Raw genomic sequence first — 81,243 nt, 5'->3', positions numbered from 1 at the left:
GCGCCCCGCAGTGGGGCGCGCCCCCGACGCGCGGGCGCCCGCTCAGTGCGGGATGCCGTCGATCACCGCGCGGGCGCCCGCGCGGAGCAGCCGCGCGGCGACGTCGGCGCCCAGCTCGCGGGCGTGCTCCGGCCGGGCCCACGCGTGCGCGTCCACCCACGCCGCGCCGTCCCGCGTGAACACCGCGCCGAACAGGCCGATCCGCCCATCAGGGGCGGTGGTCGCGTGCCCGGCGATCGGTGAGTTGCAGTGGCCGCCCAGCACGCCGAGCATGGCCCGCTCGGCGGTGACGTGGACGCGCGTCTCGGCGTCGTCCAGTCGGCGCAGCAGTTCCACCGTTCCGTCGTCGGAGTACCGGCATTCGAGGCCGAGCACGCCCGCGCCGACCGCCGGGCACATCACGTCGGTGGGCAGGATCTCGACCGCGCGGTGCGCGAGGCCGACGCGCCGCAGGCCGGCGTAGGCGAGGACCACGGCATCGTAGGCGCCGGCGTCGAGCCGGGCGATCCGGCCGGTGATGTTCCCGCGCAGGTCCTCGGTACGCAGGTGCGGGTGGTGCCGCCCGAGCTGGGCGCGGCGCCGCACGGCCGAGGTGCCCACCCGCGCGCCCGGGGGAAGGCCGGCCAGGCTCCGGGCGTTCGAGGTGGCCGGCACGAGCAGGCAGTCGCGCGGGTCCGCGCGCGGCGGGTACGCCGCCCAGGTGAAGCCGTCGGGGCGCGGGACGTCGCCGGGCACGTCCTTCACGCAGTGGACGCAGACGTCCACCTCGCCACGGGCGAGGGCGCGGTCGAGTTCCGCCACGAAGGCGCCCTTGCCGCCGAGGGCCGCGAGGCCGCCGCGCCACCTGTCGCCGGACGTGGTGATGGGCACGATCGCGGTGGGGACCTCCGGGTCGACGGCGGCGAGGAGCCGCCGGACCTGGCGCGCCTGGGCCATCGCGAGCGGGGATGAGCGGGTGCCGATGCGCAGCGGGGGCGGTCGGAGGGCATGCGCCCAAGGTACGCGCCCGCCCCGGCCGTGGGAGGGCGTTCGCGCAGGTCGTGCCGTGCCGCCGCCCTCCCGGTGGACGCGGCGCGGCGCCCTCTCCCGAGACCCCTCCCCGTTGACCTTGTCGCCATCGGGCCATGGGGAGCGATCCCGAGCCCCGATGACGTCGAGATCAACGGGGAATGGGCGGGCGGGGGCGGGGGGTCGGCCCCCGCGCGGGGGGCCGACCGTCAGTTCGTGTTCGTGCCCAGGGTGATGTCGACGCGGTGCGACTCGCCGTCGCGCTCGTAGCCGACCGCGACCCGGTCGCGGGGCTGGTGCTCGGCGAGCAGCGCCGTCAGCGCCTCCGCGTCGTCGACCGGTTCGCCGTCGAACTCGACCACCACGTCTCCCGCGCGCAGACCGGCCCGGTCGGCCGGGCCGCCGGGCTCGACCGCCTCGACGCGGGCCCCGTTGGCGTGGCCGGGGTCGAGGTCGGCGCCCAGGTCGGCGCGGGCCGCCGGGTCGCCGCCCAGGATGTCGTGCACCACGTCTTCGGCGTCGGCCGAGGGGATCGCGAAGCCCAGCCCGATGCTGCCGCTCTGCCCGCTCTCGGGGCCGCCCATGGTGGCGATCGCCGAGTTGACGCCGATCACGCGCCCCTGGAGGTCGACCAGCGGCCCGCCCGAGTTGCCGGGGTTGATCGCCGCGTCCGTCTGGAGCGCCTCGATCGCGGCCTCCGACCCCTCGCCCAGCCGGACCGGCCGGTCGACGGCGCTGATGATGCCCGTGGTGACCGTGCCCGCGAGGCCCAGCGGGGCGCCGATGGCGATGACCTCGTCGCCGACGGTGGCCTGGTCGGAGTCGCCGAACTCCAGCGGCTCCACGTCGATGGGGTCGCGCAGTTCCAGCACGGCGAGGTCGGACTCGGGCCGGGTGCCGACGATCTCGGCGGCGCTGGTGCGGCCGTCGCTGTAGACGACCTCCAGGCCGTCCTCCAGCGCGGCGGCGACGTGGTTGTTGGTGACGACGTGGTCGCCGGCGATGACGAAGCCCGACCCGTTGCCGCTGAGGCCGGCCCCGCTGTCCTGGATGGAGACGACGCTGGGGCTGACCCGCTGGGAGATGCCGGCGATCGTGTCGGGGGCGCGGCTGGGGGCGCCGCTGGGGGGCTCGTTGTCGAGCTGCGGCGCCACCTGCTCGGGCGCCGCGGTCTGGGCGGCGAACCGGCCGCCCACGACGCCGCCGATCCCGGCGGCGCCCAGGGCGGTGACGAGCACGGTCAGGAGCACCGCCCACACCGGCACGCCGCGCCTCCGGCGGCGGCCGTCGGGGTGCGCGGGCTCGCCCGGACCCGCCGGATACCCCGGGGGCGGCCCGCCGGGACCACCGGGGCCGCCGGGGTGACCGGGGTTTCCCGGGTGACCGGCGCCGTGGGCGAAGACGCCGGTCGAACGCGGGTCGGCGGAAGTGGCGCTCGGGTAGGCGGAACCCGCCTGGTGGGCCGGGCCTGCCGGGTGCTGGGGCTGCTGGGGTTGCGGGGCACCGGGACCGTAGGCCGGACCACCGGGGTACGGGCCGCCGGAATGCCGGCCGCCGGGATGCGGGGCGCCGGGGGCAGCAGGGAAGCCGGTGCCGGGTCGGCCGCCCGGGGCTGGTGGGAACCCGGTGGGATAGGCGCCGCCCGAGGGGTGGGCGCCGGGAGCGACGTGCGGGACGTGCGCGGAACCCCCGTGCGCGTACGGACCGCCCTCCTGCGCGTTCGGAACGCCCCCCTGCCCGTACGGGTGGCCGGCCTCGTGCGCGCTCACCGCGCCCCCCTGCGCATACGGGGCGCCCTCCTGCGCGCTCGCGGCGCTCTCCTGCGGGTACGGGTCCGCCGCGCCCGGGGCGCCGCCCGGTGGAGGGCCGTACGCGCCGTCGGCCGGGGCATGCCCGGCGGCCGCCTCGCCGGAGGCGGCCGGGGGTCGCGCCGACTCCGCGTCGGGCGGGGAGTCGGGGCCGGGCGTGGGGTCGGAAGCACCGTCCGCGGCCGGCGCGTCGGGGCCGGGCCCCTGGTCCGCGGCGGGACCGCCGACCGCTCCGCCCCCGGAGTCGGCGGGCGGGCGCGACCACGTCGGCTCGCCGGAGTCCTCGGCGGGGCGGGGTCCGGTCTCGTCGGTCATGCACATCTCCGTCTGTCGCTGCCGACACCAGTATGGCCTGAAAGACATAAACCACCGGTTAACCGGCCAACCCGCCCACGGCCCGACGCACCACCCGATGGCATCAGATGTCCCCGCAAGCACCGTGATACCGCCACTTCCGCCCTCCAACGGCCGCCGATCGCCCCACCACCGCCCCCCGCGCCGTGACCGGGATCATGACCGCGGTGTCAGATGGCCCACCCACCCTCACGTCGCCCGGCCCGCGCCACCCACAGCCCGGCGCACGTCACCGCACGGAGGACGGCGGCCGGGACCGGGCACCGGCGAGCCCGCTCGGATGGCGCCAAGCCGGGCGGCACCGGTGCGCAAGGCGCGAAAGGGAACCAGAGGCCGAGGCCGGAACACGGCCGCGATGTGCGACCCCGCCAGCGCCGCCGCCGCGACCGCGCCGACCACGGCCCGACGCGCGTCACCGCATGCGGGGCGACGGCCGGGACCGGGCAGTGGGCGAGTCCGCTCGGGTCGCGCCGGGACCAGCCAGCGGCCCCGGTGGGGTCGGGTGGGGTTGGTGACGCTGGTGGGTGGGGTGGGGGTCAGAGGCCGAGGAGAGTCGCCAGACGGGCGAAGCCTCGGGCGAGGCGCGGGGCGACGCCGTCGCCGCCGGGCGGCGGGAAGCCGTCGACGGCGGCGGTCACGAGTTCGGGCGGGGCGTCGGCCATGACCGTGTAGACGAAGCCGCCCGACTCCCACATGCGCGAGCGGCCCAGGGTGTCGCCGGTGTAGACGGTGCCGTGGTCGGTCGGCACGGTGGTCCAGCCCTCCGGGGGCTCGTCGGCCAGCCGGCCCCGCTGCACGAAGACCGACACGACCGACAGCCCGTCGGAGTAGCCGAGGTGCAGTACCCGGCCGCCCTCGGCGTCCTTGGCGCGGACCTCGGCCAGCCGGAGGTCCCACGCCAGGTGGCCGGGCAGGTGCCAGCCCTCGTCGCGCAGGCGTTCGACGTCGCCGTCGGCCACCGGTTCGCCCCAGGGGGCCGCCGCCTCGGCGCCGTCCGGCAGTGGCGGGGTGCCGCCGACCCGCAGGCGCAGGAACTCGGCGCCGTAGGCCACCCGGCCCGCGTCGTCCACCACCTCGTGGCGCAGCGGCAGGCCGGTCTCCGTGTCGATCCAGAACCGCCCCGCCACCGATCCGTCGGCGCGCAGGGCCTCGACGCGGCGCACCTCGCGCCCGCACACCCGGCCGGTGCCGGAGTCGGTCACGCGGTAGTTGGCGGCCAGGTCGCCCAGCAGCTCCTCGTCCAGGCGCAGCCGCCACGCGCTCTGGTCGACCACCAGGGCCGGATCGGGTTCGGCGGCGGCGCCGGAGAACCCGGTACCCTCGCCCGGCACATGGACGACCTCCACGAGCCGGGTGCGCGGGCCGTCCTCACCGGCGGCGGTGACGGCCTGCACCCCTTCGAAGGCGACCCCGCCACCCGACGCGGCGGCGCGGCGCAGCACCGCGAGTCCGTCGTCGGCGCCGGGCGCGGGCACCTGGGCGACCGCCGGGCTGACCGACGCCGACAGCGCCACCAGGACGAGCAGCGCCCCGGCCAGCAGGAGCGCCACCGACTCGGCGGCGCCGGGACCGGGGCGCGTGGTGCGGGCGCCCGAGGGCGCTCCGCCGCTCACCGCGGGTCGGCCGCGGCCTCGGACGGGCCCTCGGCGGGGACGTGCAGGGTGGTGTCGGCGTCCTGGGAGTCGTCGCGCTCCGGCAGGGCGGCGTGCCGTGCGGTGAGCGCGTGCTCGACGGCGTAGTCCTCCAGCGCCGGGCTGACCAGGGGGACGTCGCGGGGTTCGCCGCCCGCGACGAAGGCGGAGCCCAGCGCGAGCGCGGCCACCGAGACCCCGGCGACGGCGTAGCGGGCGCGCCCCCAGCGGGGGCGGAGCACCGACAGCGGCTCCGGGGTGCGGTCGCGGCGCCGCCGCGCGGGGGCGGGCGGGGGGGCCGCGGGTTCGCGGGCGTCGACCGCGACAACGGGGCCGCCGGGCGCCGCGCCGCGGGCGGGCCCGCCGCCCAGGGGGCGGCTCGACCCCAGCGGGGGCATGCTGCCGAACGGGCGGCCGCCGGGCGGCGGCGGGCCGAAGGGCGGGTCGGCGGAGGGCGGGGCGGCGCTCAGCGCGGCCAGCCGGCCCATGAAGTCGGTGGAGGGCTGCGGTGCGTCGAGCCCGTGCAGCCGCCGCTTGAGCCGGCGCAGCATCTCGGCCTCGAACCGGCAGCTCTCGCAGGACGCGAGGTGCCGCAGCGCGCGGTCGCGGTCGGCGTGGCCGAGTTCGCCGTCGACCAGAGCGGACAGGCGCTCCCCCATGTGGTCCATGTTCACTCCACCTCCCGGGTCCAGGCGTGTGCCACCGTGCCGTCCGTGCCGCCCGCGTCGAGTCCGGCGTCGGCGGCCAGCCGGCGGCGGTGCTCCAGTGCCTTGCGGAGCTGGGCGCGGCCGCGGTGGATGCGGCTGCGGACGGTGCCGAGCTTGACGCCCAGCGTGGCGGCGATCTCCTCGTAGGACAGGCCTTCGATGTCGCAGAGCACGACGGGGGCGCGGAACTCGGCGGGCAGCGCGTCGAGGGCGCCCTGGATGTCGGCGTCGAAGTGCCGGTCGTCGTAGGACTGCGCGGGCGAGGGCTCGCGCCCCTGGAGGCGCTCGTCGGCGTTGTCGGCGAGCCCCTCGAACCGGATGCGCGCCCGGCGGCGGGCCATGTCGAGGAAGAGGTTGGTGGTGATGCGGTGCAGCCAGCCCTCGAAGGTGCCGGGGGTGTAGTTGGAGAGCGACCGGAAGACCCGGATGAAGACCTCCTGGGTGAGGTCCTCGGCGTCGTGCTTGTTCCCGGTCAGGCGGTAGGCGAGCCGGTAGACGCGGGCCGAGTGGGTGCGGACGACCTCGTCCCAGCTCGGCGGCTCCCACTGCTCGAAGTCAACGGCAGAGTCGGAGTCTGCCACCCGTGCTCCCTTCGGTCGGGCGCCGTGCGCCGCGCGGCGCCGGGGGGTGGCGCGCCGGAGCGGACGTCCGTCGTGATGCTGCGGTTCCGGCCGGTGCTCCGGCCGGTCGGTCGAGACCTTTCCCTCGTTGCAACGCCACCGGGTCCGGATTAAGTTCCCGCCCGCCGTGAACACGCCGTGATCCGGCTCCGGCAGGCTAGGGTGTGCCCTGGGACATGGCCACCCGGTAATCACCCGGCGACTCCGAGTGACGAGCGCCGTGTTCCGCGCACAGTCACGTCACTCCGACGCGCGGGAGGCCGTCATCGCCGGTCGAGACCACACCCTGGCCCACATGGAGCAGTACGCCGCCGAGGACGACTCCCTGGCCTCGGCGCGCGAGGCGGGGCAGCGGGCCGACGCCCGCCCCGTGAGCCCCGCGGCGGGCGCCGCGCTGCGCTTCCTGGCCGCCGCCATCGGCGCCCGAGCGGTCGTCGAGGTCGGCACGGGCTGCGGCAGCTCGGGCCTGTGGCTGCTGCGGGGCATGCGGCCCGACGCCATCCTGACCACGGTCGACGTCGTCCCCGAGTACCAGGAGGCCGCCCGGTCGGCGTTCCGCCGGGCCGGGTTCCCCGCCAACCGCACCCGGCTCATCCACGGCCGGGCGCTGGAGGTGCTGCCGCGGCTCACCGACGGCGCCTACGACCTGGTGTTCGCCGACGCCGTGAAGACCGAGTACCCCGACTACCTGACCGAGGCGCTGCGGCTGCTGCGGCCGGGCGGGGTGGCGGTGTTCAACCACGCCCTGGAGGCGAGCCCGTTCGACGACGGCCCGCTGAGCGCCCCCGGCCCCGAGACCGCGGCCATCCGCGAGACCGGCCGGCTGGTGCGCGAGGACGAGCGGCTGGTGCCGCTGCTGCTGCCGGTGGGCGAGGGCCTGCTGGCCGCCATCCGCGACCCCGACGCGGCCTAGCCACGGCGTGTCGCCAGGGCCGACCGGGCGCCCGCCCGGTCGGGCCGCGGTCAGGCGAGGCCGGCCAGCCAGCGCAGCAGCAGGCGGGTGGCGAACCCGGTGCCGCCCTTGGTGAGCAGGCCGTCCTCGGCCATGGACCGGCCGGGGCCGGCGACATCGAGGTGCGCCCACGGCAGGCCGCCGGTGAACTCGCGCAGGAACAGCGCTGCCTCGGTGGCCCCGGGGCGGCCGTAGTCGCGGCTGGTGCCGATGTTGGCGAGGTCGGCCACCGGGGAGTCGAGGGTGTCGCGGTACTCCTCGGTCATGGGCAGGCGCCACAGGCTCTCGCCGGACCGGTCGCCCGCCGCCGTCAGCTCCGCCGCCAGGGCGTCGTCGGAGGCGAACAGCGCCCCGAGCCCCGTGCCCAGGGCGAGCTTGGCCGCGCCGGTGAGGGTGGCGACGTCCACCATGGTGTCGGGGGCGAGTTCGGCGACGGCGTAGGCCAGGGCGTCGGCCATGACCAGCCGCCCCTCGGCGTCGGTGTTGAGGACCTCGATGGTGCGCCCGTTGTACGCCGTGATGACGTCGCCGGGCCGCTGGGCGGCGCCGCCGAACGCGTTCTCGGCGACGGGGAGCAGGCCGGTGACGGCCACCCGCACGTCGAGCGCCGCCAGCGCCGAGCACACGCCCAGCACAACGGCGGCGCCGCTCATGTCGGTCTTCATGAGCTTCATGTTGTCGTTCGGCTTCAGCGACAGGCCGCCGGTGTCGAACGTGATGCCCTTGCCGACCAGCACCACGTGGGCGGTGGCGCCCTCGGGCCGGTGGTCCAGGCGGACCAGGCGCGGCGGGCGGGCCGACCCGCGCCCGACGGCGAGGATGGCGCCGAACCCGTCCTGGCGCAGGGCGTCCTCGTCCCACACCGTGGCGGTCAGCCCGGTGTCGGCGGCGACCCGCTCGGCGCGGGCGGCCAGCCAGGCGGGGTCCTTCTCGGCGGAGGGGGTGTTGATGAGGTCGCGGGCGAGCGCGGCGGCGCGCGCCAGCTCGGTGCCGCGCCGCAGCGGGGCGGCCGCCGCCTCCGGGTCGACCCCGACCAGGTCGACCGCTCCGGCGGGCGCCGGCCCCTTGGGGGCGGACGCCAGCGTGAACGTGTAGGAGGCGAGCAGCGCGCCTTCGGCGAACGCGGCGAGCCCGGCGCCGCCGTCGCGCCCGGCCTCGGGCAGCGCGCCGAGCGTGGTGGCCGCGCGGCGCCGCCCGCGGGCCGCCCGGGCGAGTGCGGCCCCGGCCCGCCGCAGGTCGGCGGGTGCCGCGGCACCCACCCCCACGAGGGCGACCCGGACCAGGCCGCGGCCCAGGTCGGCGGGGAACTGCGCGATCTCGCCGGGGCGGCCGGTGAGGTCGTAGTGTGCCAGCAGCTCGGTGATCGGGGCCGGCAGCCGGGCGTCGATCCCGGCGGGGTCGGCGCACGCTCCCGCGGTCACCGCCACCGGTCCGTCGTCACCGCCCCGGACCGGCAGCGCCACCAGGTCGGCGGCGGAGTCGGCGAGGGTACCCGGGGCCGGGTGGATCTCCGTAGCGAAAGGCACGGACGCTCACAATCTTCGCGTGGGTGCTCGGACGCCGCCGCGGGCCGCCCGCCGCGCTCCGCCGGTGGCGGGGCGCCGGCGCCGGAGCGGTCCCCGTCGGCGCTGGTGGTGCCGGTGGTGCGGTGCGGCCGGGTCAGCCGACGGCGCCGTCCAGCGCCTCCTTCAGGTCCGTGGCCTCGTCAGGGGTCAGCTCGACGACGAGGCGGCCGCCGCCTTCGAGCGGGACCCGCATGATGATGCCGCGACCCTCCTTGGTGACCTCCATCGGACCGTCACCGGTCCTCGGCTTCATCGCCGCCATGCCGTATCCCCTTTCCTAGGAAAACTCTCGCGGTGAATGGGCCGGCCCTCCAGGGGAGCGGCGCGTGCCGGTCCGGGTCCGGGCCTCATCCGCGTGACTCAGGGAATGAATCACTGTTCTGTCATTATCTCGGTTTTGGGAACCGAATGGGAACGATCGGACAGCGCCCGGGCCGAGGGCCCCGAAGAATCCGAACAGTAAGGTTATAGCCGCAGCAGCGGATCGCGGTCGACGGGACCGCACACGCCGACACGATCAGGGAGCCCCGCGTGCCCGAGTCAGCCAGCGTCCTCTACGACCTCGCCGACGGCGTCGCCACGATCACGCTCAACCGGCCCGACGCGATGAACTCGCTGACGACCGCGGCCAAGGAGGAGCTGCTCGCGGCGATCGACCGGGCCAAGGCCGACAAGGACGCGCGGGCCGTCCTGCTCACCGGGACCGGCCGCGCGTTCTGCGCCGGGCAGGACCTGCGCGAGCACGGCGACGCGCTGGGCGCGGGCCGCGGGCTGAACGGCACCGTGCGCGACCACTACAACCCGATCGTGCTGGGCCTGGTGCGCATGCCCAAGCCGGTGGTGGCCGCGGTCAACGGGGTGGCGGCGGGCGCCGGGGCGTCGCTGGCGTTCGCCTGCGACCTGCGGATCGCCGCCGAGGAGGCGTCGTTCGTGATGGCGTTCGCCAACGTCGGTCTGGGCGCCGACTCCGGCGCCTCGTGGACCCTGCCCCGCCTGGTCGGGCACTCCCGCGCGATGGAGATGCTGATGCTGGCCGAGCCGGTCCGGGCGGCGCGCGCCCTGGAGACCGGGCTGGTGTCGCGGGTGGTGCCGGGCGCGGAGCTGGCCGACGCGGCACGCGAGCTGGCGGTGCGGCTGGCCAACGGGCCGACGGTGGCCTACGCGGCGATCAAGGCGGAGCTGGCGTTCGGGTCGGGTCTGGACCTCGCGAACGCGCTGGAGATGGAGGCGAGCCTGCAGGACCAGTGCGCCGAGACCATCGACCACGTCAACGCCACCCTGGCGTTCCTGAAGAAGGAGAAGCCCGACTTCCGCGGGCACTAGCCCGGGGTGCCCGGTCCGCCCGCGCGCCGCGCGGGCGGACCGGACCGGACTGTGCGGTGCGGTGTCAGGCCAGGAACGCCCAGGCCAGCAGGCCGATGCCGCCGAGCAGCAGCACGACCACCGCGACGATCAGCCCGACGACGAGCCCGGTTCCGGCGCCGCGCTGCTGCGGCTGGCCGCCCTGCTGGTTCTGCCAGCCGGCGGGCCACTGCTGGCCGCCCTGCGGGCCGAACCCCTGGTCGGGGCCGTAGCCCTGGGGGGCGCCGGGCGCGTACCCCTGCTCCTGACCCGGGTAGGCGGGGCCGGGGCCGGACGGGTACTGCTGCTGCTCCTGCCCCGGGTAGGCCGGGCCGGGACCCGTGGGGTACTGCTGCTGCTCCTGGCCGCCGTAGGACGGGCCGGGGCCGGTCGGGTACTGCTGCTGCTCCTGGCCGGGGTAGGCGGGACCGGGGCCCGTCGGGTACTGCTGCTGCTCCTGGCCCGGGTAGCCCGGGCCGGGCTGGCCGTAGCCCTGCCCCGGGTCGTACCCGGGGTTCTGCTGCGGGTGGCCCTGGCCGTAGCCCTGGCCGGGGCCGGTCCCCGGGTGGGGCTGGGGGCCGGACTCCCACGCGTTCGGCTGCATCTGCGGTCCTCCTTGTCCCGGCATGCCCGCAGGCATGGGTCCGGGGGCGTTCGGGGCCCATCCGCCGGGCGCCGGCGCACCGGACTGCCCGGGATAGGGGCCACTGTGGAATTCGGGCGGCGGCCCGCCGGGCGACCCGGGCGGCGGTCCGCCCGGCCGCGCGTACCGCGGTCCCCCCTGCGCCGGGAACTGCGGACCCGTGGGCCGGGCCGGCGCGGGCCCGCCCTGCGGACCGAACTGCGGTCCGGTGGGCGGGGCCTGGGGGCGCGGCACGGGCGACGGCCCCGGCGGGAGTTCGGGGTGGCTGCGGTAGACCTCGGCGGCGGCGCGCTCCTGCGCCTCGGGTGCCGCCGCGGCGACGACCCCCGCCACGAGCGTCTGCACCGGCAGGGCCGGTGCGGGGTCCTCCGGGGCGCGCGCCCCGGACACCGCGGCGGCGGTACCGGGGTCGACCCCGAGGACCCGCATGAGGCTCTCGGCCGCGGTGGGCCGGCGGGCCGGGTCCTTGTCGAGGCAGCTTACCGCGATGTCGCGCAGGGCGCCGTCGAGGGCGCCCAGGTCGGGCTCGTCCTCGATGACGCGCTGGAGGACCGCCTGCATGGAGTCGGCGTTGAACGGCCCGTGCCCGTTGGCGGCGTAGACCATGGTGGCGCCCCAGGCGAACAGGTCGACGGGCGGGCCCATGGCGCCGCCGCCGATCTGCTCGGGCGCCATGTAGGCGGGGGTGCCCGCGATCCGGCTGGTGAGGATCGCGGTGCCCTCCAGCGCGCGGGCGATGCCGAAGTCGATCACCCGGGGGCCGTCGGGGCCCATGAGCACGTTGCCCGGCTTGAAGTCGCGGTGCACGATGCCCGCCTGGTGGATGGCGGCGATGGCGGTCAGGGTGCCGATGGCCAGCCGCTCCAGGGCGGCGCCGCGCAGCGGGCCGTCGCGCAGCACCGACTCGCGCAGGGTGGGGCCCTCGATGTACTCGCTGACCACGTAGGGCGGGTCGGCGTCGACGTCGGCGGCGAGCACCTGCGCGGTGCAGAACCGCGCGACCCGGCGGGCGGTGTCGATCTCCTCGGCGAGCTGGCGGCGCAGCCCTGCGGCGTCGAGCCCGTCGGCGTGCAGGGTCTTGACCGCGACGACCTCGCCGTCGGCGCCCGCACCGAGGTAGACCACCCCCTGGCCGCCCTGCCCCAGGCGGCCGGTGAGGGTGTAGGTGCCGATGCGGCGCGGATCGTCCTCGGTCAGGGGACCGGCGGCGGCCATGTAACCTCCCGGAGCCGTTCCGGGGCGCGGCCGCCCCGGCGCACGCCACCCTAGCGGAGCGTCCCGGTGGAGGTCATCGGGACGCCGTCGTGGGAGACCGCCTCCCAGCGCGCGCTGAGGGTACCGGTGGCGCTGCCGGGCTCCAGGACCAGCACCGACTCGTCGATGCACCGGTCGTCGAGATCGTAGGTCTCGACGTAGTCGAAGGACAGCCGGTCGCCGTCGCGGTCGTTCAGGGTCAGGCTGCCGCGGCAGTCCAGGGAGTACTCGGCGGAGCCGCGCTCCACGCCCGACTCCAGCTTGACCTCCACCTGCCAGTCGGTGACGTGGTGGCCCTCGTCGTCCTGCTGCGACATGTCGCCGCTCCAGGTGCCCGCGTAGGAGTGGGGCACGCTGGCGCCGGCGACCTGCTCGGGTCCGGGCCGCAGCAGCCACGCGGCGGTGCCGCCGGCGGCGCCGACCAGCACGAGTCCGGCGACTCCGGCGACGAGCACGTGGCGGCGGCGGCGCGCGGCGTGCCGGGTGGACCGGGGCGGCGGCCACAGCGACATCGCCCGGATGGGCGAGGCCGACGCGGGGGCGCCGTCGACCGGCGCATCGGCCCCGCGGCTCGGGGCCTCGCTGCTCACCGGGTCTCCGCGGAGCGGGGACGGCCGGGACCGGTGGATGGGATCATCGCTTCTCCTCAGGGGCGGACGGCGCGCGGGGCCGTTCGCGGTTCAGCGACAGAGGATAGGCCACGGTGCGGTCGGCCGTCGGGCGCACCGGGGTGACGAGACCCACAGGGCGGCCCGGCGGCGGGCGGCGTTCAGGAGTCGTCGCCGCCGGTGGAGCGCGGGGGGTCGGCGCGGCCGTGCAGCGCCCATTCCCCGTCGGGGTCGGGGTCGTCGGCGGGGGCGGTGCCGGGGTCGCGCTCCGGGTCGGTTGGGCCCGGGGCGGTGGGCCCGTCCTGCGCGGGGTCGCCGTCGGCCGCCGCGGAGACGCCGGCCACGGTGTCGTCGCCGTCGGCATCCGTGCCGTCGGCCTCGGTGCCGTCGACGGCGGGGAGGTCGGGGGTGGTCGCGGCGGCGCCGTCGGCGGGTTCGCCCCATTCGGGGCCGTCGCCGCTGGAGGGCCGCTCGGCGGGTGCGCCCGCGCCCAGGACGTAGGCGCCGCCGGCGATCGGGGCGGCGTGCGCGCCGCGCGGGAAGAGCACGCGCGGCCCCGCGCCGGCCGCCGCGAGGCGCTGTTCGAGGTCGTGGATGCGGGCGTCCCGCTCGGCCAGGGCGGCGACGACGCGGCGCAGCACCTCGTCGACCGCGCGCACGTGGTAGCCCCACAGCGCCAGCGGCAGGACGACCCGGCTGACGTCCGGGCCGGTGACCGGCCGGTCGTCGGGCAGGTCCAGCGGGGGGTGGTCGGCCTCGAAGCGCGCCAACTGCCCGCCCCGGCCCAGGACCGTGAGGGCGACCCCGGCGAGCACCGCCAGGGCGGCGACGGCGGTCAGGACGAGGATGGTTGGACTCACGTCGCCATGGTGCCACACCCGCGCGCCGCCGACCGCCCCCTGCGGTGTCCACGAAGCGCCCCCCGGACCGACCGGGGGGTGCCAGACTCGGGGCATGCGGACAGAGGACGCGGACGGGCCGCCGCGCGTGGTGGCGCCGGACACCGTGGTGGAGGGGGTCCTGGACGCGGGGGTGCGCCCGCCGGCCGACCGGGTGCGCGCGCTCGCCGCCACCGGCCGGCCGGTCCTGGTGCGCTGCGCCGTGCCCGGGGGCGGCGGGCCGGACGGGGCCGCGGAGATCGCGCTGGTGGCGGCCTACGCCTGGCTGGGCGCGCGGGTGTTCGCCACCGCCCACCCGGACGCCGCCCGCCAGGCCCTGGACATGGTGGCGTCCGTGCGGGGGACCCGCCCGCCGGCGGCCGCCCGCCGCGGGCTGGCCTGAGGGCGCCCGCCCGGCGGCTTCCGGCGGCCGCTACTCCGGCGCGGACCGCTCGGCGGCGTCGACCTCGACGGCCTCCTCGACCACCCGGTCCTGCTCGAACTCCTGGCGGGCCAGGCTGACGTGCGCCTTGCGGATGATCTCGACGACCTCGTCGGGGTCGTCGGTCAGGTACATCAGGTCGGGGTCGCCGGGGGAGACGACGCCCTCGGCCACCAGGGTGCCGCGGATCCAGTCGACCAGGCCGCCCCAGAACTCGGTGCCGACGAGCACCACGGGGAACCGGGTGACCTTCCCGGTCTGCACGAGGGTCACCGCCTCGAACAGCTCGTCCAGGGTGCCGAACCCGCCGGGCAGGACCACGAACGCCTGCGAGTACTTCACGAACATCGTCTTGCGCACGAAGAAGTACCGGAAGGTGACGCCCATGTCGATGTGCTCGTTGAGGGACTGCTCGAACGGCAGCTCGATGCCGAGGCCGATGGAGGTGCCCCCGGCGTCGGAGGCGCCCTTGTTGGCGGCCTCCATCATCCCGGGGCCGCCCCCGGTGATGACCGTGTACCCGGCGTCGGCGAGCCGGGCGCCGATGCGCTCGCCCAGCGCGTAGTAGGGGTTGTCGGGGCGGGTGCGGGCCGACCCGAACACGCTTACGGCCTGCCCGACCTCGGAGAGCAGGCCGAAGCCCTCGACGAACTCCGACTGGATGCGCATGACCCGCCACGGGTCGGTGTGCACCCAGTCGGCCGGCCCCCGCCGGTCGAGCAGCCGCTGGTCGGTGGTGGTATCGGGGATGGCGTTGCCGTGGTAGGTCAGGGGCCCGGCACGGCGGACCTTTCGCGATTCCGTCATGACGTCAAAGCTATCCGGATCACGCGCGCTCGAACCGGTGCGCGCGCGCAGCGGGGCGGCGGGTCAGCCCGCGGCGCCGCGCAGCCAGCCGGCCATGCGCGCCTCGGCCTCGCCGATGGCGTCGAGGTCGACGTACTCGTCGCGGGTGTGCGCCAGCGTGGGATCGCCCGGCCCGTAGTTGACGGCGGGCACGCCCAGTTCGGCCATGCGGGCGACGTCGGTCCAGCCGAGCTTGGCGCGGGCCCGCCCGGCGCCGACGGCGCGGACGAACTCGGCGGCCGCCGGGTCGTCCAGGCCGGGCCGGGCGGGCGGCGCGGAGTCGGTGACGCGGACCTCGAACCCGTCGAACACCTCGCGCACGTGCGCCTCGGCCTCGGCGGGGGTGCGGTCGGGGGCGTAGCGGAAGTTGACGGTGACCACGCACTCGTCGGGGATGACGTTGCCGGCCACTCCCCCGTTGACGAACACGGCGTTCAGGCCCTCGTGGTAGCGCAACCCCTCGACCTCGGGCTCGCGCGGGGTGTAGGCGCGCAGCACGTCGATGACGCGCCCGGCGTCGTGGATGGCGTTGCGGCCCATCCAGGAGCGGGCGCTGTGGGCGCGTTCGCCGCGCACCACCACGTCGGCCCGCAGGGTGCCCTGGCAGCCGCCCTCGATGGTGCCGCCGGTGGGCTCCAGCAGCACGGCGAAGTCGCCGGCCAGCCACTCGGGGTGCGTGCGGGCGAGCCGGCGCAGCCCGTTGCGCTCGGCGTCGATCTCCTCGCAGTCGTAGAAGACGTAGGTGACGTCGTGCACGGGCCCGGGGACGGTCGCGGCGAGCCGCAGCTGCACCGCCACCCCGCTCTTCATGTCGGAGGTGCCGCACCCGTAGAGCCGCCCGCCTTCGCGGCGCGACGGCACGTTGCCGACGATGGGCACGGTGTCGATGTGCCCGGCGAGCACCACCCGGCGGCCCCGGCCCAGCGAGGTGCGGGCCACGACGGCGTCGCCGTCGCGGTCGACGGCCAGGTGCGGCAGGCCGCGCAGCGCCTGCTCGATGGCGTCGGCGAGGGGGCGCTCGCCGCCGCTCACGGACTCGATGTCCACGAGGTCGGCGGTGAGGGTGCGGACGTCCGCGGTGAGGTCGAGCATGGGGTGCTCTCCGGGCTCGGGCCGTGCGGCGGGCGCGGCACGGCGGGCGGTGGCGGGGGGCGGTCGGCCCCGGCCGCGCGGCGGCGGGGCCGGGGCCGAGGGCGGGTCAGGCGTTGACGCCGTGCTCGCGCAGCATGTCGTTGAGGGCCAGCTTGTCGTGCTCCTGGCCCTCCTCCAGGCGCTTGAGCACGAGCAGGCACGGCATGCCGAAGTCGCCGCCGGGGAAGCTCTTGATCCGGTTGGCGGTGACGCACACCGACCACGCCGGGGCCTCGCCGCGCTTGAGTTCGTCGCCGGTCTCGGCGTCGAACACGCGGGTGGAGGAGGTGAGGATGGTGCCGGCGCCGAGCTTGGCGCCGCGGCGCACCCGGGCGCCCTCGACCACCATGCTGCGGGAGCCGAGGAACGCGTCGTCCTCGATGACGACCGGGCTGGCCTGCGGCGGCTCCAGCACGCCGCCGACGCCGACGCCGCCGGACAGGTGGACGTTCTCGCCGACCTGGGCGCAGGAGCCCACGGTCGCCCAGGTGTCGACCATGGTGCCCGACCCGACCCAGGCGCCGAAGTTGGTGAAGGACGGCATCAGCACCACGCCGGGCGCCAGGTAGGCGCCCCAGCGGGCGATGGCGCCGGGGACGACGCGGACGCCGTCGAGGCGGGTCTTGAGCGGGATGCGGTCGTGGTGGTGGAAGTCGCCGACCTGCGACTCCGCCATGCCCAGGACGCGGAAGCTGAGCAGGATGGCGCGCTTGGCGCGCTCGTCCACGACGACCTCGTCCGTGTCCGGGTCGACGAAGGCGACCCGGGCCTTTCCGGCGTCGAGGTCGTCGACCGCGCCGACGATGGTGTCGCGGGCGGCGGAGTCGTCGGGGGTCAGCTCGGAGCGGCGCTCCCACAGGACGTCGATCTCACGGGGCAGCGGGCTGGTGAACGCGGTGGTCATGGGCATCGAGCCTACCGGGCCGCGCCCGGGGCGGGGACGCGGGGCGCGGGGCGCGGCGACCCTGGGTGACCGGCGGGCACGCGGCCGGCGGGGCCGGCGCCGGGCCCGCCGCCCCCGCGGTGGCGGAGCGTGTTCACCGGCACGCTCTACTATGCGGGGAGGACCACCGGTCCCCCCGGCGCGCGAACCGCGCGTCCCGCTGTCCGCGCCACCGGTGTCCTTCACTGTCGGTCGAGGCCGCGCCTCCGGCTCCGGCCGGGGCCGTCCCCCTACCCCTACGGTCTGCCTGTGCCCAGAAAGCCCCGAAGAGTCTCCGCCTTCTTCAAGATCCTCGCCGTGCTCCTGCTGGTGTGCGGCGCCCTGGTCGGCGGCGGCTTCTACGTCATGCGCTCCATCAAGCCGCTGGAGGTGGCCCCGCCCGAGCCGACCGAGTCCTGCACGGTCACCGCCGGGGGCGACACGGACAAGCTGGAGCCGGAGCAGGCGGCGAACGCGGCCACCATCAGCGGGGTGGCGTTCGGCCGCGACCTGCCCGAGGAGGCCGTGGTCATCGCCTACGCCACGGTGTGGCAGGAGTCCAAGTTCTTCAACATCGACTACGGCGACCGCGACTCCGTGGGCCTGTTCCAGCAGCGCCCGTCGCAGGAGTGGGGCGCGCCCGAGGAGCTGATGGACCCGGTGTACGCGACGGGGGCGTTCTACGACAAGCTCGTCGAGGTCCCCGACTACACCGGTATCCCCGTGTACGAGGCGGCGCAGGCGGTGCAGCGCAGCGCCGACGGCTTCGCCTACGACCAGCACGAGCAGCTGTCGCGGGTCATGTCGGCCGCGTTCACCGGCGGCGAGGGCCCGGCGGTGTCGTGCGAACTCATCCTGGACGAGATGGGCGAGCCCGATGTGGAGGGCGCCGCCGCCGAGATCACCCGGGTGTTCGGGGTGGAGCCCGACTCCGTCACGATGGCGGGCACCCGCGCCACCGGCGACGTGGGGTGGGCCATGGCGCAGTGGGCGGTGGCCAACGCCAAGGTGTACGGGCTGGCGTCGGTGACCTACGGCGACCAGCGCTGGACCGCGGCCGACGGCGCCGACGGCTGGGTCACCGTGCCCGACGCGGCCCCGGCGGGCGAGGTCGTGCTGGAGTAGCGGCGGGCCGGGCGCGCCCGGCGCGGCGGCCGTCAGGCCGCCGCGTTCTCCAGGCGCTGGGCGGCGGCGGCCACCCGCTCGTCGGTGGCGGTGAGCGCCACCCGCACGTGGCCGGCGCCGGCCGGGCCGTAGAAGTCGCCGGGCGCCACGAGGATGCCGAGTTCGGCCAGCGCGGCCACCGCGGCCCAGCCGTCGCCCGCGCCCGGCTGCGGCGCCGCCGCCCACAGGTACAGCCCGGCCTCGGAGTGGGTGATGGTCCACCCGGCGCGCTCGAACGCGGTGCGCAGCCGGTCGCGCCGGGCGGCGTAGCGGTCCTTCTGCTCGCGCGCCGACAGGTCGTCGTCGTAGGCGGCGGCCATGGCGGCCTGCACGGGCGCGGGGACGATCATCCCGGCGTGCTTGCGCACCGCCAGCAGCTCCGCGACCAGGGCGGGGTCGCCGGTGACGAACCCGGCGCGGTACCCGGCCAGGTTGGACCGCTTGGACAGCGAGTGGACGGCGAGCAGCCCCTCGTGGGAGCCGCCGCACACGTCGGGGTGCAGCACCGACACCGGGCGCGGGCCCTCCCACCCCAGGTCGATGTAGCACTCGTCGGATGCCACGACGGCCCCCCGCTCGCGCGCCCACGCCACGACCTTGCGCAGGTGGTCGACCCCGAGGACCCGCCCGGTGGGGTTGGCCGGCGAGTTGATCCACACCAGGCCGACCGGCGCCGGGCCGAGCGCGGTCAGACCGTCCGCCGCCACCGGGGTGGCGCCGGCCAGCCGGGCGCCGATGTCGTAGGTGGGGTAGGCCAGTTCGGGGTGGACGACGGTGTCGCCCGGGCCCAGGCCGAGCAGGGTCGGCAACCAGGCCACCAGCTCCTTGGTGCCGACGACCGGCAGCACGTCGACCGGGTCGACGGCGACCTCGTGCCGGCGGCCCAGCCAGCCGGCGGCGGACGCGCGCAGCGCCGCGGTGCCGTGGGTGGTCGGGTAGCCCGGCGCGTCGGCGGCGGCGGCCAGCGCCTCCCGCAGCCGTTCGGGCACCGGGTCGACCGGGGTCCCCACGGACAGGTCGACGATGCCGTCGGGGTGGGCCGCGGCGGTGGCCTTGTGCGGCGCCAGCCGGTCCCACGGGAAGGTCGGGAGCCGGTCCACCACGCGTCGCCGATCGGCCATGTCTCGCGTTCCCCCATGTCGTGAAGTGCGGCGCGCGCCGGGCCGCGGGCGGCGTGGTCGCGGCCCGCGGCCCGGCCGCGGCGTGCGGAATCCGCCCCGGCGCATGCGGCCGGGGCTGCGGCGCCCGTGCGGCGGCACCGCCCGGCGGGGCGGTGCGCCGGTCCCCCGGGGCGCCGGGGCGGACGGGCCCGGGTGCGGGCCGGTCCGGGGGCGGCGCGGGCGTGCCGCGCCGCCGGAGGCCTAGCCCTCGCTCTGCGGGGGCAGGGCCACGATCAGCGGGTGGTCGGCGTCGATCTGGCCGACCTTGGACGCGCCGCCCGGGGAGCCGAGTTCGTCGAAGAACTCGACGTTGGCCTTGTAGTAGCCCGACCACTGGTCGGGGAGGTCGTCCTCGTAGTAGATGGCCTCCACGGGGCAGACCGGCTCGCAGGCGCCGCAGTCGACGCACTCGTCCGGGTGGATGTACAGCATGCGCTTGCCCTCGTAGATGCAGTCGACGGGGCACTCCTCGATGCACGCCTTGTCGAGCACGTCGACGCAGGGCTGCGCGATGACGTAGGTCACGTCCACTCCTCTTCGGTCTTCGCCACGTTGACCGCGTGTGTGTCTCTGCGCTGTGACATAGCCTGGGCGGTGCCGGGAGGCCGGCACGCGGATTCCGCCGGGCCGCTCATACGCGATTCGCAGTTTCCAGTATTGCGCTCGTCGCGCTTTACCGCGCAATTGGGGGTCGATCAAGTGGGGTTCGTCTCGCGTTTCACCGCCGAGGTGACGTCCGCCGACGTCGGGCGGCGCGCCACCCTGCGCGTCAGGCTGCCCGAGGGCGGGTTCCGGGATATCGTCGGAGTCCTGGAATCATGGCGGGAGGGCGTGATCCTGGTGCGGCGCCGCGACGGACGCGTGACGGAGGTCACGGCGGACGATATCGTCGCGAGCAAGATCGTGCCCCGGGAGCCGCCGCGCCGCCGGTCGGCCGGCGGACGGCCGACGGCCGACGGCTGACGGCTGACACCGGCGCGTCCGCGCTCGGGGAGACCCGGCCGCCGCCGCGGTGGCGGCCGCCCTGACTGGGGAGGTGGTGGGTTCACGCCATGCAGGAGACCGTCGCGTCCGCCCTCGCGCAGTTGTCCCGGCTCGACGCCCGGGCGGCCCGGGTCGCCGAGCACGCCCTGTCCTCCCTGACCGCCGGGCAGAGCCTGGAGTCCCTGACCCAGCACGACGTCCAGGAGTTCTGCTGGTACGTGCTGCCGGTCCGGTTCGCCAGCGACTCCGGTGAGCGGCTGTTCGCCGCGCGGTCGCTGGGCCGCCTGTTCACGCTGCTCGACCTCGACCGCTACGCCGCCATCTGCGCGTCCGACACCACGCGCGAGGTCCTGGCCGCCTACACCGTCAGCCACGACTCCGGCCTCCAGGCGTACCGGCGGGCGGTGCGCGCCTCGGGGGTCGAACCCCCCGATCTGCCCGAGCTGACCTGGGGCACCGCGCTGGGCAGCGCCGAGATCGAGGCGTACCGCGCCGCGTCGGCGTCGCTGGAGATCGCGGTGGCCCTGCAGGACGTCCGCCCGGGGTCGCGGGGCTGGCGCACCGCGCAGGAGCAGCACGCCCGCGCCTTCCTCACCCAACCCGACGCCCAGGGGCGCAGCCGGCTCGACCGCATCCGCGAGGAGCGCGTGCGCGGGTGGCTGGGGTCGCCGTCGCACCCGCACCGGCAGCGGCTGTGGCCGCTGCTGGGCCGGCTCATCAGCGGGGCCGAGCCCCCGCACAACGCGGCGGCGGCGCTGGCGCCGGTGCGCCGCCTGCTCGACTACGCGGACGAGGGCATCGGGCTGACCCAGATCGGCTACATCTCCCCCACGGTCGTGCGGGAGCTGTGCGCGGAGTTCGAGTGGGCCACGTCGCCGTCGCCGCCGCGCAGCGAGACCGACGTCATGCAGCTCATCGCGCTGCACAAGCTGCTGCGGACGATGCGGGCGGTGCGCCGGTCGGGGCGGCGGCTGGTGCTGACCCGGCGGGGCCGCCAGCTGCACAGCGACACCGCGGCGCTGTGGCGGGCCGTCGCCGAGGGGGCGCTCGACACCGACGGCTTCGCCCAGGCCGCCACCGAGACCCTGCTGGGGCTGCTGCTGTCGCGTTCGCCCCGGGCCACCGGCAGCCACGCGCGCGACGAGGACACCACCATCGCCGAGGAGGCCCGGATCATCCTGACCGAGGCCGGCTGGGGCGGCGACGGCGGGGGTTCGGCGCCCGACACCCAGCAGGTGCAGTCGGTGCTCATCACCATCACCTGGCTGCTGGAGACCCTGGGGTTCGTGGTCGGCGGCGACCTGCTGGGCGGCGGCTCCCACCACCTCACCAAGGCGGGCCGGTCGTTCGCGCTGACGGCCATGCACCTGTCGGCCACCACGCCGCCCGCCTCCATCTGACCCGGTGCGGCGGCACCGGCGCGGGCGCCTAGCCTGGGAGGCGACGCCGGGGCGCGCGCCCCGGCCGCGGCCGGGCCCGCCGCGCGCCCGCGCCGCCCACCACCCACGCGACCCGCTGGAGCCGTATGTCCACGCCTGAGCCGACCGAGCCGGAGCCCGCCCGCTCCGACGAGCGGCCGTCCCGCACGGCGCTCGCCGCCGAGGACGGCGCGACCGCCGCGGCGCCCGACCCCGCCGCCGAGGCCACCGAGGCCGCCGGGAGCACCGGGGACGCCTCCGAGGCCACCGCCGGGGACGCCGAGGCGGCCGCCCCCGAGCGGACCGCCGCAGGCGCCGCCGACCTGCTGCCCAGCCCGGTGTTCGTGCTGCTGCTCGGCGTGACGGGGCTGGCCGGCTGGTTCTCCTGGACCCGCGCCGAGGTCGACTGGACCGGCGACGCCACCACCGTCTACCTGCCGTTCGTGTTCATGCTCGGCGGGTGGATCGCGTCGCTGGCGCTGCACGAGTTCGGGCACGCCCTGGCGGCCCACCTGTCCGGCGACCGCACCCAGCGCGGCGGGGCGTACCTGCGGCTCAATCCGTTCGGCTACAGCGGGCTGTTCGCCGGACTGCTGATGCCGGTGGCGTTCCTGGTGCTCGGCGGGATCGGGATCACCGGCCCGGCGGCGGCCCACGTCGACCCGCGCCGGGTGCCGGGGCGGGGCCGGCGCACCCTGGTCGCCCTGGCCGGACCGGCGGTGAGCCTGGTGCTGGCGGCGGCGTTCGCGGCGGTGGTGGCGGTCCTGGTCCCGGCCGGGTCGGTCACCGACAACTGGCTGATCGTCGGCCTGATGTACCTGTGCTACCTCAACCTGACCGCGGCGCTGCTCAACCTGCTGCCGATTCCCGGGTTCGACGGGTTCGCGGCGCTGGCCCCCTACCTGCCGGAGCGGGTGGCCGGGGTCGACCGCACGTGGGGGCTGTTCGGGGTGATCGCGGTGTTCGGCGTGCTGTGGCTGGCGCCGGTCAACCTGGCGTTCCTCAACGCGGTGCTCGGCCTGTTCGCGGCGGTCGGGCTGCCGCAGATCGACATCGGCTTCGGCGAGATCCTGTTCCGGTTCTGGGTGACCTGAGCGGTGGTCAGCGGGGGGTGAGCACGGTGGCGAGGGCCACCGCGAACACGCCGCCGAACAGCACGGCGCTGTCGAGCCCCCCGTTGGTCAGCAGGATGTCGCCGCCCGACGTGAACCCCACCAGGGCCAGCGCCGCGGCGGTCCAGCCGACCGCGAACAGCCCGGCGCCGAGCCGCGAGCCCATGCCCCAGCCGGCCGCGCGGCACCCGGCGAACAGCAGCACGAGGCCGACCGCGAGGCCGGTCCCCGCGAGCAGCCGCCCGGGGGTGCCGGTGAGCCAGAGCCAGGACAGCCAGTGGGCGGCGGGGCCGCCGACCACGCCGACGGCCAGGCCCAGCAGCGGGAGCACGGTGTAGCCGGCGGCGGCGACCGCCCGCGCGGGGCCGCGCGGGGCGGCGGGGGCCGCGGGCGACCCGGCGCCCGGAGAGGTGGAGACCGACACGGGGGCAGCCTACGCGACGGGCGCGGCGGCCCCGGCCGACCAGGTCGCCCGGCCTCGGACGGCCGGGCGGGGCGCGGTCAGGCGAACAGGTCGGTCTCGTGGCCGTCGGGGCCCCGGCGCGGGGCCGGGCCGCGCAGCAGGGTGAAGTACTCCACGCCGCTGATCTCCTGGGCGATACCGTTGGACAGCGCGAACAGCTCCCCGTCGACGGTCACCTGGGTGGCGTGCCGGCGCATGGCCAGGGCCTTGGCCGCCCAGTGCGCCGACCCGTCGACGCGGGTGGTGACCAGGGAGTCCGGGGTGCCGGGGGCGATGTCCTCGATGCCCTCGGGCGCGGTGAAGGGGCCGGGGTCGCGGCGCAGCCGCTCGACCGACGCCTCCAGCACCGACCGGGGGTGGGCCACCGCGTACAGCTTGCGGACCCCCCACGGGCTGCCCGGCCGGGTGCGGTCGGCGGCCAGGTCGAAGGCGCGCAGCGCCACCCGGTGCGCCTGGATGTGGTCGGGGTGGCCGTAGCCCCCGTTGGCGTCGTAGGTGACCATGACGTCGGGCCGCACCTCCTGGACGATGTCGACCAGCAGCTGCGCGGCCTCGTCCACGTCGGCGCGCCAGAAGCAGCCGGGGTGGTCGTTGGTGGGCGAACCCATCATCCCGGAGTCGCGGTAGCGGCCGGCCCCGCCCAGGAACCGGTGGTCGCGCACGCCCAGCGCCACGCACGCCTTGGCGAGTTCGCCGACGCGGTGCTCGCCGAGGGCGTCGTCGCGGTCGCTGGTGAGGTGGGCGTACTCGTCGCCGATGACCTCGCCCTCGTCGCCCAGCGTGCAGGTGACGAGGGTGACCTCGGCGCCGGCGGCGGCGTAGGCGGCCATGGTGGCGCCGGTGACGATGCTCTCGTCGTCGGGGTGGGCGTGCACCAGCAGGAGTCTGCGGTCGGTCATGGTCGTGACCCTACCGGGCGGGGCGGCGCCGACCCAGGGACACGGCGTGCGGCGCGTCTCCGCGCCGACCTGGTGCGCCGCTCCGCACGCCGGAAGGCGGGCATGCGCCACAATCGGCACATGAGTTTTCCTCGGCAGCAGGCCCGGACCCGGCGGTTCACGCTCGGGGTGCCGCGGGCGTTCCAGATCTCCCCGGACGGCCGGCGGGTGGCGTTCCTGCGCGGCCGCGACGGCACCGACACCGCCACGTGCCTGTGGGTGCTGGACACCGGCACCGGACGGGAGCGGGTGGTGGCCGACCCGCGCGCGATCGGCGCCGACGACGAGGACCTGCCGCCGGAGGAGCGGGCGCGCCGCGAACGGCTGCGCGAGACCGGCGGCGGCGTGGTCGCCTACACGGTCGACGAGGCCTTCACCCGCGCGGCGTTCACCCTGTCGGGCCGGCTGTACTGCGTGGACCTGGCCGACGCGGACGCGGCGCCGCGCGAGCTGCCCGCAGCGGCCCCGGTGGTCGATCCGGCCATCAGCCCGCGCGGGGACGCGGTGGCCTACGTCAGCGGGGGCGCGGTGCGGGTCGTCGGCACCGACGGCGCGGGCGACCGGGCGCTGGCCGAGCCCGACGGCGAGAACGTGGTGTGGGGGCTGGCGGAGTTCGTCGCGGCCGAGGAGATGAGCCGGTACCGGGGCCTGTGGTGGGCGCCCGACGGCGGCTCGCTGCTGGCGGCCCGGGTGGACGACTCCCCGGTGCGGCGGTGGACGATCGCCGACCCCGCCCACCCCGAGGCGGAGCCGCAGACCGTGGCCTACCCCGCCGCGGGCACCCCCAACGCCGAGGTCCGGCTGGCCGTGCTGGAGGCCGGCGGCGGCGCGGACGCCGGGCCGCCCGCCCCGGTGTGGATCGACTGGGACCGCGCGGAGCTGCCCTACCTGGTGCGCGCCGGGTGGACCACGGGCCCCGACGGCACGCCCACGGTGGTGTTCAGCGCGCAGAGCCGCGACCAGCGCACGCTGTCGGTGTTCAGCGCCGACCCGGGCACCGGGCTGGTGTTCGCCACCCGGCGCGAGACCGACGACGTGTGGGTGGAGATCGTCCCGGGCGTGCCCGACTTCACCGCGTCGGGGTCGCCGGTGTGGCTGGGCCGCCCCGGGGGCGGGCCGCGCCGGCTCTACGTGGGCGACCGGGCGGTCGGCCCCGAGGACCTCTACCTGCGCGGGATCGTGGACGTCGACGGCGAGCTGGCGCTGTGCTCGGCGTCGCCGGCGGGCCGGCCGGGCGAGGTGGTGCTCTGGCTGTTCGACCTGCGCGCGGGGACCGGTGCGCAGGTAGAGTTCCCGGACGCGCCCGAGGGCGGCGGGGTGCACTCGGGCCGGCTGCGCGCCGGCACGCTGGTGGTGCAGCGGCGGGACCTGTCGACCGACGGGGTGCGCACCGCCGTGGTGGCGGGCGCGGGGACGGACAACCGGCGCGTGGTGGCGGAGATCGCCAGCGCCGCCGAGGTGCCGGACCTGCCCGCTCCGCGCGTGCGGTTCTGGGCGGCGGGCGAGCGGGGCGTGCCGTCGGCGCTGGTGCTGCCGTCCTGGTACGAGGAGGGGTCGGGGCCGCTGCCGGTGCTGCTCGACCCGTACGGGGGTCCGCACGCGCAGCGGGTGCTGGCGGCCCGGTCGGCGTTCCTCACCTCGCAGTGGTTCGCCGAGCAGGGGTTCGCGGTGGTCGTCGCCGACGGGCGCGGCACGCCGGGCGTGGGCCCGGAGTGGGAGCAGGAGATCCACCTGGACCTGGCGGGCCCGGTGCTGGAGGACCAGGTGGCGGCGCTGCACGACGCCGCCGAGCGGTTCGGCTGCCTGGACCTGGGGCGGGTGGCCATCCGCGGCTGGTCGTTCGGCGGGTACCTGGCGGCGCTGGCGGTGCTGCGCCGGCCCGACGTGTTCCACGCGGCGGTGGCGGGGGCGCCGGTGACCGACTGGACGCTGTACGACACCCACTACACCGAGCGCTACCTGGGCCTGCCCGAGGAGCAGGAGGCGGCGTACCGGCGGTCGTCGCTGCTGGAGGGGTGGGCGGAGCCGAACCGGCCGCTGCTGCTGATCCACGGCCTGGCCGACGACAACGTGGTGTTCGCGCACACGCAGCGGCTGTCGACGGCGCTGCTGGCGGCGGGGCGGGCGCACTCGGTGCTGCCGCTGTCGGGGATCACGCACATGGCGTCGGAGGAGACGACGGCCGAGAACCTGCTGCTGCTGCAGGTGGAGTTCCTGAAGGGGGCGCTGCGGGGCGGCCCCGAGGCGTAGCGGGGGCGGTTCCGGTGCCCCGGGGCCCGGGTCGGTTGTCCTGCCGACCCGGGCTTTTCCGTCCGCATCCGGCCACGCTCACCCTCTTGCTTTTCCGTCGGTCCTCCGTTCCGTTGCCGCGCGTACGCGCCGGTAACTCCGGACTCACGTCGGAGTTCGCGCGCCCGGGGTCGCCGAGCGCGGTCCGGCCGTCACGGAGGATCACCGGGAATTCGACAGATGTCGACTTCACCCCCCGTGACGGGGCCTGTCGCGATCGGCACATCTGACTTATGGTTGCGAATCGTTTACCGAACGTCGGTGAACCCGCCGCGCCCCACGGGCGCCGGCGGACCGGGATCCACGTTGAGTCCCCGCTCGTTAACGCGGGTCCCGCCCTTGCCACACCGAAGAAAGGGCAGGCACTGTGCGAAAGTCCCCCCTTGCCCGAGCGCTGGGCGGCTCCGCCCTCGCGCTCGGCCTGGTCGGCGGCGCCGTCGCCGTGACGACCGGCGCGGCCACCGCCGCCGCCGACACCACGCCGGAGGTGGCGGCCGAGCAGCTGACCGCGCTCCAGCGCGACCTCGGCCTGACCGAGGCCGAGGCCACCGACCTGGTGGCCCAGGAGGCCGAGGCCCGCGCGATCGACGCCGACCTGCGCTCCGCCCTGGGCGACGCCTTCGGCGGCAGCCGGTTCGACATCGCCACCGGCGAGCTGACGGTCGCCGTCACCGACGCGGCCGCCGCCGACGACGTCCGCGCGGCCGGCGCCGAGGCCCGGGTCGTCACCCGCGGCGAGGACGCCCTCGACGCCATGGTCGCGGACCTGAACGCCGAGGGCGCCACCCTGGACGAGGGCATCGCCGGGTGGTACCCCGACACCGCCTCCGACACCGTGGTGATCACCGCCCTGGAGGGCGCGACCGCGGCCGCCGAGGAGTTCGCCGCCGCAGCGGGCGTGCCCGCCGACGCGGTGACGGTCGAGGAGACCGACGAGGAGCCGCGGCTCTACGCCGACATCGTCGGCGGTGACCCCTACATCATCGACGGCAGCGGCCGGTGCTCGGTCGGCTTCGCGACCACCACCGGCTTCGTGACCGCCGGCCACTGCGGCGAGACCGGCACCCCGGTCGGCACCCAGGACGGCAGCGGCACCGGGACCGTGACCGGGTCGGTCTTCCCGGGCAGCGACATGGGCGTGGTCGAGGCCGACGGCAACTGGACCCCGGTCGCGGCGGTCAACGACTACGCGGGCGGCACGGTGGCCGTCGCCGGTTCGGCGGAGTCGCCCGAGGGCGCGTCCGTCTGCCGCTCCGGCTCCACCACCGGCTGGCACTGCGGCGTGATCGAGGCGCACAACCAGTCGGTGTCCTACCCCGAGGGCACGGTCTCGGGTCTGACCCAGACCGACGTCTGCGCCGAGCCCGGCGACTCCGGCGGCTCGTGGCTCAGCGGCGACCAGGCGCAGGGCGTCACCTCCGGCGGGTCGGGCGACTGCACCTCCGGCGGGACGACGTACTTCCAGCCGGTCAACCCGATCCTGGAGGAGTTCGGCGCCACGCTGCTGACCGGCTGACCCGGTCCGGCCCTCCCTGACCACCCCGGCGCCTCCGCGTGAGGCGCCGGGGACTCGCGCATCGGAGCCGGTGCGGAGCGCGAGGCCGGCCGGCGTGTCCCTGCCCCATCCATCCCCTTGCGCGCCGGCCGGCGGCGGGGCGGGTCCGGACGGCCGCACGGGAACGGCGGAACACCTCCCACGTTCGTCCCACATGGTGGACACTACGTCTCGCATGCCAGTCGACCGGGCGTACTATGAACCGGTTGAACTTCGCAAAGCGGGAGGTAGCGGACGTGTCAGTGCAGGAATCCGCCGGGGAACGGGACCCCGAGGCGCCACCGGTGAACCGCCCGGCGCGCGTCATCACCGCCAGCCTCGTCGGGACCTCGATCGAGTTCTACGACTTCTACGTCTACGCGACGGCCGCGGTCCTCGTCTTCCCGCACCTGTTCTTCCCGTCCGGCGACGACACCGCCGCCACCCTCCAGTCGCTGGCGACGTTCGCGATCGCGTTCGTGGCCCGGCCGGTCGGTTCCGCGCTCTTCGGCCACTTCGGCGACCGCATCGGGCGCAAGGCCACCCTCGTCGCCTCGCTGCTCACCATGGGCGTGTCGACGGTGCTCATCGGCCTGCTGCCGACCTACACCGCGATCGGCGTCATCGCCCCGCTGCTGCTCGCGCTGTGCCGGTTCGGGCAGGGGCTGGGCCTCGGCGGGGAGTGGGGCGGCGCCGCCCTGCTCGCCACCGAGAACGCGCCGCGCGCCAAGCGCGCCCTGTACGGGACGTTCCCCCAGCTCGGCGCCCCCATCGGGTTCTTCCTGGCCAACGGGGTGTTCCTCACGCTGTCGGGCACGCTCTCCGAGGAGGCGTTCCTCGCGTGGGGCTGGCGGGTGCCGTTCCTGCTGTCGGCCGTGCTGATCATCGTCGGCCTGTGGGTGCGGCTGAGCCTGCACGAGACCCCCGCGTTCGCCAAGGTCCTCGCCTCGGGCGGGCGGGCGCGCACCCCCGTTCTGGAGGTGTTCCGCACCAGCACCCGCTCCATCGTGCTCGGCACCCTCATCATGGTGGCGACCTACGTGCTGTTCTACCTGATGACCGTGTTCACGATGTCCTACGGCACCAGCCCCGACGGCCTGGGCTACGCCTACACCGAGTTCCTGGTGCTGCTGCTCATCGGCGTGGTGTTCTTCGGCCTGCTGACGCCCGTCGCCGGGCTGATCGCCGACCGCTACGGCCGCCGCTCCACGCTCATCGTGATCACCGTCGCGATCATCGTGTTCGGCGCCGCCCTCGGGCCGATGCTGGGGTCCGGGTCGACCGTGCTGGTGCTGGCGACGCTGGTCATCGGGCTGTCCCTGATGGGGCTCACCTTCGGCCCGATGGGGGCGCTGCTGCCCGAGCTGTTCCCGACCAACGTGCGCTACAGCGGGGCGTCCATCGCCTACAACCTGGGCGGCCTGCTGGGCGCCTCCCTCGCGCCCTACGCCGCCACCTGGCTGGCCGCCGAGTTCGGGCTGTGGGCGGTGGGCGGGTACCTCATCGTCGCGGCGGTGATCACCCTGGTGGCCCTCCTGCTGGCCCGCGAGACGCGCGGCACCTCCCTGGACGACGTCACCGCCGGCGCGGCCTGACCCGCCGGGGGCCCGGGGCGTGCGGCGCCCCGGGCCCCCGCACGGCCGCTCCCGAGGGCGGGACCCGTAGGACGCCGACCGCGACCGGCCTCAGAGGCGGGAGGGTCGAACAACGGTCGATCCCGCCCCCGACGCAGACCGTCGGCGCGGGAGGACACGCCGCACCCCGGCCGCGCGGCGGACTCACGAGCCCGTTCGCCCGCCACCGGCTCGCCGCCCCGTTCGTGGGAGCGGGCGCGGGACCACCGGGGCGGCGGGCACGAGAACCGGCGACCGGCCCGCGCCGACACCGATGGACGCCTCTGTCAGGCCGCCGACGCGGGGAAGCCGGTGCGCCAACTCGGCCACCGCGGCCGCCACCCCCGCGAGCGCGCGAGCGCGTTCGACGCGCCCCGCTGCCAGCCCGCCGCGCCGCTCGCGGGGGCGGGCGCGGGGACGCCGAGGGCGCCGGCGAGGACGGGCAGCCATTCACGCGCCGCCGCCGGTTCGTCGTCGACCACGTTGACCGGACCGGCGGGCCAGTCGAGAGCGGCGACCGCCGCCGCGGCGGCGTCCTCGACGTGCACGAAGGAGCCGACCGCGTCGTCGGCGGCCAGGCTGCCCAGGAAGGGCGGGCCCGGCTCGCCCGCCAGCGCGGCGGCGACCGCGCCGCCCGGCGCGTACCAGGTGCCCGGCCCGTAGAGCATGCCGTAGCGGAGGACCACCCCGATGTCGGCCCCGTTGCCGATCCCGGTGCCAGATCCGGTGCCGGCCCCGTTGCCGAATCCGAGGACCGCCTCCTCCAGCTCCGCGACGGCGGCCACCATGCCGGAGCGGGGCGGCTCCGCCCCGATGTCCAGCGGCTCCCCCTCCTCGGCCGGGCCGGTGCCGGGCGCGTAGGCCCAGGAGATGGACTGGGCGATCACCCGTCCGGTGCCCGCCGCGCGGGCCGCGTCGACCAGGTTGCGGGTGCCCTCGCGGCGCAGCCGGGCGTTGGCGGCGCCGTCGGCGCCCGCGAGGTCGGTGAGCTGGTGGACCACCGCGTCGGGGGCGGCCTCGGCCACCACCCGGTGCAGGCCCGCGCGGTCGAGGGCGTCGGCCCGCACCCCGCGCGCCCCGAGGGCGCGCACCCGCTCGGCCCCGGCGTCGGAGCGCGAGGTGCCCGTCACCTCGTGCCCGGCGGAGACGAGCATCGGCACCAGCAGGCGGCCGACCGCACCGGTCGCACCCGCCACGAGGACGCGCATGGCGACCCCTTTCGATCATGGATTCCGCGGCCCCGTGCCGCGCGACCGCCCCAGGCTAGACCCGCCGCCCCGGCACGCGTGAGCCGACGCCGACCCCCGGCACAGCGCCTCGGACACCCCGCCGGAGAGCGCCCGTCCACCCGGGTCCACCCCACCGGCGCCACCCGTCCCGCACCCCGACCCGTCGCCGGCCCCGCCACCCCGACCCGTCGCCGGCCCCGCCACTCCAACCTGTCGCCGGGCTCGCCGCCGTCTCCACCCCCATGGCCCCGGCCGGCGAACCGCCCCACGGAACCACGCCCGGCCGAAGAACCACCCCCACCACACGGCCGAGCAGCGCCCCGCACCGGGACCACCACTCCCGAAGCCCCTCCGCCCCACCGGCGCCACCGGCCCCGCGCCCCGACCCGGAACCGGGCCCGCCACCGTCTCCACCCCCATGCCTCCCCGGCCAGCGGACCGCGCCCACAGAGGCACGCCAGGGCCGAAGAACCACCCCCACCACGCCACCGGGCAGTGCCCCGCTCCGAGACCATCGCTCCCGGAGCGCCGCCGAACCGGTTCCCCGGCCCACCGGTCCGGGCGGCGTCCGCAGCGGGGCGGCCCGACCCTGGTCGCAGCGCCCCGGAGAGCCCCCTTAACCTGGGCGGTATGCGTTCCGTTCCGGTCCCCGTCGCCGCCGCCATCGACGTCGTGTGCGTCCTCGCGTTCGTGGTCATCGGCCGCGCCAACCACGCCGAGGGGCTGACCCCGGCCGGGATCGTCGACACCGGGTGGCCGTTCGTCGCCGGGCTGGCCATCGGCTGGGTGGTCGCCACGGCGTGGCGGGCCCCCGCCCGGGTGGTGCCCTACGGGGTCGGGATCTGGGCGATCACCGTCGCGGCGGCCCTGGTGCTGCGCGACGTCGCGGGCGAGGACACCCCGCTGTCGTTCGCCATCGTCACCACGCTCTTCCTGGCCGCCACCCTGCTGGGCTGGCGCGGCGTCGCCGCCCTGGTGCTCCGCCGCCGCACGCCCGCCGCCTGAGCCGCCGGGGCGCGTCGACCACCGGGCGCTCCCGGGCCGTCCCGCGTCACGCCCACGCGGGACGGGGCGCCCGCCCACCGCCCGGGTCGCCGGGCCGCCGGGCCGGCACGGGCGGCCGGGCCGCCGGCTCCCCTGCCCCGCACCCCGCCCGATCACGGGCTCACCCGCCGAGCAGCGCGCGGACGGCCGCGCGGGCGCGGTCAGGGTCGTCCAGGGCGCCCATGGCGCGGAGCAGCGGGGCCTCCGGGTCCTCCAAATCGGTAGCGGCCAGCGCCTCGGCCAGCGTGTCGACCGTCCACGGCCGGTCCGCCGCGACCTCGCCGCGCACGCTCCACCCCTGGGCGACGCGCACCGTGCGGTCGTGCACCTGGAAGACCTGGCCGGTCAGCGGGCAGTCGGCGGACGCCAGGTAGGCCACGAGGGCGGAGCTGGCGCGCGGGTCGAAGGGGTCGTGCCCGTCCGCGCGCGGCCCGGCCGCCATGCCCGGCACGTCGCGGGTGAGCCGGGTGCGGTGCGCCGAGGGCGCGTAGCAGTTGACCCGGACCCCGTACCGGCGCAGCTCCAGGGCGGCCACCGTGGTCAGCGCGGCGACGCCGGCCTTGGCCGACGCGTAGTTCGCCTGCGTCGGCAGCGGGGTGAACAGCCCCGACCCGGACGCCGTGGTCACGATGCTGCGGTCCGCCGCGTCCCCGGCGGCGTGCCGGCCGCGCCAGTACCGCCCGGCGGCCTGGGCCACGGCGAACGTGCCGGTGAGGTGCACGCCGAGGACGGCGTCGAGGTCGGCCGGCGTCATGTCCAGGAACGGGGCGTTACGCAGGATGCCGGCGTTGGCCACGACGGCGTGCAGGTCGCCGAACGCCTCGACGGCGGTGGCGACCACCCGCCGGGCGCCCTCGTGGTCGGCGACGCTGTCGGTGCTGGCGACGGCGGTGCCGCCCGCTGCGGTGATCTCCGCGACCACGCGGGCCGCGACGCCGGGGTCGCCGCCCGACCCGTCGGGGGCCACCCCGGGGTCGTTGACGACCACGGACGCGCCCTCCGCCGCGAAGTAGCGGGCGTGCTCGCGCCCGATGCCGTTGCCCGCTCCGGTGACGACGGCGATCCGCCCGTCCAGGTGCCCCATGGTGTCCTCCCGTTGTGGTGCGCCGCGGCGCGGCGCAGGACCCCGAGAAAAACACAGTCACTGCAAAAATGCAATGGATGCATTTACGCAGTGAATGCCGTAGGCTGCCGACATGGCGGAGGTGGAACAGGGCTGGCGGGAGCGGAAGAAGGCGCGCACCCGGCGGGCGCTCATCGAGGAGGGCCTGCGGCTCTTCCTGGAGCAGGGGTACCAGGAGACCCGGGTCGACCAGGTCGCCGCGGCGGCGGGCATCGCCCCGCGCACCTTCTTCGGCTACTTCGCGGGCAAGGAGGACATCGTCTTCGCCGACACCCCGGCCCGCCGCGAGCTGGCGCTGCGGGTCATCCGCGAACGCGCGCCCGGCGACACCGTCGACACCGTGCTGCGCCGGGTGGTCCGCGAGACGTTCGCCACCGACCCCGGCGACCTCGACCTCCTCGGCCTCACCCCCGAGCGGATGCGCCTGGTCGCGGCAACGCCCGACCTCCAGTCGGCGGCGCTGCGCCTGCTCCGCGCCACCGAGGCGGCGCTGGCCGCCGAACTCGCGGCCGCGTTCCCCGAGGAGCTGGACGAGGTCGCCGCCGCCATGGTCGTCGGCTCCCTCGTCGGCGCGGTCATGGGCGCCACCGCCGCCGCCCTCGGCCGCGGCGACCCCCCGGAGGCCGTCCGCACCGCCGCCACCCGCGCCGTCACCCACGCCCTGCGCCCCTGAGCCACCCCGCCCCGGTATCCCCGGGGACGCGTGACCGGTCGTGGCCGGGTCGTGGGGGTGGGGAAGGCGGTGCGGAGCCGGTCCGCGCCCGCGCGACCGGAGCACCCCCTACCCCGGGAGCCCTCCATGGTCGATGAGTTCACCCTCACCGTCGCCGCCGCCGTCGCCGGGAAGGTCGCAGGAGTCGCTGACCGAGGGGGCGCGGGTCGCCGTGAAGCGGTTGCGGGGCGTACTGCGCACCCGCTTCGCCGACGCCCCTGACGCCCGTGCCGAGCTGGAGGCCGCCCGCGACGACGACGGGGAGGACCCGGTCCTGGTCAGCGAGCTGGCCGGGCACCTGGCCGCCGCCGAGGAGGCCGACCCCCCCAGGTGCGCCGCCTGCTGGCCGACCTCCGCCCGCACTTCACCGACGCCTCCGGGCACGTGGTGAACACGGTGTACGGCGACGTGTCGGGCACGCTGATCCAGGCCCGCGACATCCACGGCGGCATCGAACTGCGCTGACCCGCCCGTCCCGCCTCTCCCCCGCGCCTCCCGATCGAGGTGGCGGGGAGGTCACCGGCGCAGCGGGCGGGCGGGCGCGTTTAAGCTGGGGCCGGTGAGCAAGAAGTCCGTTTCTCCCGCAGCCGCCGATGACGGCGACCTCGCGCGCCCCGAGGTCGGGGTGGGCCCGTGGGAGGGCCCGTGGCCCGAGGACGGGCGCTACGACCCCGAGCTGCTGGCCGGGGGCGACCGGCGCAACGTCGTGGACCGGTACCGGTACTGGCGGCACGACGCGATCGTGGCCGACCTCGACACCCGCCGCCACCCGTTCCACGTGGCCGTCGAGAACTGGGAGCACGATTTCAACATCGGCTCGGTGGTGCGGACGGCGAACGCGTTCGGCGCCGAGGCCGTGCACATCGTGGGCCGGCGGCGGTGGAACCGGCGCGGGGCGATGGTGACCGACCGGTACCAGCACGTCCACCACCACCCCGACACCGCGTCGCTGGTGGCGTGGGCGGAGGAGCGGGACCTCCCGGTCATCGGCGTGGACAACCTGCCCGGGGCCGTGCCGCTGGAGATGTACCCCCTGCCGCGCGCGTGCGTGCTGGTGTTCGGCCAGGAGGGGCCGGGGCTTTCGGAGGAGGCCCGGAAGGTGTGCCGGGCGGTGCTGTCGATCGCCCAGTTCGGTTCGACCCGGTCGATCAACGCGGGCGCGGCGGCGGCGATCGCCATGCACGCCTGGGTCCGCGCCCACGTCTTCGACCAGAGTGTGTGACCTCTACAGGACGCCGGACTTCACCTCACGCAGGAACGACGCCCACTCGGTGGCGGGGAAGCCGAGATGCCCGAGGTCCCGGTTCTGCGTGTCCCGGACGAGGACCGACCGATCCTCTTCGGCGACCTCGATGCAGTTCCCACCGCTGGCACCGCTGTGACTGGACTTGCGCCAAGAGGAGTCACACACGCAGAGGGCATCCGCCACCTCGACGCAGGCGCCGGTGTCACCCCCGCTGTAGGTGGATTTACGCCACCCGACTTCCACGCAGTTGCCCCCCTGGTTGCCGCTGAAACTGGACTGACGCCAGGTCAGAAGGCCGTGGCCCATTGCGATGCTCCTCCTTACAGGCCCCCGTTCTTCACCTCACGCAGGAATGATGCCCACTCGGTGGCGGGGAAGCCCAAGTGGCCGAGGCCCCGGTTCTGCGTATCCCGGACGAGGACCGACCGGCGCCCCTCGGCAACCTCGACGCAGTCCCCGCCCTGGTTGCCGCTGTGGCTGGATTTGTGCCAGGTGGCGTCGCACGCGCAGAGGACATCCGCCACCTCGATGCAGGAATTGGCGTCGCCCCCGCTGTAGCTCGATTTCCTCCAACCGACCTCAACGCAGTTGCCACCGTTGCCACTGCTGTAACTGGACTTGTGCCAGGCGAAGCCGCCGGCGTTCATAGGGCTTCCTTCCGTACGCGGATGAACTCGGCAGAGTACCCGGGGACATCGCTTCGGATTGAAGGGCGGAGAAGATCGCCGTGCAGTGGCGTACCGCTTCGTCCTGGTCCGACAGCACGCCACCCAGCGCGTGCTCCGTGTACACGATCGTAGGACGGTCATCGAAGCTCATGATCCGGATGGCTCCCGCCAGGCCGGGATGCAGAGCCGTGGCGTTCGGCACGATCTGGAAGCGGATGGCGTACTCATCGACCAGCTTCAGCAGGAAGTCCAACTGATCTCTCATCACTGCTGTGTCGCCTGTGACCCGATCGATGACGACCTGGTCTATAACGAACCAACTGAGCGGCCGATCAGGGGCGGCAAGGAGGTCCTGCCGACTCATGCGCGCGCGAACCAATTCCTCGACCTGGCAGACGACGCCCACGGCTGCGCCGGTCGAATCAGAGCGCGCGCGTAGTCCTCCGTTTGCAGCAGGCCCGGCATCACGACCATCTGATACTCGCGTATCTCGATCGCCCGTCGCTCAAGAGCCAGTGCTCCCTGGAACCAGTCGGGATGAGCAGGGCTCGTATTCAGCGAATCCCAGATTCGGAGCAGCTTTCCCTTGGCGTTGAGAGTGACGTCGATCGCCTCCGCGTGGTCCCTTTTTGCGCCTTTTCTGCCAAGCTCGATACCACTCAGCATGCTCTGACTCAGGGGGATCGATTTAGCGAGGTGTTCCTGCGACATACCCGTCTGCAGGCGAGCACGTCGCACTTCTCCGCCGAACCGAATCCAGGCGGGAGGATGCTTGACCACGGTTCCATCACTCCCTAGAACCAGGTGATTACTGATCACCATACTGAACCACAGAAGTTCGCAGCAAGGAGATATCCCTGGAGAACTGCAGCCTGGTAGTGGAGTGTTGCATCACTGCCGACCGAACGGCAGCGGCCCCGCCCGGCGTTCGCCGCGCCGGACAGGGCCTTGATCCGACACCTGATTGGCCAGGCGAGGAATCCATGCATCACGCTACTGCACAAATGCGGCATCCCCGGACGGCTTCGCGGCGTGCGGCGCGAATTCGGCGTTATGTCCTGTGGACGGGGGCGACCCGATGAGCGCCTACACCGCTCCCTTCCCCGGCACGCTCGACAGCGTCGGCCGGGCCCGCCGGTGGACCGTCGCCATGCTGCGGGCTACACCGAACACCGACGTCCCCGCCGAGGTGATCGAGACCGCCGAACTGCTCGTCAGCGAGGTCGCCACCAACGCCGTCCGGCACACGCTCAGCGGCGCCCCCGGCGGCGTCTACGGCATCTCGCTGCACGTCGGTCGCGGCCTGCTCCGGGCCGACGTCACCAACCGCGCGGCGCTGCCCGGCACCCGGATCGCCGCCCGCCCCGCCACGTTCCACCGCGAGGGCGGCCGGGGCCTGATCCTGGTCGACGCCCTCGCCCACGCCTGGGGCGTCCTGCCCACCGGGAACGGCGTCCACTTCACCCTGCGGTGGGACGCCCCGCCGGGCCCGATGCCCCCGCTCGCCCCGATGGTCGAACCCGCCCCCGACAGCCTGGCCGCGCGGTGGCTGCGGCTGCTGTCCTGACCATCCCCAACCCCCGTTCCGGGTGTACGCGCGGACCCCGGGAACGGGAAAGGCCGGGCCCTCCCCCAAGGTGAGGGGGGTGGAGGGCCCGGCCGTCCAATCCGCAACCGGCGGAACGGGGGGGCGGGTTACGCCTTGCCGCTCGCCAGGGCGCCCAGGAGGTCGCGGTTCAGCTGCGAGATGGTGTCCAGCGGGATGCCCTTCGGGCAGACCGCCGCGCACTCACCGATGTTGGTGCAACCGCCGAAGTCCTCCTCGTCGTGCTGGTTGATCATGTTCACCACGCGGGCCTGCCGCTCCGGCTGCCCCTGCGGGAGCATGCCGAGGTGGGTGACCTTGGCGGCGGTGAACAGCATGCCCGAGGCGTTCGGGCACGCCGCCACGCACGCGCCGCAGCCGATGCAGGTCGCGGCGTCGAACGCGCGGTCGGCGTCGGCCTTGGGCACCGGCATGGCGTGGGCGTCGGGCGCGGTACCGGTCGGGGCGCTGATGAACCCGCCGGACTGGATGATCCGGTCCAGCGCGCCCCGGTCGACCACCAGGTCCTTGATGACCGGGAACGCCTTGGCCCGCCACGGCTCGACGGTGATCACGTCGCCGTCGGAGAAGCTGCGCATGTGCAGCTGACACGTGGTGGTGCGCTCCGGCCCGTGCGCGACGCCGTCGATGACGACACCGCACGCGCCGCAGATGCCCTCGCGGCAGTCGTGGTCGAACGCCACCGGGTCCTCGCCGGCCAGCGTGAGCTTCTCGTTGAGGACGTCCAGCATCTCCAGGAACGACATGTCCGGCGACACGTCCTCGACCTGGTAGGTGACCATCCGGCCCTCGTCGCCGGGGGCCTTCTGGCGCCAAACGCGCAGGGTGATGTTCACTTGTAGCTCCGCTGCTTCATCTCGACGTACTCGTATTCCAGGGCTTCCTTGTGGAGCACCGGCTGCTCGCCCGTCCCGGTGAACTCCCACGCGGCGACGTAGGCGAACTCGTCGTCGTGGCGCAGCGCCTCGCCGTCCTCGGTCTGGGACTCGGCGCGGAAGTGCCCGCCGCAGGACTCGCGGCGGTGCAGGGCGTCGATGCACATGAGCTCGGCCAGCTCGAAGAAGTCGGCCACCCGGCCGGCCTTCTCCAGGGCCTGGTTCAGCTCGTCGTTGGTGCCGAGGACCTTGACGTTCTGCCAGTACTCGTCGCGCAGCTCGCGGATGCGCTCGATGGCCTTGCGCAGGCCCTCCTCGGTGCGCTCCATGCCGCAGTAGTCCCACATGATGTGGCCCAGCTCCTTGTGGAAGGAGTCGACCGTGCGGGTGCCCTGGATGGACAGGAGCTTGTCGATGCGGGACCGCACCGCCGCGACCGCCTCCTGCGCCTCGGGGGTGCTGTCGTCGACCTTGGCGAACGGGCCGGCGGCGAGGTAGTCGTTGATGGTGTTCGGCAGCACGAAGTAGCCGTCGGCCAGGCCCTGCATGAGGGCGCTCGCGCCCAGGCGGTTCGCGCCGTGGTCGGAGAAGTTCGCCTCACCGGTGACGAACAGGCCGGGGATGGTGCTCTGCAGGTCGTAGTCGACCCACAGGCCGCCCATGGTGTAGTGGACGGCCGGGTAGATGCGCATCGGAACCTCGTACGGGTTCTCGCCGGTGATGCGCTGGTACATGTCGAACAGGTTGCCGTACTTGGCCTCGACGGCCGGGCGGCCCATGCGCTTGATCGCGTCGGCGAAGTCCAGGTAGACGCCGAGCCCGTTCGGGCCGACGCCGCGCCCCTCGTCGCAGACGTTCTTGGCGGCGCGCGAGGCGATGTCGCGCGGCACCAGGTTGCCGAACGCCGGGTAGATGCGCTCCAGGTAGTAGTCGCGCTCGTCCTCGGGGATCTCGCGCGGGTCGCGCTCGTCGCCGTGCTCCTTGGGCACCCAGATGCGGCCGTCGTTGCGCAGCGACTCACTCATCAGGGTCAGCTTGGACTGGTAGTCGCCGCTGACCGGGATGCAGGTCGGGTGGATCTGGGTGTAGCACGGGTTCGCGAACAGGGCGCCCTTGCGGTGCGCCCGCCACGTGGCCGTGACGTTGCTGCCCATGGCGTTGGTCGACAGGAAGAACACGTTGCCGTACCCGCCGGACGCCAGCACCACGGCGTCGGCGTAGTGGGTCTCGATCTCGCCGGTGACCATGTCGCGGGCGACGATGCCGCGGGCGCGGCCGTCGACCACGATCAGCTCCAGCATCTCGTGCCGGGTGTTCATCTCGACCGAGCCGGCCGCCACCTGGCGCTCCAGCGCCTGGTATGCGCCGATGAGGAGCTGCTGGCCCGTCTGGCCGCGGGCGTAGAAGGTGCGGGACACCTGCACGCCGCCGAACGAGCGGTTGTCGAGCAGGCCGCCGTACTCGCGGGCGAACGGCACGCCCTGCGCGACGCACTGGTCGATGATCTCGACGCTGACCTGCGCGAGCCGGTACACGTTGGACTCGCGGGAGCGGAAGTCGCCGCCCTTGACGGTGTCGTAGAACAGCCGGTAGATGCTGTCGCCGTCGTTGCGGTAGTTCTTCGCGGCGTTGATGCCGCCCTGCGCCGCGATGCTGTGCGCGCGGCGGGGGCTGTCCTGGTAGCAGAACGACTTGACCTGGTACCCGGCCTCGCCGAGGGTGGCGGCGGCCGACGCCCCGGCCAGGCCGGTGCCGACGATGATGACCGACAGCTTGCGGCGGTTCGCGGGGTTGACCAGCTTCGCGGAGAAGCGGCGCTTGTCCCAGACCTCCGCGATGGGCCCGTCCGGGGCCTTGGTGTCGCGGATCGGGTCGCCCTCGATGAAGAGTTCGGTCATTTAGCTCACCAGCCCGAAGAGAACGGAGAACGGCGGGAGCAGGAAGCCCACCGTGATCAGCGCCGCGATGGCGGTCGAGGCGTTGCGGAGCGCCCGCTGCCGGCTCGCCCGGTTGGCGCCGAGGGTGGACAGCGCGCTGAACACGCCGTGGCGCAGGTGCAGGCCGACGGCCAGCATCGCGACGAGGTAGCTCAGCGTCACCCACCAGATCTGGAAACCGTTGACGACCCGCTGGTAGGCGCTGTCGGAGGCGCCGCCCGGGGCGATGTCGTTGGTCGTGAGGTGGAGGATGTGGTAGATCACGAAGAGGATGATGATCACGCCGCCCCAGCGCATGGTCTGGGTCGCGTAGCGGCGCGACGGGGTCTGCGCGCTCTTCTTCACCTGGTAGCGCTGCCCGGCGGGACGGGCCTTCTTCGCGCGGTTCCAGAGGACGAAGGCCGCGTAGGCGTGCACGAGGACCGCCGCCAGGAGGACCACGCGCACGATCCACAGGAAGCCCTCGTGCGGGAGCATCGGCTCGCCGATCTCGCGCAGATGGTGTGCGTAGGTGTCGAAGGTCGTCTGACCTCCGAAGATCATCAGGTTGCCGTACATGTGCACGATCAGGTACAGAACGAGGATCGCTCCGGAGGCCGCCATCGCGTACTTGAGGGCCACCGAGGACCTGAACGCCTCTGATCGCTGCTTGGTCAGGGTACTGTTCGCCACAACCTGTCACTTTAGGACTTGATAAACGCGGCCGTCTAAGTCATAGGAACGCTGGTGACCATAGCCGTAGGCTATGGGCATGCAGTTCCAGCAGCTGGCCTACTTCCTCGCGGTGGCCGAGACGCGGCATTTCACCCGCGCAGCCGAGCTTTCCCGCGTCGCACAGCCGTCGCTGAGCAAGCAGATCCGGGCCCTGGAGGAGGACCTCGGGGCGCCCCTGTTCCGCCGCGCCCGGGGAAATATCACACTCACCCCGGCCGGCGAGGCCCTGCTCCCGCTGGCCCAGCGCATCCTCACCGACCTGGAGACCGCCCGCCGCGAGGTGCAGGAGCTGGCGGGGATGCGGCGGGGCCGGGTCCGGCTGGGCGCCACCCCCTCGCTGTGCGCGGGGCTGCTGGCCGACGCGCTCGCCGGGTTCCACGGCCGGTTCCCCGGCATCGAGTTGCAGGTGGAGGAGAGCGGGTCGCGCGACCTCATCCGCGCGCTCGGCAAGGGCGAACTCGACCTCGCCCTGATCATCCTCCCGCTGCAGAGCAGCGACCCCGCGTTCGTCACCACGCCCATCCTGCGGGAGAACCTGGTGGTGGTCAGCGCGGCCGGCGCCCCCTCCCCCGCCGTCGACGGGGCGTCCATGCGGATCACCGAACTCCGCGACCGGCCGCTGGTGATGTTCCGCCGCGGCTACGACGTGCGCGAGGCGACGCTGCACGCCTGTCGGGCGGCGGGGTTCGAGCCGCACCTGGCGGTGGAGGGCGGCGAGATGGACGCGGTGCTGCGGTTCGTGGAGGCGGGGCTGGGCATCGCGGTGGTGCCGAGCATGGTGCTGAAGAACCGGCCGGGGCTGCAGGGGGTGCCGCTGGCGCGGCCGCGGCTGCTGCGCACGATCGCGCTCGCGCACCGCAAGGACGTCGACCCCTCGCACACCGCCAAGGCGTTCCGCCGCCACCTGATGACCTACCTGACCCACCTGACGCGCGACGAGCTGGGCGAGGACCTGGAGGTCATCGCGCCGCTGACGGCGTGAGGGCCGGTGGGGCCGGGCCGGCACATGGGCCAGGGGGCCGGTGGACCCGGATGGGACGCGGATCACCCGGCGCGCGGAACGCGGTCGGACCGAATTCGCCGCCGTTTCCGATAGATTCCGCAAATGAAGGCTGGGCTTACTTTCCCGCTCGGAAAAAGCGACGCATCAGCCCCAACCGCCTCAATGTCACCATCATTCACATTAGGCACATAAAACACTTTTCCCCCACAAGGGAATAAACCGCTCGGTGCGCATTCCCGAGAGTGGCATTTTTCACATCCATTTCGCGTAAATTTCTTGCTGTTATCGTGATCGCCCCGGCCTAACGTGGCTTCCCTGAGCCGTCCGCGCCATTTCCGCGCGGTGCGGATCGGCCCGTCCGCGCCGGCGGCACGGGGCCAAACACGCGACGATCCAGCCGGTCCGCCTCGCGGGCCGGGTGCACTGCGGAACGCGGCCGGCCCGCGCGGGCGAATCGGCGGAACGCGGGGCGGAGCGCGACCCCGCGCACCGAGGCGATCCACCGGACCGGTCTCCGCCCGAGATGGAGACGCCGGGAAATGACATCGACGCTGCCCCCGCCGGAACGCTCCGGCCTGAAGCGCGCCCGAATAGCACAACGCACGTTCCGCACCGACCGCTGGTGGGTCGGCCCCCTGCTGACCACCCTGGGGCTGGCCACCTTCGTCATATACGCCACCGCGCGGGTGTTCCAGCAGGACCACTACTGGGTGGCCGAATACCACTACCTGACGCCGTTCTACTCGCCGTGCCTGTCGGCGTCGTGCGCGCCCGGGTCGGCGGTGTTCGGGACCCTCCCGTTCGAGTTCCCCTGGTTCCTGCCCTACGCGCTGGTGAGCCTGCCGTTCCTGCTGCTGTTCCGGTTCACCTGCTACTACTACCGGAAGGCGTACTACCGCTCGATCTGGCAGTCCCCCACCGCCTGCGCCGTCCGCGAACCGCACGCCCGCTACACCGGCGAGTCCCGGTTCCCGATGATCGGCCAGAACCTGCACCGCTACTTCTTCTACATCGCGGTGCTGATCTCCCTGGTGAACACCTACGACGCCGTGGTCGCGCTGCTGCACGGCGCCGACGGCGGCTTCGGGCTGGGCGTGGGCAACCTGGTGCTCATCGTCAACGTGGTGCTGCTGTGGGCGTACACGCTGAGCTGCCACTCCTGCCGGCACGCGTTCGGCGGGCGGCTGAGCAGCTTCGGCCGCCACCCGGTGCGCTACCGCCTGTGGACGTGGATCTCCGCGCTCAACACCCGGCACATGACGTTCGCCTGGATCACCCTCGGCACCCTCATGCTGACCGACCTCTACGTCGCCCTGGTGGCCAGCGGGACGGTCACCGACCTGCGCATCTACAACTGACCCCCTCCCGACGCGGACGCCACGGCGGCCGCGCGCCCGCCGCGACGGGGCGCCCGGCACCGCGAGTACCGCGCGAGCGAAAGACAGGCGAATGTCCGAGATTCAACGGCACACCTACGACGTGGTGGTGATCGGCGCCGGCGGCGCCGGGCTGCGCGCCGCCGTCGAGGCGCGCCAGCAGGGCAAGCGGACCGCGATCATCTCCAAGTCGCTGTTCGGCAAGGCCCACACGGTGATGGCCGAGGGCGGCGCGGCCGCCGCCCTGGGCAACGTCAACTCCCGCGACGACTGGCGGGTGCACTTCCGCGACACCATCCGCGGCGGCAAGTTCCTCAACAACCCCCGCATGGCCGAGCTGCACGCCAAGGAGTCCCCCGAGCGCATCCTGGAGCTGGAGTACTGGGGGGCGCTGTTCGACCGGACCAAGGACGGCCGGATCAGCCAGCGCAACTTCGGCGGGCACGAGTACCCGCGCCTGGCGCACGTCGGCGACCGCACCGGACTGGAGCTGATCCGCACCCTCCAGCAGCGGGTGGTGCAGCTCCAGCAGGCCGACGCCGCGGAGTTCGGCGACCCCGAGGCCATGCTGAAGGTGTTCGCCGAGACCACGGTGACCGAGCTGCTCAAGGACGGCGAGCGGATCGCCGGGGCGTTCGGCTACGTGCGCGAGACCGGCGACACGGTGCTGTTCGAGGCGCCCGCGGTCATCCTCGCCACCGGCGGCATCGGCAAGTCGTTCAAGGTCACCTCCAACTCCTGGGAGTACACCGGCGACGGCCACGCGCTGGCGCTGCGCGCCGGGGCGACCCTGCTCAACATGGAGTTCGTCCAGTTCCACCCCACGGGGATGGTCTGGCCGCCGTCGGTGAAGGGCATCCTCGTCACCGAGTCGGTGCGCGGCGACGGCGGGGTGCTGCGCAACAGCGAGGGCGAGCGGTTCATGTTCCGCTACGTGCCCGACGTGTTCCGGTCGCAGTACGCCGAGACCGAGGACGAGGCCGACGGCTGGTACACCGACCCCGGCGGACACCGGCGGCCCCCCGAGCTGCTGCCCCGCGACGAGGTCGCGCGGGCCATCAACAACGAGGTGAAGGAGGGGCGCGGGTCGCCGCACGGCGGCGTGTTCCTCGACGTGTCCACCCGGCTGCCCGCCGAGGAGATCATGCGGCGGCTGCCGTCGATGCACCACCAGTTCAAGGAGCTGGCGGACGTCGACATCACGGCGGAGCCCATGGAGGTCGGGCCGACCTGCCACTACGTCATGGGCGGGGTCGAGGTCGACGCCGACACCGGGGCGGCGCTGGTGCCGGGGCTGTTCGCGGCGGGCGAGGTCGCCGGAGGCATGCACGGGTCCAACCGGCTGGGCGGCAACTCGCTGTCGGACCTGCTGGTGTTCGGGCGCCGGTGCGGCCTGGGCGCGGCCGCCTACCTCGACGGGCTCGGCGGTGAGCGGCCCCGGGTGAGTGAGGCCGACGTCGCGGCGGCGGCCGAGGAGGCCGCGGCCCCGCTGCGCCGCGACACCGGGGAGTCCCCCTACGCGCTGCACCAGGAGCTGCAGCAGACGATGAACGACCTGGTCGGGATCATCCGGCGCGGGCCGGAGATCGCGCAGGCGCTGGAGTCGCTGGAGAAGCTGCGCGAGCGGGTGGCGGGCGTGCGCGCCGAGGGCGGCCGGGTCTACAACCCGGGCTGGCACCTGGCACTGGACCTGCGCAACATGCTGATGGTGTCGGAGGCGATCGCGCGGGCCGCGCTGGAGCGCGAGGAGTCGCGCGGCGGGCACACCCGCGACGACTTCCCGTCGATGTCGCCGGAGTGGCGGCGGATCAACCTGGTGGCGTCGCTGCGCGGCGACGGGGTGGCGCTGCGCCGGCAGCCGCTCGACCCGCTCCGGCCCGACCTGCTGGAGCTGTTCGAGCGCGGCGAGCTGGCGAAGTACCTGACCGAGGAGGAGCTGCCCGCTGCCGCGGCGGCCCCTGCGGAGACCGCGAAGGAGGCGGACGAATGACCACCAAGCGCATGTTCCGCGTGTGGCGCGGCGACGGCGAGGGCGCGCTCGCCGAGTACGAGGTCGAGGTCAACGAGGGCGAGGTCGTCCTCGACATCCTGCACCGGTTGCAGGCCACGCAGGCGCCCGACCTGGCCGTGCGGTGGAACTGCAAGGCGGGCAAGTGCGGGTCGTGCTCCATGGAGATCAACGGGCGGCCGCGGCTGTCCTGCATGACGCGGATGAGCACGTTCGAACCCGAGGAGCCCATCACCGTCACGCCGATGCGCACCTTCCCGGTCATCCGCGACCTGGTGTGCGACGTGTCGTACAACTACCAGAAGGCCCGCGAGATCCCCTCGTTCACGCCCGACCCGGCCACGGCGCCGGGCGACTTCCGCATGGCGCAGGTCGACGTGGAGCGCTCGCAGGAGTTCCGCAAGTGCATCGAGTGCTTCCTGTGCAACAACGTGTGCCACGTGATCCGCGACCACGAGGAGAACAAGGAGCACTTCTCCGGCCCCCGGTTCCTGATGCGCGCCGCCGAGCTGGAGATGCACCCGGAGGACACCGCCGACCGGCGGATGATCGCCCAGGACGAGTTCGGGCTGGGCTACTGCAACATCACCAAGTGCTGCACGGAGGTGTGCCCCGAGCACATCAAGATCACCGACAACGCGCTGATCCCCCTGAAGGAGCGGGTGGCCGACCGCAAGTACGACCCGCTGGTGTGGCTGGGCAGCCGCATCGGGCTGCGCAAGGGCGCCGATACCCCGATCGTGCCGAACACCCGCCGCCCCTCCACCGGGCTCGACGAGTAGCCCCGCCGGGGGCCGGGCGACACGCCCGGCCCCCGGCCGCCCGGGCGGCGGGCGGGGGTCACCCGTCGGACGCCGCCCGCGCGGCGGGGAACCCGTTGCGGCGCGCGGCCACCACCACGGCCGCCGACGGCAGCACCAGCGCGAGCACCGTCCACGGCAGGGCCGCAGCGCCGAACCGGTCGAGCAGCAGCCCGCCGACCACCCCGCCGCCCGCCATGGCCGCGTTCCACAGGCTGACGAGCATCGCCTGGGCGGTGTCGGCCGCGCGGCCGCCCGCGTCGCCGACCGCCGTCTGCAGCAGCGTGGGGGCGCCGCCCCAGCCGAGGCCCCACAGCGCCGCCGCCGCGTAGACCCCGGCGGGGCCGAGCGCCGGCGCCGCGAGCGCGGCGGCGCCCGCCGCCACGAGCAGGGTGGCGGCGATGGTGAGCGCGCGCGGCCGCCGGTCGACCCGGGCGCCCACGACCGCCACGCTGACCAGCGACGCCACGCCGAACACGAGCAGCACCCGGTCGACCTGCCCGGCCATGCCGACGCGGCCGAGGAACACGGCGACGTAGGTGTAGAGGACCGTGTGCGCGAGCACGAACACGAGGGTCACGGCGAGCACCGGGGCCACCCCCGGCACCGCCAGGGTCGCCCGGACGGCGGGGCGGGCGGCGCGTCCCGTGCCCGGCCGGTCCGGGACCGCGAGGGCGATCCAGCCGACGAGGACCACGGTGAGCACGGTCATCAGGCCGAACGCCCAGCGCCAGCCGAGCACCCCGCCGAGCAGGGTCCCGGCGGGCACCCCCAGGGACAGGGCCACCGGTACCCCGGCCATGGCGATGGCGACCGCCCGCCCGCGCAGATGCGCGGGGGCAAGTCCCCGGGCGTACCCGGCGAGCAGCGCCCACGCCAGGCCGGCGGCCATCCCGGCGGCGAACCGGGCCACCAGGGTGAGGGTGATGTCGGCGGACACGGCCGTGACGGTGTTGGCGACGGCGAACGCGACCACCGCCGCCAGCAGGAGGCGGCGGCGGCGCCAGGCCGCGGTGGCGGCGGCGAGCGGGATCGCGGTCAGGGCGGTGCCGAGGGCGTAGACGGTGACGGACTGGCCCATGGTGGAGGTGCCGACGCCGAGGTCGCCGGCCATGGCGGGCAGCACCCCGGCGGGCAGGGTCTCGGTGAGGCTGGTGGCGAAGACGGTGGTGGACAGCGCCAGCAGGGCGGCGAGGGGGAGGCGGCCGGTGCCGCCGCCCTCGGCGAGACGGGCGAGACGGGCGGGGTGGACGGGGTGGACGGTGCGGGGAGGGGCGTCGCTCATGCCCGTATGCTCAGACCCTGCCATTGATGTGAAGGTCAATGCGGTGGAGTGGGAGGCCGGTCACATGCGCATCGGGGAGCTGTCGGAGCGGACGGGGACGCCGCGGCGGCTGCTGCGGTACTACGAGGAGCAGGGGCTGATCGCCCCCGACCGCCTGCCCAACGGGTACCGCGACTACGACGAGCGGCTGGTCGACCGGGTGCGGCAGATCCGCGGGCTGCTCGACTCGGGCCTGCCCACCCGGCTCATCCGGCTGGTCCTGCCCTGCCTGGACCGGCCGTGCACGATCCACTTCCCCGACCCCACGCCGGAGATGCTGGCCACGCTCGAACACGAACTCGCCCGCATGGACGACCGGATCTCCTGCCTCACCCGCAACCGCGACGCGGTCGCGGACTACCTCGCCACCGTCCGCGCCGGGGCGCCCGCCCCGGTCCCGGCGGTTCCCCCACCCGGCGACGGGACGGACCCGGAGGCGCCGGTATCCACTGTCAGCGGGGCCCGGGAGCGGTAGGGCCGGAGACGGCTGGGCCGGAGCGGTGGCGACGGGCACGGCCGGGGCGGCTCACGGGCCGTCGACGCGCACCCACTCCTCGGACACGCCGTCGATCACGATCTCCATGGTGTCACCGCCCTCGACCAGGCGCTCCCGGCCCGGCGGGAGCGGGACGACGCACCGGCCGAACTCGATGCGGTACTCGCCGCCCAGCGGCTCGGTGCGGCCCTGGCAGGTGTGCCCGCTCGACAGCAGCTCGGCGGTGCCGACGGGCGCCACGGTGATCTCGGGCACGGAACCGTCGCTGTTGACGGGCCCCTCCCAGGAGCCCGCGAGCGGATGGTCGGCGAGGGCATCGGGGGACCGCTCGGACCCCGGCGGTGCCGGGTCGGCGTCGGCGGGCGGGGCGGACGGGTCCGGGGACGGGCTCGGCGAGGGCGCCGACGCCGTGGACTCGGTCTGCGGCGCGGTCCCCGGGGCGTCGCCGCCGCACGCGGTGGCGGCGGCCAGGGCCGCGACGGCGGTGCACAGCGGCACGAGGCGGCGTCGGTACATCGCGGTCCTTCACAGGGGGAACGGGGAGCGGAGGCATTCTCCCGCGCGGCGGACGGCCGGGTCGGCGCCCAGCCTGGTCCTGCCGTGACCACCCTCGGCGCCGCCGCACGCCACGTGCCCTTCTCCCGCCGTGGGAGGCCGGCCCCCGTAGAATTCCGCCGTCCGACCTACCCGCCGCGCGCCGACGGCAGCGCGGCGCCCGACGAGGAGAACCCATGACCGACACGGACGGCGTCCTGGCCCGCGCCGAGGAGTACGCGCGCACCTTCGAACCCCGAGAGTCCGGCCGCCCCGCCCAGCGGCTCGCCGTCGTCGCGTGCATGGACGCCCGCCTCAACCCCTACGCGCTGCTGGGGCTGAAGGAGGGGGACGCGCACATCATGCGCAACGCGGGCGGCACGGTCACCGCCGACACCCGGCGCAGCCTCGCGGTCAGCCAGCGCGAACTCGGGACGAACCGGATCATCCTCATCCACCACACCGAGTGCGGGATGACCACGTTCGACGAGACCGAGTTCAAGCGGCGCATCCAGGAGGAGACCGGCGTGCGCCCCGACTGGGCCGCCGAGACCTTCCCCGACCCCTACGCGGAGGTGCGGCAGTGTGTGCGCCGCATCCGCCTCGACCCGGCGATTCCGCACGACGACGACATCCGGGCGTTCGTGTTCGACGTCCGCACCGGCCGCCTCCACGAGGTCAAGGACGAGGACGACTGACCCCCGCCCGGCCCCCGGCCCCGTCGGCCGGGGCCGGTCCGGCCCCGCTGCCGGGCGTCGGTCAGGCGTCGACGGGAGAAGGGCGCGCCGCCTCGCCGGCGGGGGCGCCGGTGAGGATGCCGTCGAGGGTGTCGCGGGCCGCCAGCAGGTCGGCCACGGCCCGGTCGAGCCGGGCGCGTTCGCGCCGCAGGTCGTCGGCCACCCCCGCGCACCCGGGGGCGAGCGCGCCGTCCGTGTCGGTCACACACGGCAGCACCCCGGCGATGGTGGCCGTGTTCAGGCCGGCGGCGAGCAGCATCCGGATGCGCCGGACCGTGTCGACGTCGTCCTCCGTGTAGGCGCGGTACCCGCTCGCGAGCCGCTCCGGCGCGAGCAGGCCCTGCTCCTCGTAGTAGCGCAGCAGCCGCGGGCTGACCCCGGAGCGGCGCGACAGTTCACCGATACCCATGCGGACCATGGTCACAGGATACGGCTTGACCCTCACATCGATGTGAGACCGTAGCGTCGCGGCATGACCGCCCCGTTCGCCGGCGCCTCCGCCGCGCCCTCCCCCGCCCCCGCCCCCGCCCCCGCCGCCGATCGTGAACCCGTCACCGTCCTGGGCCTCGGCCCCATCGGCACCGCCCTCACCGACGCGCTGCTGCGCGCGGGCCATCCCGTGACCGTGTGGAACCGGACCGCGGCGAAGGCCGCGGACGTCGCCGCCCGAGGTGCCCGGACGGCGCCGACGGCGGCCGCCGCCCTGGCCGCGAGCCCGGTCGCCGTCGTCGCCCTCGCCGACTACGCGGCCCTCGCGTCGGTGCTCTCCGGCGTCGACCTCGGCGGCCGGACCCTGGTCAACCTGGCCTCCGGGACCCCGGCCGAGGCGGCGGCCGCGTCCGCCGACGCGACCGCGCGGGGGGCGGCGTACCTGGACGGGGCGATCATGGTGCCGCCGCACGTCATCGGCGGCCCGGACTCCGTCGTCCTCTACAGCGGGCCCGGCGCCGTCTTCGACGCCCACCGTGAGGTGCTCGACGCCCTCGGCGGCCCCCGCCACCTGGGGGCCGACCCGGGGCTGGCCGTCCTGCAGAACACGGCGCTGCTGGGCCTGATGTACGCCACGGTGACCGGCTTCCTGCACGCCGCCGCGCTGACCGGGACGGCGGGGGTCCGCGTCGAGGAGTTCGCGGACCTCGCCGTCGGCTGGTTCCTGCCGTCCGTCGTACACCCGATCATCACCGCCGCCGCCCCCGATGTGGACCGCGGGCGCTTCCCCGGAGCGCAGGGCACGCTGGAGATGAACCGGACGGCGCTGGAGCACGTGATCGGCGCCGGCGACGAGCGCGGCATCGACTCCTCCCTGCCGCGCGCCCTCGCCGACCTGGCGGCCCGCGCCGCCGCCCGGGGCCACGGCGGCGACAACTTCATGTCGGTGCTGGACCCCCTCCGCTCACCCGAGGCCTGACCGGGTCCGATCGCCGGAGCCGTTCGGCGGGGCGCCTGCGCGCGGGCGGCCCGGTGGGCGGTACAGTCCGGGCGGATGAGAGGGGGCGGCGACGGTGCGGGGCCGGCGCCGAGGGAGATGACGGAGCTGCGGGGACGGACGGCCGAGTGTGCGGCCGTCCGCGAGCTGGTCGACGGGGTGCGCGGCGGGGCCGGGCGGGTACTGGTGCTGCGCGGCGACCCCGGTGCCGGGAAGTCGGCGCTGCTCGACCACGCCGCCGAACTGGCGGCCGGACCCGGTGAACCGGGTGGGGGTCCGGGCGCCGCCGATACGGGCGCGGCCGGTGCCGCCGGTCCCGGCCGCACGGACGGCCGTGCGGCCGACGACGGCGCCGAGCGCTCCACGCGCGCCGCCGCCACCGGCGGCCAGGGCCGGCGCACGGCGCCCGGCCCGGTGAGCGCCCCCGACGCTCGACCGGGCGGCGCCCTCGGCGCAGGGCCGGCCGACGGTCCCGGCGGCCGTGGGCGTGGAGGCGGTGGGGCGGTGCGGGTGTTGCGGGCCTCCGGGGTCGAGGCCGAATCCGGGCTGGCGTTCTCGGCGCTCCACCAGTTGCTGCGGCCGGTCGCCCACCTGGCCGACGCGCTGCCCGCTGGACAGCGCGACGCCGTGCGCGGGGCGCTCGGCCTGGCCGAGGCCCGCACGGACGACCGCTTCCTCGTCTCCGCCGGGGTGCTCTCGCTGCTGACCGAGGCCGCCGCCGACAGCGGGGTCCTCTGCCTCGTCGACGACGTCCAGTGGTGCGACCGCGCCTCCACCGACGCGCTCCTGTTCACCGCGCGCCGCCTCTCCGGCGAGGGCGTCGGCCTGCTGGTGGCCGTCCGCGACACCCCCGACGCCCGGCACCTGCTGCGCGGCCTGCCCGACCTCGCCGTCCCCCGCCTCGACACCGCGGCGGCGGCCGCCGTCCTCGCCGACCGCGCCGCCGTCCCGCCGGACCCCCGGGTGGCCGCCCGCGTCGCCGAACTGACCGGCGGCAACCCCCTCGCCGTGGGCGAGGCCGCGGACCTGCTCACCGCCGACCAGCTCACCGGCGCCGCCCCGCTGCCCGACCCGCTGCCCGGGGGAACGGCCGCCGACGACCTGTTCGGCGCGGCGGTGGCGCGGCTGCCCGACCCCACCCGGCGCGCGCTCCTCGCCGCCGCCCTGGGCGGCGGCGCCCCCGGGCCGGTCCGCGACGCCGCCCGGCGGCTGGGCGCCGGCCCCGACGCCCTCGACGCGGCCGAGGCGGCCGGGCTGGTCGCCACCGACGGCGCCGCGCTCCGCTTCCGCCACCCGCTCGTGCGCTCGGCCGTGTCCACGGCCGCCGGCCCCGTGCTGCGGCGGCGGGCCCACACCGCGCTCGCCGACGCCTTCGACGCGGCGGGCGACCCCGACCGCGCCGCCCGGCACCGCGCCGCCGCCGCGACCGCCCCCGACGCCGGCACCGCGACGGCGCTCGCCGCGGCCGCCGCCCGCGACCGGGACCGGGGCGGCTTCGCCGACGCCGCCGACGCCTTCGCCCGCGCCGCCGACCTGACCCCCGACCCCGAGGAGCGCGCCCGCAGGTCGGCCGAGGCCGCCCGCACCGCCTGGCTCGGCGGCCGCCCCGGCCTGGCGCGCGGCCGGCTCGCGGCGGCCCGCGCCGACGCCCGCGACCCCAGGCTGCGCGCCGACCTGGACCGGCTGCACGGCCGGTTCGAGGTGCACTCCGGCGACGCCGCCGAGGCGCTGCGCGTCTTCGGCGCCGCCGCCGAACGGGCCGCCGAGGGCGGCGACCCCGAACGTGCGCTGGCGCTGCTCGCCGACGCGGCGGAGGCCGCCTCGCACGTCGGCGACCTCGCCGCGACGGTCGACCTCGGCCGCCGCGCGGCCGGCCTGCCCGCCCCGGCCGACCCGTCGACCGCCTACCTGCGGGAGGTGCTCGCCGGCATCGGTGAGCTGCGCGGCGGCGCTCCGGAGCGGGGCGCCGACCGGGTCCGCCGGGCGCTGGCGGCGCTGCCGGACGGCGCCGGGGCGGCGGAGCTGCTGTGGGCGGGGACGGCGGCCAGCCACCTCGGGGAGGCCGACGCGGCGGCGGTGTACGTCGAACGGGCGGGACAGATCGCCCGCATGTCGGGCATGTCGGGCACCCTGCCCGCGGTCCTGGAGCTGGTCGCCACCGGCGAGCGCATGAACGGGCGGCTGTCGCTGAGCGCCGCCGTCGCCGAGGAGGGCCTGGAGCTGGCCCGCGAGGCCGGATACGTCAACTCCGCCGCCGCCCACCTGGCCAACCTGGCGATGGTGGACGCCCTGCGCGGCCGCGAGGACGCGTGCCGGGAGCGGGCCCACGCGGCGCTGGCGACCGCGATCCCGCACCGGGTGGGGTTGCGCGCGTCCATCGCCTCCTACGCCCTGGCACTGCTCGACCTGGGCCTGGGCCGGTTCGCCCCCGCCCACGAGCGGCTGACGGCGATCGCGGCGGCCGGCCCCGGCGCCGGGCACCCCATCACGGTGTGGGGGTCGACCGCCGACCGGGTGGAGGCCGCGGTGGCGGCGGGCGACCACGGGGCCGCCCGCGCCGCCGCCGCGTTCCTGGACGGCTGGTCGGCGGGCGCCGCCACCCCGCGCGCCCGCGCGATGCGCGCCCGCTGCCACGGCCTGGTCGCCGAGGACGACGCGGCCGCCGCCGACCGCTACGCGGAGGCGCTGGACCTCCTCGCCGGCGACGGCGGCGCCGAGGTCGACCGGGCCCGCACCGGACTGCTGCTCGGGGAGCGGCTGCGCCGCGCCCGCCGGGCCGCCGAGGCGCGGCCGCACCTGCGGGCCGCCGCCGAGGCGTTCGGCCGGCTCGGCATGGCCCCGTGGGAGCGGCGGGCGGCGGCGGAGCTGCGCGCGGCCGGGGAGGCGCCGGAGCGGGCCGCGCCCGCCGCGCTCGACGCGCTCACCCCGCAGGAGCTGCGCATCGCCCGCCTGGTCGCGGAGGGGGCGTCCAACCGGGAGGTGGCCGCCCGGCTGTTCCTCAGCCCGCGCACCGTCGAATACCACCTGTACAAGGCGTATCCCAAGCTCGGGGTGGCCACGCGGACCGAACTCGCCCGCATGGTGTCCGCCGCCGGTACCGGGGCGGAGCCCGCACCACGGGCCCCGTAGACCCCCGTGGTCCTACGGATGCCGCCCCGTGCCCGGCGCGGGAGAGTAGGGGCATCGCAGGACGGAACGGGAAACGGGAGGCCACACGCATGACGGCAACGGGGAGAACGGTCGAAATCGGCGACGTGGAGCTGTGGGTCGAGGAGTTCGGCGACCCGGACGGCCCGCCGGTCCTGCTCATCATGGGGTCGATGTCGCAGGGCCACGTGTGGCCCGACGCGTTCGTCGGCCGACTGGCGGCGGGCGGGCGGCGGGTCATCCGCTACGACCACCGCGACACCGGGCGGTCCACCGCCGTGGACTTCGACGCCCACCCCTACACGTGGACCGACATCCGCGACGACGCGATCGGCCTGCTCGACGCCCTCGGGATCGGCGCGGCGCACATCGTGGGTCACTCGGCGGGCGGCCTGCTCGGCCAGTGGATCGCCGTCACCCGCCCCGAGCGGGTGGCGACGCTGACGGTCATCGGCGCGTCGCCGCTGGGCCGCCGCGAGGGCGAGGTGGTGCTGCGGGCGCTGATGGGCGAACCGCAGGACGCGGGCGCGCTGCCGCCGCCGAAGGCCGCGTTCACCGAGCTGTTCCAGCGGGCGGCCACCGCACCGCCGCCCGCCACCCGCGCGGAGTACGTCGACTTCCAGGTGGAGGTGGCGCGGGTGCTGCACGGCCCGGCGCTGCCGTTCGACGCCGACGCGCAGCGGGCGGTGGAGGAGCGGCTCTACGACCGGGCCCGGGTGCCGGGGTCGGAGGCCAACCACCGGCGGGCTGCGGCCGGCCACCCCCACTTCGAACCGGAGGACGCGCTGGGCGGGATCACCGCGCCGACCCTGGTCGTGGAGGGGTCCGAGGAACCGGTGAAGCCGGGGCACGGGCGGCTGATCGCGGCCGAGATCCCCGGCGCGGAGTACCTGGAGGTGCCGGGCATGGGGCACACGCTGCCGGCCGAGGCGCACGCCCCGCTGGCGGAGGCGGTCCTGGCCCACACCGGGCGCGCGGCGGTGGCGGCGGGCTGACGCGGGGCCGGCCGGAGCCGGCGGCCGGGGCGCGGTGCCCCGGCCGCCGCCGGACCGGACGGGTCAGCCCCGCTTCTTGTGCGCGGTGATGCGGCCGCGCTCCTTCTGGTCGAGCACGACCTTGCGGATGCGCACGGCCTCGGGGGTGACCTCGACGCACTCGTCCTCGCGGCAGAACTCCAGCGCCTGCTCCAGGGAGAGCTTGCGCGGCGGCACCAGGCGCACCAGTTCGTCACCGGTGGAGGAGCGCATGTTGGTGAGCTTCTTCTCCTTGGTGATGTTGACGTCCATGTCGTCGGCGCGCGAGTTCTCGCCGACGATCATGCCCTCGTACACCTCGGTCCCGGGCTCCACGAACATGATGCCGCGCTCCTGGAGGTTGAACATGGCGAACGCGACGGCCTGCCCGCTGCGGTCGGCCACCATCGACCCGTTGGGGCGGGTGCGCAGCTCGCCGAACCACGGCTCGAACTTCTCGAACACGTGGTGGGCGATGCCGCTGCCGCGGGTCTCGGTGAGGAACTCGGTGCGGAAGCCGATGAGACCGCGCGACGGCACCAGCCAGTCCATGCGGATCCAGCCCGTGCCGTGGTTCGTCATGTTCTCCATGCGGCCCTTGCGGACGCTGAGGAGCTGGGTGATGGCGCCCATGTACTCCTCGGGCGCGTCGACCGTCAGGCGCTCGACCGGCTCGTGCACCTTGCCGTCGATCTCCTTGGTGACCACCTGCGGCTTGCCGACGGTCAGCTCGTAGCCCTCGCGGCGCATCTGCTCGACCAGGATGGCCAGCGCCAGCTCGCCGCGGCCCTGCACCTCCCAGGTGTCGGGGCGCTCGGTGTTGAGGACGCGCAGCGACACGTTGCCGACGAGTTCGCGGTCGAGCCGGTCCTTGACCAGGCGGGCGGTGACCTTGGCGCCCTTGACCTTGCCGACGAGCGGCGAGGTGTTGGTGCCGATCGTCATGGAGATGGCGGGCTCGTCGACGGTGATGAGCGGCAGCGGGCGCGGGTCCTCGGGGTCGGCGAGGGTCTCGCCGATCATGATGTCCGGGATGCCGGCGATCGCGATGATGTCGCCGGGGCCGCCCACCTCGGCGGGCTTGCGCTCCAGGCCGTCGGTCATCAGCAGCTCGGTGATCTTGACCTGGCGGGTGGTGCCGTCGGCGCGTATCCACGCCACCTGCTGGCCCTTGCGGAGCTCGCCCTGCTGTACCCGGCACAGCGCCAGCCGGCCCAGGAACGGGGAGGCGTCGAGGTTGGTGACGTGCGCCTGGAGCGGGGCGCCCGGCTGGTACTCGGGGGCCGGGATGGTGTCGAGGATGGTGCTGAACAGCGGCACCAGGTTGTCGTTGTCGGGCACCGTGCCGTTGGCGGGGCGCTGCAGGGACGCCTTGCCGTCGCGGGCGCAGGCGTAGACGATCGGGAAGTCGATCTGGGCCTCGTCGGCGTCGAGGTCGAGGAACAGCTCGTAGGTGTCGTCGACGACCTCGGCGATCCGGCTGTCGGGGCGGTCGACCTTGTTGATGACCAGGATCACCGGGAGCTTCGCGGCGAGCGCCTTGCGCAGCACGAACCGGGTCTGCGGCAGCGGGCCCTCACTGGCGTCGACCAGCAGCACCACCCCGTCGACCATGGACAGGCCGCGCTCGACCTCGCCGCCGAAGTCGGCGTGGCCCGGGGTGTCGATGATGTTGATGACGACGTCGTCGCCCTCAGGGGTGGTGTAGTGGACCGCGGTGTTCTTCGCGAGAATGGTGATGCCCTTCTCGCGCTCCAGGTCGTTGGAGTCCATGACGCGTTCGTCGACGTCCTGGTTGGCGCGGAAGACCCCCGACTGCCACAGCATGGCGTCGACGAGCGTGGTCTTGCCGTGGTCGACGTGCGCGACGATGGCGACGTTGCGGAGGTCGGTCCGGCGTGCGGAGCCCTCGACGGGCGTTGCGGTGGACATGCGAAAGTCTCGATCTCATCTGCTGGGAAGTACCGCGGCACCCGCGGACGATTCTCAGTTTATGTGCTGGCACCGGGCCCCCGGGGTGTCGCGGGGGCGGGCGGCCGACGGCGGGGCGGCGGCACGGCGGAGAACCGGGGGCGCGGGCGGCGGGCGCGCGAACGGGCCGGACGGCGGAGGCACGTGCTCCCACCAGGGGCGGAGCGGGCGTACGGCGGGACGGCCGGCGGCGCGGCCGGGCCGGAGCGCGGGTGCGGGCCGGTCACGGAAGACGGAGCGACGCCCGGGGGCGGGATCGAGCCGAGGCGCCCCGGAGAACGGGGCCGGCCGGCCAAGGCGCCGAATGGTGGCGCCACCGGCGGTCGGCGGAGTCAGCCGCCGAGGTGCGGGCGGATCGCGTCGAGGAAGGGGACGTCGGCGGGGAGCCAGTCGACGTCGGTCAGCGCCTCGGCGCGCAGCCAGCGCAGCGCGAGGTGCTCCAGCGCCGCGGGTTCGCCGTCGACCAGGTCGGCGGTCCACACCCGCAGCACCGCCGACGGGCCCTGCGGGCGGCGCGGGAACGCGACGTCGCCGCCGATGCGCCGCAGCGGCCGGATGCACACGCCGAGTTCCTCGCGGCACTCGCGGACGAGGGCCTCGATGTCGGTCTCGCCGGGATCGACCTTGCCGCCGGGCAGCTCCCAGCGGCCGCGCAGCGACGGCGGCTGGGCGCGCTGTGCGGCGAGCAGGGCGCCGCCGCGGATGATAGCGGCGCCGACGACGATCTGGGGGTCGCTCACGGGGCAACCGTAGCGGGGCGGTCGACGCCCGGCGCGGTCAGGCGGCGGTGCGCTCGCGGCCCGTGTGGTGGGCGCCGGTGAGGCGGCGCGCGGCGCCCTCGGGGTCGGCGGCGGGGTGGGTGCGGGCCTCGCCCTGCTCGTCGCGCCAGTGGAACGCGCCCCGCATGCACCACACGGTGAGCCCGGCGCGGACCGACAGCAGCGCCACCGACGACCGCTCACCCGCGTACATCCGCTGCGCGCCGGTGGCCGCGAGGTGGCCGTGCAGGCGCCGGACGGCGTCGGCGGGGGAGGTCGGGGCGGAGCCGTTGAGCCACGAGAGGGTACCCACGAGTGCTGGCCTTTCCGTGCGGTCCCGCGGTGGTGGGGCCGCGGGGCGGGGAGAGCGGCGGGAGTCCCGCCGCCAGCGTGGCTCATACCCCCGACGCCGACCACCGCAAACGGGTTTCCCGGAAAAGGTCACCATTCGATCACAACGTCACGGCGCGGTCACGCGGGGGCACGGCCGCGCGGGTGGGGCCGGCCGGGTCGGCCGGGACGAGCAGAGCGGGCGGGGTGCCGGGACGGGCTGGCCCCTCGGGCGCCGACCGGTGGGCCGGCGCCCGAGGGGTGCCGACGCTCTCCGGGGGGAGTGGAAAGAGCGTCAGCGTCCGGGGTGGCTACTGGCCCGGCGCGACCGCAGCGCCGGGGGAAGGAAGTCCCGGAGCGCCGACCACGAGGGGCGGCGCGGGGTGGAACCGGAGGCGGGCGGAGGCCCCGGCGCGCGGCGCGCACCGGGGGCCGAGGCCGCGGAGCGCCGTCGGCGAATACCGACACCGACGCCGGTTCCGCAGAATCCGCCCGGGTTTCCGACTCACAAGGGGAGCCTATTCACACGTCAGGGCCCGCGGGGCGGAAACTCGAAAAAGTCGAGATGAGCCCTGGGGGACACGCGTGCGACCAGGACCGCCGTCCCGCCCTTTCCGCGACACAGGAGGGGGCGGGGCCGAACCGACCCCGGCGGGACGGCGGCCCTGACCGGGCCGCGGACCGCGTCCGGGAGAGGACGGACGCAGCGCGGCCGGGCGACACCGGGTGCCGGGAGAGGGGGTCGGCCCCGCGGTGTCGCCTGAACAACGTTAGGGGACACGGGCGGTGTTTTCATTTGTCCGGACGCACGAATCCGCGCGAATTATCGGCGCACAGCAGACGCCCGCCCGATAAGTCGGGTATGACGGCATAAAGACGAAGCGCAGAATAACGACAAATACGACTCATCGCGGTTGGCGGCATTGATGGCGTATGGGCGCTATCGGGGGATCGCCCGTCGACCGGGGCGCCGCCGCGCCTCGATACCGGCCCGCTTCCAGCGGGGGAAAGCTGCGGACCGACACCCGGGCGGGGGCACCGTGCCGGACCGAGCTGCGCCCTGAGGGGCGGCCCGCAGCGAAGACCCTCGGCGGCGCCGACGCGAGAACCCGATGCCGAAGCCCTGCGGGCGGCTTCGCGGAAAACCCGCGCAGAGGCCCGGCCGCCGGCCCGATACGGAGGCCCGATTACCGCCCGACGACCGAGCCGGTACCGGAACCCACTCCAACCCCGGATCGACACAACACCCCCACGACCCCCCGAAACACCCACAACGCCCCCCGGCACGACGCCCCGACCCCGCCCAGGCGGCGGACGGCCCGTCGATCAGAGGGTGGTCAGAGGTCGGTCATCACAGGTCGGCCAGCCGGTGCGCCAGGGCGGTGTGGCGCCGTCCGGCGGTCGCGTTCCGCACCGCCTGGGCGATCGCCCGGCGCGAGCCCACCAGGACGACCAGCCGCTTCGCGCGCGTGATGGCGGTGTAGAGCAGGTTCCGCTGGAGCATCATCCAGGCGCTCGTCGTGACCGGGATCACCACGGCGGGGTACTCACTGCCCTGCGAACGGTGGACGGTGACCGCGTAGGCGTGCGCCAGCTCGTCCAGTTCGGCGAACTCGTACGGCACCTCCTCGTCCTCGTCGGTGCGTACGGTGAGCCGCTGCTCGTCGGAGTCGATACCTGTGATGACACCGAGTGTGCCGTTGAAGACGCCGTTCGCTCCCTTGTCGTAGTTGTTCCTGACCTGGGTGACCTTGTCGCCGACGCGGAACACCCGGCCCCCGAACCGGCGCTCGGGCACGCCCTCGCGCGCCGGGGTCAGCGCCTCCTGGAGGAGCGTGTTGAGGTTGCCCGCGCCGGCCGGGCCCCGGTGCACCGGGGTCAGCACCTGCACGTCGCGCCGCGGGTCGAGTCCGAACCTGCGCGGGATGCGACGCGCCACCACGTCGACCGTCAGCTCCGCGGCGGCGTCGGTCTCCTCGCAGGCGAACAGGAAGAAGTCGGACATCCCCTCGGTCTCGGGCGGGCGGCCCGTGTTGACCCGGTGCGCGTTGACCACCACCCCGGACTGCTGCGCCTGGCGGAACACGTGCGTCAGCCGCACGTGCGGGATCCCGGCTGCCGCTCGACCACCCGACCGGCCGGACGCGCGCGCCGGACGAGCGGGCTGCGTCGTGTGCGCTGGGCGTTGAGGGTGCTGCCCGTGCTGCCGGTGCCCGTCGTGCGCATCGGCCGAGCCGGGCGCACCCACCGCGGCGGCCCCCTCGTCGGCGCGATCGCCCTCGAAGCCGGAACGGGAGCCGGAGCCGGCGAGCGGCACGGGTCCGGCATCGGACAGGAAATCGGGGCCGGGACCGACCCGGGCCACGACCTGGCCACCAGGTCCGCGTCCACCGTCGGCCGGAACACCGGCGTCCTCGCCGCCCGGCACGGCCCCACCCACCACACCGGCGCCCGACTCGGCGCCGCCTCCGGCTCGGCCGCCGACAGGCCGGCGGCCGCCGGCCGGAACACCGGCGTCCTCGCCGCCCGACACGGCTCCGCCCACCACACCGGTGCCCGACTCGATACCGTCCTCGGGCAGGCCCTCCAGGACCTCCTCGGCCGGGGCCCCGGCCGCGAGCAGGTCGCGCAGCACCTGGCCGGCGCCCACCGACGGGAGCTGGTCGACGTCGCCGACCAGCAGCAGGTGCGCCCCGGGAGGTACCGCCTTCGCGAGCTTGTTCGCCAGCAGCAGGTCGAGCATGGACGCCTCGTCGACCACGAGCAGGTCGCAGTCGAGCGGGCGGTCGCGGTCGTAGGTGGCGTCGCCGCCGGGCTTCAGCTCCAGCAGGCGGTGGACGGTCGACGCCTCGTGCCCGGTCAGCTCGGTCATCCGCTTGGCCGCCCGGCCGGTGGGGGCGGCGAGGATGATCTTCGCCCGCTTCGCGGCCGCCAGCCGGATCACCGACGCCACCGTGAACGACTTGCCGCACCCGGGGCCGCCGGTGAGCACCGCGACCTTCTCGGTCAGCGCCAGCCGCACGGCGGCCTCCTGCGCGGGCGCCAGGTCGGCGCCGGTGCGCTCCCGCAGCCACCCCAGCGCCCGCTCCCAGTCGACGCCGGTGAACGCCCCCAGCCGGTCCTCGGGGGCCCGCAGCAGCGCCCGCAGCTGCGCCGCCAGCGCCACCTCGGCCCGCTGGAACGGCACCAGGTACACGGCGGTCACCGGCTCCCCGTCGGGGCCGGGGACCCGCTCGGACACGACCCCCTCCTGCGCCACCAGCTCCGCCAGGCACTCGATGACCAGGCCGGAGTCGACCTGGAGGATCTTCACCGCGTCGGCGATCAACCGCTCCTGGGGCAGGTAGCAGTGGCCGTCCGACGTCGACTCCGAGAGCGTGAACTGGATGCCGGCCATCACCCGCTGCGGGCTGTCGTGCGGGATGCCGACGGCGCGGGCGATCGTGTCGGCGGTCTTGAAGCCGATGCCCCACACGTCGGAGGCGAGCCGGTAGGGCTCCTCGCGCACCACGGTGATGGACGCGTCGCCGTACTTCTTGTAGATGCGCACTGCCAGCGACGTCGACACCTCGATGCCCTGGAGGAAGACCATGACCTCCTTGATGGCCTTCTGCTCCTCCCACGCCTCGGTGATGAGCCGGGTGCGCTTCGGGCCGAGCTTGGGGACCTCGATCAGCCGCTCGGGGGTGTGCTCGATGACGTCGAGCGCGTCGACCCCGAAGTAGTCCACGATCCGCTCGGCCAACCGCGGGCCGATGCCCTTGACCAGCCCGGACCCCAGGTACCGGCGGACGCCCTGCACCGTGGCGGGCAGCACGGTGGTGTAGTCGTCGACGTGGAACTGGCGCCCGTACTGCGGGTGCGAACCCCACCGCCCCCGCATCCGCAGCGACTCCCCCGGCTGCGCCCCCAGCAGCGCCCCCACCACGGTCACCAGATCCCCGCCACGCCCCCCATCGACCTTCGCCACGGTGTACCCGGTCTCCTCATTGGCGAAGGTGATCCTCTCCAACACCCCCTCCAACACCCCCGGAGCCCCACCGGCCCCGCGCGCCTGTGCCACCGTCCGCCCCCTCCGCGCTGCCGCTGCCCGCCCTGCCCGCCCCGGCGGCCGCGTGCGCCGCGGGCGGGGCCCGGCATCGTTCCTACCGCGCCCCGCCGACGTCCCGCCAGTCGGAGCGGGACCGCTGCCGCCACCGGCGGCCGCGCGCGGCCGCGTAGAATCCCCGCACGATCCCCGACGACGCCTTGGACGGCCCCATGCGCGCGGTACCCCTCTGTCCGCACGGCCGATCGGCACGGCCGGTTCCCTCCACCCACGCCCCGGATGCGGAGGCCTCGCTGTGAAGGCGCGCGGGGTGCGGCGGTTGGGGCGGTTGGGGGAGGGGGATCCGCGGCGGGTCGGGGGGTTCGAGCTGGTCGGGCGGATCGGGGCCGGCGGGATGGGCACCGTGTACGCCGGGGTGGCGGACGGCGTCGACGGGTACCTCGCCGTGAAGGTCGTGCACGCCGAGCACGCGGCCGACCCCGCGTTCCGGCGCCGGTTCGCGCACGAGGCCCGGTTGCTGGCGCGGGTCAACAGCGGGTGTGTGGCGCGGTTCGTCCGGGCCGACGTCGAGGCCGAGGTGCCGTGGCTCGTCACCGAGTACGTGCCCGGCCCCACGGTGCGGCACCACGTCGAGCGGCACGGGCCCCTGCGGGGCGGCATGCTGAACGGGTTGGCGGTCGGCGCCGCCGAGGCGCTGCGCGCGATCCACGCCGCCGGGGTCGTGCACCGCGACCTCAAGCCGAGCAACGTCGTCATCTCACCGGTCGGCCCCAAGGTGCTCGACTTCGGTATCGCCCGCCCTACCGACGGCGAAGACCCGACGCGGTGGATGCGGGTGCGCCGGTTCCGCCGGCGGCTGCGCACCCTCCGCATCTCCGCCGACCCCGCCCCCGCCGGCGACGGCACCGCCCACGGCCCCGCCGACGGTGTCGGCACCCCCGGCTGGATCAGCCCCGAGCAGTACCGCCGGGAACCGGTCACCGACCGGTCGGACGTGTTCCTGTGGGGGTGCCTGGTCGCGTTCGCCGCCGCCGCCCACGACCCCTTCGGCCACGGCCACCCGCGCGAGCTCGCCCGCCGGGTGCTGGCGGAGGAGCCCGACCTCGACCGCCTCTCCCCCGCGCTGGAGGACCTGGTCCTCGCCGCCATGGCGAAGTCCCCCGGCGACCGGCCCGACTCCACGGAACTCCTCGACCGCGCCCTCGCGGTGGCCGGCCGGGGGCCGGAGCCCGGAGGCGGCCGGGTCGACCGAGGCGCGGCGGTCCGCGCCCTCCTCGCGGAGGAGTGGACCCAGGTCGCCGTCCGACTCCCCCGCCCCGCCCGCGAGTGGAGCCGTCTGCTCCCACGGGGATGAGCGGGTCCGGCCGTCGGGATGCCCGCTGTCGGGTCCGCTGAGGCAGGGGCCGGGGCCGGTGGCAGCCGGACAGCGGGTTCCGATCGCCCGCAGGGGCGGGCGTCCGGGGCACCGGTCCGCTGTCGGGTCCCCGAGGAAACGTGGCGCGGCGGCGGCCGGGCAGCGGACTCGATCGCCCGCAGGGGCGGGCATGCCGGGGTACCGACATGTCACCGCGCGGACAGGTAAGGGCAACGGAATCGTGGTGGGATGGGCGGTATGCCCATCACCTCCGTTCGCCTGCTCGCCGCGGGTGTCCTCGCCCTCGGCGCCGCCGCCGTCCCCGCTTCCGCCCACGCCGATGAGGCGGACGCGCCGCGCCTGCTGGGCGCCGTCACGGTGCCGCACGGTACCGAGGTCGAGGGCACCGCCCTCGGCGGCCTGTCCGGCATCGACCGCGACCCCCGCACCGGTGACTACGTGCTCATCAGCGACGACCGGTCCGATCGCAATCCCGCGCGCTTCTACACCGCCGACATCCAGGTCGACGCGTCCGGCGTCGGCGCGGTCGACGTCACCGGTGTGCACACCCTCCGCGACGCCGACGGCGCCCCCTACCCGCCGCTGTCCGCGGCCGGCGCCGGGCAGCGCCCCTGCCCGCCCCGTTCCGCGACGTGCGGTCGCGGGGCCGTGGACCCCGAGTCCATCCGGATCGACCCCGCCACCGGCGGCGTGTGGTGGACCACGGAGGGCGAGCGGCGGCTCGACGGCGACACCCCCGTCCTGCTCGACCCGCAGGTCCGGGCCGCCGACCGGGACGGGCGCACGCGGCGCGTCCTGCCGACCCCCCGCAACCTGCGGATGGACGACGGCGACCGCGGCCCGCGCGCCAACCTCACCTTCGAGGGGCTGACGTTCGCCCCGCACGGCCGGTTCGTCACGTCGATGGAGGGCCCGCTGCTGCAGGACGGCCCCGTGGCGACGCCCGACCAGGGCGCCGTCGTCCGGTTCAGCGTCGGCGACCGGCAGGGCCGCCGGACGGCCCAGTACGGCTACCCGGTCGACCCCGTCTTCGCCGAGCCCGAACCCGCCGGCGGAGCCTACGACAACGGGGTGAGCGAGATCCTGGCCGACCCGGAGCACCCCGGTCGCCTGCTCGTCGTCGAGCGCGCCTACGTCGCGGGGGTCGGCAACGAGGTCCGGATCTACCGGGCGGACCTGCGCGGGGCGACCGATATCTCCCGGCTCCGGTCGATCGAGGACGCGCGCCGTGCGCCGCGCCTGGTCGAGAAGGAGCTGGTCGCCGACCTCGACGACCTGGGCCTGGAGCACGTCGACAACATCGAGGGGATGACCTGGGGCCCCGACCTGCCCTCCGGGGAGCGCACGCTGGTGCTGGTGAGCGACGACAACTTCTCCGCCTCGCAGCGGACGCAGGTGGTGGCGGTGGCGCTGCCGTAGCGGCGGCAGCGGGCGGGCGCGCCGATCCGGGTGCTGGGGCGGCGGAGGGCGTCGCGGTGGCCATCAGGAGGCCGGGCGCGGTCGGCGGACGGGCGGGGTAGCCGGGCACGGCGTTCGCCGCGTCCCGTCAGGTGGGTCCGCCCGATCGGGGCTGTGGGGCGGGCGGGAGGGAACGGAGGGGGCGGGCGGGTCGGCCTGATCGGGCGACCAGGTCTGCCGGGCGCGGCGTTCCGCCGTGCTCTCAGGAGGACCCGCCCGCCTCGGTCGGCGGGGGCAGGTCGGGCATGTCGTCGCCGAGGACCGCGAGGAGGCGGTCGCGGTCGGCCCGGCGCAGCCCTTTCACGACCTGGCGGTAGGAGTGCCACACCATCTCCACCACCTCGTCGTCGGGCACGCCGCCGTCGAGGACCACGGTGTTCCAGTGCCGCTTGTCGAGGTGGTACCCGGGCAGCACACCCGGGTACTGGGCGCGCAGGTCCAGGGCGAGGCCGGGTTCGCACTTCAGCGAGACCCGGGCGGGTCCGCGCCCGTCGTCGGAGAGCAGGGCGAACATCTTGCCCGCGACCTTGTAGACGGGGGTGCCCGGGGCGAACGGCTCGGTCTCGACCGACTCCGGGAACCAGAGGGCGACGTCGACGAACTGCTCTGGAGTCATCGGGGTCCCTTCGCGTGCGGTGGTGTGCACTTGTTGGGTACCACGCGGCGGGGACGGTCCGGGGGCGGCGGGCCGTTGCGGGGACGGTGAAGGACGGGCGGGAAGGGGACGGTAGGCACCGCCGGCGCGCCTGGAGGCGCAGCGCGGGGGCGGCCGGTCGGGGCCGTGGCCTACAGCGCGAGGAACAGCACCCCGGCGAGCGCGGTCGCCACCCCCACGGCGCAGGCGAACGTGCGCGCCGCCATGACCGCCGACTCGTTCCACGCCAACCGCGAGGCCGAGGAGATCAGCAGGGAGACCATCGAGGCGAGCGCCGCCACCAGCACGATGACGACGACGATGAGGACCGCGTGCACAGGTTTCCTCCGACGTGATGGGGGCGAGCGGGCGCGCTCGCACGCCGTGGACCCTCTACCGGTACCAGCGGAAGGACGGGATCGGAAGGGATCGGCGGCGGGCGGGCGCGTCACTGGCGCGGCGGGTTCATGCATGTGCGAATGCACGTGCATTTCAGTGTACCGATCGGGGGCGGGTCGCACAGGGTGATCAGCGGCCCCTACGGGGCTGACCGGAAGCGGCCACGGCCGTGCTCGCAGATTCGGGCATGCTGGAATGACAAGGCGATCACGAGGGTGACCGCCACCCATTTCCGTTGAACTTCCGGTTGACCTGACGAACGGCCCGCCGCGCGGTCCCCGCCCCGGCCGCCACAACCGACTTTCGTGCCTGAGTGATCGCATGGGGACACTCCGGACGACACTCACCGATGTGTTCACGACCTGAGCACGACCATCTGCGACGACCAACGGGTCGCCTCACCGAGGCCATCGCCTCAACAAACAGGTGTGAGTCCCTATGGCACCAACGCCCGCGCGGCGACCGGCCCCCGATCCCCCGCTGGTCACTCCACCTCGTCGGGGATGTGCCGTTCAAAGGCGCGGTCCAGGAACGGCGTCGCCTGCAGCAACTCCTGGCGAAAGTCCTGTTCCGTCACGGGCTCGCTCGTCGACTCGTCGGGACCGCTCAGCCGCACCTCGTAGACACCGCTCTTGACGATCCGCACGAGTTCGTAGGAGTCGCCGCCGGTCTTTGACGTCCGGTATCGGTAGTACGACTCACCGGGCATCCCTACGACCGGCCCCTCGGCTTCCGGCCGGGGAACCTCGTCGGCCGATGCATCGACACGTCCCCGGTACTCCTCGTCGGCCAGTTCGCTAAGGGATTCCTGCCCCTCCGTCTCGATGAACGCTCGATAGGAAAGCTCGAACTGCCAGACACTGGCGGAGCCGGCGGTGACCTCCCACGCGCATTCGTCGCTGACGGTACGCGGGTCGACGCTCTCGCCTCCAGTCGCGGTGTCCATGTAGTCGTCGTCCTCCTCCGTGCGGTTATAGGGGGAGGCGGACATGAGGCTCTGCGCCTCGACGAGTTCGCATAGATCGAGGAGTTCAGGTGGCATGGTCTCCCTGGGCTGCCGCGACTCGACGACACCCGGCTCACCACCGGACACACCGCTATCCGAGGTAAGGGTCCGCACCACGCCGACCACACCACCGACCATCACCAAGGCGGCCACCGTCCCGCATCCGAACATCAGGAAGAAGGCACGCCAGCCGTGAACGCCCTGCTTCTCGCTCCGCTCGGCCTGTCTCTCGGGCATGTGTCGTCCTCGGGAAGGGGTGGCAAGGGCGCGGAGACTAGCCCCGCGTCTCCAACTGGGCCTGGACGTCCGGGTGTTCCAGGGGCCGGGTGAAGCCCAGGACGTCGGCGCGGCTCGGGTCATCGTACTCACGGGTGGCGATGGGCCCGCAGTTGGTGCACCAGGCCTCCACCATCAGGCCGTCGCCGATCACCATCGCGACGTGTCCCGGCCCCGGGGGCTCGCCCGGGCGCTGCACGTCGAAGAAGACGAAGTCGCCCGGCTGCTCCTCCCCAGCCGGCACCCGCGGCCCGAAGTTCCACTGGTCCTGGGAGACGCGCGGGATGGACACCCCGATGCTCTCGTACGCCTTGTACAGCAGCCCGGAGCAGTCGTAGCCGGTCGGCCCGACACCGCCCCAGATGTAGGGCTTGCCGCGCTGGTCCATGGCCCAGTCGACGACGGCCTGCGCGGCCTCGTTGGGCGCCCGCCCCACGGGGATCCCGTCCTCGTTGACCTCGCAGTTCACCGCGGTCTCGATGGAGCCGCTGGTGTCGAAGTCGCCGTCGGCGTAGGTCTCGGCCCAGCCCATCACGTCGTCCACGTACCACCAGGCGTGGTTGTAGCCGAACACCGCCTGGCGCATGTCCTCCTTGGCCCCGTGCGCGATCAGGTAGTCCGCCGCGGCGGGGATGGCGTCGGCCGGGTCGTAGACGCTGACCACACCGTCCCCGTTGCCGTCCTGGCCGTAGCCCTCGTCGGGGCGGTCGTCGGCGTCCATGACCGGTTCGCCGCCCCAGCTGTTCCCGGCTGCGGACCCGTCGAGGGAGCCGAACTGCATGGGCCCCGCGGCGCCCCAGTCGTTGTGGCCCTCCGTGATGCCCGGCCCCTCCCAGCGGCCGTGCTTGCTCTCGACCTGCCCGATGCCGGCGAGCACGTTCCACGGCAGGCCCTTCTCCTCCCCCACCTCGCGGTAGATCTCCAGGTAGTTGGCGGGGATGGAGTCCTCGGCGTAGCCGCTGCTCTCGGCCTGGTCGGCGGCGGTCTCGCCGGTGCACCGCAGCCCGCCCGCGACGTTGAGGATGCCGGGGCTCATCGACGCGGTGGGGATGACGATCATGGCGAGGCCGACCACGCCCGCGATGAACAGCCCGACCCCGATGGCGAGCCGGGTCGCGCAGGAGCCGCGGTCGTCCGGGACCGCGGTCGTGAAGAGGGAGATCATGCCGTCACCTGCCGGGGGTAGCGCTGGGCGGGTGGAACACGTGCGCCGGAACGGGGGCCGGTCGGATGGCCGCCATCACCCCTCACCGAGGTTTCCGGCGTCGGCGGGCTGGAAGTCGAAGACCCGCCACTCGCCGCGCTCCCGCACGACGGTGACGGCGAAGTCGCCGAGGTCCTCGTCGGCACCTCCGGAGCCCTCGGTGATGGACTGGGCCCGGACAACGAACACCACGGACTCGTCGTCGAAGCCGCGGATGGACTCGACGTCGGCCCGCCCCTCGGCGACCGCCTCCTGCTCGCCCATCTCCTGCCACAGGGCCCCGGCGCCCGAGCTCTGGGCGAGGGTCTCGGCGTAGTCGTCGGTGGCCAGGGCCTGCATGGAGGCGTAGTAGTCCTCGGGAGATTCCGCGTAGTCGATGGTGCCGTAGGCCGTGGCGAACGCCTGGGCGGTGGCGGCGGCACCCTTCAGCTCGTCCTCGGTGAAGGGGAGCCAGTCGAGCACCCGCATGTCCTCGGTGGCCGTGGTCGGGATCGGGCTCGGCGGGTCGACGGCGGGCTGTTCGCCGCCGCCACCGTCGGCGCCGTCACCGCCCTCGGCCTGCGGCGGCGCCTCCTCGTCGCCGCCGGAGAATCCGCCGAAGCTGAGGTAGAGGCCGAAGGCGACCAGGACGGCGACGAGGACGCCGAAGACGAGGCGCTGCTGCCCCTCGGAGAGCGACTTGGGCATGGCTGGGCGGTCCCTAGGAGGTGCAACGGGGGTGGCGGGTCGGGCGGGTGCGGCGCCCCCGGTGGGGGGCGCCGCACCGCGCGGACGGCATGGGGTCAGTCATCGCCGTCGCGGAGCCAGAACGGGATGTCGCGGCGCTGCTCGCGGCGGCGCTGCGGTTCCGAACCGGTCCAGAACGGGCTGATGGGGGCGTCGTCCTTGCGGCGGCCGGAGCCGCTGATCCAGCCGCCGCCCTCGCCGCGGGGCGCGGGCGCCTCGGGGCGCGGGCCCCGCACGGGCGGGGCGGGCCGGTCCTGGCGGGTGCGCGGGGAGCCCCACCGCGATCCGCTGCCGGGGACGGCCATCGGCGGTGTGGCCGATCGGCCCCGGAAGATGCCCTGGCCGCTGCTGGGTGCGGCCCGGTCCGCGGCGGCTCCCCCGCCCGGGGCGGACGGCCCGCCTCCCCCGCCGGACGCGGCCCGCTGCCCGCTGCCCGATCCGGTGCCGAAGACGGCGGCCCACCCGGTGTCGCCCGTGCCGGTGTACCCGCCGGACGGACGCGGCGGGATGGGGGCCCGCCCCGGGGAGCCGAGGCCGACCGACGCGGCCTCGCTCAGGCGTGGCGCCTGGGCGGAGCTGCGCTGCGTGGACGCGGGCTGGCCGCGACCGGGGTCGCCGCCGCCCGTCTGTCCGAGGTGCAGGGGCGGCGGTGCGGCCCTTCCGCGGACCCGGCCGTAGCCGGCGGTTCCGCGGGCGCGCGCCGCCGTGCCGCGCGTGCCGGTGGGTTCGGTGTCGCCCGGGTCCACCGCACCGCGCCCGGCATCGGGGGTGTCGGCGCCGACGCCGGCCGCCCCCGCAGCGGGGACCGCCCCGGCGGCGGCCGCCAACTGAGGGGCCCGCTTGAGCCCCCACCGCTGGGCGCGCATGTAGGCGACCGGCGGGAGGACGTTGGCGCTGCGGCTGAGGGCGCTGCTGGTGACCGCGTCGCTCACCATGCGCGAGGTGAAGGTGTTGGCGTTCACCGACGCGAACAGGTGGGCGAACGGGCGGCGGTAGACGAAGAGGGCGAGGGTGAACAGGGCGAGCAGGATCATTTGCAGGCCCCAGCCGAGGTTGGTCGCCATCACCAGTCCGTAGCACACCACGAGCAGGGAGATGAGCAGCATCACGAAGACCTGCTTCAGGAGCAGGCCCAGCACCATCTCGAACCATCGGAGCAGGACCGAGCGGCCGTACCCCGGATGGATGCCGATCAGGAGGAAGATCGGTGAGAGGAGAAGGAGGAGCAGGAAACCGATCTTAAGCACAATGAGGGCGACAGATCCGGCGAGAATGAGGCCTCCGGCGCAAACCGCTGCGAACAGGGCAAGGACCGCTACACCGAACCTGCTCCCCTGCTGATCCCCTTCGAACAGCGGGTACACCTCGGGATAGTTGTCCTGGATGCCCGAGGCGATCTCCTCGTACTCCTGCTGCTTCTGCTCCCTCAACTCGGTGGCGTCCGCTTCGCCGCGTTCGATCAGGAGCTGCTCCGCACGGCTGATCCCCTGCGCCTGGAGCAGAGGAACCCCGTACTCCTGTGCGGCGACGCTGGCCGTCGGACCGCTACCGAACTCACCCGCCACCCATGGCTGGCAGACCAGCCCCGTCCACAGCATCTGGGAGTTCCGCCGGACGGCGAAGTCACTATCGCCCTCCCAGTCGGCCTGCTGGATCTCGGGAGCCCCGGCCGGGCACGTCGTCGCAACCCCGGAGACGGAAATGCGCGCGACCGCGGTGTTGACCAGTTGGCCGCCCGAGTTCACCACTTGACCGGCCAATCCGAGGATCTGGCCCGGGTTGACCAGGATCCAGATGCCCAGCGTGGTGGCCAAGACCATCCACACGGCGCTCTCGATCGTCAGCGTGACCCGTTTCCGGACGAGCCCGTACCAACCGAGCCACACCGCTCCCAGAATGATGACCGTGGGAAGCAGAGGCCGCCAGATTCCCTCCCGGAGTTCCCCTACGACACTCTCGACGAGCCCGTTGAAACTGGCCAGCAGGCCATCGGACGTCGCGGCCTGGTACACCGTGATCGTCGACTGGTTGATCGTTTTCGACAAGTCCCACGTCGTGTTGCTCAACGTGGCGATCGCGCTGGTCCCCAACTTGTCCACGCAGGAGTCGCGAATGACGTGCCATTGCTGACCCGCCGTTCCGTACTGTCCGTAGAGGCTCTGGTCGGGCAGTTCACCGTCAGGGGACGCCGCCACCGCCTCCGCCGACTGCGGCGGCACCAGCAGCCCGTCCGCACCGCTGCCCGCCGCCTCCGGCTGGGGGGCCGGTTCGCCCTCGCAGACGGGGGCGGCCTGGGCGGTGCCGACGGGGATGAGGAGGAAGGCCAGGAGCAGGGCCGCCATCACGAGGTGGCGTCGGAGGTTGCGGCCGGCGGTCGTCGGCCGGGGCATCCACCGGTGCAGGGGTGTCGACCTCGGGCTCATTGCTTCAGCGCTCCTGCCTGGTGGTTCCGGTGCCGACGAGGGCGCCGTCGGCCGCGGGGTCGTCTGCGTCGGGTCGCTGGCGGGTGGGGTTGGTGTCGAGCCACCGCAGGAGTTCCTCGGACACCAGGTCGACGGCGATGCGTCCGGCGCGCCCGTCGAGGTCGCGGAAGATGCATTCGCCGTTGCCGAGGTTGCGGAGCATGGCCATGTGCTCCTCGGAGGGTTCGACCCCGAGGAGCGCCATGACGCTCTCCACCTCGAACCGTTCACTCGATCTGAACGCGAACACGCTGGACAGGCAGTTGGTGACCTGCTCGTTCAGAAGGTCACCGGCGTTCTGGCTGACCAGGATGAGCGCCGTGTTGCGGGAGCGCCCCATGCGCGAGACCTCCGGCACGAGCTTGGCGCCCTCCGGGGTGGAGGTCACCGCCCACGCCTCGTCGAGGAAGATCGCCTTGGGCAGGTGCCGGTCGAGCCCGTTCATGAGCCGGCGGGCGAACTGGCTGACCAGGTACAGCAGGGCGACGCTGAGCCGCTGCTCGTAGGAGTAGTCGTCGCGCTGGATGGCGGAGTCGGGCAGGGTGAGCCCGCCGAGGGTGAACACGGTGGTCCACCCCTCGGTGTCGATCTGGGCGTCGCCCTGCGGGTCGAAGCAGAGGCTGGCGAGGCGCATCTCCGACATGGACTGCAGCACCGCGCCGAGGTTGCGCGAGGCCGCGTCGTCGGAGTTCTCCAGGTGGGTGACGACCTTGGCCAGGCTGGGCCGGGGCTGGTTGGCGACCGCCGCGACCGCCTGGATCATGGCCGACTCCCGCTCCTCGCTCATGCGCGGCAGCAGCAGCCGGAGCGTCTCGGTGGCCATGGTCTTCTTGGTGGGCAGGTCGTCGCCGAACGCGAACGGGTCGAGCAGGCCCGGTTGGGCGGAGCCGAGGGACATGATGCGGGCCTTGCGGCCGCGCCGCTGGAGCAGCTGGACGAGCGACTCGGCGTCGCCCTTGGGGTCGATGGCGGCGACGGTGACGCCGCGCAGCGCGAGCTGGTGGATGAGCAGCAGCGCCAGGGTGGTCTTGCCGCCGCCGGGTTCGCCGGTGATGGCGATGGCGGTGGGCCGGTTGCGGGCGGCGGCGACCATCGGGTCGAAGTGCACGATGGAGCGGGCCCGCCCCAGGGTCTCCCCGATGTAGGGCCCGGTCCACCCGCCGCCGCCGATGCCGGTGTCGCGGCGGTCTCCGAGGTCGACGGTGGCGGTGGGCATCCCGCCGGCGATGGTGCGCAGGGGCTGCCGCTGGGCGTAGGCGTTGAGGCGGATGCGGTCGCCGGGCAGGAACTCGTTGAACAGCGAGAGCTGGTCGCCGGTGGAATTGGTGACGTCGATGCCGATGTCGCGGTAGTGCTCCACGACGGCCTCCACCCGCTGCACGAGGAGGTCCTCGGTGGGCGCGGACACCATGAGCCGGTGCCACCCGTACACGAACGGCAGCCGCTCCTTGGTGATGCCGTGTTCGAGCATGCGGGCGGCGTCGATCTGCTCGGCGAGGGCGATCGGCGCCTCCTGCCCGGCTTCGCGGATGTGCGCGTCCATGTCGCGGGCGTGGGCGAGCTTGCGGCCGACGTCCTTGCTGGCCTTGGCGGGCGGGACGAGCTTCATCCGCAGCGACACCTCGACCGGGAAGGGCAGGGAGTCGGCGTAGTGCAGCCACGGCTCGCCGTCGGGGAACGGCATGAGGTCGGGGAACCGGGAGAACGACAAGTGGGCGGTGTAGGTCGACCCGGTGGCCTGCTCCAGCCGGAGCAGGGACCGCCCGTTGTGGATGACCCCGTCGACGAGCTGCTCGATCTCCCCCCGCCCCCAGGTGCGGCGCCCCGCCGCGGAGGTGCGCGGCTCCTCGGCGGTGCCGGCGACGGCGTGCCGGAACAGCCAGGCGAGCTGGTCGGAGGTGGCGTGGCGGGCGCGCAGGGCGCTGGCGGCGAGGGCGCGGCCGAGGCGTTCGGCCTGGTCCGACCAGCGGGCGATCTCCTTGGCGTCGACCGCGTCGTCCTCCATGCCGAGGACCTGCTCGGTGCGCTGGTAGGCGGAGAGCAGGCCGCCGAACACCCCCTGGGAGAACTGCCCGCGGACACCGCCCCGCTGCCCGAGCCGGACGCCGAGGTAGATCTCCTTGGTCCAGAAGTCCTTGGCCCACACGTGCCGGTACATCTCGTCGAGGTAGTCGTACCAGCCGGGCCCGGAGTCGGACGTCTGGTCGAGCCGGGTGGCCCATTCGGCCGCCGGGTAGGTGCGGTGGGCGACGCGCAGGTGCACTTCGGCGTCGTTCATCCGGATGGCGGCGAGCGCGATGGTGATGTTGGTGGCGAGGGCCTCCCGCTCCTCCGGGGTGGAGAACTCGTAGGAGACGGTGGGCAGGCGGAAGTACGCCCACGCCTCGGCCTCGCTGAGCAGGACGCGGTCGTCGAAGTAGCGGACCGCCAGGCGGCTGCCGCCCCTGCTGCCGTTCATCGGGTGCCCTCCCGGGTGGTCGCGTGCGTGGTGTCCGGAGCGGCGGTGCGGGCGCCGGGGACCGGGGGTCGGACGGTGGGTTGCGCGGAGGGGGCCGCCGGGCGGGGCGCGGCGGCCGCCGGCGGCGTCACCGCCGCACCTCGGGTCCGACGCGGTTGCCCGTCCCCGGGGTGGTCGGCCCGGCGCCGGTGCCGCCGGCCAGGCCGTGCAGGAGGACCCCGCCGAGGGCGGCGTGCGCCCGGCGGGTGGTGGCGCGCAGGGCGCCGACGTCCACGACCTTGCCCGCGGAGAGGTGGTCGTCCCACGGCACCCGGACGATGGCCCGGCAGCGCCCGCGGGCGACGCGTTCGGCCTCGTCCACGTCGGCGAGGCTGCGCTTGCTCACCCCGTTGATGACGACGACCGCCCGGGAGCGCAGCGCCGCGTAGCCGTGCCCGTCGAGCCATTCGAAGGTCATGGCGACCGATCGGGCGGCGTCCTCGCTGGCGGGGGCGACGAGCACGAGCCCGTCGACCACGGGCAGGGCGCGGGCCACCCCGGTGGCGGCCGGGTCGAGGACCGCCACCTCGTAGTAGGCGCGGAGGAGCCCGGCGAGCCCGGCGTAGTCGCGGTCGTCGAGCGTCTGCACATAGGGGTCGTCGAGGGTGGCGACGACCTCCAGCCCGGTCGGGGCCTGCGACGTGTAGCGGCGCATCGCCAGGTAGCCGTGGACGGCGTCGACGTTGGCGAGCAGGGAGGTGAGGGTCTCGGGGGTCTCGGTGCGGACCCGCCGGGACAGCCCGGCGGTGCCGGGGTTGACGTCGACCGCCACGACCCGTTCGTCGCGGTGGGCGGCGAGGGTGTGGCCGAGCATCAGCGTGGTGATGGTCTGCCCGGCGCCGCCGGTGCAGCCGAGGACGACCACGTTCTTGGGCCCGCCGAGGGGGGTGCGCAGCCGTTCGAGGTCGGCGGGCGGCAGGTCGGACTTGGGGGGTGCGCTGGAGCCGCCGGTGACGACGCGGGCGAGGCGGCGCCAGCCGCGGGTGCCGCCCGAGCCGGGGGTGTCCTGGGTGTGGGCGGGCGGTTCGTGGTGGACGGGCGGGACGGTGCCGGGGGTGTCGGTGAGGCTCTGCTGCTCGCCGGTGCCGTGGTCGAGCTGGAGCGACGGCTTGTCGGGTTCGGTGGGGGCGGCGGGCCCGGAGGCGGCCCGCCGCTCGGGGCCGCCGGGCGCCGTGCCCGGCGGGGTCTGCCCGAACAGGTGGCTGATCCGGCGGGCGTTCTGCGCGACACGGGTGAACACGCCGTCGTCGGCCGGGCGGTCGCCGTGCGGCGGCCGGGCCCCGGCGGGGCGGTCGGCGCGGTCCGGGGCGGCCGAGGGCTGCGCGCCGGTGGGGTTGGCGCGCATGGTGCGGGACAGCCGGGAGGAGCGCTCCTGGTCGGCCGCGTCCGGGGCCGCGGGGCGGGGGTCGGGGTCGGCGGTCCGCCCGGTCGGCGGTGTGGTCGGCCGGGCGGGCGGCTGGTGGCCGACGGCCGACCGGTCCCGGGTCGGCCGGTCCTGGGCCGGGTGGGCAGGCGCCTGGTGGGCGGCGGCCTGCCGGTCCTCGGCCGGGTGGGCGGGCGGCGTGTCGGCGCGGCCGGGCCGCTCCGCCGGCCGCTCGGGGGCGCGGCGCGGCGCGGACCTGTTGAGGCGGGCGCGGATGGCGGCGGCCTCGGCGGCCTCCAGGTCGGCCGCCGTGGTCCGGCGGCGGGGGGCGTCGACGTCGCCGAAGCTCTCGTGCTCGCCGGTGCCGTGGTCGAGTTCCAGGGGCGGCTTGCGCGGGATGACGAGCGGCGGGGTGGTGTCCGTGCCACCGACGGGCCGCCCCTCGCCGGACGCGGCCGACGGCCGGGACACGGCGTCGGAGCCATCCGGGGCGGCGGCGGGGCGGTCGTCCTGCGCGGAGACCGGGTGCGCGGCCGCACCGTGGCCACCACCCGCCGACCGAGGCGCGGCGCCAGCACCATTCGAGGCGGCGGGGCGGTCGTCCTGCCCGGCGGCCCGGTGCGCGGTGGCACCGTGGTCGCCATCCGCCGACCGGGACGCGACGTCGGAGCCGCCGGGGGCGGCGCGGTCGGGTGCGCGGCCGCCGGCGGCGGAGCCTGCGGGGCGGTCGCCGCGCGCGGCCGCTGAAGGCGCCGACGGCGCGTGCCCGGCGTGGTCACCGCGCGTCGGGGCGGGGCGGTCGGCGGCGGGGTCCGGGGCGGTCCGGGCGTCGCCGTGTCCGGGCGCGCGCGGGTCCGCCGCCGGGCGGCCCTGCGGTGCGGGGCGGCGGGCGGGCTCCTGCGGTGCCGCGTCGGTGAACCATCCGGCGGGCTGCCGCCGGGTCTCGCCGTCGGCCTGGGCGAACCGGGGCGGCGGCGGAGCGGGGGTATCGGTCCGGCTGAGGTGGCGGTCGAGCACGTCGAGCCGCTCATCGCGCGGCGCGTCGCCACCACGTTCGGTACGCGACACGTCGCCGCCGCGTTCGGTACGCGGCGTGTCCGCGCCTCCGGCGGCGGGGTCGGCGGCCGTGGACGCTCCCGGGCCGCCGGCCGACCGCACCTCCCGCGCCGGGCGCGGAGCGGCGGTATCGGCGGGGGCATCGGCGCGGTCGCCGGTGGCCGACTCGGCGCCGGTGGACCGGCGAGCGGCGGTACCGGGCGCGTCCGCCCCGGAGACCGAGGTGCGGGTCTCGCGTTCGGGACCGGAGGCGTCCGCGCCTTCGGCGGTGGGAACCCGCCCGAGGCCGTCCGGTCGCCCGGCGTCCTGCGCCGGACGCGCCGTCGCGGGGCCGCCGGTGGCGGACGGGTCCGTTCCGGCGGCGGTGGCGGCGGTGCGGCGCCGTGCGGCGTCGGTGCGGTCCGGGAGGGTGTCCTCGGCGGTCCCGTCGGAGGCGGCGGGCCCGCTGTCGCGGACGTCTCCGCTCGCGCGGCCGTGGGCGGGGGTCGGCACGGTGTCGGCGTGCGGTGAGACGGCGGTGGCCTCCGACGCGGGCGGCGCATTCCGGTCCGGGCGGTCGGTGTCGCCGTCGCGTCCGGAATGGACCTCCTCGGCGGGTGGAGCCGCCTCGGTGCGCGCCGTGGTCTGCGGACGCCCGCCGACGCCCGAGCCCGGCTCCGCCTGCACGACCGAGCCCTGCTCCGGCCGCACGTCCGCGTCCGGCGCGGGACGCCCGCCCCGTTCGGCTCCGCCGCTCGATGCGGCGCCCGGCACGTCGACCGCGTCCATCGGGCGGTCGTCGGCACGCGCGGCGGCGTGCGCGCGGCCCGTTCCAGGGGGCGCCTCGGTGTCTCCGACCGACGGCGTTCCGGATTCGGAACGGTCGTCCCGAAGAGCGGCGGCACCCCGGCGCGAGGATTCGGTGGATTCCGACGCGGAACGCCCGGTCGGCACGGCCTCGGGGGTGCTCTCGTCGTGGCGACCGACGTCGTTCGCGGCAGCCTCGCTCCGCCCGGCCTCTCCGGCGCCGGACGTGGGCGCGGTCTGAGCGGTGGGCTCTGCCCCACGGAGGGCGTCCCCGCCCTCAGCGTCGACGGCGGAGGCGAGTCCACCGTCCCCTGCGGCTCCACCCCCGGTGCCCGGGGTGTCGCCACCGGCAGCAGCCGGCGCGGTGAGGTCGGTGGACGAGCGGGCGTCCAAGGTGTTCGGGGTGTCCGGGTACCCGGCACGCGCATCCGACGCCGCGGTAGGCCCGCTTTCCGAGCGACCGGTGGACACGTTCTCGTCCGACCCGATCTCACGGTCCGCACGCGCGTCACCGGTGCGCCCGTCGTCCGCAGCGCGCACGGCCCCGGAGCGGCCGTCCCGGGCGCCCAGGTGCCCGGAGTCCGAATCCGCCGAGGCGATGGCCCCGCTTTCCGGGCGCCGAGTGGACGTGTCCTCATCCGCCCCGATCGCTCGGTCCGCGCCCACATCGCCGATGCGCCCGTCGTCCGCAGCGCGGACGGTCTCGGAGCGGTCGCTTTCGGCGCTGTCGGTGCGTCCCGTCTCCGCTGCGGGTGCGGTGGTGTCCCCTCGGTCGGCGGTGCCAGTGCGGGCCGTCGGCGAGGCCATGTCGTCGGGGCCGCCGGTACGAGTGTCGTCGCCCGGACGCCCATGTCCGGCGGGCGCGGCTTCGGGGCCGCCGACGCGGGCAGCGACGCCGGAACGGCCATCGGTGTCGCGAGCGGGGTCGCGATTGCGGTCGGGCGTGGTGGCGTTCGCGGATGCGGCGGCCGCGTCGGTGTCGGCCGGGCGGTCCCGAAGCTCGGGGTCGCGGGCCGGGTGCGGGGTGCGGGCGGGACCGTCTGGCCGCCGGGGGGCAGGGGCGCCCTCCGGGGCGGAGAAGGAGCGGACGGTGTCGGTCATGCTCGCGTGTTCGCCGGTGCCGTGGTCGAGCTGGAGCGGCGGCTTCGCGACGGCCGGAGTCCGGGACGCGCCCGGTGCGTTGGTCGCCTCGCTGCGCTCCGTCGCGGCGGTTCCGCTGCCCGGAGTCGGCGCCTGGGCCGCGCCGCCGTCCCGGCGGTCGGCCGACTGGCCGGCGGAGGCGCCGCCGTGGTCCGCGCCGGAGGCGGGGGTGGTGCCGCCTTCGGCGGCGGGAGCGTCCGTGCCGGTCAGGCCGGTGGCCGGACCGGAGGGGGCGACCGCACCGGTCGAGAGGGCGCCGTGCGCCGACTCGGGTGCGCCACCGTGCGGCCCACCGGCCGACGGGGCGGCCGGGCGGGTGTCCTCAGGGGCGGGGCGGGCGGGGGCGGCCGGGCGGGTGGATGGGGGCACGGCCGTTTTGTCGGCGGTCGTGGCTGCTCCAGTGGCGGACGCGGGGGCGGAATCCGGTGCGGTGGCGTCCCGCTCCGACAGCGGAACGGGCAGGTCCCAGGGGGCGGCGTGCGGGCGGCGGCGGGGGCGGTCGGCCAGGCGCGGCCGCTCGACCCGGGCCGGCGGTTCCGGCTCGCCGAAACCGCGGGCGCGCTCGGGCGGCGCCGGGGGCAGGGCGCGCTCGCGCTGTCCTTCCGGCGCGTCGCCACGGCCCGTCGGGCTCTGCGCGGATGTGTCCCCACGACCCGTCGGGGTGTGGCTCTGCGCGGACGTGTCACCGCGGTCGGTCGGGGCGTGGCTCTGCGCGGACGCTTCGGTGGGCGCGGTCGGCGCGGGGGGCGCCGGGGCGGCGGCGTCGCGCCCGGTGTCGGTGAAGGGTCCCGGGGCGAGGTCGGCGCGGCGCTGCGGCTGGGTGGGCGCCGACTCGGCGGTGCGGCGGCGCTCCAGGCGGCGGGCGACCTCCACACCCTGGGCGCGGGCGCGCAGGCGGCGCTGCGGGCCGCGCCCGGCGGGAGCGGTGCCCTCCGCGCGTTCGAAGGCGGCCGTGCCGGGCTCGCTGTGGTGCCCGTTCGCGCCGACCCCGGGGGCGGCGCGCCCGTGGGCGGTCTCGGCGCGCGCGGGAGCGGGTGCGGACCCGCTCTCGGAGCGCCCCGCAGAGGCTCCACGCTCAATGTTCGCACCGGGGAACCCGCTGCCCGCTCGGGCCGGGGCGGACTCGGCGCCGACGCGCGCGTCGGCGGACCTGCCGCCGGTCGGCCCGTCTGCGGGCCCGGAGCCCGTGCGCTCGGGGGTGCCCTGACCGGCGGGGACGTCCGTGGGGGCGGAGGAGTCCGAACGGGCGGCGGCGCGCTCGTCGCCGGGGTGCGGGCGCGTTCCGGCCCGGGTGGAGCGGTCGTGCAGGCCGGGGGCGGTGAGCCACGTGTCGTCGTCGGGGACGTCGGAGGCGGTACCCGCCGGTGCGTGGCCTCGGTCGGCGGGACCGCGGTCCCGGGTCGGCGCCCCGTTCCGGTCGCCCGTGTCCGTGTCGCGGCCGCGCCGCGCGGAATCCTCGGTGGTAGCGCCGCCGCCGGAGGCGGCGGGCGTGGCGGCGGCATCGCCGGGGCGGCACCCGGTGGAGACGGGTCCGGGAGGGTACTCGGCGGCGGGGGCGTCGGCGTGCGAGGCGGCGTCAGGTCGGGCGCGGTCGACGTCGCAGGCGCCCGCGTCCAAGGCGGCCTCCCGCCGGACGCCGTCGGCGTCAGGGGAGCCCGCCTGCACGGAGGCCTCCCGACGAGCGCGGTCGGTGGCAGCGGCACCCGCGTGCGGGGCCGCCTCCCCCCGGGCGCGGTCGGCGTCAGGGGCGTCGGCGGGCACGGCGGCGTCGTGTCGGGCGCGGTCGGCTTCGGTGTGCGGGGCGGCCGGGTCCGGGTGGGGGGCCGCCATCATCTCCTCGGCGCGGCGGCGGGTGGCGGTGCCGTCGTCGCGGCGGGAGGCCGCGCCCTTGGAGGCGATCGGCCACGGGGTGGCGCCGGACGCGGCGCCGAGTTCGGTGAACCAGGCCCCTTCGCGTTCGTCGTCGACCGTGCTGGGGACCGCCCCTTCGGCGTACCCGCGCGCGCGGTGGCCGTGCGGGCGCGGTGCGGGGGCGTCGTCCTTGTGCTTGGCGGAGCCGAGTTCGGTCCGCTCGGCGGCCGGGAGGCCCGAGGACGGCGTGTCGCCCCGTTCCGGGCGCTCCTCCTTGGGCAGGGCGAACCCGAAGTAGTTGAGCACCTTGATGCCCATACCGCGGCCGCCTCCGCGCCCGCGCCCCCCGGTGGTGTCGGGGGCCGGGTGCGCGGCGCCGTGTGCCGCGTCGGCGCCGGCGTGGGTGCGGCCGCCGCCGGGCGGGGCGAACCTGGGCGCCGGGCGGGCCGGCGCGTGGTCCTCGAACGGGAACGGGTCCTCGGCGGCCTCGTACCCGGTGCGGCGATCGGCGGGGGGCGCGGTGTCGCGGGCGCCCTCGCGGACGGGCCGGGGCGCGTCGGCGTGCCCGGCGACGCCGTGCGCGGCGGCCTCCCGGCCCGATCCGGCCCGCTCCCGCTCCGGGGCGGTGGGCGTCGGCACGACGGCGGCGCGCCCGTACTCCCATGTCGGCCGGGAGCGTTCCCGGCCGGCGGCGGTGGAACGGCCGTCGCGGCCGGCGGACTCCACTCGCTCCGGCTCCCACGCGGGCCAGGGCTCCGGCGTGCCGGACGTGTCCCGCGCGCGGTCGCCCGACGCGGCACCGGAACGCCCACGGGACGGCCACGGGGAATCCGCGTAGGCGGCGTCGGCATCGGCATGGGCATCGGCGTCCGAGACGCCGCTGCGGCCGACCTCGGCACCGGCCTCCGCGTCCGACCTCGGCGCCTCAGCGGCGGTGCGTCCACGGAACGGCTGACGGGACTCCACATAGGCGGCATCGTCGTCGGCGTCCGGAACGCCGGAGACGCCGTTGCCGCCGATCGCGGCGCCGGCCTCCGCGTCCGGCCTCGGCGGCTCGGCGTCGGCGCGTCCACGGGACGGCCATGGGGACTCTGCTCTGGCGGCAGTGGTCTCGGCGAGGGACGGGACGGCTGCGTTGTCCGGCTCGGGCTCCCACACAGGCCAGGGGTCCGGCGTGTCGGGGACGGCCTCCCGGGCGGGCCCGTTCTCGGGCCGGGGCTCGCCGACGGCGGTGCGGTCGGGCTCGGTGCCGGGGCGTGTCTCCTCCCCCGCAGGGGGGGTGCCCCCGGCGGCCTCGGGGGTGGCGTCGGACCAGGCCGGCCATTCCGGGCGGTCCGGGCGCAGCTGGGGGACGGCGTTCGGGCGCGGCGGGGCGGCCTCGGGGCGGGGTGGGGCGGCGGCGGGGGTGCGGGTGAGGCGGAGGGGTTCGGGGGCCGCGGCGATGGCGGGCGCCGGGGCGGCCGGCTCGGCCGCGCGGCGGGCGCGCTGCGCGCGGCCGCG

General features: G+C 75.4%; 65 protein-coding genes and 1 pseudogene. 26 read left to right on the top strand and 40 right to left on the bottom strand.

The annotated features are described in order from the left end of the window. Positions 1 to 42: 42 nt before the first annotated feature. The 5 genes from hemC to sigE form a co-directional block, all read right to left on the bottom strand. Positions 43 to 963 carry a hydroxymethylbilane synthase gene (gene hemC, locus NT8_RS01350; RefSeq protein ID WP_281203367.1) on the bottom strand — a complete coding sequence of 307 codons (921 nt, stop codon included), beginning with the start codon at positions 961 to 963 and terminating at the stop codon, positions 43 to 45. A gap of 254 nt (positions 964 to 1,217) precedes the next feature. Continuing rightward, positions 1,218 to 2,273 (bottom strand): S1C family serine protease, encoded by a 1,056-nt coding sequence (locus NT8_RS01345; RefSeq protein WP_067963162.1) that lies wholly within the window; start codon positions 2,271 to 2,273, stop codon positions 1,218 to 1,220. A gap of 1,433 nt (positions 2,274 to 3,706) precedes the next feature. Continuing rightward, complete coding sequence (locus NT8_RS01340) at positions 3,707 to 4,783, bottom strand: sigma-E factor regulatory protein RseB domain-containing protein (protein ID WP_067963132.1); 1,077 nt, start codon at positions 4,781 to 4,783, stop codon at positions 3,707 to 3,709. After that, positions 4,780 to 5,469 carry an anti-sigma factor family protein gene (locus NT8_RS01335; RefSeq protein ID WP_084468555.1) on the bottom strand — a complete coding sequence of 230 codons (690 nt, stop codon included), beginning with the start codon at positions 5,467 to 5,469 and terminating at the stop codon, positions 4,780 to 4,782. The genes NT8_RS01340 and NT8_RS01335 overlap by 4 nt, the downstream gene beginning before the upstream one ends. Before the next feature lie 2 nt (positions 5,470 to 5,471). Then, positions 5,472 to 6,089, bottom strand: a complete 618-nt coding sequence (sigE, locus tag NT8_RS01330; protein ID WP_067963129.1) for an RNA polymerase sigma factor SigE — start codon at positions 6,087 to 6,089, stop codon at positions 5,472 to 5,474. 334 nt (positions 6,090 to 6,423) lie between these two features. On the opposite strand from sigE, the gene NT8_RS01325 reads away from it, so the two are divergent. After that, the gene (locus NT8_RS01325; protein ID WP_067963126.1) at positions 6,424 to 7,041 is read left to right on the top strand and encodes an O-methyltransferase; all 618 of its coding nucleotides are present in this window, start codon (positions 6,424 to 6,426) and stop codon (positions 7,039 to 7,041) included. 50 nt (positions 7,042 to 7,091) lie between these two features. On the opposite strand, the gene NT8_RS01320 is transcribed toward NT8_RS01325, so the two are convergent. Further along, entirely contained in the window at positions 7,092 to 8,606 is a 1,515-nt protein-coding gene (locus NT8_RS01320; RefSeq protein WP_067963123.1) for a leucyl aminopeptidase, read from the bottom strand. Between the two features lie 133 nt (positions 8,607 to 8,739). After that, positions 8,740 to 8,907 (bottom strand): DUF3117 domain-containing protein, encoded by a 168-nt coding sequence (locus tag NT8_RS28250; RefSeq protein ID WP_084468554.1) that lies wholly within the window; start codon positions 8,905 to 8,907, stop codon positions 8,740 to 8,742. A 269-nt stretch (positions 8,908 to 9,176) separates the two neighbouring features. Here NT8_RS28250 and NT8_RS01315 point away from each other — a divergent pair, with 269 nt between their 5' ends. Then, positions 9,177 to 9,968: an enoyl-CoA hydratase-related protein gene (locus NT8_RS01315; RefSeq protein WP_067963121.1), complete on the top strand. Its 792-nt coding sequence runs from the start codon at positions 9,177 to 9,179 to the stop codon at positions 9,966 to 9,968. Between the two features lie 64 nt (positions 9,969 to 10,032). Here the strand turns inward: NT8_RS01315 and NT8_RS31155 are convergent, their stop codons facing one another. From NT8_RS31155 to NT8_RS31520, 3 genes are all read right to left on the bottom strand, one after another. Then, a complete protein-coding gene (locus tag NT8_RS31155) occupies positions 10,033 to 11,844 on the bottom strand; it encodes a serine/threonine-protein kinase (protein ID WP_067963118.1) in 1,812 nt (603 codons plus the stop codon). Between the two features lie 50 nt (positions 11,845 to 11,894). Then, positions 11,895 to 12,473: a hypothetical protein gene (locus tag NT8_RS01305; RefSeq protein ID WP_369406278.1), complete on the bottom strand. Its 579-nt coding sequence runs from the start codon at positions 12,471 to 12,473 to the stop codon at positions 11,895 to 11,897. Between the two features lie 179 nt (positions 12,474 to 12,652). Beyond that, positions 12,653 to 13,351 carry a hypothetical protein gene (locus NT8_RS31520; protein WP_394326555.1) on the bottom strand — a complete coding sequence of 233 codons (699 nt, stop codon included), beginning with the start codon at positions 13,349 to 13,351 and terminating at the stop codon, positions 12,653 to 12,655. Positions 13,352 to 13,445: 94 nt separating this feature from the next. On the opposite strand from NT8_RS31520, the gene NT8_RS01295 reads away from it, so the two are divergent. Then, the gene (locus tag NT8_RS01295) at positions 13,446 to 13,772 is read left to right on the top strand and encodes a hypothetical protein (RefSeq protein WP_067963112.1); all 327 of its coding nucleotides are present in this window, start codon (positions 13,446 to 13,448) and stop codon (positions 13,770 to 13,772) included. A gap of 30 nt (positions 13,773 to 13,802) precedes the next feature. On the opposite strand, the gene NT8_RS01290 is transcribed toward NT8_RS01295, so the two are convergent. The 3 genes from NT8_RS01290 to NT8_RS01280 form a co-directional block, all read right to left on the bottom strand. Then, the gene (locus tag NT8_RS01290; protein ID WP_067963109.1) at positions 13,803 to 14,618 is read right to left on the bottom strand and encodes an LOG family protein; all 816 of its coding nucleotides are present in this window, start codon (positions 14,616 to 14,618) and stop codon (positions 13,803 to 13,805) included. A 63-nt stretch (positions 14,619 to 14,681) separates the two neighbouring features. Beyond that, a complete protein-coding gene (gene dapE, locus NT8_RS01285; RefSeq protein WP_067963106.1) occupies positions 14,682 to 15,749 on the bottom strand; it encodes a succinyl-diaminopimelate desuccinylase in 1,068 nt (355 codons plus the stop codon). A gap of 106 nt (positions 15,750 to 15,855) precedes the next feature. Continuing rightward, positions 15,856 to 16,692 (bottom strand): 2,3,4,5-tetrahydropyridine-2,6-dicarboxylate N-succinyltransferase, encoded by an 837-nt coding sequence (locus NT8_RS01280; RefSeq protein WP_067963104.1) that lies wholly within the window; start codon positions 16,690 to 16,692, stop codon positions 15,856 to 15,858. A 288-nt stretch (positions 16,693 to 16,980) separates the two neighbouring features. On the opposite strand from NT8_RS01280, the gene NT8_RS01275 reads away from it, so the two are divergent. Further along, positions 16,981 to 17,835, top strand: coding sequence for a hypothetical protein (locus tag NT8_RS01275; protein WP_067963101.1), 855 nt, complete (start codon positions 16,981 to 16,983; stop codon positions 17,833 to 17,835). 32 nt (positions 17,836 to 17,867) lie between these two features. Here NT8_RS01275 and dapC read toward each other — a convergent pair whose 3' ends face one another. Further along, positions 17,868 to 18,995, bottom strand: a complete 1,128-nt coding sequence (gene dapC / locus NT8_RS01270) for a succinyldiaminopimelate transaminase (protein WP_067963098.1) — start codon at positions 18,993 to 18,995, stop codon at positions 17,868 to 17,870. A 240-nt stretch (positions 18,996 to 19,235) separates the two neighbouring features. Continuing rightward, complete coding sequence (fdxA, locus tag NT8_RS01265) at positions 19,236 to 19,559, bottom strand: ferredoxin (protein WP_067963096.1); 324 nt, start codon at positions 19,557 to 19,559, stop codon at positions 19,236 to 19,238. Positions 19,560 to 19,733: 174 nt separating this feature from the next. On the opposite strand from fdxA, the gene NT8_RS01260 reads away from it, so the two are divergent. The 3 genes from NT8_RS01260 (at position 19,734) to NT8_RS01250 (ending at position 22,530) form a co-directional block, all read left to right on the top strand. Beyond that, positions 19,734 to 19,997 (top strand): putative acetyltransferase, encoded by a 264-nt coding sequence (locus tag NT8_RS01260; RefSeq protein WP_067963093.1) that lies wholly within the window; start codon positions 19,734 to 19,736, stop codon positions 19,995 to 19,997. 89 nt (positions 19,998 to 20,086) lie between these two features. Then, positions 20,087 to 21,418, top strand: coding sequence for a hypothetical protein (locus NT8_RS01255; protein ID WP_067963091.1), 1,332 nt, complete (start codon positions 20,087 to 20,089; stop codon positions 21,416 to 21,418). Positions 21,419 to 21,543: 125 nt separating this feature from the next. Next, the gene (locus NT8_RS01250) at positions 21,544 to 22,530 is read left to right on the top strand and encodes a site-2 protease family protein (RefSeq protein WP_067963088.1); all 987 of its coding nucleotides are present in this window, start codon (positions 21,544 to 21,546) and stop codon (positions 22,528 to 22,530) included. A 7-nt stretch (positions 22,531 to 22,537) separates the two neighbouring features. Here the strand turns inward: NT8_RS01250 and NT8_RS01245 are convergent, their stop codons facing one another. Both NT8_RS01245 and mshB read right to left on the bottom strand, forming a co-directional pair. After that, a complete protein-coding gene (locus NT8_RS01245; RefSeq protein ID WP_067963085.1) occupies positions 22,538 to 22,972 on the bottom strand; it encodes a hypothetical protein in 435 nt (144 codons plus the stop codon). 77 nt (positions 22,973 to 23,049) lie between these two features. Then, a complete protein-coding gene (gene mshB, locus NT8_RS01240; protein WP_067963082.1) occupies positions 23,050 to 23,910 on the bottom strand; it encodes an N-acetyl-1-D-myo-inositol-2-amino-2-deoxy-alpha-D-glucopyranoside deacetylase in 861 nt (286 codons plus the stop codon). Between the two features lie 120 nt (positions 23,911 to 24,030). On the opposite strand from mshB, the gene NT8_RS01235 reads away from it, so the two are divergent. The 3 genes from NT8_RS01235 (at position 24,031) to NT8_RS01225 (ending at position 29,367) form a co-directional block, all read left to right on the top strand. Further along, positions 24,031 to 26,199, top strand: coding sequence for a S9 family peptidase (locus NT8_RS01235; RefSeq protein WP_067963079.1), 2,169 nt, complete (start codon positions 24,031 to 24,033; stop codon positions 26,197 to 26,199). A gap of 406 nt (positions 26,200 to 26,605) precedes the next feature. Beyond that, entirely contained in the window at positions 26,606 to 27,754 is a 1,149-nt protein-coding gene (locus NT8_RS01230) for a S1 family peptidase (protein WP_067963075.1), read from the top strand. 275 nt (positions 27,755 to 28,029) lie between these two features. Beyond that, positions 28,030 to 29,367 carry an MFS transporter gene (locus tag NT8_RS01225; RefSeq protein ID WP_394326554.1) on the top strand — a complete coding sequence of 446 codons (1,338 nt, stop codon included), beginning with the start codon at positions 28,030 to 28,032 and terminating at the stop codon, positions 29,365 to 29,367. A 305-nt stretch (positions 29,368 to 29,672) separates the two neighbouring features. On the opposite strand, the gene NT8_RS01220 is transcribed toward NT8_RS01225, so the two are convergent. After that, a complete protein-coding gene (locus NT8_RS01220; protein ID WP_067963071.1) occupies positions 29,673 to 30,593 on the bottom strand; it encodes an NAD-dependent epimerase/dehydratase family protein in 921 nt (306 codons plus the stop codon). Positions 30,594 to 31,244: 651 nt separating this feature from the next. Between NT8_RS01220 and NT8_RS01215 the strand changes: the two genes are divergently transcribed. Further along, positions 31,245 to 31,619 carry a DUF3054 domain-containing protein gene (locus tag NT8_RS01215; protein ID WP_067963067.1) on the top strand — a complete coding sequence of 125 codons (375 nt, stop codon included), beginning with the start codon at positions 31,245 to 31,247 and terminating at the stop codon, positions 31,617 to 31,619. Positions 31,620 to 31,779: 160 nt separating this feature from the next. Here NT8_RS01215 and NT8_RS01210 read toward each other — a convergent pair whose 3' ends face one another. Continuing rightward, entirely contained in the window at positions 31,780 to 32,742 is a 963-nt protein-coding gene (locus NT8_RS01210; protein ID WP_067963063.1) for an SDR family NAD(P)-dependent oxidoreductase, read from the bottom strand. Positions 32,743 to 32,854: 112 nt separating this feature from the next. Between NT8_RS01210 and NT8_RS01205 the strand changes: the two genes are divergently transcribed. The 3 genes from NT8_RS01205 to NT8_RS01200 all read left to right on the top strand — a co-directional run bounded on the left by NT8_RS01205 (position 32,855) and on the right by NT8_RS01200 (position 34,715). Beyond that, positions 32,855 to 33,454: a TetR/AcrR family transcriptional regulator gene (locus NT8_RS01205; RefSeq protein WP_067963060.1), complete on the top strand. Its 600-nt coding sequence runs from the start codon at positions 32,855 to 32,857 to the stop codon at positions 33,452 to 33,454. 369 nt (positions 33,455 to 33,823) lie between these two features. Next, positions 33,824 to 33,958, top strand: coding sequence for a hypothetical protein (locus NT8_RS31150; RefSeq protein ID WP_281203366.1), 135 nt, complete (start codon positions 33,824 to 33,826; stop codon positions 33,956 to 33,958). 94 nt (positions 33,959 to 34,052) lie between these two features. After that, entirely contained in the window at positions 34,053 to 34,715 is a 663-nt protein-coding gene (locus tag NT8_RS01200) for a TrmH family RNA methyltransferase (RefSeq protein ID WP_067963057.1), read from the top strand. A gap of 3 nt (positions 34,716 to 34,718) precedes the next feature. Here NT8_RS01200 and NT8_RS01195 read toward each other — a convergent pair whose 3' ends face one another. The 3 genes and pseudogenes from NT8_RS01195 to NT8_RS31420 form a co-directional block, all read right to left on the bottom strand. Then, a complete protein-coding gene (locus NT8_RS01195; protein WP_067963054.1) occupies positions 34,719 to 35,045 on the bottom strand; it encodes a DUF397 domain-containing protein in 327 nt (108 codons plus the stop codon). Between the two features lie 14 nt (positions 35,046 to 35,059). Continuing rightward, a complete protein-coding gene (locus NT8_RS28240) occupies positions 35,060 to 35,386 on the bottom strand; it encodes a DUF397 domain-containing protein (protein ID WP_084468551.1) in 327 nt (108 codons plus the stop codon). Further along, a pseudogene (locus NT8_RS31420) lies at positions 35,319 to 36,229 on the bottom strand (helix-turn-helix domain-containing protein). The gene NT8_RS28240 and the pseudogene NT8_RS31420 overlap by 68 nt, the downstream one beginning before the upstream one ends. Before the next feature lie 256 nt (positions 36,230 to 36,485). On the opposite strand from NT8_RS31420, the gene NT8_RS01175 reads away from it, so the two are divergent. Then, entirely contained in the window at positions 36,486 to 36,974 is a 489-nt protein-coding gene (locus NT8_RS01175; protein WP_067963043.1) for an ATP-binding protein, read from the top strand. Positions 36,975 to 37,102: 128 nt separating this feature from the next. On the opposite strand, the gene NT8_RS01170 is transcribed toward NT8_RS01175, so the two are convergent. The 3 genes from NT8_RS01170 to NT8_RS01160 are packed head-to-tail and all read right to left on the bottom strand — an operon-like array spanning position 37,103 to position 40,497. Continuing rightward, entirely contained in the window at positions 37,103 to 37,849 is a 747-nt protein-coding gene (locus NT8_RS01170; RefSeq protein WP_067963040.1) for a succinate dehydrogenase/fumarate reductase iron-sulfur subunit, read from the bottom strand. After that, the gene (locus NT8_RS01165) at positions 37,846 to 39,786 is read right to left on the bottom strand and encodes a fumarate reductase/succinate dehydrogenase flavoprotein subunit (RefSeq protein WP_067963037.1); all 1,941 of its coding nucleotides are present in this window, start codon (positions 39,784 to 39,786) and stop codon (positions 37,846 to 37,848) included. The genes NT8_RS01170 and NT8_RS01165 overlap by 4 nt, the downstream gene beginning before the upstream one ends. Continuing rightward, the gene (locus tag NT8_RS01160) at positions 39,787 to 40,497 is read right to left on the bottom strand and encodes a succinate dehydrogenase cytochrome b subunit (protein ID WP_084468549.1); all 711 of its coding nucleotides are present in this window, start codon (positions 40,495 to 40,497) and stop codon (positions 39,787 to 39,789) included. 79 nt (positions 40,498 to 40,576) lie between these two features. Here NT8_RS01160 and NT8_RS01155 point away from each other — a divergent pair, with 79 nt between their 5' ends. The 4 genes from NT8_RS01155 (at position 40,577) to NT8_RS01140 (ending at position 45,708) form a co-directional block, all read left to right on the top strand. Continuing rightward, the gene (locus tag NT8_RS01155; protein WP_067963150.1) at positions 40,577 to 41,521 is read left to right on the top strand and encodes a LysR family transcriptional regulator; all 945 of its coding nucleotides are present in this window, start codon (positions 40,577 to 40,579) and stop codon (positions 41,519 to 41,521) included. 560 nt (positions 41,522 to 42,081) lie between these two features. Continuing rightward, positions 42,082 to 42,900, top strand: coding sequence for a hypothetical protein (locus NT8_RS01150; RefSeq protein WP_067963034.1), 819 nt, complete (start codon positions 42,082 to 42,084; stop codon positions 42,898 to 42,900). A 91-nt stretch (positions 42,901 to 42,991) separates the two neighbouring features. Beyond that, entirely contained in the window at positions 42,992 to 44,908 is a 1,917-nt protein-coding gene (locus NT8_RS01145; protein ID WP_067963031.1) for a fumarate reductase/succinate dehydrogenase flavoprotein subunit, read from the top strand. Continuing rightward, positions 44,905 to 45,708: a succinate dehydrogenase/fumarate reductase iron-sulfur subunit gene (locus NT8_RS01140; protein ID WP_067963028.1), complete on the top strand. Its 804-nt coding sequence runs from the start codon at positions 44,905 to 44,907 to the stop codon at positions 45,706 to 45,708. Before NT8_RS01145 ends, NT8_RS01140 begins: the two co-directional genes overlap by 4 nt. 58 nt (positions 45,709 to 45,766) lie before the next feature. Here the strand turns inward: NT8_RS01140 and NT8_RS01135 are convergent, their stop codons facing one another. Further along, positions 45,767 to 47,011 (bottom strand): MFS transporter, encoded by a 1,245-nt coding sequence (locus NT8_RS01135; protein WP_084468548.1) that lies wholly within the window; start codon positions 47,009 to 47,011, stop codon positions 45,767 to 45,769. A gap of 64 nt (positions 47,012 to 47,075) precedes the next feature. On the opposite strand from NT8_RS01135, the gene NT8_RS01130 reads away from it, so the two are divergent. Then, a complete protein-coding gene (locus NT8_RS01130; RefSeq protein WP_067963026.1) occupies positions 47,076 to 47,525 on the top strand; it encodes a MerR family transcriptional regulator in 450 nt (149 codons plus the stop codon). 51 nt (positions 47,526 to 47,576) lie between these two features. Here the strand turns inward: NT8_RS01130 and NT8_RS01125 are convergent, their stop codons facing one another. Then, positions 47,577 to 48,062 carry a hypothetical protein gene (locus tag NT8_RS01125; protein ID WP_067963023.1) on the bottom strand — a complete coding sequence of 162 codons (486 nt, stop codon included), beginning with the start codon at positions 48,060 to 48,062 and terminating at the stop codon, positions 47,577 to 47,579. Positions 48,063 to 48,277: 215 nt separating this feature from the next. On the opposite strand from NT8_RS01125, the gene NT8_RS01120 reads away from it, so the two are divergent. Further along, positions 48,278 to 48,778 carry a beta-class carbonic anhydrase gene (locus tag NT8_RS01120; RefSeq protein WP_067963018.1) on the top strand — a complete coding sequence of 167 codons (501 nt, stop codon included), beginning with the start codon at positions 48,278 to 48,280 and terminating at the stop codon, positions 48,776 to 48,778. A 61-nt stretch (positions 48,779 to 48,839) separates the two neighbouring features. Here the strand turns inward: NT8_RS01120 and NT8_RS01115 are convergent, their stop codons facing one another. Further along, positions 48,840 to 49,226, bottom strand: a complete 387-nt coding sequence (locus tag NT8_RS01115; RefSeq protein ID WP_067963145.1) for a MerR family transcriptional regulator — start codon at positions 49,224 to 49,226, stop codon at positions 48,840 to 48,842. Between the two features lie 63 nt (positions 49,227 to 49,289). Between NT8_RS01115 and NT8_RS01110 the strand changes: the two genes are divergently transcribed. The 3 genes from NT8_RS01110 (at position 49,290) to NT8_RS01100 (ending at position 54,385) form a co-directional block, all read left to right on the top strand. Next, the gene (locus tag NT8_RS01110; protein WP_084468547.1) at positions 49,290 to 50,225 is read left to right on the top strand and encodes an imine reductase family protein; all 936 of its coding nucleotides are present in this window, start codon (positions 49,290 to 49,292) and stop codon (positions 50,223 to 50,225) included. A gap of 117 nt (positions 50,226 to 50,342) precedes the next feature. Next, positions 50,343 to 53,372: a helix-turn-helix transcriptional regulator gene (locus NT8_RS31145; protein ID WP_067963015.1), complete on the top strand. Its 3,030-nt coding sequence runs from the start codon at positions 50,343 to 50,345 to the stop codon at positions 53,370 to 53,372. An 89-nt stretch (positions 53,373 to 53,461) separates the two neighbouring features. After that, entirely contained in the window at positions 53,462 to 54,385 is a 924-nt protein-coding gene (locus tag NT8_RS01100) for an alpha/beta fold hydrolase (protein ID WP_157515431.1), read from the top strand. 63 nt (positions 54,386 to 54,448) lie between these two features. Here NT8_RS01100 and typA read toward each other — a convergent pair whose 3' ends face one another. The 4 genes from typA to recD2 form a co-directional block, all read right to left on the bottom strand. Next, positions 54,449 to 56,335, bottom strand: coding sequence for a translational GTPase TypA (typA, locus tag NT8_RS01095; RefSeq protein ID WP_067963012.1), 1,887 nt, complete (start codon positions 56,333 to 56,335; stop codon positions 54,449 to 54,451). Between the two features lie 371 nt (positions 56,336 to 56,706). Further along, the gene (locus NT8_RS30535) at positions 56,707 to 57,114 is read right to left on the bottom strand and encodes a (deoxy)nucleoside triphosphate pyrophosphohydrolase (protein WP_067963010.1); all 408 of its coding nucleotides are present in this window, start codon (positions 57,112 to 57,114) and stop codon (positions 56,707 to 56,709) included. Positions 57,115 to 57,151: 37 nt separating this feature from the next. After that, positions 57,152 to 57,445 (bottom strand): hypothetical protein, encoded by a 294-nt coding sequence (locus NT8_RS30530; RefSeq protein WP_067963007.1) that lies wholly within the window; start codon positions 57,443 to 57,445, stop codon positions 57,152 to 57,154. Positions 57,446 to 58,813: 1,368 nt separating this feature from the next. Continuing rightward, positions 58,814 to 61,525 (bottom strand): SF1B family DNA helicase RecD2, encoded by a 2,712-nt coding sequence (recD2, locus tag NT8_RS30525; protein ID WP_394326553.1) that lies wholly within the window; start codon positions 61,523 to 61,525, stop codon positions 58,814 to 58,816. Positions 61,526 to 61,805: 280 nt separating this feature from the next. On the opposite strand from recD2, the gene NT8_RS01070 reads away from it, so the two are divergent. Both NT8_RS01070 and NT8_RS01065 read left to right on the top strand, forming a co-directional pair. Further along, positions 61,806 to 62,864, top strand: a complete 1,059-nt coding sequence (locus NT8_RS01070) for a serine/threonine-protein kinase (RefSeq protein WP_067963004.1) — start codon at positions 61,806 to 61,808, stop codon at positions 62,862 to 62,864. Positions 62,865 to 63,122: 258 nt separating this feature from the next. Further along, a complete protein-coding gene (locus tag NT8_RS01065) occupies positions 63,123 to 64,304 on the top strand; it encodes an esterase-like activity of phytase family protein (RefSeq protein WP_157515433.1) in 1,182 nt (393 codons plus the stop codon). Between the two features lie 241 nt (positions 64,305 to 64,545). Here the strand turns inward: NT8_RS01065 and NT8_RS01060 are convergent, their stop codons facing one another. The 8 genes from NT8_RS01060 to NT8_RS29715 all read right to left on the bottom strand — a co-directional run bounded on the left by NT8_RS01060 (position 64,546) and on the right by NT8_RS29715 (position 80,469). Further along, a complete protein-coding gene (locus NT8_RS01060; protein ID WP_067962992.1) occupies positions 64,546 to 64,959 on the bottom strand; it encodes an MmcQ/YjbR family DNA-binding protein in 414 nt (137 codons plus the stop codon). Between the two features lie 170 nt (positions 64,960 to 65,129). Next, complete coding sequence (locus NT8_RS01055; protein ID WP_067962990.1) at positions 65,130 to 65,315, bottom strand: hypothetical protein; 186 nt, start codon at positions 65,313 to 65,315, stop codon at positions 65,130 to 65,132. Between the two features lie 545 nt (positions 65,316 to 65,860). Continuing rightward, positions 65,861 to 66,619 (bottom strand): hypothetical protein, encoded by a 759-nt coding sequence (locus tag NT8_RS01050; protein ID WP_067962987.1) that lies wholly within the window; start codon positions 66,617 to 66,619, stop codon positions 65,861 to 65,863. A 37-nt stretch (positions 66,620 to 66,656) separates the two neighbouring features. Next, positions 66,657 to 67,823, bottom strand: coding sequence for a C40 family peptidase (locus NT8_RS01045; RefSeq protein ID WP_067962984.1), 1,167 nt, complete (start codon positions 67,821 to 67,823; stop codon positions 66,657 to 66,659). Between the two features lie 75 nt (positions 67,824 to 67,898). Continuing rightward, a complete protein-coding gene (locus NT8_RS01040; RefSeq protein ID WP_067962981.1) occupies positions 67,899 to 68,549 on the bottom strand; it encodes a hypothetical protein in 651 nt (216 codons plus the stop codon). Between the two features lie 95 nt (positions 68,550 to 68,644). Further along, positions 68,645 to 71,011, bottom strand: a complete 2,367-nt coding sequence (locus NT8_RS01035; protein ID WP_394326552.1) for a type IV secretion system protein — start codon at positions 71,009 to 71,011, stop codon at positions 68,645 to 68,647. A 4-nt stretch (positions 71,012 to 71,015) separates the two neighbouring features. Further along, the gene (locus tag NT8_RS01030) at positions 71,016 to 73,508 is read right to left on the bottom strand and encodes an ATP-binding protein (RefSeq protein ID WP_067962977.1); all 2,493 of its coding nucleotides are present in this window, start codon (positions 73,506 to 73,508) and stop codon (positions 71,016 to 71,018) included. A gap of 127 nt (positions 73,509 to 73,635) precedes the next feature. Next, positions 73,636 to 80,469, bottom strand: coding sequence for a hypothetical protein (locus tag NT8_RS29715; RefSeq protein ID WP_217999044.1), 6,834 nt, complete (start codon positions 80,467 to 80,469; stop codon positions 73,636 to 73,638). Positions 80,470 to 81,243: the final 774 nt, after the last annotated feature.

The sequence above is a fragment of the Nocardiopsis trehalosi NBRC 14201 genome, assembly GCF_001552555.1.
Classification (GTDB): domain Bacteria; phylum Actinomycetota; class Actinomycetes; order Streptosporangiales; family Streptosporangiaceae; genus Nocardiopsis_B; species Nocardiopsis_B trehalosi.
The sequence above is the reverse complement of the archived record's forward strand: the minus strand, read 5'-3'. Positions and strand labels throughout refer to the sequence as shown.

What these genes read in the sequence shown, in the direction of transcription:
- NT8_RS01120 (WP_067963018.1), top strand. Translation starts at nt 48,278, where the DNA reads ATGACCGACACGGACGGCGTCCTGGCCCGCGCCGAGGAGTACGCGCGC.
- NT8_RS01290 (WP_067963109.1), bottom strand. Translation starts at nt 14,618, where the DNA reads ATGACGGAATCGCGAAAGGTCCGCCGTGCCGGGCCCCTGACCTACCAC.
- NT8_RS31145 (WP_067963015.1), top strand. Translation starts at nt 50,343, where the DNA reads ATGACGGAGCTGCGGGGACGGACGGCCGAGTGTGCGGCCGTCCGCGAG.
- NT8_RS01125 (WP_067963023.1), bottom strand. Translation starts at nt 48,062, where the DNA reads ATGTACCGACGCCGCCTCGTGCCGCTGTGCACCGCCGTCGCGGCCCTG.
- NT8_RS01060 (WP_067962992.1), bottom strand. Translation starts at nt 64,959, where the DNA reads ATGACTCCAGAGCAGTTCGTCGACGTCGCCCTCTGGTTCCCGGAGTCG.
- NT8_RS01175 (WP_067963043.1), top strand. Translation starts at nt 36,486, where the DNA reads ATGAGCGCCTACACCGCTCCCTTCCCCGGCACGCTCGACAGCGTCGGC.
- NT8_RS31155 (WP_067963118.1), bottom strand. Translation starts at nt 11,844, where the DNA reads ATGGCCGCCGCCGGTCCCCTGACCGAGGACGATCCGCGCCGCATCGGC.
- NT8_RS01130 (WP_067963026.1), top strand. Translation starts at nt 47,076, where the DNA reads ATGCGCATCGGGGAGCTGTCGGAGCGGACGGGGACGCCGCGGCGGCTG.
- NT8_RS28250 (WP_084468554.1), bottom strand. Translation starts at nt 8,907, where the DNA reads ATGGCGGCGATGAAGCCGAGGACCGGTGACGGTCCGATGGAGGTCACC.
- NT8_RS01135 (WP_084468548.1), bottom strand. Translation starts at nt 47,011, where the DNA reads ATGAGCGACGCCCCTCCCCGCACCGTCCACCCCGTCCACCCCGCCCGT.
- typA (WP_067963012.1), bottom strand. Translation starts at nt 56,335, where the DNA reads ATGTCCACCGCAACGCCCGTCGAGGGCTCCGCACGCCGGACCGACCTC.
- NT8_RS01210 (WP_067963063.1), bottom strand. Translation starts at nt 32,742, where the DNA reads ATGGGGCACCTGGACGGGCGGATCGCCGTCGTCACCGGAGCGGGCAAC.
- NT8_RS01250 (WP_067963088.1), top strand. Translation starts at nt 21,544, where the DNA reads ATGTCCACGCCTGAGCCGACCGAGCCGGAGCCCGCCCGCTCCGACGAG.
- NT8_RS01280 (WP_067963104.1), bottom strand. Translation starts at nt 16,692, where the DNA reads ATGACCACCGCGTTCACCAGCCCGCTGCCCCGTGAGATCGACGTCCTG.
- NT8_RS01045 (WP_067962984.1), bottom strand. Translation starts at nt 67,823, where the DNA reads ATGATCTCCCTCTTCACGACCGCGGTCCCGGACGACCGCGGCTCCTGC.
- dapC (WP_067963098.1), bottom strand. Translation starts at nt 18,995, where the DNA reads ATGGCCGATCGGCGACGCGTGGTGGACCGGCTCCCGACCTTCCCGTGG.
- NT8_RS01065 (WP_157515433.1), top strand. Translation starts at nt 63,123, where the DNA reads ATGCCCATCACCTCCGTTCGCCTGCTCGCCGCGGGTGTCCTCGCCCTC.
- NT8_RS01165 (WP_067963037.1), bottom strand. Translation starts at nt 39,786, where the DNA reads ATGACCGAACTCTTCATCGAGGGCGACCCGATCCGCGACACCAAGGCC.
- NT8_RS01150 (WP_067963034.1), top strand. Translation starts at nt 42,082, where the DNA reads ATGACATCGACGCTGCCCCCGCCGGAACGCTCCGGCCTGAAGCGCGCC.
- NT8_RS01255 (WP_067963091.1), top strand. Translation starts at nt 20,087, where the DNA reads ATGCAGGAGACCGTCGCGTCCGCCCTCGCGCAGTTGTCCCGGCTCGAC.
- NT8_RS01100 (WP_157515431.1), top strand. Translation starts at nt 53,462, where the DNA reads ATGACGGCAACGGGGAGAACGGTCGAAATCGGCGACGTGGAGCTGTGG.
- NT8_RS01215 (WP_067963067.1), top strand. Translation starts at nt 31,245, where the DNA reads ATGCGTTCCGTTCCGGTCCCCGTCGCCGCCGCCATCGACGTCGTGTGC.
- dapE (WP_067963106.1), bottom strand. Translation starts at nt 15,749, where the DNA reads ATGCTCGACCTCACCGCGGACGTCCGCACCCTCACCGCCGACCTCGTG.
- NT8_RS28240 (WP_084468551.1), bottom strand. Translation starts at nt 35,386, where the DNA reads ATGAACGCCGGCGGCTTCGCCTGGCACAAGTCCAGTTACAGCAGTGGC.
- NT8_RS01220 (WP_067963071.1), bottom strand. Translation starts at nt 30,593, where the DNA reads ATGCGCGTCCTCGTGGCGGGTGCGACCGGTGCGGTCGGCCGCCTGCTG.
- NT8_RS01035 (WP_394326552.1), bottom strand. Translation starts at nt 71,011, where the DNA reads ATGAGCCCGAGGTCGACACCCCTGCACCGGTGGATGCCCCGGCCGACG.
- NT8_RS01115 (WP_067963145.1), bottom strand. Translation starts at nt 49,226, where the DNA reads ATGGGTATCGGTGAACTGTCGCGCCGCTCCGGGGTCAGCCCGCGGCTG.
- NT8_RS01030 (WP_067962977.1), bottom strand. Translation starts at nt 73,508, where the DNA reads ATGAACGGCAGCAGGGGCGGCAGCCGCCTGGCGGTCCGCTACTTCGAC.
- NT8_RS01195 (WP_067963054.1), bottom strand. Translation starts at nt 35,045, where the DNA reads ATGGGCCACGGCCTTCTGACCTGGCGTCAGTCCAGTTTCAGCGGCAAC.
- NT8_RS01145 (WP_067963031.1), top strand. Translation starts at nt 42,992, where the DNA reads ATGTCCGAGATTCAACGGCACACCTACGACGTGGTGGTGATCGGCGCC.
- NT8_RS01140 (WP_067963028.1), top strand. Translation starts at nt 44,905, where the DNA reads ATGACCACCAAGCGCATGTTCCGCGTGTGGCGCGGCGACGGCGAGGGC.
- NT8_RS01295 (WP_067963112.1), top strand. Translation starts at nt 13,446, where the DNA reads ATGCGGACAGAGGACGCGGACGGGCCGCCGCGCGTGGTGGCGCCGGAC.
- NT8_RS01050 (WP_067962987.1), bottom strand. Translation starts at nt 66,619, where the DNA reads ATGCCCGAGAGACAGGCCGAGCGGAGCGAGAAGCAGGGCGTTCACGGC.
- mshB (WP_067963082.1), bottom strand. Translation starts at nt 23,910, where the DNA reads ATGACCGACCGCAGACTCCTGCTGGTGCACGCCCACCCCGACGACGAG.
- NT8_RS01335 (WP_084468555.1), bottom strand. Translation starts at nt 5,469, where the DNA reads ATGGACCACATGGGGGAGCGCCTGTCCGCTCTGGTCGACGGCGAACTC.
- NT8_RS01040 (WP_067962981.1), bottom strand. Translation starts at nt 68,549, where the DNA reads ATGCCCAAGTCGCTCTCCGAGGGGCAGCAGCGCCTCGTCTTCGGCGTC.
- NT8_RS01205 (WP_067963060.1), top strand. Translation starts at nt 32,855, where the DNA reads ATGGCGGAGGTGGAACAGGGCTGGCGGGAGCGGAAGAAGGCGCGCACC.
- NT8_RS01235 (WP_067963079.1), top strand. Translation starts at nt 24,031, where the DNA reads ATGAGTTTTCCTCGGCAGCAGGCCCGGACCCGGCGGTTCACGCTCGGG.
- NT8_RS01155 (WP_067963150.1), top strand. Translation starts at nt 40,577, where the DNA reads ATGCAGTTCCAGCAGCTGGCCTACTTCCTCGCGGTGGCCGAGACGCGG.
- NT8_RS01325 (WP_067963126.1), top strand. Translation starts at nt 6,424, where the DNA reads ATGGAGCAGTACGCCGCCGAGGACGACTCCCTGGCCTCGGCGCGCGAG.
- NT8_RS01110 (WP_084468547.1), top strand. Translation starts at nt 49,290, where the DNA reads ATGACCGCCCCGTTCGCCGGCGCCTCCGCCGCGCCCTCCCCCGCCCCC.